At 39.7% G+C, this 115,343-nt stretch carries 107 protein-coding genes, 3 pseudogenes, 1 riboswitch and 1 other annotated feature (2 of these 112 only partly in view); of the genes and pseudogenes, 94 read left to right on the top strand and 16 right to left on the bottom strand.

The window, feature by feature from the left end; translation table 11 throughout:
- From I6N90_RS01795 to I6N90_RS01650, 31 genes and pseudogenes are all read left to right on the top strand, one after another.
- A protein-coding gene (locus tag I6N90_RS01795) for an ABC transporter ATP-binding protein (protein ID WP_197934757.1) crosses the window boundary here: on the top strand, window positions 1-171 show its 3' portion. The gene continues 762 nt to the left of window position 1, outside the view; the window shows 171 of its 933 coding nt (coding positions 763-933); its start codon lies beyond the left edge, outside the window; the stop codon is at window positions 169-171.
- Entirely contained in the window at window positions 168-1,085 is a 918-nt protein-coding gene (locus I6N90_RS01790) for an ABC transporter permease (RefSeq protein WP_197933802.1), read from the top strand. The genes I6N90_RS01795 and I6N90_RS01790 overlap by 4 nt, the downstream gene beginning before the upstream one ends.
- A 43-nt stretch (window positions 1,086-1,128) precedes the next feature.
- Complete coding sequence (locus tag I6N90_RS24620) at window positions 1,129-1,269, top strand: hypothetical protein (protein WP_232242491.1); 141 nt, start codon at window positions 1,129-1,131, stop codon at window positions 1,267-1,269.
- A 59-nt stretch (window positions 1,270-1,328) separates the two neighbouring features.
- Entirely contained in the window at window positions 1,329-3,314 is a 1,986-nt protein-coding gene (locus tag I6N90_RS01785; protein WP_197933801.1) for a hypothetical protein, read from the top strand.
- 616 nt (window positions 3,315-3,930) lie between these two features.
- Window positions 3,931-4,920, top strand: a complete 990-nt coding sequence (locus I6N90_RS01780; RefSeq protein ID WP_197933800.1) for an AAA family ATPase — start codon at window positions 3,931-3,933, stop codon at window positions 4,918-4,920.
- Window positions 4,917-5,963 (top strand): DUF58 domain-containing protein, encoded by a 1,047-nt coding sequence (locus I6N90_RS01775; protein WP_197933799.1) that lies wholly within the window; start codon window positions 4,917-4,919, stop codon window positions 5,961-5,963. Before I6N90_RS01780 ends, I6N90_RS01775 begins: the two co-directional genes overlap by 4 nt.
- A 130-nt stretch (window positions 5,964-6,093) precedes the next feature.
- Window positions 6,094-8,106, top strand: coding sequence for a vWA domain-containing protein (locus I6N90_RS01770; RefSeq protein ID WP_197933798.1), 2,013 nt, complete (start codon window positions 6,094-6,096; stop codon window positions 8,104-8,106).
- Window positions 8,090-11,044 (top strand): VWA domain-containing protein, encoded by a 2,955-nt coding sequence (locus I6N90_RS25205; protein ID WP_197933797.1) that lies wholly within the window; start codon window positions 8,090-8,092, stop codon window positions 11,042-11,044. The genes I6N90_RS01770 and I6N90_RS25205 overlap by 17 nt, the downstream gene beginning before the upstream one ends.
- An 81-nt stretch (window positions 11,045-11,125) precedes the next feature.
- Window positions 11,126-11,437 carry a rhodanese-like domain-containing protein gene (locus I6N90_RS01760; protein ID WP_197933796.1) on the top strand — a complete coding sequence of 104 codons (312 nt, stop codon included), beginning with the start codon at window positions 11,126-11,128 and terminating at the stop codon, window positions 11,435-11,437.
- A gap of 259 nt (window positions 11,438-11,696) precedes the next feature.
- Window positions 11,697-12,755, top strand: a complete 1,059-nt coding sequence (gene add / locus I6N90_RS01755) for an adenosine deaminase (RefSeq protein WP_197933795.1) — start codon at window positions 11,697-11,699, stop codon at window positions 12,753-12,755.
- A 33-nt stretch (window positions 12,756-12,788) separates the two neighbouring features.
- Window positions 12,789-14,108, top strand: coding sequence for a deoxyguanosinetriphosphate triphosphohydrolase family protein (locus I6N90_RS01750; RefSeq protein ID WP_197933794.1), 1,320 nt, complete (start codon window positions 12,789-12,791; stop codon window positions 14,106-14,108).
- 555 nt (window positions 14,109-14,663) lie between these two features.
- Window positions 14,664-14,879, top strand: coding sequence for a DUF6366 family protein (locus I6N90_RS01745; protein WP_197933793.1), 216 nt, complete (start codon window positions 14,664-14,666; stop codon window positions 14,877-14,879).
- 157 nt (window positions 14,880-15,036) lie between these two features.
- A complete protein-coding gene (locus I6N90_RS01740; RefSeq protein ID WP_197933792.1) occupies window positions 15,037-15,663 on the top strand; it encodes a class I SAM-dependent methyltransferase in 627 nt (208 codons plus the stop codon).
- Between the two features lie 25 nt (window positions 15,664-15,688).
- On the top strand, window positions 15,689-16,417 hold the full coding sequence (locus tag I6N90_RS01735; RefSeq protein WP_197933791.1) for a metallophosphoesterase family protein: 729 nt from the start codon (window positions 15,689-15,691) through the stop codon (window positions 16,415-16,417).
- A 26-nt stretch (window positions 16,418-16,443) separates the two neighbouring features.
- Entirely contained in the window at window positions 16,444-17,001 is a 558-nt protein-coding gene (locus I6N90_RS01730; RefSeq protein WP_197933790.1) for a hypothetical protein, read from the top strand.
- A 111-nt stretch (window positions 17,002-17,112) separates the two neighbouring features.
- A pseudogene (locus I6N90_RS01725) lies at window positions 17,113-17,472 on the top strand (tRNA(His) guanylyltransferase Thg1 family protein); the annotation flags it as partial.
- A 1-nt stretch (window position 17,473) separates the two neighbouring features.
- The gene (locus I6N90_RS01720) at window positions 17,474-17,911 is read left to right on the top strand and encodes an AAA family ATPase (protein ID WP_197934756.1); all 438 of its coding nucleotides are present in this window, start codon (window positions 17,474-17,476) and stop codon (window positions 17,909-17,911) included.
- Window positions 17,912-17,965: 54 nt separating this feature from the next.
- A complete protein-coding gene (locus I6N90_RS01715) occupies window positions 17,966-18,850 on the top strand; it encodes an RNA ligase family protein (protein WP_197933789.1) in 885 nt (294 codons plus the stop codon).
- Between the two features lie 56 nt (window positions 18,851-18,906).
- Window positions 18,907-19,428, top strand: coding sequence for a hypothetical protein (locus tag I6N90_RS01710; protein ID WP_197933788.1), 522 nt, complete (start codon window positions 18,907-18,909; stop codon window positions 19,426-19,428).
- A gap of 388 nt (window positions 19,429-19,816) precedes the next feature.
- Window positions 19,817-20,434 (top strand): immunity protein Imm33 domain-containing protein, encoded by a 618-nt coding sequence (locus I6N90_RS01705; RefSeq protein WP_197933787.1) that lies wholly within the window; start codon window positions 19,817-19,819, stop codon window positions 20,432-20,434.
- 29 nt (window positions 20,435-20,463) lie between these two features.
- Window positions 20,464-20,949 carry a hypothetical protein gene (locus tag I6N90_RS01700; protein WP_197933786.1) on the top strand — a complete coding sequence of 162 codons (486 nt, stop codon included), beginning with the start codon at window positions 20,464-20,466 and terminating at the stop codon, window positions 20,947-20,949.
- A 43-nt stretch (window positions 20,950-20,992) separates the two neighbouring features.
- Window positions 20,993-21,427, top strand: a complete 435-nt coding sequence (locus I6N90_RS01695; RefSeq protein ID WP_197933785.1) for an oxidoreductase — start codon at window positions 20,993-20,995, stop codon at window positions 21,425-21,427.
- An 18-nt stretch (window positions 21,428-21,445) separates the two neighbouring features.
- Window positions 21,446-22,318 carry a YwqG family protein gene (locus I6N90_RS01690; RefSeq protein ID WP_232242489.1) on the top strand — a complete coding sequence of 291 codons (873 nt, stop codon included), beginning with the start codon at window positions 21,446-21,448 and terminating at the stop codon, window positions 22,316-22,318.
- 39 nt (window positions 22,319-22,357) lie between these two features.
- Window positions 22,358-22,525, top strand: coding sequence for a hypothetical protein (locus I6N90_RS01685; protein WP_197933784.1), 168 nt, complete (start codon window positions 22,358-22,360; stop codon window positions 22,523-22,525).
- Window positions 22,526-22,601: 76 nt separating this feature from the next.
- The gene (locus I6N90_RS01680; RefSeq protein WP_197933783.1) at window positions 22,602-23,105 is read left to right on the top strand and encodes a hypothetical protein; all 504 of its coding nucleotides are present in this window, start codon (window positions 22,602-22,604) and stop codon (window positions 23,103-23,105) included.
- 521 nt (window positions 23,106-23,626) lie between these two features.
- Entirely contained in the window at window positions 23,627-24,154 is a 528-nt protein-coding gene (locus I6N90_RS01675; protein WP_197933782.1) for a sigma-70 family RNA polymerase sigma factor, read from the top strand.
- A complete protein-coding gene (locus I6N90_RS01670; RefSeq protein ID WP_197933781.1) occupies window positions 24,151-26,523 on the top strand; it encodes a DUF4179 domain-containing protein in 2,373 nt (790 codons plus the stop codon). The genes I6N90_RS01675 and I6N90_RS01670 overlap by 4 nt, the downstream gene beginning before the upstream one ends.
- 50 nt (window positions 26,524-26,573) lie before the next feature.
- Window positions 26,574-27,650 (top strand): hypothetical protein, encoded by a 1,077-nt coding sequence (locus tag I6N90_RS01665; RefSeq protein WP_197933780.1) that lies wholly within the window; start codon window positions 26,574-26,576, stop codon window positions 27,648-27,650.
- Window positions 27,651-27,910: 260 nt separating this feature from the next.
- Window positions 27,911-28,297: a hypothetical protein gene (locus I6N90_RS01660; RefSeq protein ID WP_197933779.1), complete on the top strand. Its 387-nt coding sequence runs from the start codon at window positions 27,911-27,913 to the stop codon at window positions 28,295-28,297.
- A 100-nt stretch (window positions 28,298-28,397) separates the two neighbouring features.
- Window positions 28,398-28,634, top strand: a binding site (T-box leader).
- 57 nt (window positions 28,635-28,691) lie between these two features.
- On the top strand, window positions 28,692-30,599 hold the full coding sequence (locus I6N90_RS01655) for an arginine--tRNA ligase (RefSeq protein WP_197933778.1): 1,908 nt from the start codon (window positions 28,692-28,694) through the stop codon (window positions 30,597-30,599).
- A 120-nt stretch (window positions 30,600-30,719) separates the two neighbouring features.
- On the top strand, window positions 30,720-32,987 hold the full coding sequence (locus tag I6N90_RS01650) for a heavy metal translocating P-type ATPase (RefSeq protein WP_197933777.1): 2,268 nt from the start codon (window positions 30,720-30,722) through the stop codon (window positions 32,985-32,987).
- Between the two features lie 256 nt (window positions 32,988-33,243).
- Here the strand turns inward: I6N90_RS01650 and I6N90_RS01645 are convergent, their stop codons facing one another.
- Window positions 33,244-34,224, bottom strand: a complete 981-nt coding sequence (locus I6N90_RS01645) for a tRNA dihydrouridine synthase (protein ID WP_197933776.1) — start codon at window positions 34,222-34,224, stop codon at window positions 33,244-33,246.
- Window positions 34,225-34,788: 564 nt separating this feature from the next.
- On the bottom strand, window positions 34,789-34,923 hold the full coding sequence (locus I6N90_RS25365; protein WP_442950926.1) for a helix-hairpin-helix domain-containing protein: 135 nt from the start codon (window positions 34,921-34,923) through the stop codon (window positions 34,789-34,791).
- Window positions 34,924-35,912: 989 nt separating this feature from the next.
- Between I6N90_RS25365 and I6N90_RS01640 the strand changes: the two genes are divergently transcribed.
- Genes I6N90_RS01640 through I6N90_RS01620 form a run of 5 tightly spaced genes read left to right on the top strand, consistent with a single transcriptional unit; the run spans window position 35,913 to window position 43,459 of the window.
- A complete protein-coding gene (locus tag I6N90_RS01640) occupies window positions 35,913-36,128 on the top strand; it encodes a helix-turn-helix domain-containing protein (protein WP_197933775.1) in 216 nt (71 codons plus the stop codon).
- 60 nt (window positions 36,129-36,188) lie between these two features.
- Entirely contained in the window at window positions 36,189-39,197 is a 3,009-nt protein-coding gene (locus I6N90_RS01635) for a type I restriction endonuclease subunit R (protein WP_197933774.1), read from the top strand.
- Window positions 39,190-40,395: a restriction endonuclease subunit S gene (locus I6N90_RS01630; RefSeq protein WP_197933773.1), complete on the top strand. Its 1,206-nt coding sequence runs from the start codon at window positions 39,190-39,192 to the stop codon at window positions 40,393-40,395. Before I6N90_RS01635 ends, I6N90_RS01630 begins: the two co-directional genes overlap by 8 nt.
- Complete coding sequence (locus I6N90_RS01625; RefSeq protein ID WP_197933772.1) at window positions 40,392-41,693, top strand: AAA family ATPase; 1,302 nt, start codon at window positions 40,392-40,394, stop codon at window positions 41,691-41,693. The genes I6N90_RS01630 and I6N90_RS01625 overlap by 4 nt, the downstream gene beginning before the upstream one ends.
- Before the next feature lie 11 nt (window positions 41,694-41,704).
- Window positions 41,705-43,459 carry a type I restriction-modification system subunit M gene (locus I6N90_RS01620; protein WP_197933771.1) on the top strand — a complete coding sequence of 585 codons (1,755 nt, stop codon included), beginning with the start codon at window positions 41,705-41,707 and terminating at the stop codon, window positions 43,457-43,459.
- Window positions 43,460-43,859: 400 nt separating this feature from the next.
- On the opposite strand, the gene I6N90_RS01615 is transcribed toward I6N90_RS01620, so the two are convergent.
- Window positions 43,860-44,093 carry a hypothetical protein gene (locus I6N90_RS01615; RefSeq protein WP_197933770.1) on the bottom strand — a complete coding sequence of 78 codons (234 nt, stop codon included), beginning with the start codon at window positions 44,091-44,093 and terminating at the stop codon, window positions 43,860-43,862.
- Window positions 44,094-44,292: 199 nt separating this feature from the next.
- A riboswitch (cobalamin riboswitch) is annotated at window positions 44,293-44,516 on the top strand.
- Between the two features lie 167 nt (window positions 44,517-44,683).
- Here I6N90_RS01615 and I6N90_RS01610 point away from each other — a divergent pair.
- Genes I6N90_RS01610 through I6N90_RS01570 form a run of 9 tightly spaced genes read left to right on the top strand, consistent with a single transcriptional unit; the run spans window position 44,684 to window position 53,730 of the window.
- Window positions 44,684-45,688, top strand: a complete 1,005-nt coding sequence (locus I6N90_RS01610) for an ABC transporter substrate-binding protein (RefSeq protein ID WP_197933769.1) — start codon at window positions 44,684-44,686, stop codon at window positions 45,686-45,688.
- Window positions 45,689-45,691: 3 nt separating this feature from the next.
- A complete protein-coding gene (locus I6N90_RS01605) occupies window positions 45,692-46,729 on the top strand; it encodes a FecCD family ABC transporter permease (RefSeq protein ID WP_197933768.1) in 1,038 nt (345 codons plus the stop codon).
- On the top strand, window positions 46,729-47,508 hold the full coding sequence (locus tag I6N90_RS01600) for an ABC transporter ATP-binding protein (RefSeq protein WP_232242488.1): 780 nt from the start codon (window positions 46,729-46,731) through the stop codon (window positions 47,506-47,508). Before I6N90_RS01605 ends, I6N90_RS01600 begins: the two co-directional genes overlap by 1 nt.
- A 34-nt stretch (window positions 47,509-47,542) precedes the next feature.
- Complete coding sequence (gene cobT / locus I6N90_RS01595) at window positions 47,543-48,619, top strand: nicotinate-nucleotide--dimethylbenzimidazole phosphoribosyltransferase (protein ID WP_197933767.1); 1,077 nt, start codon at window positions 47,543-47,545, stop codon at window positions 48,617-48,619.
- 14 nt (window positions 48,620-48,633) lie between these two features.
- A complete protein-coding gene (locus I6N90_RS01590; RefSeq protein ID WP_197933766.1) occupies window positions 48,634-49,254 on the top strand; it encodes a bifunctional adenosylcobinamide kinase/adenosylcobinamide-phosphate guanylyltransferase in 621 nt (206 codons plus the stop codon).
- Window positions 49,254-50,234, top strand: coding sequence for an adenosylcobinamide-phosphate synthase CbiB (gene cbiB, locus I6N90_RS01585; protein ID WP_197933765.1), 981 nt, complete (start codon window positions 49,254-49,256; stop codon window positions 50,232-50,234). Before I6N90_RS01590 ends, cbiB begins: the two co-directional genes overlap by 1 nt.
- Window positions 50,216-51,037 carry an adenosylcobinamide-GDP ribazoletransferase gene (gene cobS, locus I6N90_RS01580; protein WP_197933764.1) on the top strand — a complete coding sequence of 274 codons (822 nt, stop codon included), beginning with the start codon at window positions 50,216-50,218 and terminating at the stop codon, window positions 51,035-51,037. Before cbiB ends, cobS begins: the two co-directional genes overlap by 19 nt.
- A gap of 31 nt (window positions 51,038-51,068) precedes the next feature.
- Window positions 51,069-52,172 (top strand): threonine-phosphate decarboxylase CobD, encoded by a 1,104-nt coding sequence (gene cobD, locus I6N90_RS01575; RefSeq protein ID WP_197933763.1) that lies wholly within the window; start codon window positions 51,069-51,071, stop codon window positions 52,170-52,172.
- A complete protein-coding gene (locus I6N90_RS01570) occupies window positions 52,159-53,730 on the top strand; it encodes a cobyric acid synthase (RefSeq protein WP_197933762.1) in 1,572 nt (523 codons plus the stop codon). The genes cobD and I6N90_RS01570 overlap by 14 nt, the downstream gene beginning before the upstream one ends.
- Before the next feature lie 84 nt (window positions 53,731-53,814).
- Here I6N90_RS01570 and I6N90_RS01565 read toward each other — a convergent pair whose 3' ends face one another.
- On the bottom strand, window positions 53,815-54,447 hold the full coding sequence (locus tag I6N90_RS01565; RefSeq protein ID WP_197933761.1) for a DUF4304 domain-containing protein: 633 nt from the start codon (window positions 54,445-54,447) through the stop codon (window positions 53,815-53,817).
- 629 nt (window positions 54,448-55,076) lie between these two features.
- Between I6N90_RS01565 and I6N90_RS01560 the strand changes: the two genes are divergently transcribed.
- The 23 genes from I6N90_RS01560 (at window position 55,077) to I6N90_RS01450 (ending at window position 83,764) form a co-directional block, all read left to right on the top strand.
- Window positions 55,077-55,493 (top strand): ATP-binding cassette domain-containing protein, encoded by a 417-nt coding sequence (locus tag I6N90_RS01560; protein ID WP_197933760.1) that lies wholly within the window; start codon window positions 55,077-55,079, stop codon window positions 55,491-55,493.
- Between the two features lie 93 nt (window positions 55,494-55,586).
- A complete protein-coding gene (locus I6N90_RS01555) occupies window positions 55,587-56,111 on the top strand; it encodes a hypothetical protein (protein ID WP_232242487.1) in 525 nt (174 codons plus the stop codon).
- Between the two features lie 56 nt (window positions 56,112-56,167).
- Window positions 56,168-56,563: a hypothetical protein gene (locus I6N90_RS01550; protein ID WP_197933758.1), complete on the top strand. Its 396-nt coding sequence runs from the start codon at window positions 56,168-56,170 to the stop codon at window positions 56,561-56,563.
- A 404-nt stretch (window positions 56,564-56,967) separates the two neighbouring features.
- Window positions 56,968-59,379 (top strand): RNA polymerase recycling motor HelD, encoded by a 2,412-nt coding sequence (helD, locus tag I6N90_RS01545; protein ID WP_197934753.1) that lies wholly within the window; start codon window positions 56,968-56,970, stop codon window positions 59,377-59,379.
- A gap of 65 nt (window positions 59,380-59,444) precedes the next feature.
- Window positions 59,445-60,938 carry an MDR family MFS transporter gene (locus tag I6N90_RS01540; protein ID WP_442950935.1) on the top strand — a complete coding sequence of 498 codons (1,494 nt, stop codon included), beginning with the start codon at window positions 59,445-59,447 and terminating at the stop codon, window positions 60,936-60,938.
- A 289-nt stretch (window positions 60,939-61,227) separates the two neighbouring features.
- On the top strand, window positions 61,228-61,929 hold the full coding sequence (locus tag I6N90_RS01535; protein WP_197933757.1) for an FHA domain-containing protein: 702 nt from the start codon (window positions 61,228-61,230) through the stop codon (window positions 61,927-61,929).
- 19 nt (window positions 61,930-61,948) lie between these two features.
- Window positions 61,949-63,232, top strand: a complete 1,284-nt coding sequence (murA, locus tag I6N90_RS01530) for a UDP-N-acetylglucosamine 1-carboxyvinyltransferase (RefSeq protein ID WP_197933756.1) — start codon at window positions 61,949-61,951, stop codon at window positions 63,230-63,232.
- Between the two features lie 103 nt (window positions 63,233-63,335).
- On the top strand, window positions 63,336-64,457 hold the full coding sequence (locus tag I6N90_RS01525) for an NAD(P)/FAD-dependent oxidoreductase (RefSeq protein WP_197933755.1): 1,122 nt from the start codon (window positions 63,336-63,338) through the stop codon (window positions 64,455-64,457).
- Between the two features lie 46 nt (window positions 64,458-64,503).
- Window positions 64,504-65,034, top strand: coding sequence for a DinB family protein (locus I6N90_RS01520; RefSeq protein ID WP_197933754.1), 531 nt, complete (start codon window positions 64,504-64,506; stop codon window positions 65,032-65,034).
- A gap of 34 nt (window positions 65,035-65,068) precedes the next feature.
- Entirely contained in the window at window positions 65,069-65,557 is a 489-nt protein-coding gene (locus I6N90_RS01515; RefSeq protein ID WP_232242486.1) for a barstar family protein, read from the top strand.
- A gap of 21 nt (window positions 65,558-65,578) precedes the next feature.
- Complete coding sequence (locus tag I6N90_RS01510) at window positions 65,579-66,514, top strand: AraC family transcriptional regulator (protein WP_197933753.1); 936 nt, start codon at window positions 65,579-65,581, stop codon at window positions 66,512-66,514.
- Between the two features lie 222 nt (window positions 66,515-66,736).
- Window positions 66,737-69,154: an excinuclease ABC subunit UvrA gene (locus tag I6N90_RS01505; RefSeq protein WP_197933752.1), complete on the top strand. Its 2,418-nt coding sequence runs from the start codon at window positions 66,737-66,739 to the stop codon at window positions 69,152-69,154.
- On the top strand, window positions 69,154-70,182 hold the full coding sequence (locus tag I6N90_RS01500) for a serine hydrolase domain-containing protein (protein ID WP_197933751.1): 1,029 nt from the start codon (window positions 69,154-69,156) through the stop codon (window positions 70,180-70,182). The genes I6N90_RS01505 and I6N90_RS01500 overlap by 1 nt, the downstream gene beginning before the upstream one ends.
- A 117-nt stretch (window positions 70,183-70,299) precedes the next feature.
- Window positions 70,300-71,025 (top strand): MerR family transcriptional regulator, encoded by a 726-nt coding sequence (locus I6N90_RS01495; protein WP_197933750.1) that lies wholly within the window; start codon window positions 70,300-70,302, stop codon window positions 71,023-71,025.
- 272 nt (window positions 71,026-71,297) lie between these two features.
- Entirely contained in the window at window positions 71,298-73,079 is a 1,782-nt protein-coding gene (locus I6N90_RS01490) for a stalk domain-containing protein (protein WP_197933749.1), read from the top strand.
- Window positions 73,080-73,220: 141 nt separating this feature from the next.
- Window positions 73,221-74,069 (top strand): hypothetical protein, encoded by an 849-nt coding sequence (locus I6N90_RS01485; RefSeq protein WP_197933748.1) that lies wholly within the window; start codon window positions 73,221-73,223, stop codon window positions 74,067-74,069.
- A gap of 2 nt (window positions 74,070-74,071) precedes the next feature.
- Window positions 74,072-76,597, top strand: a complete 2,526-nt coding sequence (gene hrpB, locus I6N90_RS01480; RefSeq protein WP_232242485.1) for an ATP-dependent helicase HrpB — start codon at window positions 74,072-74,074, stop codon at window positions 76,595-76,597.
- 35 nt (window positions 76,598-76,632) lie between these two features.
- On the top strand, window positions 76,633-76,911 hold the full coding sequence (locus tag I6N90_RS01475; protein ID WP_197933746.1) for a DUF1294 domain-containing protein: 279 nt from the start codon (window positions 76,633-76,635) through the stop codon (window positions 76,909-76,911).
- 101 nt (window positions 76,912-77,012) lie between these two features.
- Entirely contained in the window at window positions 77,013-79,118 is a 2,106-nt protein-coding gene (locus I6N90_RS01470) for a HelD family protein (RefSeq protein WP_197933745.1), read from the top strand.
- A 174-nt stretch (window positions 79,119-79,292) separates the two neighbouring features.
- Window positions 79,293-80,441: a DUF3900 domain-containing protein gene (locus I6N90_RS01465; protein WP_197933744.1), complete on the top strand. Its 1,149-nt coding sequence runs from the start codon at window positions 79,293-79,295 to the stop codon at window positions 80,439-80,441.
- Between the two features lie 130 nt (window positions 80,442-80,571).
- Entirely contained in the window at window positions 80,572-81,882 is a 1,311-nt protein-coding gene (locus I6N90_RS01460; RefSeq protein WP_197933743.1) for a hemolysin family protein, read from the top strand.
- Between the two features lie 51 nt (window positions 81,883-81,933).
- Complete coding sequence (locus I6N90_RS01455; protein ID WP_197933742.1) at window positions 81,934-82,722, top strand: undecaprenyl-diphosphate phosphatase; 789 nt, start codon at window positions 81,934-81,936, stop codon at window positions 82,720-82,722.
- A gap of 253 nt (window positions 82,723-82,975) precedes the next feature.
- Window positions 82,976-83,764: an undecaprenyl-diphosphate phosphatase gene (locus tag I6N90_RS01450; RefSeq protein WP_197933741.1), complete on the top strand. Its 789-nt coding sequence runs from the start codon at window positions 82,976-82,978 to the stop codon at window positions 83,762-83,764.
- An 82-nt stretch (window positions 83,765-83,846) separates the two neighbouring features.
- Here I6N90_RS01450 and I6N90_RS01445 read toward each other — a convergent pair whose 3' ends face one another.
- Window positions 83,847-84,758: a M23 family metallopeptidase gene (locus I6N90_RS01445; RefSeq protein WP_197933740.1), complete on the bottom strand. Its 912-nt coding sequence runs from the start codon at window positions 84,756-84,758 to the stop codon at window positions 83,847-83,849.
- 223 nt (window positions 84,759-84,981) lie between these two features.
- Between I6N90_RS01445 and I6N90_RS01440 the strand changes: the two genes are divergently transcribed.
- Window positions 84,982-85,131, top strand: coding sequence for a hypothetical protein (locus tag I6N90_RS01440; protein WP_197933739.1), 150 nt, complete (start codon window positions 84,982-84,984; stop codon window positions 85,129-85,131).
- Window positions 85,132-85,254: 123 nt separating this feature from the next.
- On the opposite strand, the gene I6N90_RS01435 is transcribed toward I6N90_RS01440, so the two are convergent.
- Window positions 85,255-85,596 (bottom strand): hypothetical protein, encoded by a 342-nt coding sequence (locus I6N90_RS01435; RefSeq protein ID WP_197933738.1) that lies wholly within the window; start codon window positions 85,594-85,596, stop codon window positions 85,255-85,257.
- A 360-nt stretch (window positions 85,597-85,956) separates the two neighbouring features.
- On the opposite strand from I6N90_RS01435, the pseudogene I6N90_RS25360 reads away from it, so the two are divergent.
- Window positions 85,957-86,088 (top strand): annotated as a pseudogene (locus I6N90_RS25360) (IS1380 family transposase); the annotation flags it as partial.
- A 50-nt stretch (window positions 86,089-86,138) separates the two neighbouring features.
- Here the strand turns inward: I6N90_RS25360 and I6N90_RS01430 are convergent.
- From I6N90_RS01430 to I6N90_RS01420, 3 genes are all read right to left on the bottom strand, one after another.
- On the bottom strand, window positions 86,139-86,492 hold the full coding sequence (locus I6N90_RS01430; protein WP_197933737.1) for a GNAT family N-acetyltransferase: 354 nt from the start codon (window positions 86,490-86,492) through the stop codon (window positions 86,139-86,141).
- Window positions 86,493-86,680: 188 nt separating this feature from the next.
- Entirely contained in the window at window positions 86,681-86,974 is a 294-nt protein-coding gene (locus tag I6N90_RS01425; RefSeq protein ID WP_197933736.1) for a DUF3817 domain-containing protein, read from the bottom strand.
- Window positions 86,975-87,010: 36 nt separating this feature from the next.
- Window positions 87,011-87,628 carry a TetR/AcrR family transcriptional regulator gene (locus I6N90_RS01420; RefSeq protein WP_197933735.1) on the bottom strand — a complete coding sequence of 206 codons (618 nt, stop codon included), beginning with the start codon at window positions 87,626-87,628 and terminating at the stop codon, window positions 87,011-87,013.
- 130 nt (window positions 87,629-87,758) lie between these two features.
- Between I6N90_RS01420 and I6N90_RS01415 the strand changes: the two genes are divergently transcribed.
- From I6N90_RS01415 to I6N90_RS24610, 4 genes are all read left to right on the top strand, one after another.
- On the top strand, window positions 87,759-89,978 hold the full coding sequence (locus tag I6N90_RS01415) for an MMPL family transporter (RefSeq protein ID WP_197933734.1): 2,220 nt from the start codon (window positions 87,759-87,761) through the stop codon (window positions 89,976-89,978).
- 214 nt (window positions 89,979-90,192) lie between these two features.
- Window positions 90,193-90,699, top strand: a complete 507-nt coding sequence (locus tag I6N90_RS01410) for a hypothetical protein (RefSeq protein ID WP_197933733.1) — start codon at window positions 90,193-90,195, stop codon at window positions 90,697-90,699.
- Window positions 90,700-90,712: 13 nt separating this feature from the next.
- Window positions 90,713-91,417, top strand: coding sequence for an ATP-binding cassette domain-containing protein (locus tag I6N90_RS01405; protein ID WP_197933732.1), 705 nt, complete (start codon window positions 90,713-90,715; stop codon window positions 91,415-91,417).
- A gap of 28 nt (window positions 91,418-91,445) precedes the next feature.
- On the top strand, window positions 91,446-91,730 hold the full coding sequence (locus I6N90_RS24610; protein ID WP_232242484.1) for a Type 1 glutamine amidotransferase-like domain-containing protein: 285 nt from the start codon (window positions 91,446-91,448) through the stop codon (window positions 91,728-91,730).
- 610 nt (window positions 91,731-92,340) lie between these two features.
- On the opposite strand, the gene I6N90_RS01395 is transcribed toward I6N90_RS24610, so the two are convergent.
- A complete protein-coding gene (locus I6N90_RS01395; protein WP_197933731.1) occupies window positions 92,341-92,553 on the bottom strand; it encodes a hypothetical protein in 213 nt (70 codons plus the stop codon).
- Window positions 92,554-92,805: 252 nt separating this feature from the next.
- Between I6N90_RS01395 and I6N90_RS01390 the strand changes: the two genes are divergently transcribed.
- The gene (locus I6N90_RS01390; protein WP_197933730.1) at window positions 92,806-93,291 is read left to right on the top strand and encodes a GNAT family N-acetyltransferase; all 486 of its coding nucleotides are present in this window, start codon (window positions 92,806-92,808) and stop codon (window positions 93,289-93,291) included.
- A gap of 204 nt (window positions 93,292-93,495) precedes the next feature.
- Here I6N90_RS01390 and I6N90_RS01385 read toward each other — a convergent pair whose 3' ends face one another.
- Entirely contained in the window at window positions 93,496-94,905 is a 1,410-nt protein-coding gene (locus tag I6N90_RS01385) for a hypothetical protein (RefSeq protein WP_197933729.1), read from the bottom strand.
- Window positions 94,906-95,088: 183 nt separating this feature from the next.
- On the opposite strand from I6N90_RS01385, the gene I6N90_RS01380 reads away from it, so the two are divergent.
- On the top strand, window positions 95,089-95,370 hold the full coding sequence (locus tag I6N90_RS01380; protein WP_197933728.1) for a hypothetical protein: 282 nt from the start codon (window positions 95,089-95,091) through the stop codon (window positions 95,368-95,370).
- A 76-nt stretch (window positions 95,371-95,446) separates the two neighbouring features.
- On the opposite strand, the gene I6N90_RS01375 is transcribed toward I6N90_RS01380, so the two are convergent.
- Entirely contained in the window at window positions 95,447-96,067 is a 621-nt protein-coding gene (locus I6N90_RS01375) for a DedA family protein (protein ID WP_197933727.1), read from the bottom strand.
- Window positions 96,068-96,269: 202 nt separating this feature from the next.
- Between I6N90_RS01375 and I6N90_RS01370 the strand changes: the two genes are divergently transcribed.
- Window positions 96,270-96,530, top strand: a complete 261-nt coding sequence (locus I6N90_RS01370) for a hypothetical protein (protein ID WP_197933726.1) — start codon at window positions 96,270-96,272, stop codon at window positions 96,528-96,530.
- A gap of 368 nt (window positions 96,531-96,898) precedes the next feature.
- Entirely contained in the window at window positions 96,899-97,837 is a 939-nt protein-coding gene (locus tag I6N90_RS01365) for a serine hydrolase domain-containing protein (RefSeq protein ID WP_197933725.1), read from the top strand.
- 66 nt (window positions 97,838-97,903) lie between these two features.
- Here I6N90_RS01365 and I6N90_RS01360 read toward each other — a convergent pair whose 3' ends face one another.
- Window positions 97,904-98,656, bottom strand: coding sequence for an MBL fold metallo-hydrolase (locus I6N90_RS01360; protein WP_197933724.1), 753 nt, complete (start codon window positions 98,654-98,656; stop codon window positions 97,904-97,906).
- A gap of 353 nt (window positions 98,657-99,009) precedes the next feature.
- Between I6N90_RS01360 and I6N90_RS01355 the strand changes: the two genes are divergently transcribed.
- The 7 genes from I6N90_RS01355 to I6N90_RS01325 all read left to right on the top strand — a co-directional run bounded on the left by I6N90_RS01355 (window position 99,010) and on the right by I6N90_RS01325 (window position 104,023).
- Window positions 99,010-99,855, top strand: coding sequence for a nucleotidyltransferase family protein (locus I6N90_RS01355; RefSeq protein ID WP_197933723.1), 846 nt, complete (start codon window positions 99,010-99,012; stop codon window positions 99,853-99,855).
- Between the two features lie 23 nt (window positions 99,856-99,878).
- Entirely contained in the window at window positions 99,879-100,340 is a 462-nt protein-coding gene (locus I6N90_RS01350; protein ID WP_197933722.1) for a DUF5680 domain-containing protein, read from the top strand.
- A gap of 45 nt (window positions 100,341-100,385) precedes the next feature.
- On the top strand, window positions 100,386-100,997 hold the full coding sequence (locus I6N90_RS01345; RefSeq protein WP_197933721.1) for a hypothetical protein: 612 nt from the start codon (window positions 100,386-100,388) through the stop codon (window positions 100,995-100,997).
- A gap of 134 nt (window positions 100,998-101,131) precedes the next feature.
- The gene (hisA, locus tag I6N90_RS01340; protein WP_197933720.1) at window positions 101,132-101,881 is read left to right on the top strand and encodes a phosphoribosylformimino-5-aminoimidazole carboxamide ribotide isomerase; all 750 of its coding nucleotides are present in this window, start codon (window positions 101,132-101,134) and stop codon (window positions 101,879-101,881) included.
- A gap of 46 nt (window positions 101,882-101,927) precedes the next feature.
- Window positions 101,928-102,716, top strand: a complete 789-nt coding sequence (locus I6N90_RS01335) for an inositol monophosphatase family protein (protein WP_197933719.1) — start codon at window positions 101,928-101,930, stop codon at window positions 102,714-102,716.
- A gap of 42 nt (window positions 102,717-102,758) precedes the next feature.
- Window positions 102,759-103,277: an NUDIX hydrolase gene (locus tag I6N90_RS01330; protein WP_197933718.1), complete on the top strand. Its 519-nt coding sequence runs from the start codon at window positions 102,759-102,761 to the stop codon at window positions 103,275-103,277.
- Between the two features lie 14 nt (window positions 103,278-103,291).
- On the top strand, window positions 103,292-104,023 hold the full coding sequence (locus tag I6N90_RS01325; RefSeq protein WP_197933717.1) for a ZIP family metal transporter: 732 nt from the start codon (window positions 103,292-103,294) through the stop codon (window positions 104,021-104,023).
- Between the two features lie 76 nt (window positions 104,024-104,099).
- Here I6N90_RS01325 and I6N90_RS01320 read toward each other — a convergent pair whose 3' ends face one another.
- Window positions 104,100-104,294: a hypothetical protein gene (locus I6N90_RS01320; RefSeq protein WP_197933716.1), complete on the bottom strand. Its 195-nt coding sequence runs from the start codon at window positions 104,292-104,294 to the stop codon at window positions 104,100-104,102.
- A gap of 121 nt (window positions 104,295-104,415) precedes the next feature.
- On the opposite strand from I6N90_RS01320, the gene I6N90_RS01315 reads away from it, so the two are divergent.
- The 4 genes and pseudogenes from I6N90_RS01315 (at window position 104,416) to I6N90_RS01300 (ending at window position 108,498) form a co-directional block, all read left to right on the top strand.
- Window positions 104,416-106,206: an ABC transporter substrate-binding protein gene (locus tag I6N90_RS01315; protein WP_197933715.1), complete on the top strand. Its 1,791-nt coding sequence runs from the start codon at window positions 104,416-104,418 to the stop codon at window positions 106,204-106,206.
- Between the two features lie 102 nt (window positions 106,207-106,308).
- Window positions 106,309-106,722, top strand: a complete 414-nt coding sequence (locus tag I6N90_RS01310; protein WP_197933714.1) for a hypothetical protein — start codon at window positions 106,309-106,311, stop codon at window positions 106,720-106,722.
- Between the two features lie 490 nt (window positions 106,723-107,212).
- A pseudogene (locus I6N90_RS01305) lies at window positions 107,213-107,347 on the top strand (hypothetical protein); the annotation flags it as partial.
- A gap of 482 nt (window positions 107,348-107,829) precedes the next feature.
- Window positions 107,830-108,498, top strand: coding sequence for a DNA alkylation repair protein (locus I6N90_RS01300; protein ID WP_197933713.1), 669 nt, complete (start codon window positions 107,830-107,832; stop codon window positions 108,496-108,498).
- Window positions 108,499-108,759: 261 nt separating this feature from the next.
- Here the strand turns inward: I6N90_RS01300 and I6N90_RS01295 are convergent, their stop codons facing one another.
- Window positions 108,760-109,353, bottom strand: a complete 594-nt coding sequence (locus I6N90_RS01295) for a chloramphenicol phosphotransferase CPT family protein (RefSeq protein WP_197933712.1) — start codon at window positions 109,351-109,353, stop codon at window positions 108,760-108,762.
- 336 nt (window positions 109,354-109,689) lie between these two features.
- Between I6N90_RS01295 and I6N90_RS01290 the strand changes: the two genes are divergently transcribed.
- The 3 genes from I6N90_RS01290 to I6N90_RS24600 all read left to right on the top strand — a co-directional run bounded on the left by I6N90_RS01290 (window position 109,690) and on the right by I6N90_RS24600 (window position 110,994).
- Window positions 109,690-110,148, top strand: a complete 459-nt coding sequence (locus tag I6N90_RS01290) for a GNAT family N-acetyltransferase (protein WP_197933711.1) — start codon at window positions 109,690-109,692, stop codon at window positions 110,146-110,148.
- A 48-nt stretch (window positions 110,149-110,196) separates the two neighbouring features.
- On the top strand, window positions 110,197-110,730 hold the full coding sequence (locus I6N90_RS01285; protein WP_197933710.1) for a DUF3221 domain-containing protein: 534 nt from the start codon (window positions 110,197-110,199) through the stop codon (window positions 110,728-110,730).
- A gap of 84 nt (window positions 110,731-110,814) precedes the next feature.
- Window positions 110,815-110,994: a hypothetical protein gene (locus tag I6N90_RS24600; RefSeq protein WP_232242483.1), complete on the top strand. Its 180-nt coding sequence runs from the start codon at window positions 110,815-110,817 to the stop codon at window positions 110,992-110,994.
- Window positions 110,995-111,002: 8 nt separating this feature from the next.
- Here the strand turns inward: I6N90_RS24600 and I6N90_RS01280 are convergent, their stop codons facing one another.
- Complete coding sequence (locus I6N90_RS01280; protein WP_197933709.1) at window positions 111,003-111,419, bottom strand: HIT family protein; 417 nt, start codon at window positions 111,417-111,419, stop codon at window positions 111,003-111,005.
- Window positions 111,420-111,616: 197 nt separating this feature from the next.
- Here I6N90_RS01280 and I6N90_RS01275 point away from each other — a divergent pair, with 197 nt between their 5' ends.
- Complete coding sequence (locus tag I6N90_RS01275; RefSeq protein WP_332262375.1) at window positions 111,617-112,843, top strand: MFS transporter; 1,227 nt, start codon at window positions 111,617-111,619, stop codon at window positions 112,841-112,843.
- A gap of 185 nt (window positions 112,844-113,028) precedes the next feature.
- Window positions 113,029-115,343: the 5' portion of a glycoside hydrolase family 3 C-terminal domain-containing protein gene (locus tag I6N90_RS01270; RefSeq protein ID WP_197933708.1), read on the top strand. 472 nt of this gene lie beyond the right edge of the window; only the first 2,315 of its 2,787 coding nucleotides appear in the window; it begins with the start codon at window positions 113,029-113,031; the stop codon falls past the right edge of the window.

Here is a 115,343-nt window from a genome sequence, read left to right as displayed (position 1 = left end):
CGAGATGAGACAGGGCTGCAGGTTCATTTCGGTGGTCAAGATGAGGAACAATCCGAGCTTCTTCTTGAGCTTATCACAGCTGGTTTCCGAGTTATATCATTCAGTGAAGCACAAACAAATCTGGAAGATGTATTTTTGGAAATAACGAAAGGAGGAGGGGACAACTTATGAGGGAGGAGACAGCTGCAAAAAGTATTGGAAGCCGATTAGGGATCAAATGGATTAATCCAGTGTTAGATAAAGAATTTAGACTGCGAATGAGGACGCCGCGTGCGATGTGGACATTGTTCTTTTATTTGTTTGCAATCGGCCTTATCGCGTTAAGTGCAATCTATTTGACTCAAATTATGTCAGGCAGAAGTTCGTCCTTTAATCCAGAAGAAAGCAAAATGTTGTTTTATTTTCTAAGTATGGCGCAACTTGGGTTGGTAGCTTTTATGGCACCGGGCTTAACAGCTGGAGTAATAAGTGGCGAGCGGGAGAAACAAACTCTTAATTTGCTGCTCACTACCCAGCAAAGTTCTGCAACGATAATACTGAGTAAGCTGGTTTCTTCACTTAGCTTTATGATACTGATCGTTATCAGTACAATTCCGGTTTACAGTATGATTTTCTTATATGGAGGCGTATCTCCAAAACAAATGGTTCTCGTATTTTTGTTTTATGTATTTATGATGTTTGTACTTGGATCTTTCGGAATATTGTTTTCTACATTATTGAAGCGGACGATGATGTCGGTTATCGTAACTTATGGTGTTACATTATTTATTTTCGTTGGAACAGCTATAATCTTTTTTGTAATGTCGGGAATCGCTCAGCAAGCTAACTATAATGCAAATGGAGCAAATTCAGATGCTTATAGATGGATCGGTCATATCATTGCTTGGAATCCAGCTGCTGCATTATATAGTATTCTTGATCCTTCTATTTCGGATGAAGCTTATTATATTGCAAGTTATAATCAAGGTACGGCTAAAGGTGCTCCTATGCAGCTATGGCAACAATTTATAATAATATATAGTGTTTTATCATCGTTAGCATTATGGACTGCCATACGGAAACTAAGACCAAGGTTGAAAAAATAAGGATACGCAGGCCGCGGATTATAAGTTAGCTAAAACGTCGATTATGGTTAAAAAGACAGAGTACATTTTGGTGACAATTGAAAAGCTAGAGGAAACTTCGAACATGGAAGTAAAGACAGCAGGTTTTTCGACGAAAGTTGAAAAGATAGCGGGAACCTCGGCCCTGGTTGTTATGGTAGTTTAGTGCTCGTTTTTGTTGTTATTGTTTGTTTTGTTTCAAAAAATGTTTAGGAGGGTTGCTTAGTGTCCAAAGAACCATTACACACTTATCTGAAGCCAGTTCGTATTCGATTGTCTTTGTTTAGATATGTTCGTTTAATGTCAAGAGGGATGTTAGGCGGAAGCTTAGCAGGAGCTTTTGTGTTAATAAGTAGCCGAATCTTCCCCCTCCTTTATGCAAAATGGTTTTTTGTTGCAGCAGTTTTTGCGGGTATTGCAATCGGATTGACTATCGGTGTATGGAAAAAGGTCTCCATCAAAGATGCAGCAAGAATGATGGATAAAAGCGGAACAGACGATGCTATTATGACAGCTCTTGATGGGTTAAAGGGTATGGAAAATAGAGAGCTGCATGTAAAAGGGATTGGAATTGGCACGAAAATAGATCAAAAGAAACATAAGAGTGTTGAATATGATGAAGAAAATAGTAATGAACATGAGGGTTTGGGAGAAAAAGCAAATCGGGAACTTGATAGTTCTGCGTATGAAAGAGAAGAATCTTTTATTGTGAAACTACAGCGGCAAGAAGCAGAAGAAGCTGCCAGACTATACGTCTTACATATTAACAATAAGCTGCCTTGGCCAGCTTGGCACAGTTGGAAAAAGATCGCTTATGGTGCAGTCACTATTTGGGTTGGAATAGTTATTATGCTTATCGTACCGAACCCGCTTGACGAACGTGCGGTAGCAATAGCTGCAGCGAACGATGCACTTAAACAACTCGAGCAAAAAGCTGAGAGGTTAACGGATGAGATCGCAACAACAAAGTTGCCTGAGGAAGCTAAGGAAGAACTTCTTAAGTCGATGGAAGAATTACAGAAAGAACTCACAGCATCAGGTAAAGATGCAGTTGAAACATTGGAGCAGTTAGCAGAGACGATGAAGCAACTAGAGCAAGCTGCCAATGAAGCTAAGCTTGCGACTGTAAGACTTGACGAAGCAGCGAAATCGATGAATGAGGAGCCTAGCTTGCGGCAGCTTGGAAATGCTCTACAGGATCATGATGCCGCTGCAATGGAGAAAGCGATCGACGAGCTTCGATCGCAGCTAAAAGAGCTTTCGCCAGCGGAGCGCGAAGCGCTGGCGGAGGCGTTGGAGCGGCTGGCGAATGAGCAGCCGCAAGAGGAGGGCGCCGCGAGCGAACTCGCCGCGGCGCTTGAGAAGGCGGCGCAGCAAGCTCGCGCCGCCGAAGATGAAGGGGCGGCTGAAGGCGAAGCCGCCCCGGAAGCTGGCAGCGACGGCGATGGTCTCGCCGAGCTGGAGAAAGCACTCGCCCGCGAATTGACGCAGGGCGAGCTAGAGCAGTTGGCCCGGTCATTGTCGGGCCAGATTAAGCAGAGCGGTGGCCAGCTTGCGCAGCAACTGGCTCAGAGCGGCGGCGCGGTGCCGCCATCATGGGCAAGCGCAGCAGCTGGCGGCGCTTCAAGTTCAGGCGGCTCAAGCGCTAGCGGCCAATCTGGCAGTTCCTCCGGTCAGAGTGGTGGACAGGGTGACGAATCTGGATCAGCTGGAGAGTCTGGCTCAGATGGCTCAAGCGGGGCAAGCCCTAGTCAGGGTGAAGGAAAGGGTGCTGGATCGGGACAAGGAAGTGCAGGTGGATCTGGCAGTGGATCTGGTTCGGGTAGTGGATCAGGGTCTGGGAGTGGAAGTGGTTCTGGAAGCGGAAGCGAGTCGGGTTCTGGCTCTGGAAGTGGCTCAGGGAGCGGAAGCGGGTTGGGTTCAGGACAAGGTAACGGAGCTGGCGTAGGTGTTGGAGACCGTAATCTAGTAACTACTCCACGGAGTATGGATGGTTCAGGCAATGTCCAGCAAGATGGTGGACCATCAACTGGTGGTGAGACTCAAACGGGCGGACAATCCCCTATGATCGATGGTACAACTCGTCCTTATGAAGAGGTATATAGCGAATATGCAGCTGAAGCAAAAGAGACACTTGGCCGATCACAACTACCAGCAAGCATGCAGGACAAAGTAAAGGAATATTTCGACGAAATCCAGCCGGATAGATAATACAACTGGTAAAAGTTCATTGTTATGAGCAACCTTTCATTGCTAGAAGTATTATTTCTTTATAATAACAACTTTTTTTCGATATTAGTTACTTTGCAACACTCATAGCAACATCTCTGTAGCTCATAGACCCATTTAAACCAACAAAGGTGAGATAGCCGCCACGACCAAGGTCAATACTTTCTCAAACTAAGCACATATTTACGCTTATTTTTGGATTTTGGTTTGTAATTTAGCGAACTAAGGACATAAATCCGCTTATTCTGATGTGTAGGCCTGTATTCTTATGTATTTAGCGCAAAAATCCACTTATTTTCATGGTCACTGATAAGTGGTGCAATCCGAAAAAATCGGGTTAAAAGCTAGCAAAGGAGCTCGCAGTAGCATCTAACCCGAAAAAGTCGGGTTAAAGCTCCGAAACGGAGCTCGCAGTAGCATCTAACCCGAAAAAGTCGGGTTAAAGCTCCGAAACGGAGCTCGTAGTAGCATCTAACCCGAAAAAGTCGGGCTACAGACAGTAACCCAGCTCACAACAACAAATAATCCCTTATTTTCGGGTGCACCAAAAAAGATATCAACTAGCTTGAATCCTATACCTGTTGGGAGGAAGTTCATTATGATTGAATCGAAGGAACAACTTCAGGATGCTGCTGCTAAGATTGCAGCGCTCAAGGAAGAGATTGGGCGAGTAATTGTCGGTCAATCTACTGTAGTAGAGCAACTGTTATGGTGTTTAATAGCGGGTGGTCATGCCTTACTCGAAGGTATACCTGGTCTCGGCAAAACGATGCTCGTACGTACGTTAGCGGACACCGTTGCACTGCAATTTTCACGTATTCAATTTACTCCCGATTTAATGCCGTCTGATATAACAGGAACGACGTTGATCGATTTTGGCGCACAGGGAGCAGCAGCGCAACGTTTTCAGCCTGGACCAATATTCGGAAATCTAGTATTAGCAGATGAAATTAATCGTGCGACGCCAAAAACGCAAAGTGCTTTATTAGAGGCGATGCAGGAAGGGACGGTAACTGCGGGTGGAGTAACTCACCAATTGCCGAAGCCTTTTTTTGTGCTTGCTACACAAAATCCGATTGAACAAGAAGGTACATATCCTTTACCAGAAGCTCAACTTGATAGATTTCTGCTTAAGATCGGGGTTGATTATCCGACGCGTGAAGAGCTTAAGGAGATTGTGTTACGTACAACATCCATTCATCAACCAAAATCAAAAGTTGTCATGAGTGGCAACGACCTAACCGAACTTCAACTTGTTGCAAAGCAACTATTAATAGCGGATGACGTTCTTGATTTGGCCCTGCAAATTGTTATGAAGACACATCCAAACGAAAATGACACTCCGGAAGACGTAAAACGTTTTGTTAGATTTGGAGCAGGCCCTCGTGCGTTGCAAGCGATAGTCTCTGTTAGCAAAGTTCGTGCATTAATGGCTGGAAAAATGCATGTATCATGGAATGATCTTCGTCATACGGCGTTGCCTGTTCTTCGGCACCGGATCGTTCTTAGCTATGAAGCACAAGCTCTTGGCGTGTCAACTGATGGGATTACAGAATCTATTCTTCAAAATATTGAGGCAAAAAGATGATGGACGACCATGTTGTCAGGAAGGAATCACCATCTTCATCTAATGCGAAAGTAGATGGTAACGATGCGTTAAAGCTACTATTTCCTGATATGTCGATACTAACTGCATTTGAGCCATTAAGAATTGCTGGTGGTAAGCGGGTAAGAGGAACGATGGCTGGCAAAAGACGTTCCCTTTCGTTAGGCGGTTCGCAAGAATTTGCAGATTATCGTCCATATACACCCGGAGACGATGTTCGGCGGATCGATTGGAATGTGTATGGTCGGACAGGAAGAGCTTATTTGCGCCAGTATTGGGATGAGCAAGAACTACATGTCCATATGTACGTCGATGTATCTCGTTCGATGGCTTTTTTGGGAGGGGCAAATGTAAGTAAAGTACAATATGCACTTCGACTAGCAGCCTGTATCGGTTATGCCGCGTTAAACGGGGATGACCGCTTGTCTATTAAGTTATTTGATAGCAATGGCGTAAAAGGTGAGCAATCAGGACTCCATGGCAGAGGCGCCTCTTTGAAGCTATTTCAGCATCTTGCAACTGAATATGATTCCCGATCTACTAACGCAGTTGATATAACTTCACATGAAGCCCCTTTAACAGTCAAGGAGATTCTCGGCAACGAGGGAGTACAAACGCAGGATATGTCCCTACCTTTCAGAATTCCAGGTACACTGCCTCGACGATCAGGTGTCACTTGGTTGTTCACTGACGCCATGTTCGAAGTTGGAATTGAAGCGACACTTGTTGCGTTAATGGCTGCAGGACAACATATTGTTCTTGTTCATATTTTGTCGCCGGAAGAAGTCAATCCAAGTTTAAGTGGAGAATTAAAACTTATAGATAGCGAATTAGGTACAGGTAAAGAAGTCGCTATTTCCGATCATCTCTTGCAAGAATACCGTTCAGCAGTGACCTCCTATCGGGAGGAATTAAAGCGGTTATGTGCGGAGAGAGGCGCATCTTATTTGTTTGTAGAGACAAACACGTCTATTAAGGATGTCATAAAAACGATGATGATAACCCCTAGCACTTTAGTGAAGTAGGCGTTTAGTTTTACGAGTCATCTAATAGAATCACAGCGATTGAATAATTGGAAATAAATGATATGAGTAAATAATTTACAGGAAGTTACTGGCGAAATAGCATCGTATTAAGCAGGAAGGAGGGGGTTGGGTGCAGTTTCTATCTATAGCATCCGCTTGGTTCGCTGTAGCGCTACCGGCTATTGCACTTATGTACATCTTGAAAAAAACGTATCAAAATACGGAAGTCGCAAGCCATATGCTTTGGCGAAAGCTACTTAAAGAGCAAGAAGCTAATCGACCCTGGCAAAAGCTGCGCAGCCGCTTGCTTCTTTTGCTGCAATTACTTGCTGCACTCATTATCGTTATAGCGTTGATGGAGCCTGTCATTTCGAAAAATGTGACTTCAATTGGGCATGCCGTACTTGTTGTAGATCGTTCAGCCAGTATGACAGCTATTTCCCAGATTTCTGCCCAAGATGGTGATGCGAATAAGGATGAAACGAATTTTCAACTTGCCATTCGATCTGCCATTAGCTGGATTGAAGAGCAGCCAAAGAATAGACCTATTTCTATTATCACTACAGGTGCGTTGCCAGAGACCATTGCTTCTAGAGTTAAGGATCATACTCTTTTGAAAAGGGAGCTTGAAGCGCTTAGTCCTCACTACGGATACGCCGATAATACGGCTGCACTGTCATTAGCTGACTCCCTTCATCATAGTGATGCGAAGAACGGTACTACTGTCTTGTTCACAGATGGCAAGTGGGTCGATGTGAAAGAAGCAAATGCACTGACATTGCATCGCCCAATTGAGATGGTCAAACTTGGCAAGGATGAAAGTACTAATAACGGAGCGATTTTAAGTTTTGGTATTAAATCTGATCGGGCAAATGCTGATCTAAACCAAGCAATTGTAACGATTCGTAATGATGGTAATAAAGAACAAAATTATTCGGTTGAAATTTATGCAAATGAGGGTGAAAAGGGCAGTAATAAGGTAGCTGAGCTAAGTGTAAAAGCTGCTCCAGGCGAGTGGCAAAGTGTACAAGCATCAGGATTACCCTATGCTGATTTTTATAAAGCGCAGTTGCTCCCTACTTCAGATGGCATCCAAACAGATAATGTTGCTTATCAGTTTCCAACTGTAGAGCGGGCTCGAAAAGTATTGCTCGTAACAGACGGCAATATGTTTTTAGAGAAAGCTCTTATACTTGCAGGAATACAGCCTGTAAAAATGAGCCCAGAAAGCGCTCCGCCGAGGGGTGGAAATATCGATTGGATTTTGTTAGATGGAGTAAACCATTCTTTATGGGCAGATAAGGAATGGACTAAGTTGCTTGAAGCTAAGCCACTATGGATCATCGATCATCCGGAGGAAGGGGCGACGACTTCGGCCGTTCCAGCACATTCTAACATTGAAATTAAAGATCATCCTGTTACCTCATACATCTCGTTTCAAGATACACATATAGGAAGATTTCATCTTCCGGGAATAGAAGCGACTAGCTGGGGGGAGGCAGTCATTACTTACGGTGAAGTACCAGCAATCTTTGCCGGAACGATTGGGGGAAATCCACGGCTTCGCTTCACATTTAAGTTGCAGGAAACGGATTTACCGCTTAGACCAGAGTTCCCTGTTCTAATTGTTCAAGCGGCTGAATGGATGAATGGCAGCACTTTGCAACAACTAGGTACAGCAACAGCTGGAGAGTGGATTGATATCCCATTATTAGCAGAGACGGCTACAGCGGAATGGGAAGAAGTGGAATGGTTAGGATCAGGGATATCACAAGAAAATGATCTTCTTTCTACGAATAAACAACTGGAACAAAATAGTGATCATTTGTATGAAGTACCGCCCATCCCTGGATTGTACCGCTTGATCGAAAGAGATGCGAACAAACAGCAACTTTCTAGTCGATATCTTTCTGTAACAGCGAATGCGGTAGAGTTAATGCCAGCACTAGATTCGGACGATCAATTGCGTTTAAGTTCAGTTGCTTCGACCACTGATAATGGAAATATAACAACCGAAGATGTAGGTTCAAATAAATCTTCTAAACCTCTCGTTCATCATTCCTTACAACTTTGGGCAGCTCTTCTCATTCTCATTATTATGTCAGTTGAATGGGGGGTGTATCGTCGTGGGCATTCAAGCTGAAGTACCATGGGTATTGCTTCTTTTACTTCCATGGGCTCTTTATATTTGGTGGATGATTAAACGAACACCTCGTTTGAATGGCACTAGGAAATGGGCAGTTATTGCAACTCGAGCGTTAATAACCTTTTTATTAATCGCTATTGCAGCGCAGCTTTATCCTTATCGTACAGTAGAGCAACGTAATATTGTGTTTCTCGCTGATCGTTCGGCAAGTATGAAGGGGCAAGAAAGAGTAGGGCAATGGATTGCTGAAGCTTGGGAGAAGAAGTCAGAAGATGATTATGGAGCCATTGTATCTACTGGCCTTCATGCAGTAGTAGATCGTCCACTGACGAAAGAGTCACTTGCCAGCAATGAGCAGTATACGTTCAGAACATCATTAAACGATTCATTTACTGATCTATCAAAAGGGCTTCAGCTGAGTAGCGCTATGCTTCGTGAGCAAGGTGGAGGCCGCATAGTACTTCTATCCGATGGGGCAGAAAATGCAGGTGATGCGCGTAGACAAGCAAGACTGTTACAAGATGCTGGAATTTCCGTAGATGTTGTGAATTTGGCTACGAAGCTTGAACAGGATACAGCAATTGATGAACTTCTTGTTCCTTTAACTTTGAAGCAAGGTGAAACATTTAACTTTGAACTAACAATTCAAAGCACATTTACAGGAGAAGCTGAGCTCCAATTATTCGAAGATAATAAGCAACTCTCTACGTCAAAGGTTCAACTGGAAAAAGGTGAAAACAGATTTGCACTTCAATCTGTTGCACTTGAATCGGGTTTTCATCGATTTCGTGCAGAAATTTTTGCAAACGGGGATGGACAAACAGCTAATAATTCAGCTTATGCATTCAGTCGGGTTAGTGGCCCTCCAGCTGTATTAATCGTAGAAGGTGTACCCGATTCTTCTGAAAATATAGAAGCAGCATTAACTGCTTCAGTCATCGCACATCAGACTATTGCACCAGAACAACTTTCGCAAGAGCTTGCCGAATATGCAGCCTATGACAGCATTATTCTTAATAACGTCTCTGCAACGAGAATAGCTAAGAAGCCGATGGAGTGGCTGTCAAAAGCGGTAGGTGATTATGGTGTTGGCCTCATGATGGTTGGAGGAGAAGAGAGCTTCGGACTTGGTGGATATTTTCAAACACCAATAGAACGTGCTCTTCCCGTCTATATGGATCTTCAAGGAAAAAAACAAATTCCTTCTCTTGGACTCGTTCTCGTAATCGATCGATCCGGGAGTATGTCAGACGGTAAGCTGGAGCTTGCAAAGGAAGCAGCGATGAGAACGGTAGAGCTACTGCGAGATGTAGATACTGTTGGTGTTGTTGCCTTTGATTCTGCACCTTGGTGGGTTGTAGAGCCGACAAAGCTTACTAAAAGAGATGAAGTATTGAAAAAAATTCAAAGTATTCAACCACAAGGTGGAACTGAAATTTATACAGCTTTGGAAGCCGGATATCAGGGATTGCTTAATCTGGAAGCTCAGCGCAAACATATGATTTTGTTAACGGATGGCCAGTCAGCGACGAACCTCAGTTATGATATCATTACGGATGCCATGAATGAAAATATGATGACATTATCTACTGTTGCAGTAGGTGAGGGCTCGGATGTAATGTTGCTGGAGAGTTTGGCGAAAGCAGCTAAAGGGCGGTTTTATTTTACAAAAGATCAGAGTACTTTACCTGCCATTTTCAGCCGAGAGACCGTATTAATGTCACGAACTTATATCGTTGATGGGACGATCACACCATCGATTGGTGATGGGGCAGATTGGCGCTCGCTCTGGAAGGATGGGGCACCAAATTTACAAGCTTATATTGCTACTACTCCAAAGGAAATGGCCGAAGTAGCACTATGGTCACCAGATGGTGATCCACTACTAGCTAGGTGGACATATGGATCGGGGCGGTCCATTGCGTGGACGAGTGATTTGACGGGCAAATGGTCACCAGACTGGGTTAAATGGGGATCATTTCCGAAAATATTTGCTGAATGGGTGAAATGGACATTCCCTGAGTTCGATCGATCACCCTATAGCATTAAAGCAGAAGTAGAAGGTGGTGATGGTAAGCTCATCGTTGAGTCTACTGGTGAAGATTATGCTACAGGTAATGGGGCTGGACTTTGGGCTGGTCTACAAAATGAAGATAGTTTAAGTCCGCTGAAGCGGTTAATGCCTGTTGCACCGGGGCGTTATGAAGCTCAGCTAGATGTTGTAAAGCCTGGAGCTTATTTAGCTCAAATTGGTATGCCTAACGATGCGAATAATGCGACTAGTATAAATGGTGGAACGACGGCAGGTTTTGTTATACCATATTCCCCAGAGTACCGAATTGGGGATGAGGAAGGTCCGGAACTATTAAAAGGACTAGCTTCTTCAACAAATGGCAGAGAGCTTGGATGGGAAGATGCAGGTAAAAGTTACTCCTTTGAGCCTTTGAAAAATCGAGTTCCATTTGATTGGACGCGGGAACTATTAGTCATTGTTCTGCTCCTTTGGCTCTTGGACATTGCTTTAAGGCGGCTGTCTTTACCGTGGCATCGGATCTCTACCGTTATTACAGCACCATTTAGTCGTTTACAACGTAGTCAAACGGGAATTGCTCCGCCAAATATTGAATCAACAACTGCATTAACTAGAATGAAGAAACGAGCGGAGGAGAGGAACCGCTTTTATGGTAACGATTCTTCTAACGAACAGCGAGATAAGTCACAAATGGGAACGCCACCTAGTGTGGCAACAATTCCACCTAGCGGGAAGTTCAAAGAACGTGATTTGTTATCAACTTCCTCAAATGTGAACAACTCTGCGGATCAGAGATTGAGCGCGAATGATGTTCAGTCCAAGCCAGAAGTTCAGAGTTCAACACCTACAGATAGGACAGTAAGTCGATTGCTGGCTGCAAAAAACAAAAACAATAAGTTATGATGGAGTTAACATAGACTTTCATCTTGCAACACGTTACAATGCTTTCTATCAGCTATAATTTTTTTGAAAGGTGTTGGACATATGTATCGGGAAATGACAGCCTCGGAGCTGCACGATCAGCTTAAGCAAGGTGTTAAATTAAATTTGATTGACGTTCGTGAGCAAGACGAGTGGGAAGATGGTCATATCGAACAAGCTCGTTTCATTCCATTGTCAGAATTTCAAGCTCGTGCACATGAAGTTCATGATGTCGAAGGAGAAGTCGTGTTCATTTGTAGAAGCGGCGGAAGAAGCGGCAAAGTATGTGACTTTTTGAGCTTACAAGGCTTTGATGTTGTTAACGTAACTGGTGGAATGTTGGCATGGCCAGGCGAAGTTGTTGAAGGTAAATAAATGATTAATTAGTGAAAAGCGGGAAAGGGCAAATGATGCCTTTATCCCGCTTTTTGCATGTATGAACTTGGCAAATAGATAAAATTTTCAGGAAGGTACTTCCATTGTAATCGCAATTCATATTGCGGGCATATTAAAGTTGTTTACATTGAAGATTCATATGGTATATAGTAGTCCATAAAAATAAAAAATGCGATTGCTCAAAGCAACGTAGCGTACTTAGAAGCGCGGACAGCATGAACTAGGAGATGGATAATAAATGGAAATCAATACAAATCGTATTCAAGCTTTGCCGAAGGTTGACCTTCATCTACATTTAGACGGAAGTGTGAAGCCGGAGACATTAATTGATATAGCACGTGAAAGTGGTGCAACATTACCAGTGTGGGAGCCCGAAAAGCTGGCTCCATACATGAAAGTTAAAGGAGAATGTAAGAGTTTAGCCGAATATTTGGACAAGTTTCATTTTGTAGGCGAGTTCCTACATACAGCTACTGCGCTTGAACGAGTTGCATACGAGCTAGTTAGTCAAGCAAATGATCAAAACTGTACGTATATCGAAGTTCGCTTCGCTCCACAGTTACATCGTAACAATGGGTTGTCATTAGATGAAGTTATTCAGCATGTTCGAAATGGATTGCAACGCGGGGAAGAGACATTTGGTGTGCGAGCTCGCATTATTGTTATTTGTTTGCGTGGACATTCCGAAGAGATGAACGCTGAAGCAATTGAAGTAGCTGGTCGTTTCTTAGGTAAAGGTGTTGTTGCAGTTGACTTAGCTGGAGCAGAGGCTGCTTTCCCTCCTGAACAATTTGAACATATTTTTTCAAGAGCTGTTGAGCTAGGTCTACCAATTACCATTCATGCAGGTGAGGCTTTAGGCGCTCCGAGTGTGGAGATTGCAGTAAACAAGCTTGGTGCAACAAGAATCGGACATGGCGTACGGATGAGGGAAGATGCGTCTGTTATGGAATTGATTAAAAGCAAGCACATTCCACTCGAACTATGTCCAATTAGTAATATACAGACGAAAGCAGTAGATAGCTGGGAAGATTACCCGCTTAGAGACTATTTCGACAAAGGTTTCTTAGTAACAGTTAATACGGATAACTTGACGGTGTCAGACACGACAATTACGAAGGAATACGAAATGCTGCAGAAGCATCTACATTTTACGGATGAAGAGATTTGCAAGCTTGTGATGAATGGCGTAAATGCGGCATTCCTTCTAGGGGAAGAAAAGGATAAGCTTCGTTCTGAGATGGAACTTAAGCTTTCACAGTGGTTGAAGTCATACGCACCTTCTACTACTGCATGATCTAGCGCAATATTATGGGAATAGGTGAAACTAATGAACATTCGTAAACTTAGACTTGATGGTACAGACAACACACATTCGAGTGAAGACAGAGACGAATATGAAAAGGATTATGCTAGACTCATTCAATCACCTGCATTCCGCAGATTGCAAGGTAAATCGCAAGTGTTCGGCGCAGGTTCAGGCGATTATTATCGCACACGGTTAACACACTCACTAGAAGTTTCACAAATTGCACGAGAGGTAGCGAGAAGGCTTAACAAAACCTACCCATTTCTAGCGACAAACGAGCACCCAGGATTAAAAATTGTACCTGAGGTTGTAGAATGTGCTTCTTTGGCACATGACCTCGGTCATCCTCCATTTGGTCATAAAGGTGAACATGTTCTTGACGAGATTTTGCGTAAGGGTTATGGCTTGCCTTATGAAGGAAATGCTCAAAATTTCCGGATATTGATGTTTCTAGAGAAGCGAGCAGGTAGTGATAGAGGGCTAAATTTGAGTGCTGCTGTATTGCTCGCAGTTAATAAATACCCATTTAGTCTTGAAGAGCCCGGCCGTATGAAGGGTGTTTATCCGATGGAATGGCAGGGTATCGATTATTTAAGAGGTTTATGGGGTATGCCGAAAGGATGTAGCACACTCGAAGCGCAATTGATGGATCTATGTGACGATATCGCCTACTCTACCCATGATATTGAAGATGGAATTCGCGCGGGCAAAATACAGCTTACAGAAGACTTTTTTGAGGATGACCGTCTTGTTGATGGGGTCGTTCAAGAAATTATAAATGACCCTGCAAGCATGGAAGCCGTACACTGGGAACAGACGGATTTGAACGTAATGGTCAAACGAATTTTGGACAACTATTATAGGGAATGGAAGTCAATTTACCATCAATACGGCAGAGAAAGTTCCCGTACTAGGCGTGAGATGAAAGCTAGATGGGTGAGCAAATTTGCGAATCAAGTGGGCATTATCGATGATCCAAGAACGGGATGGAAACGTGTAACCTTTGTAAAAGACGGTGCAGAAGATTTCGAGCTTCTGCGTACGATGGAAATTTTGAAGAAGTTAGCTTGGGTAACTCTAATTAAAGACTTCCGAGTTCAGCGTCTGCAAAAGCGGAGCGAAAATATGTTGCAACGGCTTTGGGATAGTCTTAGTCATTATGAGACAGGTCGACTGATTTTACCACATAACTGGGTTGTAAGATATGAGCGCCAAAGGGCTGAATGGCCTTGGGAGCGTCTTGTCGCGGATTATATTGCTGGGATGACAGATTCCTATGCAGAGAAAATGTATACGGAGTTGTTCGCGAGTCGTTCAGGTTCTATCTATGAGCGTGATTAACTGTCGATAGTGCTATATAAAACATAATAGATATATGCAATTGTATATTTGTATTTCATTTTTTAAAAATATCGGCTTACGAAAAAAGCAGTTCATCCTCAACTGAGGGTGGACTGCTTTCGCTCTATTAACTTCATTAATTGTTTGTACGTGCTTCGTTATATTAGATATTTGCTATAATTGTTACTAAAATTGACCCAGTTATCAGCTAATGTACTTGTGTATGAGGTTATAATTAATTAAGCACTTTTTAAAGGATCTTTTGGCGGATGAAAGTTAAGTGACATTATTATTATAACAACAAGAGAGGGGTTAATAGCATGAAATCTTTATTGTTTATGACAAGTTGGGCATTAGTTGGAATTTGTATTGGAGGTTTGATTGTCGTTTTTAAAAATAGACGTAAGAAGTAGTACGGTCAAATCGGGTTGTGATTGCTGTGAACATGAAGAGCACGAATTCTCTTCATAGATAAGTTCGTTGATGTCTTGTTTCGTATCGTATCTAGAGCTTGGGAAGAATCTATTGTAAATAGATCTCTTAGGAGGTTTAAATGTGAATGAAAATAAAGAAACTCCTGAAAGTACAAGAGAAAGAATGAGGCAAGAGGAATGGAGAGGAAATCCAACTGGGAATGCAAACGATGCCATTACTAGGGCAGAAACAGGAAGCCTTAGTACTTTAGCAGATGGTTTAGGTTGGAAAGGGATTGGTATTTTAATAGTTGTAATTATTATAATATTTGTTGTTGGTTCGATATTTTTTACGTAAGAAGACCTCATTATGGGGTCTTTTTTTGTATCCTTGAAGTTGGGTTGAATATATAAAATATGGTATATTACTAGATAAATTTAATTATAAGTTTGAACATGACGATGACAGGAGCGCCAAAACTTATGGATATTAAATGCGCATTCGAAGTTAATCTATGAAGGAGTACTGGGATAATAGATTTATAAGTGAAGGGCTCATCTGGGGAGAACGACCAAGCGAAACTGTGTATGCTGCAAAGGAAATATTTTTGGAAAATGATGTTAGGACAGTTCTTGTTCCAGGAGCAGGTTATGGTAGAAATACAAAATTGCTCTCAGATACATTTCAAGTAGATGCAATTGAATTATCATCTGAAGCGATTACTCTAGCTCGTCTTTGGGATAGCAAAAGTAATTTTATTGAACAATCTATTTTTGATTTACCTGATACAAATAAGAAATACGATGCCATTTTTTGTTATGGCCTTATACATTTATTCACTGAAAGTGATAGAGCGAAGCTAGTGAATAAGTGTTTGGAGCAGTTAGCTCAGAAAGGTGTGTATTACTTTACTTGTTTCTCAGACGAGGATGCTGCTTATGGGATAGGAAAAGAAGTAGAGTACAATACATTTGAATATAAGCGCGGCAAGATAGCACATTTTTTTAGCGAAGATGATCTTAGAAATCGCTTTAAGGAATCAAAAATTATTGAAACAGGTTCATTAGAAGAAAACTTTGAATACGCAAATGATACTATCAAAACGTACAAACTTCGATATATTTTGGGGATGAAGCACTAAATACTTGAGATGAGGCGTGTATAAGATGGAAAAAATAGCAGTAATTTCAGACATACATGGTAATAAATTTGCTCTTGAAGCAGTACTCGCCAATATCATTCTTCGAAATGTTGACCATATTGTTCAGCTTGGGGACGCTTTATACGGTCCACTTGATCCACTTGGGACAGCTGACCTTCTTATGAATCGCAACATCATTCACATCATGGGCAATTGCGACGAAATTCTACTAGTGGACGAAGTCGGGGGACTAACATTTAATTTTGTAAAACCTTTGATTACGCCTGTGTATACAGAATGGCTTGGGAAATTTCTTCGTTCATGGAGTTATAAAGATTTACTCTTTTGTCATGGTACACCCACTGTTAACAATCGTTATTTGTTGGAAGAAGTTATGGAAACAGGTAGTACCATCAAGAGCCCTGCAAAACTTGAGCAAGAATTAGCGGAAATCTCTGAGCAAATTATCTTATGTGGTCACAGCCATGTCGGGAGAAGTGTCTACCTTCCGAATGGAAAGCTAATTGTAAATGCAGGAAGCGTTGGTCTTCCCGCATATGAAGATGAGCTTCCAATTCCACACAAGATGGAAGCTGGCTCTCCTCACGCTCGTTACGTCTTATTAGAAGGTACCGAAGGCAAATGGACAATATCACATGTACAAGTTCCTTACGATTGGACAGAAGCTGCGAGATTGGCTAGGTCTAACGGTCGTGAAGACTATGCGGTTGCGATTGAGAAGGGGTACATGTAAGAAGTTGAAGCAGGAGCGTAACAAATATGATCACAATAAATACTTACTTTAAAAAGAAACATTCTTGGGTAGTAGAGCATTTCCCACATGAGGTATATGACGATAATTTTCACTTGAGAAATGCTACGGATTGTTTTGTCCATATAGACGAAATGGAAAATGAAGAGAATATTAATTTTTTTAAACACCAAATCTGTAAATACTCTCAGACGGCTATAATCATTACCTATAAAGATGAAATCTTACTTAATTTTACTAGTTATGATCCCAATCAATGGTATTCATTATTGGTAGCTTTGGGAGAAGCTTGGCGTACAGGTGAAGGACATGGTTTTACGTATGATAGACAATTGCATTTTCGAATGAAAACTTTAGGTAATAACCAAATGAAATTACAATTCGACTACGATGAAGATCACATCGTTAGCTCAACAATCTTGCCCGAAAACGAACTAACAACAGCCATACTCACTGAAGCTAAGAAGTATTATTCAACTTTAATTCGCTTCGATGTTGATTTGAGTAAAGAACTAGCTTCGATTAATCGAATATTAGGAATTGATCTTTTTGAATCGTTGATTTGACCGCTTTTTCAAAGGCGGTTTTCTTTTGGTTAACATTGACATTATTATATAATGTGATAAAAATTATATGTATTACGTCTTTATAGGAGATGGATAATATTATCTGCATCTCTAGCAACATTCGATAGCAGAGCATGGGTGCTACCACATGATGAGGTAGCAAATTACTTTTTGTGGCGACAACAAGATGCTACTAAAAACAGCATTTCGATGGTTGCACAAGCGCATTTTCCTCATGGTGGATTACAGGGTCTAAGCGGTAAGAAGCTTCAGAATAAACTCTTTTTAGAAAAGAGGATTAATTGGAACGACCTGCCCCCATGGCAAAAACGTGGAGCTTGTATTACAAAACAAGCTTACTTTAAAGGTGAGACACAAAGAAGTAATTGGGATGTAGATATGGACATTCCAATTTTTTCTCAAAACAGAGAATTCATTAATCAATATGTTAAGTTAAATGAAGGTGAATGAATTGGATTGTGTTATTTTCATAGGCATACAAGCTTCAGGAAAGTCAACCTTTTATAAGGAACACTTTTTCAACACACACATGAGAATAAATCTAGATATGCTCAAAACAAGATACAGAGAAAAGACCTATGTTGAGGCTTCCATTCATGCTAAACAATCATTTGTTGTTGACAATACGAATCCAACCAAACTGGATCGCAAAAAATATATTGATGCCGTTAAAGGTAAAGGATATAAAGTAATTGGTTACTATTTCGAACCTGATTACGACGGATCAATCGTTAGAAATGAGCTACGGGATGAGCGTTATATCGTCCCTCTAGTTGGCATAAAGAGTACAATTAACAGACTTGAAAAACCACATTATGATGAAGGTTTTGATGAATTATTTACTGTAAAACTAGTTGAAGGAAATTTTAAAAGTGAACGATTGGAATAAGAATTGATAATTATCTATCATTCCTCACATTCACAAGAAGGAGCATGAACATATATGGGTGAAATGAAAATGTACTCTGATGTTATTCGTCTCGGTCATAGATCAACAGAAGGTGTATTAAACGTAGGTGATATGATCGTAATTCAAGAAAAACTTGATGGTTCAAATGCTTCATTTAAGCGTAGTGGTGATGTTGTTGAAGCTTTTTCTCGTACGATGCAATTAAGTTCTGATAATGATCTAAGAGGATTTTATAAATGGACACAAACGATTGATGTCAGTACATTGGTAGACGGAGTTGTTTATTTTGGAGAATGGCTTGTGAAACACAAAATTAATTATGGGGAAAATGCTAACCAATTTTATCTTTTTGACCTATACAACGAAAATGACTCAGTGTATGTTGATTTTTCCAAAGTAAAAGATGAGTCTAAACGATTGAACTTGAATCTCGTTCCTTTGTTTTATGAGGGTGAATTTCAATCTGTAGATCATCTTCAATCGTTTGTAGGTCATTCCTCCCTAGCAAAAGATGGGGAAGGGATAGTCGTCAAAAATATTAACTATAGAGATGCCTTTGATAGACAATGCTTCGTAAAATTGGTTTCTGATCGGTTTAAGGAAGTTCAAAAAGTGAAGGAGCCCAAAGATTCTAGTAATCAATCCCTTGTAATGAAGTTTGTAGAGGAATGTTTGACTACAGCAAGAGTAGAAAAATTACTACTTAAACTCGTAGATGAAAACTTGCTCCATGAACATTTTGGGATAGAAGATATGGGGATTATTTTAAAACAGCTCGGAAGTAGGGTCTATGATGACATAATGAAAGAAGAATCTGATTCACTACAATCTCTTGAAGAGAAGGATATACGAAGATGTATTGGCAGGAGCTTGCCTCTCATCATAAAAGCAGTTTTGTCCGAAAGACAAGCTACATAATGTCGAAAAAAAGATAATCCTGCTATTACCCAAGAAATGATTGAGGGAGGAACTAGATGAAGACTTTCACATGGATTGGGTCAATTTTAGCGATCAGTCTCATTAGCATGATGTTATATTCAAGTATAAGTAAAGAAAAGGTATCTGAGCAATTTGCAGAACACTTATTTGATTATCCACTCCCAGCAGAAACCTCACTTATTGCAAAACATCAGTTCAATGGCAAAAATTTTAGTGGTTTAGGTGGAAGCGGGGGATATTGGGTTGTAGTTGCGATCATGGAAATGACCTCTACACTCACAAAGGATGAAATTTTAGCTTACTATAAAAATATTGAGCTATTCCCATATCCTAAAAGTGAGAATCGTGGAGTAGAATTGGAGATATATTTTGAGGATGACAGGCGGAAAGTTGAAGATGCCAAAGGATTTTATTATCAAAATCAAAATCTCAGTAGTAGTCGAATTTCTAGTTACTTGCTTAACTCAGCGGATGATCAGATTAACCAAGCTACAGGTGAAACAAAGTATGTTATCCAGTTAATTAGTGGTTTTGATTACTTTTTAAATATGGATTGAATACGAATAACGATATATATAGGAGTGGATGGGTAACATAAAACACTTCTATTTTTTCTATTTACTCAGGGAATTATATTTTAAGTAGATGAAGTTATCAAAGGGGTGGCATATATTAATATCGTTCGATTGGCAACGTTAAATGATGTTGAAAAACTTGTTCAAATGAGCTGGGAGTGATCAAAAGAAAATAACGTCGAGTTTCTTATCCTATGGCCAAGTAGTGAAAGTGTACAATTTTACTTAAGAAATGGCTTTAATCGCTGTGAAGATGCGATGGAAAAACATTGGTGACGTATGTGATGAATAGCGGCTCGATATTTGCAACAGTATTAGTAAGTTTCAGATTGAAAGTAAGTAGGTTCATACTAAGGAGTGCAAAAATATAATGACATGGAAACTAGACAGCGTTGTAGAACTTCATAAAGAGGCACCATATACATTTTATCTTCCGAGTGATCAAGTAATAGAAAAATTGACTGTAGGTGACTTAGTTAAGTTAATTTTCATGTCCATAGAAGAACTTGAGAGTGAATACAATGGTGAGAGAATGTGGGTTGAAATTATTTCTCGAAATGGTTCTGATTTCGTAGGGAAATTAGCAAATCAACCTCATTATTTGAATTCTCTTCAATATGGGGACTTAATTGATTTTAATGCAATACATATTTGTGCAACTAAACTAGATGATCCTTGGTCAGCGGATATGGATTATTATTTTGATAATAAAGTCGTTGTTAGTAATGACGTACTATCGAGAAATGAGTTTAATTTCTTGCTTCGATTTAATCCAAATAATGAAGATGATTTAGGCTGGGTCTTTTTTAGTGGGCATGAAGAAGAAGACGCTAATAATACTCAAGTGATTTCGGTTGGTGTAATGTTGAATATAGATGATTCGATATTAGCGTTTATCAATGATCCTGCTCCATGTGCATATGAAAGAGATAAGATAACTTCAAAACTTTTGAAAATAGAAGATTATGACTTTAGTATTCATGGGTAAAGTTTGTATAAAAATATGGTAGAAAAGGGATGTATCATTCTGAAAGAGATGTCTGTCAGCCAATTGATGTACAGGAAACGTACATTAATCTATCTGTGTCTTATCCTCCTCCTGAATTGAGATTAGAGTCGAAGCATGGTTTCTCAGAGTTAATATTAACTCACTTTGAAATTCTTTTTGAGGTGTACTACAAACTTCAACAAAACAATTATGTTGCGATGAAGTATATTGAAAATCCATGGACTTGGCTTGAGTTCGTAAAAGAAGGAAATGAGCTTGTCATTAGCGAGCTAAGGATTGAACATCACGAAGTCTCGTATATTCAAACGAATAGAGATCCGTTTGTAAATGTAAAAAAAGAATACATTATCAACGAAAGAGTTCTATGGGCAGACTTTGAATATGATCTTATTACAAAAGCTAAGGAACTTATCAAAACGATAGAAGAGATAAATGAAAATATGGTAACGTCAAAATGTTTTAATGGCATTAAACAATTTATACTTAATCATTAATTTAGTAATATCGTTCGGTTCATATCTGTATTTAGGAGGTAACATGAAAACAATTAATCACATAGAAACTAGACTCTCAAGCAGATATGAGGATCTTGATCCAAATCAAGATGGAAACAAAAATACACAATTTGCTGATTTCATTATTGATGGTGATTCGTTATATAAAAGGTTAAGCAAATATGAAATGGTTCCCGCTTTAGGTTGGGGTACTAATGAACATCAAAAGTTAATGATTGATTATTTATTGCTTAAGCAGCGACATGAATACTTGTATTACAGATACCCTATTTTAGTATGTCCTTGGTGTGGTGATGAGGAGTGTGGGTTTATATCAGTAAGTATTGATAGAGAAGAAGATATTGTCATATGGCAAGATTTTAGATTAGAAAGTGAAAATAAAAAAATCGACATAGGTCCTTTCTATTTTGATTGGAAAAATTATTCTAACGAAATTACGAAAACATATACTAAATAACCTTTAAAGGAGCTAGTTATGATTAGTAATGAATTAATCCTTCAATTGCTTGAGAAGGCAGGACTTGAAAAATATAAACAATCAATCGCCACATGGATTTACCCTACAGCACAACTGATTCTTGAGCCTGTTCTTGATACTTATATACCAGTTGGTAGCAGCAAGGTTGGGGGTAATCCTGATCTTCTCGAAAATGTGAACTGGCCCATATGGAAAAAATATGATATGACTTTTATTGCTCAAATTAATTTGGATGAATGTCCATTTGAGTTAGATCTTCCATGTGGCGGTCTACTATCCTTTTTTTATGCCGTAAAACCGATGTTCGAGGATATAGAATTTTTTGGTGACCCTGATACATGTCACGTTGTTTATACGGAAGTTGATCAACTTGACCGATTAATACGCAGAGAAACACCTGATTTAGAGTGTGTTAAGATGAAGTCTAATAAGATTTCATTTATTCCAGGGTTGTCTGTACCGACTTCGGAATCTGCCTATTTGGAAAGTCAGAATCTTGGATGGAATGGCAACATTGTCGATTATGAAAAGTATTGGAATGTATTCTTGCATGAATACAGGAAGCATTGGGATAGTGAAAGTTATATTAATCGGCTAATGGGACATCCAGATCAAATTCAAGGAGATATGCAGGTTAGTTGTGTAAAAGCTTATGGTGAACATACAAGGGAAGATATGCAGGATTCTAAAGTGCGTAACCAGATCGTGAACTCAGCGTTGAAGTGGCGATTGCTACTTCAGATCGATTCAGAGGAAGATAAGACAGGAATCATGTGGGGAGACGTTGGCCGAATTTATTTTTGGATCCATGAGGATGATCTTAAAGCACTACGCTTTGATCGGGTGAATTGTGAGATGCAGTGTACCTAGCTGAATGCATATTAAACTTTCTCATAGGAGTGTGTGCATATGAGTAATAACAATAAGCGGGATTGGTACGATGATGAAGTTGATAAAAAAGAAGTTGTTAGAACGAAGAAGAAAATGATAGCGGGTATAGCTGTGTTTATTATTTTTATTGTAATTGTAGTCTTCTTGTGCAATTTGGGATTAAATATGCTTCGCAATCCTTTTTAAGTTGTTCTTAAGTTGAGTAAATTTAGGGCATTAATGATTAAGTTCATCTAGATGGAAAGTGTAAGGAGAAATTAATGTGGACGATTTAGTAACAGATAATAATGGATTATATTGCTTACCACTATATCAAAAACCCAAGCTAAAGCTATCACTACACATTTTGTATGGTGTAATAATAACAATGTTTTTAGGTTTCATAATGATACCAACTGATGATAAAGAGAAATTTATTTTAAACATTGTATTTCTTGTTTTTGCGCTTTTATTTGGATTCGTTTGGCTTGCAATAACATTTACCAAAAAGCATTATTTGTTAATTACTGACGAACATCTGGAATATAGATGGTTATTTGGCCACAAAGTAATCCTATTAAACAGTATTTATAAAGTTGACTTTTATTCAGACAATGGAGTGACTAAATTCGGGATTTGGGCGAATGAGCAGGGGAAACGATCATTTTTCGAAAGAACAGATCAATTTTTTGGTAGAGACTATCCGGTTAGTATAGTTGTTTCTTCGTTTCGAAGTATTGATTTTGAGAAATTGCAATTAACATTACTATCTAAAGTTCAGCACTGATAAGTCTATGAGGTGAATAATAATTGAAAACATTTAGTAAACGATCTAAGAAGATAAAAGTTAACGATTTTCTTTTTCATTGTGTCATTGATGAATATTTTAAAAATGAGTGTGTTACTTTTAAGGTGTATCCTCATAATACTAAAACATCCTTTTTCGAAGTACGGTTTTCATGGCAAGGATCTTGGTTTTTTAATCTCAATCTTCCAAGAACATGCTCAACCTTAATTCAATACGCAATAAATAATGGATGGAATTATCATCAAGAAAAAAATCAGATTCGAATTGAACAAGGAGATTTTTTAATTAAGTTAATAGAGATAAAAGATTGAAATCAGTTAATTCTAATAATTACCCCCATCTTACGGACAAGGTGGGGGTATTTGTCGCATACGTTTCAAATGCGAGCTGAATTGGATCACCTCTTAAAATAAATTTACAAAAAATATTGTGGAAATTAAAGCTAAAACTTGTCTATCGTTATCTAACTAAATAAGAGGGAAAGGAGCGAACGATGCAACATGGATATACATAAGCTCGTTAAAAAGGCACAAAAGGGCAATGATAAGGCATTCCTTGAACTTTTTCAACAGTATGAGGAATCAATCTACCGTATCGCCTACATGTATGTGAAGAATAAGGAAGATGCGCTTGATATCGTGCAAGATACAGCATATCAATCATTCAAGTCGATTGGCAGCTTACGGGAACCGCAATATATTAAAACGTGGCTATTCAAAATTGCAATTAATCGTGCCATTTATATATGTAAGCAGAGGCAGAAAATTATTTTGTTTCCAACTGACTATAAAGAGCACGAGAATGCCAATACCTGTGAGGAAGATATTCCTCTTTCGGTAACGTTGCAGCAATTGCTTGATGATCTCGATACGAACGAAAAAAGTGTTATTACGCTGAAATATTATGAAGGATATACGATTCAAGCGATTGCAGACATGCTGGAGTTGCCCTTAGGATCAACAAAAACAATATTGTATCGAGGGCTAGGCAAGCTGCGACAAAGTTTAAAGAGAGGTGAAACCTTATGACAGTTCACGATCCTATTAGGAAGGAAATAGAGAAATTAGCCATTCCTAAGGAACTACATGAGCGCAGTAAAATGGGTATTCAACAAGCGAAGCGGGAGATCGGGCGAACGAGCATCACCAAGAAAGTTGCTAAAGGTGCGGCAATTACGGTAGCAGGGGTTGTTTTGGTCGTTTCATTAGGAGCTGCAGCTTCACCAACATTTGCAGAGTACGTGAAGTCTTGGTTCACCTTATATAAAACAGATGATGGCATAAAAAAAGCTGTTAGCGACGGATTTGCTGTGCCTATTAACAAAGAAGTATCCGACCAAGGAATTACCTTCAAAGTGAAAGAAGCGATTCACGATGAACTGCGAGTATCACTTTTATATGGTATAGAAAGGGATGGGAAATCGATAGATTCTGATCGTTTGTTCGACACATTTATTCCAAATGGACCTGATGATGATCCGTATGTGAATAGATATGAAGTTGTCGATAAAGAAGGCAACGTTCTTCCTTTAAAATTGCAGCATACCCAAACGGGCAGTGATCGAATATTGACGCTAACGCTTCAAGATTTTATTCCTGGGCGATCGCACTCGTCTTTGTCAGAGTTGCCAGATCAAATTATTGTTCGATTTGATATTAATCAAATTGGCAGTACATATGGCAAATGGCAGTTGGAAGTGCCGCTCGATTTGACAAAAGCGAAAGCTGCTACTGCCGTTGTATCTATTAATAAGCGCTACGAATCTCCGCTAGGTTTCAGTATAGATTTTAATCAGCTTCGTCATGGAACAAGCACCTCGGAAATTATGCTGCAAGTCCATGAGACACAAGCTTGGAGAAGTGCGATGAAGAGCGCGCCAATGTTTCGATATGAGGTGAAAGACAGAGGGGGTAATATAGTTGCTGTACATGATGGATTAAATCGCAAAGATTTGATATCAGAAAGTGTGAACACCATTGATCAAGGAGGATATGGAACACTTGGACATATGAAATATAGACATTCTTTCGTTCCATTTGAGGATACAGAAGAGTTGACACTATCACTTACTGCGATTTATTCGCAAGAGCAAGTGTCTTCGGGAATTGTATTGCCGGTTCTTCCTGAGCTATTGAAAAAAGAACCTCTTGTAAAGGAGGTGAATGGGAAGAAGGTAACACTTAAAGCGCGGACGAAGAGCGAAGAGCAGAGTGAGTTACTAAACAATGGTCAAACTGCTTTTGAAGGAAAAGGATGGATACTTGAGCTCGATCAGCAGCTTGGATCGGATACACTTGATATGCAATGGTCAATTGTGGACGAGCAAGGAAAACTAATAATGGTAGAATCAGTAACAGCGCGGGAGGAAGATGAGCAAGGGAATGATTATAATCGGACGATGTTTTTCTTTGCGGATCAAACTTCGCTGCCTCGCAGTCTAAGCTTGAATTTGAACAGCTGGACGAAGATAATACCTGTCAATTGGAGTATTTCGCTAGTGTCTTCAACAGAGTCACTTCCGCAGGTGGATTATGAACCGATTTATGAGATGACGGTAGAACAAGTAGAGCGTACTGTTGTGGACGAAGCGGAGCGGGCGATGCGTGAATTAATGCCGAACAAACAGGCAGAAATGTACGGTGTCGCAGATTACGGGAATCGGTGGTTGCTGTATACGAAGGACAACAGTGGCAGTTTGGTTATTATGGATAAGGCAACAACAGAGCCAATTAGTGTTCAGCGGAGCATTCCTTATCATGAATTAGAAAGTGAGCTGCGGAAGTCGGTAGAAGACACGTTAAGGGCGATGAATCCGGAACAATCTTTTGTGGCCATGGAAGTGGTAAGAGAAAAATCAGACATGCGTAACCAGTGGATTATCCATAATGAGGGGCTCAACATCGTCGTTGATGCAGCAACTGGCAAGGTAAAGGAAGCACTGATTAGCTATGCAGCTGGAGCTTTAGATGAGAAGGTAAAAACAATCGCAGAAGAAGCTTACGAACACTTATCGAATGGAAAATCATTAACAGCAACCGATATGAAGCAGCGTTGGATGCCAAACAGACATGTATGGGAAATTTATCGCGAAGGCAGCTTGTTAGCTCAAGTTGATGTACGGACGAATAACCTTGTGCTCGTAGAGCAAAGCTTCAAGGATGATTACCCTGGAGATGAAAGTGCAGCAAAGAAACTGTACGCTAAAGGGCTCTATACGAAAGAACAAGCGATTGCAAAGGTTAGTTCAATCATCGAGCAACTGTTTGCTATTAATCTGCAAGACTATGACATGAGCATACAGATGAATGAATATACGTTTTCGAAAAAAGGAGCAACATCGATTAGAGGTACTGTTAACGCTAGAGGAGAGTTTTGGAAGATAGAACAGCTTTTTTAGAGAGAGAACAAGAGTAGGGAATATAAATAAGGTAGTGGAGGCCGTTATATATGAAAATGAACCGAATACTTGCACTTACATTAGCATTAAGCTTATTGGCAGCAACTCCTGTAATAGCAACATCTCCTAGTGGAGGCAACGGAAGCGATAATGGCACGGAAGTCGTTCAATATTCGGAATTGGACGCGACTTTTAAAGAAGCAGCGGAAAAAGCAGTAGTTCAATACGGTAACGGAAAATCTTTTAAGTTGGAGAATGTGATTAAGAGTGAATACTTTGTAGATGAGAAAAACAACAGTACTCGCTGGTTGATTGAAAATAAAGACCGCAGTGCTATTGTATCTGTTGATGCCATTTCAGGAGAACTGCTTACGCTCTTTCTTGGTTTCGATATTTCAGAGGTAAAGGGAGGTTACGACAAATACATAAAGGCAGCTCAATCTTCAGCTAAGCAACTAAACGCTAAATCGGGACTCGCTTTCACAAGAGCGGAGCTATTTGTATCGAACCTCAAATCGAATAAGAAACAATCTATCAGTTTTTATACGAAAGACGAACAATTTATTGCACTTGACGTAAATACGAGCAAGCTGAACAACTATCGCTTGAAATTTAAAGAGACAGACGTTGATCGCAATATCGTTAGTACGGCTGAGCAAGCACTAAAGAGCATGGGAAATAACAAGTCTCAACCGTTTACACATATTGAGCGCAACAATATCGGGGCGACTACAGAGAAAGAAGAAATATGGATATTGCAGAGGAAAATAGAAGTTAAAGACGTTGATCGCAAAAAATATAATGCCCTTGAGCGAACCGGAGAAAATAAATGGCTCTTCGGCGAATCACAAGTTGTCATTGACGGTAAAACAGGAAAGTTAATTTCAATTACAGTATCATCTAAGAAAGAGGATCAGAAACAAAAGAAATTAACAGAAAAACAGGGTGTTGCGCTCGCGAAGACTGCTGCAAAAAAATTGTTTGGTGTAGATTTGTCCTCTTATAAGGTAAAGGTAGATAAAGAGTGGGGAGATTATACATTCAGCAGCAAAGGAAAAGAATCAATCGTTGCTAAATTTAATAATTTCGGTGATCTTGTTCGGATGGAACGGGTTGTAAATAAGTAACCGGAAGTATGAAATAATTATCTAAAGGGTCACCCTGTTAAGACATTAACGGGGTGACCCTTTTTTTATTTTGTTGAGGCTGACACAATCATAAAATATCTATGGCAGATAGATTTTTTTTGGTAGGGACTATTCGGTTAGTATGGTTTTTTCTAAGTTTCAAAATATTGACTTTTGAAAAATTACGTTTAACATTACTTCTAAAAGTTAATAGTCATTTGTAATAGTTTACTCTATTAATTGAATTGGTGGTGATCATCATGTATAAAGTTTCAAAGTTAATGTTTTATTATGGGCTCTATATTATTATTTTAGGAGCTTCGCTTCTTTTTACTCCTAAAGTTGTACAGCCAATTTTGCAATTTAATGATGATTCAACTGTTTGGATTCAATTTTTTGGTATGATCCTATTATGTATTGGTTTCTACTACGTTCGGTCCGGTTTAGATAATAATGTCCATTTTGCTAAATCAACTGTGTTTGGTAGAATATTCGTTTGTATCGTTGCGATTGTTTTAACCATTAAGTACGAGCTACCGATTAATTTCATAGTAATTGGGGTATTGGATTTTTTAAGTGCGGTAGTGACGATGTACCTCTTACCTAAAAGTATTGAAAAGAATAGTAGAAGCAATATAGAGTGTTAACAATCACTTGAAGGATCCATACCAACAATTCAACCCAACTTGACAAGAAACTATCTTTACATTATAAATATAAATAACCTAATTTTCAGAATATTAAATCGAAAAGTCGATGAACGGGATAGTAGTCCAAAAAGGATAGTTACAGCGAGCCGGGATAGTGGAAGCCGGTACGGATGTTTTGGATGAAGCGGGCCCGGGAGATGATTTCCCGAACGAATGATGTATTCACCAGTAGGGTAATCCGGTCAATGACCGTTACAACAATCGAGAGGTTGATTCCACATAAGGAATCGACTAATTGGAGTGGCACCACGGGAGTATAGCTCTCGTCTCTATGTTTTAGAGACGGGAGCTTTTTTGTATACTTTTTTAACCTATGAGGGGGAGAAACGAAATGATTAGTCAACTATTGAAGCAGAAGCTTGAGCAAACGACCGAACAATTATTGCAAAAAGAAGGGATCGTTACGGATCGACCAATAAAAGTTTCAGTAGAGAAACCATCAAATGAGGATCATGGTGAGTATAGCAGTAATGTGGCTATGCAACTTGCAAAGTTGTTGAGACGCTCACCTCTAGATATAGCACGATATTATCAAGAAAAGCTTAAAGAGGATGACGAGCTAAATAAAATAGTCGATCTCATTGAGATTGCTCCTCCTGGGTTCATCAATTTTCATTTGAATTGGAGTGGCTGGGCTGAAGGGTTGAGTAGACAAGGTGGGGGTAGCAAACCAGCAACTGCTAAAAAAACGTTAATTGAACATACGTCCATTAATCCTAATAAATCAGCGCATATCGGTCATCTTCGTAATTCGTGTATTGGTGATACGCTAGCTAGATTGCTTCGTCATCAAGGTCATAAGGTCGAAGTTCATAATTATATCGACGATTTAGGCAATCAATTGGCTGATACTGTTGTCGGCTTGTTGCGCTCTACAACAGAAGGAAGTTTTGAGCGATTCGGCGACTTCTGCTGGGAGACGTATAGTGCTGTGAATAAAGCATACAAGTCAGCGCCAGAATTGACACAACAACGTACAAATATTCTTCACCAGTTAGAGGAAGGCAATAATGCAATGGCTTGGCTTGGGCTGCTAGTTGCTGAACGTATCGTGAAAGAGCATGTAGATGAAATGAATCAATTCGGCATTTCGTACGACGTATTGGTGTGGGAAAGCGATATTGTTAGAGAAGGATTTTGGTCCGAAACGTTTGAGAAGCTTGAACAGACATCTGTTTTCCGACAGGAACAAACGGGCAAGCTTGCTGGTTGCTGGGTACTAAAAGCAGATGCTGGCAAAAGTGACGAGGTCTCGGGGGTACTAGCAGAAGAGGTTGCTAATGATTCCGATTCGGATGGGCATCAAGAGGATAAAGTGTTGGTCCGCTCCAATGGAGTACTCACGTATACGGCTAAAGACATCGCATATCATTTGTGGAAATTTGGGTTACTGGATAAAGACTTCCGTTACAAAAAGTTTAGTGATGGGTTATGGACGACTAACGGAGGAGGAAAGAAAAGATCAATTGGGCTTGCAGATACCGTTATCAATGTTATCGATCAAAGGCAGCAATATCCTCAGGCGATGGTAAAAGAAGCGTTAATAGCGTTAGGTTTTGAGGCACAGGCACAGCATTTACATCATGTAAGTTATGGTGTCGTATCGTTAAGTCCTGAAACTGCAAAGGGACTTGGTATCGATACATCAGATGGAAAGCGAGCATATGCAATGTCCGGCAGACAAGGAATTGGTGTCAAAGTATCAGAAATGCTAAGTGTGATGGAAAAAGTTGTAGACGAGAGACGTTCCCGTAAAATAGGCTTGTCTAGCCGAACGATTGCAGCTGCTGCTATCCGGTATTATTTGCTGAAATATCATTTACAGACGGAAGTTGTATTTGATTTACAGCAGGCGACAGAAACGACAGGAAATACGGGAATTTACTTGCTGTATACGTATGCACGTACGTCGAGTCTACTAGAGAAGGTAAACATTGCGAATGTAGGTATCGAGCTTCCATCGTTTGATGATTTGGAAAAGCAAGAGCGTGCGTTACTCCGTCTGCTTGCTTATTGGCCAGAAACACTGCAAAACGCTGAACGCGAGTTGTCACCAAATGTGCTTTGTACGTATGCGCATGAGCTCGCCGCTACGTTTAACCATTTCTATGCGGTATGCCCAATTTTAAAAGCAGAAGAGGGTAAAAAATCACTTCGTGTATGGCTCTCTCATCGCAGCAAAGAAACACTTCATGAAGTACTCACCATACTCGGATTACCAACGCCAAAGAGGATGTAATCGTTTATTAATCGATCATGCAATTCACCAATCACACATATAGTGATAAGGCGGAAGTACAAGCATCTGTGAAGCACACTTTCACAGATCTGTTAATGCATGATCGGAGGACAATAATTAATGAGTAATGCACTTGAAGATAACAAAGCTGTCAAAAGTTCAGAAATGGACTTAACGATACAAGGAATGAGCTGTGCAGCATGTGCAACTAGAATTGAGAGGGTGCTAACACGTTTGGAAGGCGTAAGGGAAGCAGCTGTCAGCTTCCCTCTTCGTACAGCATGGCTCCAGATTGAACCAGGAACTGTAACGAAAGAACAAGTCACAGACAAGGTAAAAGGGTTGGGATTTACTGCGATGACAAATGAATCGGCAAGCGAAGGATTACAGAGGGAGCGAAAAGGTATACGATTACGTCTTATGGTGTCGATTATACTGACATTACCTCTTCTTCTTGGTATGGTGCATCATTTACCGCTACTTGAACCGTTTGTTAAATTTTTACCGACATGGTTGCTAGCGCCGTGGTTACATCTTGCCCTTGCCACTATTATTCAATTTGTTATTGGAATGCCCTTTTACTTTGGGGCTTATTATGCAGTTCGTCAGCGCAGTGCTAACATGGATGTGCTTGTTGTATTAGGAACGACCGCAGCTTATTTATATAGTCATTACATTGTATTTGCGCAAGGGTTGACCCTGTCGCATGAGGATACACTTCAATCGTCCCCGTTATATTTCGAGACGTCGGCTGTCGTCATTACAGCTGTCCTTCTTGGTAAATTTATTGAGACATCTGCCTCCCTTCGTACGCAGAACGAATCATTAGGTTTTACTCAATTGCATGTACAGACCGCTATGGTTGAGCGGGCAGGTACGGTAACTCCCCTTAGGACTGAGTTTATACGAAGTGGCGATGTTGTATATGTAGACGAAATGGAAATCATTCCTGTAGACGGTACAGTTCAACAAGGTGATTCAACAGTAGACGAAGCTTTATTAACAGGAGAAAGCATATCTGTACAGAAAAAAGCGGGAGATTCAGTTTGGGCAGGAACACGAAATATGAGTGATAAGCTCAAATTGGTAACGACTGCTGCTGGACATGACACGATGCTTAATCGCATTCAAGAGCTCGTTCATCAAGGTCAAAGATCCAAATCTTCGATCCAATCTCAAGTAGATGTAGTTGCAAGTTGGTTTGTTCCGACTATGCTTGTTATTGCATTATCAACTTTCTTTATATGGGGTTTCATAGCTGATCCGGGTAATTGGAGTAAAGCTGCAATATGTGCAATAGCTGTGCTACTCGCGGCATGTCCATGTGCGCTTGGCCTTGCAGCTCCGATATCTCTTGTTATTGCATCTGGCAGATTAGCAAAGCAAGGTATTATTACAAAAGAGGCTGGAGCAGTCGAGCGGCTAGCTTTTATTGAAACAATACTATTAGACAAAACAGGTACGCTCACGGAAGGCAAACTCAGAATAAGTAGCATGGAGAGTTTTGGTATTGGACGTACGGTGCTTCTGCGTCTTGCTGTTGCATTAGAAGCGGAGTCTACGCATCCTCTTGCTGTAGCGGTGAGAAATGAATCGTTACGTCTAGGGCTTGTCATTCCAGATGCAGAGAAAATCCAGTATACAGTAGGAGCAGGCACTTCAGGCTGGATAAAAGGTGAGTATGCTACGTTTGGGAATGCAAGATATATGGCTATGCAAAGTATTGTTATCGAATCAAATATGAAAAAGGTAGCATTGTTACGAGAAGGTTTAGGTGAGACGGTTCTTTATGCAACATTACAAGGGAAATGTGTTGGTTTTATAGGGTTCACCGATTCAATAAAGCGAAGTGCAAGTGAAATGGTAACTGCACTAAAAAAATTAGGCGTGGAGCCAATAATGGCTACCGGTGATCATCCAGCTCCAGCCAAAGCAGTCGCTCATGTTATAGGAATCAAGAGTGTTCACTCTTCAATGCTTCCTGAGGGAAAACTTGCACTTGTCAATGAGTTAAAAAACAGTGGGAAAAAAGTGGCGATGGCAGGTGATGGTTGGAACGATGCGCCGGCTCTTGCTGCGTCGGATGTCGGAATTGCGATGGGGAATGGAACGTATGGAGCTTTGCATGCGGGACATGTTACGCTCTTATTTTCAAGGCTGATGGCAATTCCAGAAGCGATTCGCGTAAGCAGACTTACGATTCGTAATATTCGTCAAAACCTTGCATTTGCTTTTTTATATAATGCTATCATTATTCCTTTTGCAGCAATTGGGTATTTGAAGCCTTGGATGGCGGGAACTGCGATGGCATTAAGTTCAGTTTCAGTTGTTGCAAATGCGTTATTACTCAAGTCGCGTCTAATTCGAGCGTCGGAAAGTGGACATTAGTGAGCGAGAAAACGGCTGAGAAGTCTGTAGTATCAAGGGTTTCCTTGAGAGGAAACCCCATTTGAACACCTAGCGAAAAAATCAGAAACCTTTCATGAGCTTATTGAACTTATGAAAGGTCTCCTATTTTTTAGAAGGAGTCGTATAGCAGTGGATAAGAGTTTCATTTAGAATAAAAAAATTGCTTAAAAAGACTTGTTTTCACAACAAGTCTTTTTAAGCATGCACAGGTCGGTATCATTCAATCTAATTCAATCTAATTCTCTAATTCTTGATCTAAAAAAGGTTGTACTAAACGACGTACTTCATCTGTTGACTTGCTATCCATTAATTGGATTCTTAGTTCGTTTGCGCCTCTAAATCCACGAACATATATTTTGAAAAAGCGAAGAAGTGGTTTAAATGATCGTGGCTGGGTTTCTGTTGAATATTTATCGTGAAGATCCAACTGTAAAAGAAGTAAATTGAGAAACTCCTTCGCACTATGTTCTTTAGGTTCTTTTTCAAAAGCAAATGGATTGGTAAAAATGCCGCGGCCAATCATAACGCCATCAACGCCGTATTGTTCTACTAATTTTAATCCTGTTGCGCGATCAGGAATATCTCCATTAATGGTTAACAACGTATTTGGAGCAATTTCATCACGTAATTTTTTGATTTCAGGGATTAGTTCCCAGTGTGCATCTACTTTACTCATTTCTTTTTTTGTACGAAGGTGAATGGAAAGATTCGCAATATCTTGTTTCAATATATGTGCTAACCAATCGCGCCACTCATCAATCTCATAGTACCCCAATCTTGTTTTAACACTAACTGGTAATCCACCTGCTTTGGCTGCTTGAATAATTTCTGCCGCAACTTCAGGATGTCGTATTAATCCAGCACCTTTTCCATTTGACGAGACGTTTTGTACGGGGCATCCCATGTTTAAATCGATACCACGAAAACCAAGTTTTTTCATATCAATACTCATCTGTTCAAACAATGCTGGCTTATTGCCCCAAATATGAGCGACAATCGGTTGCTCATCTTTTGTGAACGTTAACCGACCACGAGTACTGGCTCTTCCTACAGGGTTACAATAACTATCTGTACTTGTGAATTCCGTGAAAAAAACGTCAGGTTTTGCAGCTTCACTAATGACGTGACGAAAAACAACATCTGTCACATCTTCCATCGGTGCTAATATGAAAAAAGGCTTTGGTAAATCAAGCCAAAAATTTTGTTCATTACTCATACAATTTCCTCCTGTTGCTACATATAAAAACGAGATAAGTTATAGCAAAGTTCTTTATCCATCATAAATAGTATCATGTTTTGGCGTTTGATGCACAGAATCAATTGTGTGAGTGACAGGCATCAATTAATGTAAGAGCATTTTTGCTGTCTGTTACCCACACACATCAAACTTGATGATGTTGAATTTGAATGTAGTACATGTTCATCGTCAGTGATTCTGATAAGAAAAGTAATCGGCATTTTCTCGCATACGAAACATATGATTTGATAATTCCATGACCACATTTTTACCACTAACACTGCAAACATATCATAATGACAATGAAATTTAGGACTGATTTTTCAGGGGGTTCGGATAGTAAACCTATGATAAGACCTAAAATACAAAAAAATCACCTAATATCATGGGCGGCATTAAGTGAACCGATTTCGATGGTTTCCCAGACAAGTACCATGTTTTGCTATTAAGAAACATGCATACGAAATGCTCTTTATTGAGATCTGTGAAGATTGGAGCCATGAACTTATGAACATCCTCCGGTGATTTAATCTGATTAATTGGTTATAAGGTTAAGGAGATTGTGCGATCGATTCTAAGTGCTGCTACAATATGCCGTGCTTTTGCTTTTCCAATTCCTTTGAAAATAGTTAGCTCAGACTCATCGGCATGAAGCAAATCCTTCGGGGTGGGGAACATTGAAATGAGCTGTTATACAACATAGCTGTTGTGGTTCTCACGAATGAGATTACTGACTAATGTTATATAGTCGGCGGACTGGCGATGTAGCATAGATAGATTCCTCCGTTCATGATATTGGGATGTGAAGGTAAAAGAAAGATCTGAACACAGGATACGTCAAGTACTTTGTGGTCGATGTCCCGAAAGTTGGCTTTGTAGCCTGGAATGACCATGTCGACCTAGTTTTAATTGGTTTCTTAATCACTTCCCAATCGAGCCAGTCAGCTTGCAATGCTTCATCCGAACTGAGTGTGTGTTCAACCTGATTTCCGAGCCTGTGCCACGGGACTTCCCTAACGTAAAACATGGTCTCGATGTTGTGTACCATCAGTAATCATCTCCTGAAGGAATAATGATAGATTTCACTACTGAAAACATTAATGGGCAGTTTTGATCTAACTCATTGATATAATATAGAGCTGAATAAAAGGACTTTTCGAAGTAAAAAAGTTTGAGTCTAGTAGATTAATCCAGAGCGAACTAAACCATCGTTCCGGTGAAAGTGAGCTAGGTCTCTGGGGTTTTTGAGCAACCATCCGGATGAGGTGAGCCAGTTAAAGAAGTCTCCAAAGGGGAAAAGCAGGAAGAAATCCCGCTGCACCCCTTCACTCGCCGTGCTGCAGCTCCAGCAGTACCTGATGGAGGAATGTAAGTATGAAGGAGATTAACAACGCAAGTTAAGGATGAAATGAACGCTTCGCGGCCTTAACTTGCTTACTTCCGCATGGCTCCCATCACTGTAGAGGATCACTTTCTGCGAAGACCTGGCTTACTCATGACCGGAATGGCGGCTCTATTTCATCAAAATATTCATTTAAGCATTGTTCAACTGATTTATCTTAAGGAGTGTTTTTCATTTGTACATATTATTACTAGCTTCTCACAAAAAGCTATAGCTTGTGATATAATTTATTGTGGTTAGTTATGCAATAACGAGGTGATTCTAAATGAAGTTAAGCGATGCGATTAAAAAAGTGCGTTTGGAGCTGTGTTTGTCTCAAGAGGGGCTTGCGCGTGAGCTTCATGTTGGATTTACATCTGTGAACAGATGGGAGAATAATCATACAAGGCCGAATCAAATAGCCCGTCATGCTTTAATAGAGCTTTGTAAGAATAAAAACATTAGTCCTGAGCTGATTGAACTACTCATCAAAACAAAGTAGGCATTGCATATTGAATAGGGCTTCGGATACTACTATTTTATATTATGAGGAGGTTTAGGTATGAAATCCGAAAGACAAATAGAGGTCGAATTTATTGAAAAGCTTCGAGAATTAAAATACACATATCGGGAAGACATTCGAGACAAGGTGGCACTTGAAGCTAATTTCAAAAAGCATTTTGAAAGACTAAATCGTGTAAAGTTAAGCGATTCTGAATTTACACGCCTAAGAGATAGTATTGTTACTGCAGATGTGTTCACAGCAGCCAAAACTTTACGAGAAATCAACACCTTCAAGCGTGATGATGACACGCCACTACAGTACACCATTGTAAATATTAAAGACTGGTGTAAAAATGAATTTGAAGTTATAAATCAGTTGCGCATTAACACGGATAATAGCAATCATCGTTATGATATTATTATCCTTATTAATGGTGTTCCTGTTGTTCAGGTTGAGCTGAAATCGCTGCAAATTACACCTAAAAAGGCAATGGAGCAAATAGTAGAATATAAAAATGACCCGGGCAATGGTTATACAAACTCATTGCTTTGCTTTATGCAGCTTTTTATTGTGAGCAATGAGAGTAACACATATTATTTCGCCAACAATCACAAGGAGCACTTTTGTTTCAACGCAGACGAGCGCTTTTTGCCGATTTATCAGATGGCAGACGAGGACAATAATAAAATTACTCATCTTCATGATTTTTCTGATAAGTTTTTGCTAAAATGTACTCTCGGACAATTAATAAGCCGTTACATGGTACTTGTGGTAAGTGAGCAGAAGTTGATGATTATGCGTCCTTATCAGATTTACGCTGTTAAGGCAATAATGGATTGCATCGATCAGAATCGTGGCAACGGATATATTTGGCATACTACCGGAAGCGGTAAAACACTTACATCATTTAAAACATCAACCCTGTTGAAAGACAATCCTGAAATTGAGAAGTGTCTATTTGTTGTTGACAGAAAAGACCTTGATAGACAAACTCGACTGGAATTCAATAAATTTCAAGAAGGATGCGTTGAAGAGAACACAAATACAGAAAGTTTGGTTAAGCGTCTTACTTCGGATGATTATCGTGACAAAGTTATTGTTACCACAATTCAAAAACTTGGTCTTGCTCTTGATGAGGATAGCAAGCGTAACCAAGAGAAAAAGAAAAGGGGCGAACCTACCTACAAGGACCGCTTGGCAAAGCTCACCGATAAACGTATTGCTATTATTTTCGATGAATGTCATCGCTCACAGTTTGGCGATAATCATGAAGCAATTAAAAACTTTTTCCCGAAAGCACAGCTTTTTGGATTTACTGGAACACCAATATTTGAAGAAAACGCAACATATAAGCAAATTGATGGTGAAGTTAAAACTCTTATCACAACAAAAGATGTTTTTGAAAAAGAACTGCATGCTTATACCATAACGAATGCCATTGATGACCGTAATGTGCTTCGTTTTCACATCGATTATTTTATGCCGGAAGATGTCTACAGAGCAGCAAAGGTCTCTGACACTGCTAGTAAAAAAGCAATTGCCGAAGCAATACTATCAAAACACGATGCCGCTACTAATGGTAGACGTTACAATGCGATTTTTGCTACAGCTTCTATCAACGATGCAATAGAATACTTTGAAATCTTCAAGTTGTTGAAAGGGAAAGGCAAAAAGAATGAGGCCGATAGCTTTGAGCCATTGAATATTGCCAGTGTTTTCTCTCCACCAGCTGAAGGAAACAAAGATGTTAAGCAGTTACAAGAAGACCTACAGCAGGAAAAAGCGGATAACGAACAAGAACCCGATAAGAAAAAAGCTGCACTTAAAATTATCATTGATGACTATAACCTGCAGTACGGCACAAATCATAGCATAAACGAATTCGATTTGTATTATCAAGATGTGCAAAAACGCATTAAAGACCAAAAGCATCCTAATTCCGACTATCCTCATGCAAACAAAATTGATATAACTATTGTGGTGGATATGCTGTTAACCGGATTTGATTCCAAATATCTAAATACCTTATACGTTGATAAAAATTTAAAACAACATAGTTTAATTCAAGCATTTTCAAGAACAAACCGTGTTTTGAACGACACTAAGCCTTACGGAAATATTCTTGATTTTAAAGGGCAAGAAAAAGAAGTAGATCAAGCAATTGCGCTGTTCTCTGGAAAAGAAAACAGTAGCAGGGCAAAAGAAATTTGGCTTGTTGATCCGGCTCCTGTTGTGGTTGAAAAGCTAGATAAGGCGGTTGCTGAGCTTGAAAAGTTTATGGAATCACAGGGCTTAGAATGCAAGCCTGAACAAGTAAACAATCTTAAGGGTAATGCCGCACGAGGTGAATTTATCAATAAATTTAAGGAAGTCCAGCGCCTTAAAACGCAGCTTGACCAATATACAGATATAAAGGAAGAGCATGTGACAAAAATTGAAGAATTGTTTCCGGAGGATACTTTGCGTGCGTTCCGTGGTGTATATATTGAAACTGCTCAAATGCTAAAAGCACAGCAAGGCAAAGATATTAAGGATAAAGACCCTGTGGTCGAAGAGCTCGATTTTGAGTTTGTTCTATTTTCCTCTGCCATAATTGATTATGACTACATCATGTCACTAATTTCGAGATATACACAACCGGATGTGCCTAAAAAAGAAAAAATGAGCCGTGAGCAGCTCATTAGTTTGCTCTGTTCTAATTCAAATATGATGGAAGAACGTGAGGATATTATTGCTTATATCAGCTCCTTAGAGGCTGGGAAAGGGTTGGATGAAAAGGAAATAAAGACCGGATACCAAAAATTTAAGGAAGAAAAAGCAGTGATAGAAATGGAATCAATTGCAAAAAAACACGGTATTGAACCTACAGCGTTACAAGTACTTGTAGAAGAAATTATAGGGCGCATGATTTTTGACGGTGAAAAACTAAGCGATTTGTTAGAGCCGCTGGAGCTAGGCTGGAGAGATAGGACTAAGAAAGAGCTAGAATTGATGGATGATTTAATTCCGCTACTGAGAAAGCTTGCAGACGGACGAGTGATTGTGGGGCTGAATGCGTATGAATAAGAAAGATAAAGTAACTTTGGTACCGGAACTAAGGTTTCCAGAATTTAAAGACAAAGGCGCGATTATCCTTGAAAATGGAAATGAAATATTTGAATCAATAAGTAATAAAAATCATAACTCCGATCTTCCTATTTTGGCTATAACGCAGGAATATGGAGCAATTCCAAGAGATCAGATTGATTATAATGTGTCGGTAACGGATAAGAGTCTTGAAAGTTACAAGGTTGTCGAGATAGGAGACTTTATCATTAGTTTAAGGTCTTTTCAAGGCGGCATAGAATATTCTGTGTATCATGGTATTTGCAGCCCGGCTTATATTATTTTACGCGAAAAAACTCCAATAGTGGAACAATACTACAAGTATTATTTTAAAACAAATAAGTTTATACAAGATCTAAACAAAGACCTAGAAGGCATAAGAGATGGTAAGATGGTGAGCTATAGTCAATTTTCATCTATACTATTACCTAAACCGGAAAACAAAGAACAACAAAAAGTCGCTGATTGCCTATCTTCCCTTGATGACCTTATCACCACAGAAGATAAAAAGCTTGAGGCTCTTAAAACGCATAAAAAAGGCTTAATGCAAAAGTTATTCCCCACCGAGGGTGAAACTGTTCCCGAATGGCGATTTCCGGAGTTTAGGGGTAGTGGCGAGTGGGAAATCAGCCGATTGAATGAAGTATGCGAAAACTTAGATTCAAGAAGGATTCCAATAGCAGAAAAAGACAGAAAAAAAGGTTCCACGCCTTATTTTGGTGCGTCAGGTATTATCGATTATGTTAATGGCTTTATTTTTGACGAAATATTGTTGTGTGTGTCGGAAGATGGAGCAAACTTAGTTGCTCGCACATATCCTGTTGCATTTAGCATTTCAGGAAAAAGCTGGGTAAACAATCATGCCCATGTGCTTAAATTTGAAAATAACTTTACGCAAGTTTTAGTGGAAAGCTATTTGAATAGCATTGACTTGGGCGAGTTTCTTACTGGTATGGCCCAACCTAAATTAAATAGATCAAAACTGGATGTTATACCAATTCCACTTCCTAAAGAAAAAGAACAACAAAAAATTGCTGATTGCCTATCTGCCTTGGACACTCTTATAACCGTACAAGTAGAAAAAAATGAAACTCTGAAATTGCACAAAAGAGGGTTAATGCAAGGGCTGTTCTCTTCTGTTGAGGAGGCGAGAGAATGAGTTACAATGTTCCTTCGAAAATAGCCAAAGAATCCTTTATGGAAATGATTCTTAAGAAATTGAATAATGATAAATTCAGCCACTACAAAAAAATTTTAAATGATAATTACAAATGCCCAAGGAGTTCGGAAGAATATACCTTGATAGAAAACTTATCCGATGAATTGCTTGCAAAATTGGACTTTGTACTTAAAAGGATCGGATATAATCCATTTGATACAATTAAAAATGTTGCCGAATATTTTAGGATGCTGTTAGATGAAAAGAAGAACATTGTACTGTTTGCGTATAACGGTACAGGGAAGACGAGGCTTTCCGTAGAGTTTAAATCATTAGGTCAACAGTTACTTGGTGATACGGGAGAAAAAACAGCTGATACATTATACTACAATGCATTTACTGAAGATCTTTTTTATTGGGATAATGATTTAGATAATGATACCGAACGATTATTAAAGTTAAATAGTAACTCTAGATTTTTTGCAGGACTAAATGAATTAGAAATGGAGAGCAGAATTCGTCCATTGCTCCATCGATATGTCGATTTTGATTTTACTATTAATTATGAGACATGGGCAATTAGCTTTTCCAGAAATGTACTAACTTCGGGGACTACTAATAGAATTGATAATATAAAAATATCTCGCGGCGAGGAAAACATCTTTGTTTGGTGTTTTTTCCTTGCTGTTGTGCAGTTGGTAGTGGATAAAGTAGAGTCGTATAATTGGGTAAAGTATATCTATGTCGATGATCCTATTTCTTCTTTGGATGACAACAATGTTATTGCCGTTGCAAGTCATTTGGCTCAATTAATGAGTGGAAATGATATTAAAGTAATTGTTTCATCTCATCATACTTTGTTTTTTAATGTTTTATGTAATGAAATTAATAGAGCAGAACAATTATTTTTACAGAAAAACACCAAAAGTGGTACCTATATACTTAAAGACACCACTAAAACACCTTTCTTTCATCATGTTGCATTGTTGAAGGAATTGAAAAAAGCGTCTGATTCAGGTGAACTATATACGTATCACTTTAATATTCTTAGAAATATATTAGAAAAAACAGCATCTTTTCATGGCTATGCACACTTTTCTTCCTGCATAAGACAGGGTGCGGAGGAGGATGAACCTGTCCATACAAGACTGGTTAATATTATCAACCATGGGGGCTATTCTTTATTTGACCCTAAAGAAATGGTTGAAGAAAACAAAGAACACTTTAAAAACATACTAAATAATTTTTTAGATGAATATAATTTTAATAAAAAACTATTTGAAGATGGTCAAGTTTAGGAGGAACTAGAATGAAAGATACACAACAAAAACAATTAGGTGCTACCCTGTGGGGTATCGCCGATAAACTGCGCGGTGCTATGAATGCGGATGACTTCCGTGATTATATGTTGTCCTTTCTCTTCTTGCGCTATCTTTCTGATAAATATGAGGAAGCTGCAAAAAAAGAGCTAGGAAGCGATTATTTGCGCTGTGAAGAGGAAATTAAAAGAATCTTTATTGCCGGCAAGCAAAATGAGGCAATTAACTTGATAAAGGAACGAGCAGCGGATTATTTCAGCAAACAACAACTAGAAGACAATGCAAAAAATATGATAATGGAAGAGCATCTTGCATCATTAGAAAGTGAAAAGTTAACACCTCTTATGGTTTGGTATAATGATAATTTAGACCAAGTGTCTACATTTGAAAAACAAATGCGCCGTAAGGTTCATTTTGTAATCAAGCCACACTATCTCTGGAGCAATATATATGAATTGGCGCGCACACAAAATAAGTATCTTTTGAAAAACTTGCAAGCAGGCTTCAAGTTTATTGAAAACGAATCTTTTGATAGTACATTTCGTGGTTTATTCTCCGAGGTTAATCTTGACTCTGATAAACTTGGGAGGAATTATGAATCTCGCAATACAATGCTGTGTTCAATTATAACTGAAATTGCCGAGGGGCTTTCTGAATTCCCTACCGAAAGTGATATCTTAGGCGATGCCTATGAATACTTAATAGGGCAATTCGCAGCGGGTTCAGGTAAAAAAGCGGGGGAGTTTTATACGCCCCAGCAAATTTCAACCATCCTTTCTCGCATAGTTACTCTTGACAGCCAAGACCCAAGCACAGGCAAAAAGAAGCAACTCAAAAACGTGCTTGACTTTGCGTGTGGTTCCGGATCACTTCTAATTAATGTTAGAAAGCAGCTTGGTGCTAATAGTATCGGCCAGATATACGGACAGGAAAAGAATATCACGACTTATAACCTTGCTCGTATGAATATGCTTCTGCATGGGCTTAAAGATTCTGAGTTTAAAATATTTCATGGAGATTCACTGCTAAATGATTGGGACATTCTCAATGAAATGAACCCAGCAAAAAAGTTGGTATGTGATGCGGTAGTAGCCAATCCACCTTTCAGCTACCGTTGGGAGCCTAATGATACTCTGGCAGAGGATTTCCGCTTTAAAAGCTACGGACTTGCACCAAAATCAGCGGCCGACTTTGCATTTTTACTTCATGGATTTCACTTTTTAAGTGATGAGGGAACAATGGCAATTATCTTGCCTCATGGTGTTCTATTCCGTGGTGGCGCAGAAGCGAAAATTAGAACAAAGCTACTCAAGGATGGTAATATTGATACGATTATTGGTTTACCGGCTAACCTGTTTTTCTCAACAGGTATTCCGGTTTGTATACTTGTGCTTAAAAAATGCAAAAAATTTGATGACGTGCTGTTTATCAACGCAAGTGAGTACTACGACAGGGGTAAACGGCAAAATGTTCTTTTGCCGGAACATATCGATAAAATAGTTGACACATATCAATACCGAATAGAAGATGACAAAAAGTATTCTCGCCGCGTCTCCATGGAAGAAATCGAGAAGAACGACTATAATCTGAATATTTCACGATATGTGAGTACGGCTGGAGAAGAAGAAATTATCAACCTTGCAGATGTGAAAAAGAATTTGGATGAAATCGAGGATACTATTAGCAAGGCAAAGGCTACGCACAACCAATTTTTAAAAGAGCTTGGTTTACTTGAGTTACCATAAAGCGAAGAGGTTGTATCAGGTTCCGAAGCTGCTCTTCCGTCTATAATATCATGTGTGCTCCCCGACCACTTTGAATCTATTTTAGTAGGTTTGAGAGTTTACACAAAGTATTTTACAGACTCGGTATATCTAAAAGTCACTTAATAGATAGCTTCTTTGCTACTGAGTAATACGACGATTGGGCAGAATACGTGTTACTTTTTGGTGTTTCGTCCCCAGTTCTAAAAACAACTGATTGCAAGAAAATTGATTTTATGCAATATTAAGCGGCTATAACACATGCCTCGGCAATGAGGTCTCTTCCCGTGGACAAAGGATGCAGTCAATGTTTTAATTAATATAGCAAAGACCACTACTTAATTACTCTAAGGAGTGGTCTTTTTGTCGTTTGAATATTTTATCAACCGACTAACTCTACTTCACCGTCATTAAATTCTTGTACGATAAGCTGTTTACCTCCGTCAAACTCACGTTGAGTTTTCTCTGAATCTACAAATGAAGGCGTTACGTTAAACAGCCAAACTAACAAACAAATAGCAATGACGAAAGTAAACATAAGTCCAAAGAAGGCCAGTTTACTTATATGGCTGGGTGTTTCAGGTTGTGTGGCTGCTATCGCTAACATATCCCCCATACATAAACCCCCATGTTATGAAATATTAAATCATCAATTGAAGCTCTCCATTACCTATGCTACATTGAGCTCTTCCTATGACTTTTAAAATATGACAATGGAATTTTTTGTTGAAATATATTGGACAAATGAAGGAAACGAGTGTATTATAACTACTGATCATTTTTATAATTAAACTGGTGTCGAAACGAGTTTGTAGTGATTGATATTTACAAAATGTCATCATTAAATCTATTTCGTTTGGACTTAATAGGGAAGTCGGTGAAATTCCGGCACGGACCCGCCACTGTGAGGAGAGCAGCACAAGCTTTAGAGGAGCTAATGTGCAGCTATCGTCGTTGCAACATGTCACTGAGTATTTACTCGGGAAGACGCAATTGACGTTATCCAAGTCAGGAAACCTGCCTGTTTAATAGAACGCTAGACCTACGTGGACTTAGGGTGGTGTTGGAAAAGCTTATTTTCGCTACAATTAGTAGCGTATTTAGGAAGCATTTCCGGCACATTTGCCGGGGATGCTTTTTTTTTTGTGGGAAACGTTACCGTTTCTTGCCTGCAGTTCCATACATAACTTAGGAGTGGATGAACGAATGAAGGCTAATCGAATGACGACAATGAAAACAATAATGAGTATTCTCCTCATTATGATGATGATGTTCCTCGCAGCTTGCGGTGGCAACACAGCGAAAGAAGGCAATAAGGAAGCTGGTACCCCTTCAGCAACTGCTACAACTTCACCATCACCTGAAGCAACCAAAGCACCAGAAACAGCTGAAACGATATATCCATTAACGGTTAAAGATGCTACTGGTACGGAAGTTACATTTGAAAAGGCGCCAACTGCAATTGTTACTCTTGTAGCCAGTGAAACAGAAACGATTTTTGCTGTTGGAGCAGGTGCTAACGTTGTTGGAGTGGATCAGTGGAGCAACTATCCAGAAGCAGCATTGTCGATTGCAAAGATTGGCGATATGACAACGAATATTGAAGCAGTTACTGCACTTAATCCAGATCTAATTTTAGCAAACTCTTCAATGAACACAGATGCGATCGCAAAGCTGCGTGAGCTGAATTTGAACGTATATGCTTCTGATCCGAAAACATATGACGCTGTTATCGCTAAAGTTGAAGAAATCGGTAAAATCGTTAATAAACAAGCTGAAGCTAATAAAGTTGCAACTCATATGAATGAAGTGAAAACGAAAGTAACGGATGCAGTAAAAGATGCACAGAAGAAAAAGGTATATCTAGAGTTTTCACCAGGCTGGACAGTTGGTTCTGGAGAATTTTTGGACGAGCTATTGACTCTAGCAGGTGGGCAAAATATTGCTGCTGCCGGCAAGGGATGGTTTGAAGTAAATGCGGAAGATGTGATTACACAAAATCCACAAGTCATCATTTATCCAAACATGGGTGAAGCGAAAAACTCTATCTTAACTGGAATTGAAGCACGTCCAGGCTGGGAAGTTATCGATGCTGTGAAGAACAAGCAATTGTTCGAGGTTACGCAAGATCCACTTGTACGTGTAGGTCCTCGTCTTGCTGATGGTTTGCTTGAGATGGCAAAAGTTATTCACCCTGAGCTTATTAAATAAGCTATGAATATCAAAATGTTGACGTATGGAGGAGCAGCTTTGCTCCTTCTTGCTGTTTCTATGATCGCAAGTTTGTCCATTGGATCTGCTGGCATTTCCTTTTTGGATGTGTGGGGAATATTGCTTCATCAATTGCCTTGGGTTTCAGATACTTCACATCATTGGTCAAATGGTGAAGTAGCAGTCGTTACCCAAGTCAGATTATCGCGCGTCCTGCTAGCTGTATTGGTAGGTGCATGTCTTGCACTAGCTGGTGCAGGTTTTCAAGGAATTTTGCGCAATCCGCTTGCTGACCCCTATACACTTGGAGTAGCCTCAGGTAGTTCAGTGGGAGCTGCTTTTATTATTTTATTCGGACTGCAATTAGCGATTGGAATATGGACAATTCCACTTGTTGCATTCGGAACAGGTATTGTAACGTTATTTGCTGTTATTTGGTTATCCCGTTCAAATGGTGCGATGCATATTGAGACGATTATTTTATCGGGCGTCATTATTCAATCTTTCCTAGGTGCATTTGTATCGCTGATGGTTTCGATGTCACAAGGAGTCGTTAACCAAATTTTGTTCTGGATTATGGGTTCGCTTGCACTGAAAAGTTGGGATCATGTTTATATGGTCATACCTTTTCTTTGTATTGGTCTCCCTGTTTTACTTTATTACAGTCAGCCATTAAATCTATTTGTACTTGGAGAGCGACATGCTGCTCATCTTGGTGTAAGAGTGGAGAGGACAAAACTTGTCGTTCTCATTATCTCTACATTACTCACTGCAGCGGCAGTATCCGTTTCAGGAGTCATTGGATTTGTAGGACTTGTTGTTCCACATGTAATACGAACTATTGTTGGTCCTGATTATCGTTTTATCATACCTTTGTCAGCAATAGGCGGAGGAATATTTATGTTGTGGGCTGATACGTTGTCTAGAACGGCACTAAGTCCTAGAGAGCTACCATTAGGCGTTGTTACTGCTTTGATCGGAGCACCATTCTTTGCTTATTTGCTACATCGTCGTAGGAAGCTTGAAGGGAGTATAAAGTAATGATGCTCGAAGCACAATCGATTTCGCAAACTGTGCAGGGAAACCCCGTCTTACATCATATCTCACTTCGTTTTGATGAAGGACGATTCTACGGTATTATTGGACCTAATGGGGTAGGGAAGTCAACGCTCCTTCATATTCTTACTGGAACAGACGTACCGTCAACAGGCAACGTTCTTCTAGATGGAAAAAGATTGCCTGATCTCCCTCGTAAAACGTTAGCACGCCAAATGGCTGTTCTCCAGCAAGGAGGTCTTCCGCCCGTTGGCTTTTCGGTAAGAGAGGTAGTAGGGATGGGAAGGTATCCTTATCAAAATTGGTTAGGTGGAGAAGTGGAGGACGACCAGCCTATTATAGACGAGGCGTTAGCTGTAATGGGACTGATTGATCTTCAATCTCGTAAGCTGCATCAATTAAGTGGTGGTGAACGGCAACGGGTAGCACTTGCGAAGTTAATGGTTCAGAAACCGGAAATATTATTACTAGATGAACCAACGACTTATTTGGATATTGGTTATCAGATCGGATTGCTCGATACCGTTCGTGCATGGCAACAGAAGCAAGGATTACTTGTTATTGCTGTTTTACATGATTTGAATCTTGCAGCTTTATATTGTGATGAGATTATTGCTTTGCATGAAGGAACTGTAGCAGCAGTAGGAACACCAGAAGAAGTAATTGTACCTGAAATAATTGATCACATTTACAATACAAAAACAATTATGATTAAACATCCACTTACAGGAGTGCCACAACTAATCCTACAACCGGGAATATAGCATTTTGTAGTGGAGTGGAGATGGGGAAATTATTATGTCAGTTATAGAAAATGGATATAGCGAAAATGATCTTAAGTCTGTTCTGGATCGTATAGTAGCATTTGATGAAGAATCGGCTATTCGCGCGGAGCGGCATTCCGATAATTTAACGAAACCACCAGGCAGTTTAGGAAAGCTTGAAGCTATCGCTCGTCAACTTGCTGGAATAACGGGTGTACTTTGGCCAGACTTATCTCGCAAAGCAGTCATTATTATGGCGGGTGATCATGGTGTATGTGAAGAAGGTATTAGTGCGTTTCCGCAAGCTGTTACGCCGCAGATGGTACTCAACTTTTTAAATGGTGGCGCTGCCGTTAATGTGCTTGCTAGGCATGCGAATGCAGACGTTGTTTGTGTAGATATAGGTGTTGCATCTGATTTAGAGCATAAATCGTTAATTAGTCGCAAAGTAGTAAGAGGCACACGGAACATGGTCAAAGAACCGGCAATGACTCGTGAAGAGACAATAAAAGCAATTATGATCGGTGTTTCAATCGTCGATGAGCAAGTTAAGAATGGTGTACGGATATTTGCCACTGGCGAGATGGGAATCGGCAATACGACAGCTAGTGCCGCAATAACGGCAGTTCTTGCTGGAATGTCACCTGCACAAGCGGTTGGTCGAGGAACGGGTATTAATGATGAAACATTCGCTCGCAAAATAGATGTAGTCCAGCGAGCACTCACACTCAACAAACCAGATCAGAATGACCCAATTGATGTACTCGCTAAAGTTGGTGGGGCAGAAATTGCAGGGTTGGTAGGCGTTATTATTGGTGCAGCGGCAAATGGATGTCCAGTTGTCATAGACGGTTATATTTCCTCTACAGCAGCATTAATTGCTGCTAAGCTTTCGGAACGGACAAGTCCGTATATGATTGCTTCCCATCTTTCGCAGGAGCAAGGACATTTGGGACTAATGAAGTCAATCGGATTATCTCCGCTTATTCAACTGGAAATGCGGCTTGGAGAAGGAACAGGGGCTGTATTGTGCTTCCATCTAATCGATGCGTCTCTTAAGCTTATGCAAGAGATGGCTACTTTCGATAGCGCAGGTATTTCCAAAGAGTAGATCGGAGGGTGATTATGGCTGTTCTAGTGACAGGTGGAGCGAGAAGTGGCAAAAGCAGATTTGCAGAAAGTTATGCAAGTCGTGTAAGTGGAAGTGGCATCTATATCGCATCATGTCGGCCTTATGACGATGAGATGAAAGATCGTATCGAAAGGCATCGGGAAGATCGCCTAAGAGCAGGTTTTGAGTGGGAGACGATCGAGGAGCCTTTTCAAGTTGCTGAACGATTGGATTTATTGAAGAAACAGTTTAGCGAACGATCCTCTGAAGTGGATTCTGGTGTGCGGGGAAATAGTTCTACAACTCCTACACAAATCGTTTTATTAGATTGTTTAACACTATGGTTATCGAATTGGCTGCTTAAATATGAGCAAGATGATGATGGAGCGACTAAGCTACGAGAAGAAGTAGATCGACTTATTGAAGCAATTGAAAAATTTACTTATCCTCTAGTTATCGTGACGAATGAGGTTGGAGATGGCATTGTTCCAGCATATGCACTCGGAAGACAGTTCCGAGATGAAGCGGGTCGACTTAACCAGCGTATCGCTGCTATTTGTGAGCGTGTATTTCTTGTGACAGCAGGCATCCCAGTCGATTTGAAGGCAATCGCTTTCCGGTGGGATGATCTCTAATGCTGTTGTACAGTTTTCAAGAGCTTTTGTTGTTATGTGCTGCAGCTATCGTTATCGATTGGGTTGTAGGTGATCCGAAGTGGCCTACACATCCAGTCATTTGGATAGGCAGAATTATTACAAGACTAGAACGTTTACTTGCGTCTGAACGATATAAAAATGAACCGTTAAAAGTAAAGCTGCTAGGCATCATTCTAACTACCATAACGATTACTTCAAGTTGGTTTATAATCTGGCTTATTGTATGGCTCGCTGACATGGTTCATCCATGGTTAGGTTATACGGTATCTGCGTGGTTCATCTCTACTACAATAGCTATAAAAGGTTTGAAAGACGCCGCTATGCTTGTATATATTCCATTGGTTAGTGGTGATATGGCAGACGCACGGAAGTATGTCGGATATATAGTTGGTAGAGATACTAATGATTTAAGTGAAAGTGAAGCTGTTAGGGCTACAGTAGAAACGGTAGCAGAAAATACGGTAGATGCCTTTGTTGCACCAATTTTATTCGGTTTGCTCGGTGGAGCCCCCCTTGCTATGTTATATCGAGCAACGAATACGCTTGATTCAATGGTTGGTTATCGCAACGATAAATATATTTATTTCGGCTGGTGTTCGGCGAGGTCAGATGATGTGTTGAACTACATCCCAGCAAGAATAACAGGAGCGTTGATCGTTTTAATCGTTTGGCTTACTCCGCGACTTAACTCTGATAAAAGTATAAGAGCCATTCGAACGTTTGCACATCTGCATCCTAGTCCCAATAGTGGAATTCCAGAATCCGCTGTTGCAGGAGCATTAGGCATTGAGCTCGGTGGCATTAATACCTATTTTGGTGTTAAAAGTGAGCGGGCAAGAATGGGATGGGCGACAAGAGCAATTCGGCCAAGTGATATTAAAGCTACTATCACTATAATGTACGGAGTTAGTGTAATTTTATTGGTAGGAGTGATGATAACGTGGTTTTTCATAAAATAAAACTTCATGTACAAGCATGTGCGGCCGCGTTTCAATTTTTAACGAGAATTCCGATTCCAATGTCTGTCCCTTTCGAGCGTCATGTTCTGACTCGCAGCGTCATTTACTTTCCGCTCGCTGGACTCGTTATTGGATTAGTAGTTGGAATGTCAGCTTGGCTACTAGGATTCGTGTTACCTCCTTGGCCTGCTTCTGCTATCGTTTTAGCTATTTGGACGGGATTATCTGGTGGATTACATATGGATGGCTGGATGGACACTGCTGATGGTGTACTTAGTCATCGCTCGAGAGAGCGAATGTTAGAAATTATGAAGGACAGTCGAGTTGGTGCGATGGGCGTACTGTCGGCTGTTTTTCTGTTGCTAATTAAAGTTTCTTTACTTGTTGAACTTATTGAAGGACAAAATCTCGGAAATCAAATTTCTTTGTTAACTGTAATTATTATGGCAGCATGTTGGAGTAGAGCATGGATGACGGTTGCAATTACTGGATGGTCTCCTGCAAGAAAGAATGAAGGTGTTGGGGTATTATTTAATGGCATTAAACGAAGATGGTCAGCAATATCCTTGAGTCTAGCGGCAATTATTTCTTTTACAACGTTGATTATTAATGACATAAACTATATAAATTCTTTGTTTATTATAACTGCGGCTTTTTTGATCACGATGATTTGTGGTTACGGTTTAGCATCTTGGCTTAATAGGAAGTTAGGTGGACTAACTGGCGATACATATGGTGCTATGAACGAAGCAATCGAACTTGCGATTTTGCTTGGTACGGTAATATGGACGTATACATCCTGATGAAACGTTGAAAACAGATGGAGGAAACATAATGCTCGAACGATATGGACATGGCGGAGATCTACGAACTGCAACGGAAACATACGGCATTACCTCAACTAGTTTCGTTGATTTCAGCTCCAATATGAATCCACTTGGTCCACCAAGTGTTGTGCAAAATGTGCTTATACAATATGCAAAAGACATCCATAACTATCCTGATCCTGCTGTTCGTGAACTACGGGACAAGCTCTCCGAGATTCATCATATTGAAGTGAATTCACTTCTAATCGGGAACGGTGCTGCTGAACTTATCGATTTAGTCGTTAGAGCACTTAAACCAAATAAAGTAGCTATTGCTGTACCATGTTTTGCAGAGTATGGAGACGCTGCTCGAAAACAAGGCATTGAAGTAGTTGAGTTGCCATTACACTCCAAATCGGGATTTGTTCTTGATGAAGAGTGGGTCCGACAGTCGCTTGAAAATGGTAAAGCTGATCTCTATATGTTAGGATCGCCCAACAATCCGACGGGTAGGTTTGTCTCTTCTAAACTGATCGTACAATTACTCGATAGTGGTGCGACAGTTGTTGTTGACGAAGCATTTATGGATTTTGTTCAAGAGGAAGATGATCACTCTCTTATTCGGAAAGCATCTTCGCATGAGCGATTGTTTGTGATTCGATCAATGACTAAATTTTATTCTATACCTGGCATTCGGCTTGGTTATATCGTTGGTCATCCTGAAAGAATCGAGCTTCTTCGTGCACTGCAGGTTCCGTGGAGTGTTAACTCCTTAGCTCAACTTATTGGTGTTGCAGTGCTTGGTGATCTTACATTTGTCAATGACACTAAGAACTGGTTACAGATTGAGAAAGAATACTTAACTGCTGGTCTATTGCAGTTAGGATTCGACGTGTTTCCAAGTGAAGTCAACTATTTACTTCTGCGCCTGCCAACTGTAATGAATAAATCGTCTAGCCAGCTTCAAGATGAGCTAGGGCATAGAGGCGTCCTTATTCGTGATGCATCTCGATTCCCAGGTTTAGATCATTCCTATATTAGAGTCGCTATTAAGCTTAGAGAACATAATGAAAGACTTTTACATGAAATAAGTGATCTTTTATCAGTGGGAGGTAGTGATGTTGGCAGATGACAAACGAATAACTGATCATCAAATTGGTCGAACAATTATGATTCAAGGGACAGCTTCTGATGTAGGAAAAAGTTTGGTGACTGCTGCACTTTGTCGTATTTTTACAGGGGATGGTTGGAAGACGGCTCCTTTCAAATCTCAAAATATGTCTTTAAATTCTTATGTGACTTGGGATGGCAAAGAAATAGGTAGAGCTCAAGGAATGCAAGCTGATGCTTGCGGCATTTTGGCAACGACAGATATGAATCCAATTTTACTTAAGCCAACAAAAGAAATGTCTTCGCAAGTTGTCGTTCATGGCGTACCGCTGAAAGAGTTTGAAGCGCGGGAATATAGAGAAGAGTATCTACCTATAGCTGGCGGTATCGTGCGTGAATCACTTGGTCGGTTAAGGCAAGATTTTGATATTGTCGTATTGGAAGGTGCGGGTAGCCCTGCGGAAATCAATTTGAAGGACAGGGATATCGTCAATATGCGAATGGCTGCTTGGGCAGACGCTCCTGTTATTTTGGTCGCAGATATTGATAGAGGTGGCGTATTTGCTTCCATTGTCGGTACACTTGAACTGTTGGAGCCAGAAGAACGTGATCGTATTAGAGGTTTTATTATTAATAAATTTAGAGGCGATGTGTCGCTGCTTAAACCTGGCCTTGATTGGTTGGAAGAACGGACGGGTAAGCCTGTATTTGGTGTTCTACCATATTTAAATGGACTCGAGCTAGAGGACGAAGATTCTCTTTCATTACATCATTTAAATGTTAATGTCCAGAGTGGTAGGGATGTTGTCGAAATCGCTGTCATTAGATTTCCGCTTATATCCAACTTCACTGATGTAGATCCACTTCGTTTCGAACAAGATGTTCAACTTCGATTTATTGATCAACCTCAGCAATGGGGAAATCCAGATGTCGTTATTTTACCCGGTAGCAAAAATACAATTGCAGATCTGTTATGGGTTCGAGAACAGGGGCTTGCAGACTTGATACTTAACCATATTGCAAGAGGCGGTGCGGTAGTAGGTCTTTGCGGGGGTTATGAGATGTTAGGAGAAAAGTTGCTTGACCCGTTGGGGGTAGAGTCAAATCAGCAGGAATCAGGTGGACTTAACTTATTCCCTTTTGAAGTTGAATTTTTACAAACGAAGCGAACTGTTCGTGTTGAAGGGTTTACAGAGCTATATTCAAGTGGAGAAGAAACATATATTGAAGGTTATGAAATCCATATGGGTGTAGTGAGACACCTAATTACTAAACCATTACAGCCGTTCAACATCCGAAAGAAATCAGTTCAAGGAGCAGAAGTCGGAGGTTCAGATTATGAAGCAGAAGGTGTAATGACGGATGATGGCCGTGTTTGGGGAACGTTTATACATGGCATCTTGCATAATGATGACTTCCGACTGAATTGGCTGAATGATGTTCGGAAGTTGAAAGGACTTCCTCCTCTTCATGCTGATCTTCGCTTCAATGAACGAAGAGAGGCAGCTTTTGATACGTTAGCAGAGCATGTGCGGAAACATGTGAATCTTCCACTCATTTATGAAACGTTAGGGGTGTAACTAGACCAAGTCCCGTCTATAAAGAAATTCAAATATATGATGTGTATTCAAATAAAAAGAATTTATCAAGCTATAAAATAATAGCTAAATGTCTACATTTAATGACGTGGAGGTAACTTGTAGACCTAATCGGTTAGCCAATTCTCTTGTAAATTCCATTTGAGTATCCAACTTTGTTTCATGAAACACGCTAGTCATACGTTGCTGCGCTTTTTCCATATTCCCGATTGAATAGTACAGCACCGTTAAATAGTGAGGGTTCTCATAAAAGCCTTCTTTTTCACGTAACTCCATTATTTTGATAACGTCATGAATATTTTCAAATTGGTGAAAGTGTGGAACAATATGTTCACAAATATCTTTTGTAATCGTTAGCTTAAGCTGCTGAATGTCAGTATCTTTAGTCAACCTATACCAACTATTATTTTTAGATAGTTCTGCAGATGTAATTCTCAAAACCGAGTTCACTTCCAAAGGGAATGATGGTTGTTGATAAAGAAATACCGTCCCAAATAATTTATCAACATAAATACCTGTATTAAAGCAGAACTCAGCTTCATTACGCGTATTCCATTTCGATGATTGAATGTTCAAGGTTGCGGAATATTCAGAAAACGCCTTCACGAAATTATTGCCTTGTTTTCTAAAGCCTTCTTTTTTTAACAAGGGAGCGATCGTTTCTTTTATTATTTGTTTCAAAACATCCTGCATTGTCATTGTTATCAATCCCCTCCAAGTTCACTCGTATCGATATCATAACATGTGGTCATTTTCGAGTGTTACTTAAAGGGGATAGTCTTACCATTTATTTGTATTGTATAAGTCCTAAATGTACTTCTGTTGGATTTACAATATAGGCCAGGTAAAAATCTCCGAAAGCCATTTTTTTGTGAAACAATGGCTCATTTTCAATCGCTTTTACAAGCGATTCATCGATTGATTCTACTTGGATTTGTATACGAGTGCCTTGCTGAGAATCAGCTGGACCTTGAGCAATTCCACCATCAATTCCAGGGTCCCCGTCGGTGACTGTTTTTGCTGTGCGTTACCCCCAATTTGGTTCCGAAACTTCCCATCCGAATACAGTAGAGAAAAACTTGGCTTGTAATTCAGGATTTTGACTACTGTGCATTTTTCATGAAACTACCAAAGGACGGGTTTCTTTTAAGAGATGTCCGACCCTTTGTTTGTTGATTCGGTTATTATTTTCTGACTCAATATTTTAAATGTTAATGCAACAGTAGTAGCATTAATCATGAGTTTGATTGTTTTTTAATCCATATATCTCTTTATAGGCACAAATATATTAACATATAAAGGATATGTTACTTTGAGGTGGTGGGAAGATGGGGTCTGATAATCTAATAGTTTTAAATGAAGTTACGAAGAGGTATGGGGATCGAGTAGTTTTATCTAACATTACGCTCCGTATAAATAAAGGAGAAAGTATTGTTTTAAGAGGAAACAATGGATCTGGCAAGAGCACTTTGCTTCGGTGTGTTGCCGGTTTAATTTCACTAACAGCAGGAACTAGGACTGTTCATCATTCTAAAATGGTGATAGGTTATATGCCGGATCGGTTATCTAAGCTAAGGTTGACATCAACAGAATATTTGACGCACATGGGTAAAATATCGAATATTCCGAGGAAAGAGCTTCATGAGCGTATTAAGAAGCTGCACAACTTTTTTCATATTGAGCAAAGCGAAAGCTTAAAAATGACTCATTTCTCTAAATTTAGAGAAGATATTTTCGAGAAATGATCAGTATTTTCAGCTAGATTAGATTAGAAAGATGAAACTAGTTCATTTACGTTATCAAAAAAAAACGGCGCTCAACTTCCTTCGATACTTTGTATGTTTAGTGAAACAGTTTATGGAAACAGTTCAATGAATGAATTTGCTCATATTTTTACTGACTCTTTCCAGAGGTATGATGGAATAGTTGGATATGCGGTTTCAAAGGAAGATCAAAAATGGCAAAACACAACAGATATTGATGCGTTTATGCAAGCTAATAAGACTTTGGATCGAGTAACATTCAAGCCTGATGACTTTGGAAAAGATAAAGAAATAATCGATATAGAGACTTTACCTGGATATAATCATTTTACGAGAGAAGGGATTTGGTTTGGTTCTGCGTGGAAAATGTGGTTTGGGCATAAGTTTTTCTCATACATCCCTAAAGAAAAATTACTTACATTCACTGATGGTTACAGCAATTTAGAATTAAGTAATGGCGCTATTAGCATAACTTTGTATGATAACATTTGGGCGTATAACAGACCATTAAATAGGGAGATCCAATGGAAATTCCGCAAGCAGGTTGGTATTGATGAGGTCGCACATAAAACAAGATACAACTACATTAAAAGAGGATAAGTGCCTATGAACTAGAAACAATAGCTATCTAATTTGTTAGGTTAGGTGAATGAATTGTGAAGAAAAAGACAAAAAAGATTGTTGTAGAAAAAAAGGAATACGTATATGTGATAAATAGTAAGTACGAGTACGTTCAAGGAGTAAGCAATATTACTCTATCTATTTCGTTAAAAGAACAAAAAAACGTAACATGTTTATTTCGGATTTGTACTTGGGAAGATGTAATTGCGGGAAGCCCTTTGTTAGTTGGTGTTTCTATAATGAATGTTACGACAAAAGAACATGAAAAATTCAATTTACATTCTCCTAAGATCGTTAGACAATTTGTTTTATATGGTTTGGAAAATGGGTGGGATGGATCTAATAGAATGGAGTTTAAAGACGGTCTCGAAATTATTAGTAGACTGGGATATGACATTTCATGGCTTAAACCAGCACAGAAACTGTGTTAAATATTTGAGATACTTATACGCTCTGATCGCAATAATTAGTTTTCGAAAATCCCCTTATGACGTTCAAGCAATTCTCGTTTAATAAATTTCCTATCTCAATGAAATGTCAATAGACATAAAAAAGATGACCCCCAATGAATCGGAGGGTCATCCCAAATCAGCGTAATTCGCAGTAGTTTATTAAGGGTACTAACATTTTGGATCAAATTCAACCTCTGAAAGAAGAGAAGAAAAAATAAATTGAACTAAAAATAACGCTATGATATACTCAATAGCGGTATTGACAATTCAATCAGAATAGTGTATGTAGTTTTACTCCTAAATTAATTTTACATCTAGATCTGTGATTTGTCAACGTCCTTTTTTATCCCATAAAAATGGAAAAAGGAGAGTGTTCAGAAAATATGAAGGTGAAGGATTGGCAACTTGAACAGAAAAGGCTGGAATGTGTTAGGAAAAAGCTGCAGGTGAGAATCGCCGAACTAGAGCCTGAGGTAGTCGGACTTAGCAAACAGGTTACGGACATCCGTAAGCGATTTTGGGAAGAAGTTACGATCAATACAAGCACACAAGAAGATTTCGAGGAGACATTCTACACGATAAACCAACAATCTGCGGTATTGGCCGAACGGGAGCGGGGCCATAAGTTATTGATGCAGCAATGGAAAAATATGAATCGTTTGCTCCCATCACCTTATTTCGGACGAATCGACTTTCAGGAGAATGGTCTAGGTAATATCGAGCAGTACTATATCGGCGTGTCTTCATTTCTCGATGAAGATGGATTGAACTTTCTTGTTTATGACTGGCGTACACCGATCGCAAGCTTGTATTATGACCATTCACCTGGTCTGGCATTTTATACAACTCCCGGTGGAAGAGTTGAAGGTGCGATGGAGCTAAAGCGGCAGTTTCAAATTCAAAGTGGGCAAATCCACAATATGTTCGACGCAAACGAAACAATCGGAGATGAATTGTTGCAGCAAGTGCTTGGCAAAGGTGCGGACTCACAAATGAAGAGCATTGTCGCAACTATCCAGAAGGAACAAAACGCAATTATCCGTAACGACAATAGTCGGATGCTTATTGTACAGGGTGCGGCCGGCAGTGGTAAGACTTCCGCTGCGTTGCAGAGGGTGGCGTATTTACTATACAAACACCGACAGAAGATCAGCGCCGATCAAATCGTTCTTTTCTCACCAAACCCGATGTTTGCTAGTTACATTTCTACGGTTCTTCCGGAACTCGGTGAAGAGAACATGCAGCAGACAACTTTTCAAGAATATATCGACTATTGGCTAGGCTCCTCAGTAAGGCCTGAGGATGTCTTTGATCAGATGGAATTTGTACTAACGGCCCAAGGAGAGACGGGGTATGAAGCTCGTATTCAGGGGATCGAATATAAAGCTTCCGATTATTTCTTGCAAGCTCTACACAACTACGGAATGTGGTTAGGTCAGGAAGGCATGATGTTCAATAGTATTCGATATCGGAATCGTGATTTGATAACTGCAGATCGAATGAAGGTTCAATTTTACGGTAATGAACGTTCTTTACCGTTGTTCCATCGTGTCGTTCTCTTGCAGGAATGGCTACTGAAGGAACTAGCTGCGCTGGAACGTATGGAACGGGAAGCCGCTTGGGTACAGGAGGAATTGAATTACTTAGACACTGATCAGTACGCGGAAGTGTTCGGGATGTTGCATAAGGACAGGGAAGTACTCGATTTGGCGGAACAATACGCTACCATTCACGAGAAATTGAACAACAAGCGTCGGGAAGATGAAAGTGACTTTGACTTCGCACAGAAGGAAGAAGATTTGCTCTGCCGAAGAATCGTGAAAGAAAGCTTTAGCCCACTGCGAAAAAGTGTGAAAAAATTTTCGTTTATAAACATCAAAGGCATATATAGCCAATTGTTTGTGGATGAAGCAACTTATCTGGAGAGAACGAATGGCACTCAAATTCCTCCGATGTGGACTGAAATATGCAGGCAAACCAAGGATTCGATTGTCCGAAGCGAGTTGTTCCATGAGGATGCGACGCCGTATTTGTATGTAAAAGAAATGATTGAGGGTGTTCGAACGAATACGGAAATAAAGTATGTCTTCGTTGACGAGGGTCAAGATTATTCGGCGTTTCAATATGAATATTTAAAAAAGCTGTTTCCCCGTGCAAAGATGACGGTGCTTGGTGATTACGGGCAAGCGATCTTCATGCAGTCTACAAGTCTGACAGCAACTGATTCACCGCTTGTCCGACTTTTCGGCGAAACCGAAACAAGTCTTATCCGGCTCGTACGCAGTTACCGTTCAACTAAAGAGATTGTTCATTTTACGAAATCGATGCTTCTAGACGGTGGAGATATTATACCAATCGAAAGGGGAGGGAAAAAGCCTCTTTTGACTAGATTGCAAGGTAGTGAGGGATCTGATGCACAAATAATGGCTGATATAGCCATACTTAGAGCTGAGGGCTTCGATTCCATCGCAATTATTACGAAGAGCGCGGCTGAAAGCCGTCTAGCCTATGAATCGCTACGAATTCATGGAGGGGAATTTCTGCAACTCATTACAAAGGAGACAATGGGCTTTGAAAAAGGAGTAATGGTTATCCCGGTGTATCTCGCTAAAGGTGTTGAGTTCGATGCAGTAATGATCTATGACGCTTCGTCTGAAGCTTATAGCCGGGAAAACGAGCGTAAACTTATGTATACAGCGTGTACACGGGCCATGCACCGGCTTCAACTATACACGAGGGGTGATTGGTCGCCGTTCGTGCAAGCATTGCCTGCGAATTTGTATGAGAATGCGTAATATGATGAATTTTTTCCTCTATCATTATTTTTATAAACAGCTCTATGAGCAGAAAGCAGGGATATATGTCAGCTCATACGCAAACTAAACCGATGGAAACTAGCGGGGACGATTTCTCGCTTAAAGCCATTCTACCACCCCTTGTGGCAATTATTGTTGGCATGATCATGGTTATTCTGGACAGCACTGTCGTCAATAATGCTATTCCTAAACTCGTTGAATACTTCGACACCGATTTGAAGACGATCCAATGGACGGTCACTGGCTATACATTAGCCCTATCCGCAGTTATCCCACTTGCCGGTTGGATGTCGGATAAATTCGGATCCAAACAAATATTTATGATTACGATTGCTCTGTTCACGATCGGCTCAGTATTGTGCGGTATTGCCCAAACGGTAGAGCAGTTGATCATTTACCGGATCATTCAAGGTTTAGGCGGTGGCATGGTAGGGCCGATCGGGATGGCTATGGTTTTTAAGTTGGCTCCTCCAGAGAGACGTGGATCTGTCATGGGCGTACTAGGCGTACCATTACTAATGGCTCCGGCGTTAGGTCCTGTCTTATCTGGCTGGTTGGTCGATTCCGTCAGTTGGCACTGGATTTTCATCATCAATCTACCGATCGGCATTATCGCTATGATTCTCGGTTATAAATATTTGCCGAAAGCAGACCGCCAAATGGCGCCGCATCTGGACATTATTGGCATGTGCCTCGCACCGATCGCCTTTTCCATGTTAGCATACGGCGTAAGCGAAGGTGGCACAAGCTGGTCAAGTACTTCTACAATTATGGGTTTGACCATCGGCGGTATCGCACTTATTCTCTTTATCTTCGTAGAACTATCACAGAAGCAGCCGCTTCTCGAGCTGAAAGTGTTCAAGTCGTCTGACTTTACACGCAGCATTATTCTAACATGGATTATACAACTTCCGCTGTTTGGAGCAATGTTGATTATACCGCTGTACCTGCAAGGCGTCATGCACTTCACTGCGCTTGAAACGGGCTTAATCCTAATGCCATATGCGCTATGTGCAGCAATCGGCATGCCGATTAGTGGTCGTTTGTTCGACAAAATCGGTGCACGCCCGCTTGCTTTCGGGGGACTTACCATCGTTTCTATTTCTCTGTTCATCTTGTCAGGCATATCGGTGGATACTTCACTTTGGGTTATTATCTTGTGCATCTGCATGTTGGGTCTCGGCATGGGATTTGCTATGATGCCGCTTAACACGCATTTACTGAATTCAGCTCCTCGCCATCTAGTGAGTCGAGTTACTCCGCTAACAACAGCAGCACAGCAAGTCGTTCTTTCGTTCTCGGTTGCTGGCCTGACTGGTTATTTGACTTCGCAAATCACTTTACACGCTACAAGTGCTGGAGTGGATTCCAATCCACTTAACGCAGTCGTCGCAGGTTACGGTGACACGTTTTTCCTGTCCGCATGCCTAGTGACAGCGGGTGTCGCGTTAACACTGATTCTGCGTAAGCCGATGAAGCAGGAAGAGGACGGAACTGTTAGTAGGATCAATCCTGATCCAGCGATGAATAATCACTAATCGAGAATCGGTTCCGATTTGCTCGTGTGTAAATAGTCCTTGGTCGAAAGTCGGCCAAGGCTATTTTTACTGTTCATGTATAAATTAATATACGAGTTGGGATGTGAGAGTCATCTTTTTTGCAACTTTTTTAAAAGGATTTTTGTTAGAGTTAGTAATGACGTTATTCAATTATGAGTGAAGCGTCAGTGAAAAGTAATTTTATTCCACATTAGTTTGAGTTACGATAAATGGTGTATAGATGACCCAATACAATTGGCAGACCGCCATAGTAACTGGAGGTACGGAAATGGAAGAAGATTATGCGTGTTTGTATATCATTCGTGGAGAGCCATACCGATCGGGTACAAGTATAAATCTGAATGCAGAAGAAACGCTCGTTGGACGTGTGTCGAATCATTTTACTCCGGATTTGCCCTTTACGAACGCATTTATTTCGAGGAAACATTTCGTTATTCATAAGGAGAAAGGCAAAGCGGTGCTTTACGATTTGGGCAGTCGTCACGGAACGGAAATTAACGGTGTTCGGATAGTGCCGCACACCCCGTATCTATTAAATAATTTTGATATCATTAAGCTCGCCAAAGGGATGACCGTCCTTCATTTTTCTTATATGTTTGCCGATCAAACAATTGAAATCGAACCGATCGGCTTCACGAGGCAAATGGAAATCCCACAACTGCCACTAACGATTCATTGGGAGAAAAGGGAATGTATAGTTGAGGGGAAGCGAATTCCAATGTCAGAAAAAGAGTGTCTACTCATTCGTTTGCTGCATGAAAATGCAAACCAACTCGTTACGCTCGAGAAAATCAAATCGCATGTATGGCCGGAACGTTCGCGTGGAGCAGAAGGTGTGTCAGATGTTTCATTCGATGAATTAAATGCCCTGATCTACCGTGTACGCAAAAAATTTGGTAAAGATACCTTTCTTATTAGCGCAGTACGCGGTAACGGTTACGTACTCGAGTCAGAATTGATATCGTCATAACGAAAGTAGGATTAACTTGATGAAATATATTCAGGCACACTATTCTGGTCCATTGAATGGGCAAATACATATACCAGGAGCAAAAAATAGTTCTCTTTCACTTCTTGTAGCTGCATGTCTGGCGGATGATATCGTTACGCTAGGGGGGATCCCGCGCATAGAAGATGTCAATATTATTGCGGAGATTGGTCGAGATATCGGCATGCACATAAAACATTTAGGTGGACAAGTCGTTATCGACCCTCGCAATATTTACAGTGCCATGTTAGATCGGGGCAAAACTTCGAGCTATCGGGCGTCCTATTATTTTGCTGGTGCTTTATTGTCTAAATTCGGTAAAGTTTCGATTGGATTGCCTGGCGGAGATGATTTTGTATCGAGGCCGATCGATCAACATATAAAAGTTTTTCAAACGCTTGGAGCAAAGGTTCAAATGTTCAACGATTATTACGAAGTTGAAGCCAGCGAACTAAATGGTGCAGAAATTTATTTCGATACGATTACCTCGGGTGCAACGATTAATGCGATGTTAGCAGCTGTAAGGGCTAAAGGGCGAACGCAACTTTATAATGCGGCTGTCGATCCAGAGGTCGTTGATACGGCAGTTTTCCTTAACCGACTTGGAGCAAAAATTTATGGGGCGGGAACCGAACGTATCCGCATTGAAGGCGTCCCATATTTAAATGGTGGAACACATGTCGCGATTCCAGACAGACTAATTGCTGGTGCTTTTTTAATGGCAGCGGGTCTCCGTGGGGGTAAAGTTACCGTCAAAGATGTTATTCCTGAACATCTTGGTTCATGCCTCGCAAAGCTGGAGGAGGTAGGCGTTCACTTAGAATGCGGCGAAAACCACATTACGGCTTACGGGACGGGCTCACTTAAAGCAACACGAATTCGTACTGGGATGTATCCGGGTTTTGCTACAGATTTACAACAACCAATGACTGCACTTCTATTGCAAGCAAAAGGTAAAAGCATCGTTACTGATCGCGTCTATCCGATGCGTTTCGCACATGTGGCTCAGCTGAGACGGCTCGGTGCAGCGATCGAGATGCGTCAAGATAGTGCGATTATTCGTGGTGGAGTTCCACTTAAGGGTGGCTGGGTGCAAGCTACAGATGTACGTGCCGGAACATGTCTTATACTTGCTGGATTAACAGCTGAAGGTAGCACGTGTATTACAGGAGTCGAACATATCGAGCGTGGATATGAAGATGTCATCGGCAGCTTCCAATCCATCGGAGCTAAGCTTTCATTGCATGAGTTGGATGTGAGGGAGTTGCAAAGCCGAATACACTAGAATAGAGAAAAATGTGAGTTCAATAGTACATGCCTACACTTTTTCAATTTGAATTAATCCCGTTATAATGTAAAGAGCGATAACAGAAAGAAGTGAATACAACATGAAAGTAATTGTCATTGGAGCAGGGATTGCTGGGGCATCAACAGCCTATCACTTGGCTAAAAATGGAGCAGATATCCTGATTATTGATCGAAAAGATGCAGGGCAGGCAACTGATGCAGCGGCTGGCATTATTTGCCCATGGCTGTCGCAGCGACGAAATAAAGCTTGGTATCAGCTAGCAAAAGCAGGTGCTCGTTACTACCCTGAGTTAATTAAAGAACTTGAAAGCGAAGGAGAAACCGAAACAGGTTATGCCAAGGTAGGTGCCCTGAGTATACATACGGACTTAGAGAAAATCAGTAAAATGGAAGAACGCGCCAGTGATCGAATGGAAGACGCGCCAGAAATCGGCGAGATTACTCAGCTTGATGAACAAAGTACACGTGAACGCTTCCCTTTGCTAATGGAAGGATACTCCTCCATACATATTAGTGGAGCTGCTCGTGTAGATGGTCGAGCATTGCGTGATGCGTTGCTTCGATCATTACAGAGGAATGGAGCTAATTTAATTTATGGTGATGCCGAACTTAACTATCAATCTAACCGAGTAACTGGTGTAACGGTCGAGGCGAAAAGTTATCCAGCTGATATCGTAATCGTTTGTGCAGGCGCTTGGGCGGGGCAGTTGCTACAACCTTTAGGCGTAGGTTTTAAAGTTAGTTATCAAAAAGCGCAAATTATGCATTTGCAAGTACCAGACTCTGAGCAAAACACTGGCAAATGGCCAGTCATTATGCCGCCTTCTGATCAATATTTGCTCGCCTTCGAAGGGCAGAAAATCGTAATAGGTGCCACTCATGAAAACGATTTTGAAGGCTATGATACGAGGATCACGCCTGGTGGAATGCACGAAATTTTAAGCAAAGCTCTTACAGTCGCCCCTCAACTAGCAGAGAGCACCTTTCAGGAAATAAGAGTAGGTTTCCGGCCATTTACTGCTGATTTTCTTCCGGTTATAGGAGCTATTCCAGAGTGGGAAGGCTTACTTGCCGTGAATGGACTTGGTGCTTCCGGATTGACGATGGGCCCGTATATAGGAGCTCAGTTAGCAAAGTTAGCGCTAGGAATGGAATTAGATATTAATTTAGCCGATTACGACATTCGAAAAGCTATAGATTGATCTGTTGATTAAGAAAAGTATTATTGGATAAAAGGAGGAAGTGATCATGTTCTTCGATTTAAAAGGTGAAGACAATATGTCACCTATCGTAGGGATGTTATATGCTGCTGTGAGAGAAAATAGCGGACGGCTGCAATTCATTACTAACGTTATGTCGCAAGATGAAGTAGATTATAGAGGTCCTTCTAATCAGTTTAATAGTACTGCTCAGCTAATCAAACATATTACTTATGTTGATTTGAATTGGGTTTATCGATTAAAAGAACAACCGCTTCCTCATTCTTTAGTAGAGCAATATGGCCCCATGATTGATGAAAATAACAGAATTCCTATGATCAAAGGGAAATCATTGGATAGTCTATTGACAGACTATGAATACATACTAACGATGTTGAAAGAAACATGTTCACAACTAACAGATGCTGAACTAGATAAAGTGGTCACTTTTGGTCATGAAAATGAGAAGCGAGCAACTATTCGTTGGGGATTATGGCATATAGCTGACTATAGTCGGTATCATCAAGCTAATATTAACCAGCTAAGAAAATGGTATAAAGAGTTTAATCTTAATCCATAAGGACTGGTTAGTTGAGTAAGGGGGGTTCGGGCGGATGGAGCAGGATTTATTTTGGAAGTCATTAATGATGAACGGATCTATCGTAAAGTTTTGGAGTCAAAGCATATTAGATAAAACCATTCAAAATATACGCGAAGAAGGTTTCGAAATAAATTGTTTTGATTGTGAGTCATGGGATAAAAACAACTGTTTACTTGAAATCGGCAAAACGTTGGAGTTCCCTAGTTATTATGGGGGTAATTTAGCTGCTTTTAATGATTGTCTATCTGATGTTTACCCTAGTGATGAAGGAATCGTATTCGTATTCAAAAACTTTGATAGGTTCAATGAACGTGATTCAGATATGGCTCATGAAGTGTTAGATATTATTCAAAATAATAGTTGGAGATTACTCATCCAGCATCAAAAGAAGTTGATCGCTTTTTTACTCTCCAATGACCCTCATTTACAGTTTCAAAAAGTAGGTGCATTGTCTATACTTTGGAACAACGCTGAATGGATGAATAAGAATAGAGGAGTTTAGCTAATAGGAAGTGGGTAATCTATGGCATATTCTCAAAGCAACAAGGAGTATTTACGGCGTATTCATAAAGTCCAGGATTTTATTGAAGCAAATGTGTGCAATTCTCTCACTCTCGAAGAACTTGCTGCTGTAGCGGGTTTTTCTAAATACCATTTTCACAGGATATTTAAAGGGATCGTTAATGAATCGTTGTTGCAATTTGTAAATCGTGTGAAGCTTGAGAAATCTGTGAATTTACTAATTCATCGACCAGAGATGACTGTTACCGATATTGCTTATCGGTTTGGATTTACGGATACTTCAACCTTTTCTCGTGCATTCAAAAATTATTATCAAATGAGCCCTAACAACTATCGTAATCAGTATCGCAACATATCCCATAACTCTATTGAACATTCTACTTATGTGAAACGATTTATAAAAACCACTGTACGAGACAATGAAAATCATGTTAAAGGTACAGTTACGATTAAGACGATTGATGATTTGCATGTTGCTTATTTAAGACATCTAGGTACGTTTGAGGAACTGAAAAAGGTGTTTGGATCGCTTATGCAAAAACTGTTTTATGAATTACATATTCGTAATCTCATTGATTCAGCGCATACAAAAGTGTTAACGATATATCATGACAATCCTGAAATTACGGAGGAACATCTAAGAAGAACGAGCCTTTGTATAACGATCCCAAGTGAGAATGTGAAGTCTATTGAAGATGAAAACAATGAAATAGGAACATTGGTCATTCCTGCTGGCAAATATGCTATTGGTCATTTTGAAATTTATCCAGATGAGTATGGAGCTGCATGGGATTATTTATGCGGACAGTGGCTACCCCAAAGTGGATTTTTGCCTCGTGACACCTCGAGTTTTGAAGTTTATGTAAGTGAACCAGACCCCAATCCACAAATAAAGCAATTGGTTGATATTTATTTGCCAATTGGTCCTCTTGAATAATAACCTGAGCAAATAAGGATGACTTCTTGAACATCAACTGCCCAAAAAAGCAGAGTTATAATGGTTGCAATTTTTTGAGGGCTCCTGCGGGAGTCCTTTTTCTATTTACGTCAACATAGCAAGAATTGCAAAGAATCAAATAAAAAATCTACATATGATGAAAGTGAGTTGAGAAAGACAACGGGGGATAACGACAAATAAACGTTATTAAGGGGCGATTGAATGAAGTTTATAACGATAAAGGGAGCACGAGCGCATAATCTCAAAAACATAGACATCTCTATTCCTAAAAACAAGCTTGTAGTTGCAACAGGAGTTAGTGGGTCAGGCAAATCGAGTCTTATGTTCGATATTATTTTTGAAGAAGGGCGCAAACAGTATTTGCAATCGTTAGGTATACTCGCTGGGATTGATGATGATGACAAGTTCGACAGTATTCAAGGTATTAGTCCTGCTATTGCCGTACAGCAAAATATTATTCGCCAAAGCAACGTTAGATCAACGGTAGGTTCAAGGACGAACATTATCAATTTGCTTGCATTGCTCTATGCCGGAGAAGGTACTATAGCTTGTTCCAACTGCGGAATTCCTGTGAGCGATAATTTATCTTGCTTGCAATGCGATAGCATAGAGGAACGTCTTCCGCCAACTTATTTCTCCTTCAATTCTCCAAATGGAATGTGTATCAAATGTTCCGGTCGTGGAACGTATTTTGAAGTTCATATGGAAAAACTCGTAACAGATTACAACATAACATTGGAACAAGTGCTTGACGGTGTTCGGTTAACCCCAGGTTATTTGCGATTATTCCATCGGAAATTTACCGACTATTTATCGGTAGCTTTTTCTGAATTACCTGAAGAAGTGCAAGAAGAAATTATTTATGGGCAGTATGCGAACGGTAACTCTAATAAACGTAGCGCTTGTTTAATCAATATTTTTAATACAAGAATTGGTAGAGGTGAAGATATAAGCGGTGTTTATTCCAAAGTTCATTGTACGGATTGTCATGGGTTTAGAATTGGAGAGGAAGCACGAAGAGTGCATCTCAATGGCAAACATATCGGCGAACTTGGGCAGATGACTATATCAGAAGTGAACAATCATTTAAAAGAAGTACAACAGCAAAAGATGCTCTCGCAATTTGGAGAAAATCTATTACACGACATACTTCGTAAAGTTAATAACTTGATTAAGGCTAGACTTGGACATCTTTCTCTATACAGAGAGATGCCATCGCTAAGTGGTGGAGAAGTACAACGGTTATTTTTACATGCACATTTAGATTTAAAAATGGATTCTCTCATCTATGTTCTAGATGAACCAACAGCAGGATTACACGTATGTGAAAAAATTGAACTGCTGGAATCAATCTATGAGCTTAGAGATTTAGGCAACACCGTGATCGTTGTAGAACATGATAAACATGCAATCAAAATGGCGGATCATATTATTGATATGGGGCCAAAAGCAGGGATTGAAGGTGGACGGGTCATTTATGAGGGTGATTTAGAAGGACTGCTTGTCTGTAAAGAATCGATTACAGGTCAGTATCTTTTGGGCCTAAATACTTTGCCAGCAAAAAGTAATCGTCTGAACATTGAATCGACTCACGGACTAACAATTAAACATGCGAAAACAAACAATCTAAAAGACGTGACGGTTACCATTCCTCTAGGCGTAATGGTTGGAGTTGCAGGTATGTCGGGAAGCGGAAAAAGCTCACTCATTTCAAATACGTTACTTCCACTTCTCAAGAGCTATTTTCGAGACCAGTCGTCAGACGACACTGAAGAAGATGAAATGGATAGCCCAGAAGATGGAGTTACAAAATTTACTCAAGTTGTTGCAGATAGGTTGGAAGGCGCGGAACATATTTGTGGTTACGCTGAAATATCTCAAGCACCAATCGGGAGAAGTGCCATCTCTAATCCAGCTACTTACATTGGTATTTGGGATAAAATACGCAAGTTGTTTGCAGAAAGCCCAGAATCGAAGCGGCGTCATTTATCCGCAGGACATTTTTCTTTTCATACAAAAGGTGCTTGTTCATTATGTAGCGGTAGCGGACACGAAACCATATGGCTTGGAGGTAATCTGAAGATAAATAAAACATGCGCAGAATGCCATGGCAAACGATTTAATGAAGAAGCTTTATCTGTGACATATAAAAACAAAACGATTTATGATGTTCTTGAAATGAGTGTATCAGAAGCTGTGCTTTTCTTTGAAGATAGTAGTAACATCATTGGCGTTTTGAAGGTGATGGAGCGAATTGGGATGGGATACATTAAACTTGGTCAGCCCACACCAACATTAAGTGGTGGAGAAGCACAACGGATAAAGCTGGCAAAAGAGATCGGTCGAAGACGGCGAGGCAATATTTTGTATGTACTAGATGAACCTACAACGGGTCTTAGTCTGTATGATACTTCAAAGCTAATAGAAATGTTGAATGAACTCGTAGATAAGGGAAATTCAGTGCTTGTTATTGAGCATAATTCGGATGTACTTTCTAGATGCGATTGGCTTATTGAATTAGGTCCAGGTGGGGGTGCAGATGGAGGGTATATTATTGGAGAAGGATCACCCGGGCTACTGAAATCTAATCCAACTTCTTTAATCGGGAGGTATCTATAATGGATCGAGCTTATTGGCCTACGACAGCTTGGCAGACGAAAGACCCAGCAACTTTGGGCACAAATAGGGATAAGTTTACCGACCTTGATACTACCATCAAGAAACAATTTAGTAACTTAAATAGCATTGTAGTTGTCCAGAAAGGTTACATTGCTTTTGAAAAATATTACAACAACAGCAGTCAAAATGATTCGCACCACGTCGCTTCTGTTACAAAAAGTGTTATATCAGCACTTATTGGTATCGCCATAGATACTGGATATATTAAAAGTGTTGACGAGAAGGTAATGGACTTCTTCCCTGAATATGTGTCTAATCCCGTAGATAAAAGGAAAATAGCGGTAACAATAAAACATCTTCTGACGATGACAGCACCATTCCCCTTTACTTGGAAACCAGGGGGAGGTGTGATGGAACCGCTAGATAGGTTGCGTAGGCAGAAGGATTGGGTTAAGTATACCCTTGATCAATTGGGCCTAAAGGGTCGACCCGGTGTGTTCCAATATTGTACTGTCGGTACTCATTTGCTTTCGGCCATTATTACTCGTACAACGGGTCAAAGTGCACGTGAGTTTGCAAATGAACATTTATTTGGACCAATAGGAATGAAGGTCATTGCTGATTACAATTTATCATCGTTTGGACTAGGTGATCTGTTTGGGAATGACCTAAAAGGATGGGTTCATGATCCCAATGGGATATCTACAGGAGGATGGGGTCTTACGCTATCTGCAAGAGATATGGCACGGTTTGGATTTTTATATATGAATGGTGGTAAATGGGAAGAAAAGCAGATTATATCTAAACCATGGATTGAAGCGTCGTTAAAGATGAACTCAAACAAATACGGTTATTTATGGTGGTTATATGAAGAGGATGATATGGTTGCATATTTAGCAATGGGAGATGGAGGTAACATAATCTGTTGTTTGCCGAAACAAGACTTAATTGTTGCAACTACTTCCAAAATCGTAGGCAAGCCGCGTGACATATGGCCACTGATTAAGAAGCTTTTAGTGGAATGTTGAGTTATACCTGACTTTGAATGCTCTCTGTTTGGCTATTTTCATAGCTTCCTCCAAAGAGTTTCATTACGTATACTAGAATCAGTGCTGCAACAACCATTTTCGAGAGGGTGCTAGCCAATGGAAGATTGGACGACTGGGAAACTTGCCAACAAGCTAGGGCTTTCTGTAAGAACAATTCGATATTATGATCAGATTAAACTGGTTAGTCCAAGTAGAACGGAAGCCGGGGGTCGACGCGTATATTCAGAGGAAGATTTGATTAAATTGGAGAAAATAGTTCTATTGAAGAAACTAGGTCTTTCTTTAGATGATATTCAAGATAGTTTGAATGAGCTGTCTACCCGGCAAATACTTGAGGTGCATCGCAAGCATCTGGAGGAAGAGGCTGCTCGGATGCATGAATATATAGAGTACACGACAGCGTTGCTGAACTTTCATCAGTTGGACGATGAGTTGAACTGGGATACGCTCCTTCCGCTTGTGCGGAAACCCAGTTCGTCACGAAGAATTTGGCAACATTACTTTAACGAAGAAGAGCTTAAAGTACTTAAAGTGTGCTTACCCAGAATGGAAAATAACGATGAGATGACAAACGGATGGATAAGACTTATCAAACGGATAGAGCAATGTATTCAAGGTGGGGTTGAGCCGCATTCGGTAGAGGGAACTGCAATTACAGCGGAGCTAAATCGGCTTTCGGATGCGACCTTCGCTGGTAATACGGATCTGATGGATAAGTTTTGGAAACTACGGAAAGATCCAAACTCGGCAGAGCAGGGGTTAATTCCGATCCGCCCGGAAGTCATTCAATTTGTGGAGAAATGTTTGTCTTTGAATGAATAATGTAGATGCTCGTGTGATTGGCGACGAATAGAATAAACATATATTGAGGTCTAATAGAGCATGAACTGGGTAATATGATAGAGATAAGTGTATGCATCCAAGTCATTAATTTAATTATTTCAGGCAAGTATCTTGTTGCTTTTCGGGGTTTGATATCGAAAAAAGGAGAAAATAGTGCAACTTTTCCAGATGTTAAGCGTCTATTGTTAGGGCTTGATAAACGGAGAGATATAGCCACTTTACTACCAGAGAGATTGAGGAGTTGTTTTTTAATGTCACAAAAAAAATGGGGAACAAAAAAGAAAGCAACAGCGATGATGTTATCGATGCTGCTACTAACAGCACCGGTTACCCAAGTTTCAGCGCTAGATCCACCGATTTCTGCAGGAACTTCTTATGTTGTATTATATATTGATAATAAAGAAGCTTTTGTAAATGGAGAACAAGTGACACTTGATTCGCCAGCAATTATTAAAAAAGGAAAAACATATGTTCCGGCTAAGTTTCTAGGCGATGCATTTGGTATGAAAGTAGAATGGCAGGCAGCTACCAAAATGATCGTAATGGAAACGCCTACTCACGAAATATTATTAGACACCGTTAACAAAAAAGCATGGGTAAATGGACTGGAATTCCCTTTCGATGATGTTGCTATGTTATCCAATGGTCGACTGCTCATTAAACTTACTTGGCTTTCTGACTATATGGGTGCAAGCTATACATACAATAACGAGCTTCGCCGAGTAGATGTTTTACATGTTAAAAAACCAGAAGGCAATTTTGATCCTGATCAAAATAATTCAAAACCAATCGCTAAATTTGCTTTCGGTAAACCAACTTATCGAATCGGGGAGCCAATCAAATACATTAACTTAAGTTATGACCCTGATGCTGAAGGTTTGAAGCTAACATGGACAGGGAACGAAGAAGTGTTTTTCAAAGCAGGTACATATCCGGTTACATTAACGGCGACAGACAAAAACGGTAAAGTGAGCGCGACTTATACTCGTGATCTAGTCATTGAAGATGAAGTTTACCTAAGTGAAGTCGAATACCCAGTCTATACAAAGCCTGTTGGCGGGTATATTAAAACGGATTGGAAGACGTTGTATGCACATTACTTTAACCTTCCAGACGTTGAAAAAGTCATTACTGAAGATAAATCGCGGACTCTATTGCTAAGTGATAGTCCAGAAACGTTCACAGAAAAAGGAATATTGTATCAGGATACGATTAACGGCAAAGGCCGTTTGTATGCGGATCACTTAAATGGTACAGATAAAAAGGTTGGCTTTGCTATTTTGGCTACTAACAATACGGACAAACCAGTTACCGTTCGTACGACGAACAAAGGCGAAGTTTACCCTTCTATCTATGCTCATTTGATCGGTAGTGAAGCAATGGTAGACTATTTGATGAATGATACGGTGGAAGAGACAATGACTTTACCACCAGGTAGTACATTTGTATATAAACAATTCCCAGACTTTTACCCAGGTCAAGGCGTTAACCTAATGTATGATGTAGAAACAGACGGGGAGGTTCAGTTTACGTTTGCTGCTGATGATGAAGTTTCTACACATATGTTAGAGATGCCGAAGCTTGCCTTTAATGGACATGTTCGCGGAACTTTCCAAATTGCCGGATTTGACTGGAAAACTGATTTATCTGAAACGGGATTGACTAAGCCAAAAAAGATCATTATCGGGGACGGTAAAGTAGATCCTTTCCAGAAGGGATATGATCCACAACGTGGCACAGAAGCTATTTTGTCAGGCAACTATGGCACGGTGTATAAGATTCATTCCGAAAAGCCACGTAAGATGGCCATTCTGATACTTGCAAGAGGCGGTGCCTTCAAAGGCCCGTTCAAAATTAATGGTGAAATGGTTAAGACGCCTGTTTCCGGTGTGCTTACAGCATTCGATGGCATGGTCATGTTAGCCAAAACAACAGGTAAAGAAGAAAGTTTGGATATTGAATTCAGTCCTCCAGCGGGATCAGCATTCCCAATTAATTTAATTTTCTATCCACTGGACGATCGAGCGGAATAGATACATTCAGGCATCGCAGCTCTAGCGTAGAGCGGCGATGCCTTTTGTCCCCTTTTTGAACCAAATTAGGTCAATCAGGGTGGACAAACCTATCGCCGAAGGTATAGACTAATAAATCAATGAAAAAGCAAGGAGTTGCTTATGGATAATCCACATAAATCGCAGTCAGCACCAATAGAAAATGGCCGATTGAACAGAAAACAAATTAGAATTGTTATCGGTGTATTATCTGCTTTGCTTGTCGTTTCTGGTCTTTTGTTTTATTTCATCTTAACATCCTTAAGTGGACGAAGTCCTGGTATTGAAGCTCCACTAGAAGCAATTAAACAGTACCGATATTCTTCTGTAGAAGCATCAAACGGTATGAAGCTGCATGTGCTAACGACTAAACCTGCGTTCATAACACTCGAAGTAGTTAATAACAATGTAACGTTAACTGATAAAGTGGGCATTAACGGTGGATTTTTTTATAATGATGCGCTTCTGAGTATGAGCGTTGTGAACAGTCATGCTGTAAATGGAGAAATGAATGGTTTTGGAAGCGGCGGACAAAATGTGAAGTATGCTAGAGGAACGTTAGTATGGGATGGCGAATCAGACGGACTAAGTGTTCAGGTGGTGTCTAAAGCTTCTGAAGTGAAAGTAAAAGATCATACTCGCTTCTGGGCACAAGGTGGTATTAGTATGAGTCTCGGTAATGAAGCGGGCTGGGTTCAGCAAACTAAAGTTGAAAATGCTCCATTCCCTGACGAACTTCGTTTACGCTCTGGTGCAGTCTATGATGATAAAGGAACACTTTATCTAGTTGTTAGTGAAACGAGTGGTACTCTCGAAATGTTCCGCAGTGCGATTATAGAGAAGATAAGTGATTCTAAACTCGTCGATGGTATTTTTCTCGATGGCGATGGATCTTCGCAATTGTTAAGCAAGGAAAAATCACTGTCTGGCGACGATCGAATAGTCGTTCAGATGCTTCGTATAATGAAATAGCAATGATGAGAGGGAATCGGATGAAGCAATTGCCAATTGACGAGGTGCTCCCGCAGTTGCTAGATGCACTCTGCAAAGGGACCAATGCCATTCTTATTGCAGAGCCAGGCGCAGGGAAAACGACCAGAGTGCCCCTTGCTTTGCTTAAGCAGCCATGGTTATCGAACAAACGAATAATTATGCTTGAACCGCGTAGACTAGCTGCTCGCTCTGCAGCCCTTTATATGGCTCATGCGTTAGGGGAAAAGGTTGGAGAAACGGTTGGATACCGAGTTCGGATGGACACGAAGGTTGGGCCTTCAACGATAATTGAAGTTGTAACAGAAGGTGTATTGACCAGAATGCTACAGGAAGATCCTGCACTTGAACGTGTCGGAGCAATCCTGTTCGATGAGTTTCATGAACGTCATTTACATAGCGACTTAGGTTTAGCGTTATGTCTACAGTCGCAAGGGCTTCTGCGGGAAGATCTACGGCTTGTCGTTATGTCTGCAACGCTTGAGGAAAAGCCAATTGCTGAATTACTCGGCGGTGCTGCGATTATTAAAAGTAAAGGGCGCTCCTTTCCAGTTGAAACTTATTACTCATCGACTCGAATAAATGGACATATTGAACCGCATGTTGGGCAAACGATTTTAAATGCGCTTAATGAGCATGAAGGTGATTTGTTAGCTTTTTTACCTGGTGTTGCCGAAATTAGACGAACAGCTCGTTGGTTATCCGAGCGCGGAAAGACCTCTCATACAAAAGTGATGGAGCTGCACGGCAGTTTGTCATTGGAACAACAAAGTGAGGCAATAGCTGCATGTGCAGCGAATGAGCGAAAAGTTGTTCTCGCAACCTCAATAGCGGAATCAAGCTTAACTGTGGAAGGTGTCCGAATCGTCGTTGATTGCGGTTTAATGAGAGTATCTCGTTTCTCGGCTCGATCGGGGATGAGTCATTTGGAGACGGTTCCTGTTTCTAAAGCATCAGCAGATCAACGGCGTGGACGCGCGGGGAGACAAGCTTCTGGCGTTTGTTATCGACTATGGAGTGAAGCAGAACATGGACATTTGCTGGGTCAAGGAAAACCAGAAATTATGGAAGCTGATCTTTCGTCCATGGCTTTGGAACTTGCAATATGGGGAGTGAAAGACCCATTAGAATTGGAATGGTTAACACCACCGCCACAGGCTGCATACACTCAAGGGCGATCGTTGCTTAAGCAATTACATGCGCTTGATAGCGATGGGAAACCTTCGCAAGTCGGTAAACACATTGCGAAATTAGGTTTACATCCAAGACTTGGTGCAATGTTACTTGCTGCATCGGAACATGGCATGCTGAAAGAAGGAAGTGAAATTGCAGCACTTCTAAGCGATCGTGATCTATTGTCTAGCGAACGAAATGTAGATATTCAGCTGCGACTTGATATGTTAGGTGAAGCTAATGAAAGTAATAGAGCGGCTTATCGTATAAAAACGCAAGCAACACAGTGGAAACGAATGATAGAACACTTCTCGAACGGTGAGCATGCAATCGATAATCGTACAAATACTAAACTTGAGAAACGTCCAGCTAAGTTGTCCATTGGTGCATTATTGGCGCTCGCCTATCCAGATCGGATTGCACAGCGAAGAAGTGATGGACGCTATTTGCTTGCTAACGGAAGAGGTGCTGTAATACAGCAATTGCAGCCTCTTTCACTGTTTTCTTATTTGGTTGTGTGTGAGATGGATGATGGGGGTGCCGAAGGGACGATTAGATCGGCCGCTGCAATCGGAATAGAAGAACTAGAGTCGCAATTGTCATCCTTCTTAAATGAGGAAGAAGCGGTCGAATGGGACGAATCGGTAAAAGCAGTGCGAGCTAGATATCGATTGAAGCTTGGAGCTTTAACGTTGAAGGAAGGTCCACTAAACAGCTCGGATCAAGAAGCAGTTGCAGAAGCTTTATTATATGGAATTCGTCAGAAGGGCTTTGATATGTTACCTTTCAACAAACAATCGAAAGCATTGCTTGGTAGAATGAGACTTATGCAACTTAGCGGAGATATAGAATGGCCAGATTCGTCTGAAGAGTCTCTCCTAGCAACGATGGAAGCTTGGCTTAAACCTCATATTTATGGACTAAGAAGTCAAGCAGATCTCCAAAAACTATCGATGCTTCAACTACTTGGCAATATGCTGAGCTGGAAGCAGACTCAAGAACTAGATGAGCAAGTTCCTACGCATTGGGTTGTACCAAGTGGATCACGAATCCCTATAGATTATAGTGATCCAGACAATCCGGTGCTTGCAGTCAGACTTCAAGAGTTGTTCGGTTTAAAAGAAACGCCGAGGCTGGCAAGAGGAAGGCTGCCTGTAACGCTACATTTGTTGTCCCCTTCACAACGACCCGTTCAGGTAACGCGTGATTTAGCAAGCTTTTGGGAAAATGCTTATTTCGAAGTGAAGAAGGATTTGAAAGGACGATACCCAAAACATTATTGGCCTGACAATCCATATGAAGCTGTAGCTACAAACCGGGCAAAACCTAGAACCTAACTAAATGGTTATTTTTGGAGGAAGGGGTATGCAAGATGACAACATTCCTTTATATTGTAATTGCGTATTTGATCTTTATAAATGTGTACGGATTTATACTTATGGGACAAGACAAATCTAAAGCAAAACGGCGCGCAAGACGTGTACCGGAGAAACACTTTTTTTTGATAAGTGCAGTTGGTGGAGCACTTGGAACTTGGTATGGTATGAAGAAATGGCGACATAAAACACAGCATCGTACATTTACGATAGGCATACCTTTACTGTTAGTGGTTAATATTAGTGTGATTGCTGCTATGATATGGTATTGGTAATTGAGGATAGACCATTCATTATTAGGATAGTCATGACAGATTAGAAAATGAAGCTGAGTCCGTGCAAGCGGCTCGGCTCTTTATATTTGGGAGGGAATACGATGAGTGAACATATTGCATTTGAGGAGGAGCAGGCTAGATTAGCCAGTTCCTTACAGGATATCGAGGAACAGCTTCGTGGAATTGGGCCGAAATATACAGGCGATGATTTTACAGAGCAAGTGCTCGATTTTCAGCGTGAAGAAAGAAAACAACGGCTTGAAGTTGCATTCAAGGAGCCCTATTTTGGACGAATCGACTTTCAAGAAATGTTTCAAGATGGGGTAGCAATTGAAGATGTAACTAAGCCACTTTATATCGGTAAAGCTGGCGTCGCGAGAAGTGGAAACAGCAATGAGCTTCTAGTTATCGATTGGCGTGCTCCGGCTGCTAGTTTGTTTTATTCCTTCACGGGAGGAGATGCCCTTGCTGAGTATGTATCACCAGACGGTGATATTTCAGGTCATGTACATTTGAAACGCAACTTTATGATTCGCCAAGGTGAACTAGTAAGGTTAGTTGATAGTTATGTGCGTGGTCAAGAGGAAGACGGTGTAACCGACGAGTTTCTATTATTCAGACTAGGTGAAAATAAAGACAATAAACTGCGGGATATCGTCTCTACTATTCAAGGCGAACAAGATAAAATTATTCGTGCAGAGCGTAATAAAGCGTTGTTCATCCAAGGGGTGGCGGGATCTGGTAAAACGACTGTTGCACTTCACCGCCTTGCCTTTCTTCTTTATCAATATGAAGGTCGGATACGTGCGGATCGAATGATCATATTTGCACCCAACCGTATGTTCCTCGACTATATTTCTGGCGTGTTGCCTGAGCTTGGAGTTGGCGATATCGGTCAGACTACTTTCGGAGATTGGGCACTTGAGCTGCTTGACCATTCGATTCAATTAAGCGATCCTTCTGAGACGATGATGCATTGGTTCGAGGAGCGCCGTACGGAAGAAGAGTGGGAGAATGCATCGGGCAGATGGAAAGGAAGTATAGCGTTTAAAGAGGCGATTGATGGCCGAATATCGGAACTTCAAGAGACCATATTGCCAACGGAATCGTTTATTCCGCTTCCAAGATTTGAATTAAAACCGGAAATGATGCGTGAATGGTACGAAACAGATTACGGCGATGAGACGATCATGGTGAAGAGGGACAGACTTGCGAGTCGTATTCGTCGCTGGCTAGAGTCGGAGCTTAAGCAACGTGGTGTTGTAGACAAGAAAATACGTGCACAGGCACTTGCGAAACTTAATTCGTTTGTGAAAAAAATGCCTTCTTTCTCAGCTGTTAAGCTATATGTTTCGCTTTTCAGAGGCAAAACAGCGCTTCCGGGTGTACCGAAAGCAATCGCTAAATCGACTGCGGATCGATTGGGGAGTGGAATGGCAGCTGCGGAAGATTTAGCTCCGTTAACTTATATTCATTTGAAGCTTTACGGACTAAGTTCAGCGCCATTTGATCATGTCGTGATCGATGAAGCACAAGATTATTCACCGTTCCAATTAGAAGTGCTTAGGCTTTGTCAAAGGACAGTATCGATGACCATTTTAGGTGACCTTCAGCAAGGAATACACGGCTACACAGGTGTTCATAGTTGGAATGAGCTTCAAGGACTATTCCAAGAAGAGGACACCGGTTTCTTCGAACTAAATCGAAGTTATCGTTCGACGATGGAAATTATCGAGTTTGCTAACTACATTTTGGGAAGTATGACTGGTGGGGTGAAACCTGCTGTACCTGTGTTCCGTAGTGGAGATTCTGTTATCGCAGAGCATGTTAATAATGATGATTGGCTTTGTTCTATACTCCAAGTTGCAAAAGAGTGGCAAGCAAAAGGGGAATATGACACGATCTCGATTATCGGTCGGACAGAGCGAGAGAGCTACGATATTCATCAGTATTTAATCGCAAATGGGATGGAAGCATCTCTTGTACAAAGTAAACAACCAACCTATGGCGGCGGATTGACAGTTGTTCCTGTCTATCTATCGAAAGGGCTTGAGTTCGATGCGGTACTTATTGCGGATGTAGGTGCTGAAGCTTACGAGACGATGGATGCTAAACTGCTATATGTCGGTTGTACACGTGCACTTCATAAGCTGAAGTTGTTCTATCGCGGCGAAAGAACACCGCTGCTTGCTGATTGGGAAGGGTAATTTGGAGAAGAGTAAATGACCGCAGTGGAAGTGGTCATTTATATCGTCTATATGGTGGATAAATAAGTGTTAGTGTCAACATAAATGTGTCCGCTTTGTATGAGGGGTGATTAAGAGGCGTGGAATATGCTATTCTTAGTAGATGTGACCTAGGATGATGGAGGAACTATAAATATGGATTTTATGTTGCAATATTTATCATTTTTCGTTATCCATACTGATGGAGAGCAGTCGACTTCATCTTCCGGTAGACGATTCAAGCATTATCAAACGCTAGATGGCGACGATTATGATGATAGTGAAATCAAGAAGTTTCTGGACGAAGAGTTTGTGAGAATAGTAAAGCGTAAAGTTGAGCGTAATCCGAATACGGCTAATGCGCCAACGAAGGTCGGCAGATTTATGGTGGAGCCTGGTTATGAACTTGATAGTAATCAGAACTATAACTTGTTCCAGCGACTTAGAGAAGCAGACTCTAAAGAGAGATTTATTGGGATAGCTGATGAACTTGTTCGCATTTATATGGATACAAGCGCTGTTCGCGGCGGTGCGTTTATTGTTGCGCTGTCCAAGCTTAATACGTTCTTTGATACGCCGTTCCTTTTCCTTCTCAAATGTGATTTTGAGCCAAAGATTGCTAGAATTTCGGATGAGCGCAGCCTTATTTCACATGTAGAGATGGCAATAAGTGCTCGTAGCATCAAGTCAATCCAGTATCCTCATATGCCTGAGGAAGGTATTATGGAGCCATGGGAGCTAAAAATCCATCAGGCTTCACATGCTCGTTACTTCGAGGATTTCCTTAAATATGTTTCTTACGAGAAGCCACTACCTGAAGTAATCGGTGAACAAGTGGTAGAGATGGTTCACCAATATATTGCCGACAAGTGGCAAGATGAAGGTGGAGCAGAGCGAAGCGAAGAGGAAAATGCTGTGGAAGTTTGGGCTTCTAGCGAGAAGCGTGAACTTCAGGAATGGTGGTCGCACGAGCAAGTAGAAGCAGCATCGGCTGCGCTCGTAGAGCAAAAGCCAGATTTGCCGTTTTCTTTCAAACTAGATGCAGTTACGGTGAAAGGATTATTATCTGACTTCGGTGGTAGTATCCATTTTGCCAAACATAACGGTAGGTATGTAGTCGTTATTGAGGGAGATCAGTTCCAGTTTGACAGAGGAATGTCACCGATAGAGTTGTTACAACCTAGAGAGTTAACGGACGTGCTTCCGCTAATTGGATCGAGAGTTTCTGAACAGGACGTCGACTCTTATGATACGCAATCGAATGCAGTTCAAAGAGATGGTGAAGACGATTCACCTCCTTGGTAATACGTTCTAGCGTGATTGTTCGTGTAGGTATAAAAGGATGAAGGGGTATGAGTGTGCAAAATAAGGGATAGGCTGTATAGGTGGACGAGCGTGTCCTTACTATAGAGCAACAACGAAGGGAGACTCTTCGATGGCTATTAAGCTTATTTTGTTCACGATGCTGCTTGTCTTAACAGCCTTTTTTGTGGCCACAGAATTTGCGATCATTAGACTACGAGCAAGTCGTGTCCAGCAGATGGTAGATGAGGGGATCAAAAATGCAACTGCAGTCCAAGAGGTGACAACACATCTTGATGGCTACTTATCTGCATGTCAGCTAGGTATTACCATTACTGCGCTTGGTTTGGGCTGGCTCGGTGAACCTACGGTGGAACAATTGCTTCATCCTATTTTCCAGTTGTTCGGAGTTTCAGGAAGTTTCGGCTCGTTGATATCATTTATGATTTCTTTCTTGCTTGTTACCTACTTACATGTTGTTCTAGGTGAACTTGCGCCTAAGACGATTGCGATCATCCACCCTGAGAAGGTTAGCATACGGACTGCACCATTTATTATCTTTTTTTATAGGACGATGTATCCGTTTATTTGGCTTTTGAATGGTTCCGCGAATAGTCTTGTTCGTCTATTTGGTTTTAAACCAACTAACGAGCATGAAGCCCATTCAGAAGAAGAGATCCGCATGATTATTTCCGAGAGCTACGAAAGCGGCAAAATCAACAAAAGCGAATTCGGCTATGTGAATCGTATCTTTGAATTCGACGAGCGGCTTGCTAGAGAAATTATGGTACCTCGTACGGATATGGTTTGTTTGTTTGTTGACGACACAAGGGATGAGCATATTGCGATCATTAAGAGAGAGCAGTATACTAGATTTCCGGTCGCTAAAGGTGATAAAGATACGATAATTGGGGTTTTGAATACAAAATATCTCTTTCTACATGATCATGATGAAGAGCCGGATATGAGAAGACTTCTACAACCTGTTATGACCGTGCCTGAAGTTCTGCCAATCAATAGATTGCTTAGAATGATGCAGTTGGAACGTGTGCATATGGTCATACTTATGGATGAATATGGAGGGACGTCGGGTTTACTTACGATTGAAGACATTGTAGAAGAAATTGTGGGCGAAATTCGTGATGAATTTGATGCTGACGAAGTGAAAGAGATTGAACGACTGGAACTGGAACATTATATGGTAGACGGGAAAGCATCAATCTTTGAAGTTAACGAAGCATCGGGTCTACAATTGCCAAGCGATGTTGCTGATACGATCGGAGGTTGGTTGTATCAACAGCAGCCTCATTTGCCACCGGGTGAATCTTGGACGTATCAAAACACAACCTTCATTATTAAAGAACGAGACGAACATCGTATTCGTAAGATTGAAATTTATACGGATTGTGCAGAAAGTGAAATGAGTCAATACGGACATGCATAACCTTATATATAGAAAATATTTATTTTATTACGTTTTTAGGGAGTGAGAGGTATGGAAGATTTAATAAAGGCGATTATTATGGGAATCGTGGAAGGTTTGACAGAATTTTTACCCATTTCATCAACCGGCCATATGATTTTGACAGGCGAGCTAATAGGTTTTACAGGGGATAGAGCGGATACGTTTAAGGTCGTCATTCAATTAGGTGCTGTACTTGCTGTTCTTGTGCTTTATCGTACGCGGTTCCTTAAGATGCTTAACTTCAACTTCCGTAAAGGAAGTGGCTTGAATGCTCTTCACGTTGCGATTGCAATGATGCCAGCTAGTGTTCTAGCTGTAGCTCTGCATAGTGTTATTAAAAAGTATTTGTTTGGATATGAGACTGTGTTGATTGGCTTAGTTGCCGGAGGTATTCTAATGATAGTCGCCGATCGATCGAAGCGACCTATCGTTGCTCAAGAACTGGATGATATATCGTATAAACAAGCATTTTATATCGGTTGTTTTCAAATCTTGTCGTTATGGCCTGGATTCTCGCGCTCTGGATCAACGATTTCTGGTGGTATGTTGACGGGAACTAGTCAGAAGGCAGCTGCGGAATTTACATTTATCGTATCTGTACCAATTATGGTAGGTGCAAGTGCTGTTGATTTAATTGGTAGCCGTGAATTTTTGACAATAGCGGATTTGCCATTGTTCCTAGTTGGATTAATTACAGCTTTTATTGTTGGTATGATTGCCGTTGTTACCTTTATCAATATGATGAAGAAGCTTCGTCTAAGTTACTTTGCGTATTACCGCTTTGCGCTTGCTGCTCTTTTCTTCTTCATAATGATGTAAATAGAATGTCACAACAAAATGGCATCTGCACATTCCCGATTGGGTTGTGTAGATGTCTTTTTTTGTGAGTGGTTTTGCTAGTGTCCTCTGTCCTCAACTTTCATTACATTTTTTCTTTTATTACAATATTGTAAGGTGTGTGAAGAAAGTGTTCGTCGAATTGGAATAAGCTTTGAATTATACTGGAGTTATCAAAGCCATCGTTAAGTATAGTTAGGAAACATGATTCTTGTATACATAAGGAGCATAGGAAATGGAAGATTTCATTAAGGCAATTATTATGGGTATCGTGGAAGGTTTGACTGAATTTTTGCCGGTATCGTCAACCGGTCATCTTATTTTGACAGGAGAGTTAATCGGATTTACAGGGGAAAGAGCTAAAACGTTTGAAGTCGTTATTCAGCTAGGTGCTGTACTTGCAGTTCTTGTGCTCTATCAAAAACGTTTCCGCAAGATGCTTAATTTCAATTTTCGTAAAGGAAGCGGCTTAAACGCTCTTCACGTTGCGATTGCGATGATGCCAGCTAGTGTACTTGCAATAGCCTTGCATGGTGTAATCAAAAAGTATTTATTTGCACCTGAGACAGTCTTAATTGGTCTTGTTGCCGGAGGTTTTCTTATGATAGCAGCGGACCGTTCGAAACGTCCCGTTGTTGCGGAAGAGCTAGATGATATATCGTATAAACAAGCATTCTATATCGGTTGTTTTCAAATCTTATCGTTATGGCCTGGATTCTCGCGCTCAGGATCAACGATTTCTGGTGGTATGTTGACGGGAACAAGTCAAAAGGCTGCTGCGGAATTTACATTTATTGTATCGGTACCTATCATGTTTGGAGCTAGTGCCGCCGATCTGATTGACAGCCGTGATTTTTTATCAATGTCAGATGTACCGTTATTCCTTGTCGGGTTAATTACAGCTTTCGTCGTCGGTATGATTGCCGTTGTTACTTTCATTAATTTAATGAAAAAGCTTAGACTTAGCTATTTTGCATATTATCGTTTTGCACTTGCGGCACTTTTCTTTTTCATTATTCTTTAAATGGGGAACAGTACAACTAAAAGGCATTTGTACATTCCTAATTAGGAGGTGGATGCCTTTTAGTTGGTTGGTCAAACAAATATTATAAAGGTGTAATCCGATCACCTGTAGGAATGTTTTTGCCATCTACTTTTGTATTTCCACCAACAGGCATAGCAGGACCGTAAATATTACGGAAGTAGAGAGGTAGACCTTCAGTTAAAAACATATGTGTTGTTGTAGGGTTTTGTCTCTGATGATGAATATGGAGATGTGGTTCGCTTGAAGCACCTGAATTGCCTACTTGACCGAGTAACTCGCCTTCCTTAACACGCTGACCTGCCTTAACTACAATTGATCTTTGCTTTAAATGGGATAGTACTAAATAAGTATCGGTCTCATCCATGTGTAAATACACATAGTTTCCTAGCATCGTCTCAAAATTCTCTGTACCAGGGACCCCGTCTTGCTCCTCATCATAGACGTCAATGATCTCTCCTGCGGAAGGGGCTACCACCTCTGCACCGTATATTCCATAGTCGTCAAGCTCTGTACTGCCCACTGACACAGGTTCCATAAGAAGATCATAAGCCCATCGTTCCATAGGCCATACTGCATGATGATTGTTTTTCAGTTTATCACCACCTGAGCTTACAATAGTAGGCTGTATGAGCGGAAATCTAACCGTTGCTGCAGGAGTAGCTACCTCAACTCTAAGTGGAAATGCAATCTTACCCACATCGAATATCCACCCTAGCGGCCAAATGGCTATTACGGACAAAAATAGGGTTATAATCCAACTTTTCCGGATACGTGTTCTACGCCGTACGTTGCCAGCCAACATGCTTAATGAAAGAATGAAGAGCAAACAACCGATGACACCGAACCCAATCAAAAACCACCAACTTGCAACAGCAGAAACTCCACCATTTCCTAAAATGCTGATCCAACAGAGGGTAAGAATTGTAAATAGTAATGCTAAAATAACTCTTGGCATAGCGATTTTGATTGACATTTCTCCTAAACTCCATTTCTATTTACATGATGTAAGATTTATCCTATCGGAGGATTCTTACATTGGGAGTACTATTTTCTTACTTATTCATTAAGTCCATTAATAAACTTCTACAATTTAAACTTTTTCCCAGTTTCTCACGTCACTTTAACCGAGTGTGCAAGGAACTAAGTAGAGTTCCATCATGAAACAAGCTATTGCAAATATATGCTTATGAAAATAAATGAGCAGATTTAATCTTATTACTAAGGAGCATGAGAGAGTGGAAGATATCATTAAAGCGATTATATTGGGTGTTGTGGAAGCTTTTGCAGGGGATATAGATGCAGAAGATTATCGTTGTGAAGTATGGATTACTGTTATGAAGAATTAGCAGCTCAAATGTAGAGAAGCCCTTGTTCGTCCGATTGAACTGTGATCCACAAGAGGTCACGAATCATCAGCCGATTAGAGGGGCTTCTCCTACTAATTGAATATCGTCACCTTCGATTAGGTATTAATAGAACGCAATCGTAGTGAAATTAGCACCTGCGTTAGGACCGGCGTAATAATCTATCTTATAAGTGCCTTGTGGTAGGTTGTAAAAAGTGAAAGTAAATTCAGTGTACACGTTCATTTGTCCCGATTGAACTGCTTGCCCTACAAGTGTCTCTACTCCGTTAACGACACTATAAACATTGATCCATAATTGTGGGTTTCCAGCACCACCGAAATTACCAGAAACAACAAGATTACCTTGTCCTTGAATCGTTCCTGCGTCAATAGCACTTGCGCTTAACGGTAATGCGAGTAACATTGCAACAACAACAAATAACATCACTAATTTGCGAACCTTCATTAAATACCATCTCCTCTAATTTGATTAAATAGAATATCCAATCAGAGATCACTTCTGTCAGCGACTTGTTGTATTTCCCTTACTTTGCAACTAATGCTGTTTTAAATGATCGATTGCACATTCTAGTTTTACCCTTAGAAGCATCACCCCTTTTATGCATAACCTCATTAATGTAGACACGTCTAATTACATTACTTGTACGCATCTAACTATAGTTTATATTTTTCCCAGCGTCAGTAAAGGTGTATATTTTGATTATTCAAAAATCATTAATGGAAAAATGCCCCTCAAACCAGCACCAGCTTTATTCCAGAGCTAAGAGAGATGACTATCAAAATCGTCGCTCCCGGGCTTCTAGAGGAATCAATTCTAGATTTTGATTCTACCGTGGAGACAGTCTATGGCGAACTACAAGGCGCCGAAGTTGGTGTGAACAGCCACAAGCGAGGTCGCAAAAGCTATCATCCTCTCCTTGATTATGAAGCACAATCGCGTTAACTAAGGCGTATCTATACTTCCATATAACTTTATCGCAACTATTTTTATAGAACTACTTTTTCATAAAATACGATAGTCATTTTATCATTGATAACTTTAGTTTTTTCTACTCTTTTATAGCCAAGCTTTTCGTACAAATAACAATTTCCTACCTCTTGCTTGATAGTAACTAGTTCCCACGATTTTGCATCATCATATATATGCTCGATCAGCTCATTGATAATATAATAATCCGTAATAGATTGATTGATCCGAGTAATGATTTTGTCTATCGTTTCATTGGCAGGACTTGTTTCATAATCCTGATATTTTTCCAATAAAGGTTTAAATGCTTTGATTTGCATTTCATGTATAGTTGAGGCATCTTTTAATTCTGATAGACTTAATGTAATCCCCATTCAATCATTACCTCCTACTATTTTTCTTATTCGGCATTGTATACTCATATTCCTTGCTATCTAATCTCCTGATAAATCCATTGCTAGTGAGCACGGCAAAAAGACATATGAGTGCATTCAACAAGGGTGAATTCATATGTCTTTTATTTAAGCTTTTTATCTACGAAACCGAATGCTAGATTAACCGTTTAGCGCTCATTACGAAGAATCTTCTTGTCGAGTATGAACGGACCAAACGGGAGAAATGATGCTATAACAGCAAGTGCAATCTTCTTGATGGACCAACGATGAACGATAGTAACGTGAGCGACAGCAAACATATATAGGACAAACAATACGCCGTGCGCCATTCCGACAATCGCGACTGGCTCAGGAGTATCTGCCCAATATTTCAGTGGCATAGCAATTAATAGAAGGATAAGAAATGATGCTCCTTCCAGTAGTCCAATAATTCTTAGCCTGCCAATAGCAGTTTTTAACATGGTAAAACCTCCAATAATATTTTGGTATGAATCTTGTTATGTTCGTGGAGCAAGACCCGTCCATATTAATTGTACGATCTCTTGAGCAGATTGTCCCACTGTTTCTGCATTGTTCACAATTTCTCTACGATTACGGACGGACATTGTGGCAATAAATACATGAGATAACAACATTGGATCACTACTGTTAATTTCTTTTTCATCCATAGCTTTTTGAAACACTTCTGCCAACAAAATGTGAAGTGTATTCTCGCTGCCACGAATCGCATTAACTTGTTCAGCGGATAATTCAGATGCGGCTTCGCGCATCATCGTTTCGAAGTCAACATGAGCATTACGCATATGTTTTTTTGCCACTTCAAAAAGACGCTCCTGTAGCGTTCCAGGACCATAAACAATGAGTGCGGTTTGCTCGTATGCCATCTTCAGAACGAGCTGGAGAGATTCGGTGAACAAGGCAGCTTTGTTGCTAAAATAATAGTAGACGCTAGCTTTTGTAACACTACATGCTTTTGCAACACTATCGAGTGAAACTTTTTCATATCCATGCTCCATGAAGAGAAAGGAAGCTGTTCTCATAATTAACCCCTTCGTTTGGGGTGAGTCTGTTGCTTTAGGTCTTCCTGGTTTACGTTTCGGTTGATCTTGTTTCAACGCATAACACTCCATTCAAAGGTGTCAAAAATAACGATTGATTAATTAACCTTCGGGTATATATAATTAATATGAAGGTTGATATAATTGTAAACGAAAATGGGTTAGATGTGAAACGGAGGAAAAAGAAATGATCGAAAAACTTGGTTTAGCATTCGCTGGTCCGCGAACACGTTGGATCACACTAATCGTCTGGATTGTTGCTGTTGTTTTGCTAACACTGACATTGCCAGCTGTAGGTGATAAGGAGAAAAATAATGCACCAAACCTAGAAACAGATAGCCCGTCTGTTGTTGCAGACGAGATCATTAAAGAACATTTTCCTAATTCGTCAGGTGTACCTGCCTTAGTCGTATGGCATAGGGTAGGCGGATTAACGGAAGCGGATTATTCGCTCATAAGTGAATTGTCCAAAAGTCTTACAGAAGTGCCGCTAAAGGCGCAAGGTGAACAAGTTCCACTTCACACGATGGGTATCCCTCTTTCTACACTATCGTCAAAGGACGGAACGACATTTGTTCAACCCGTATTGTTTGCAGAAGCGACGGAAACGGAACTTCTTAAAGAAAACATGGAGGCAATTAAAGATAGAGTGAAGGTAGCGTCGGGTGCAGATCCGTTCGCTGTTGCAATTGAATCCAGTTCGGAGCTTAGTGTTCGTATTAGTGGACCAGTAGGGATTTCGGTCGATGCGACGGATCTTTTCAAAAATGCTGATTTTGTACTATTGATGGCCACGGTTATTATTGTACTCGTATTGCTATTACTCATCTATCGCTCACCAATATTAGCAATTATTCCACTAGCGGGTGTTGGATTCGCGTATGGTGTGACAAGCCCTCTCCTTGGCTGGATGGCAGGGGAAGGATGGATTACTGTTGATTCGCAAGCGATTGCCATTATGACTGTTTTGCTCTTTGGAGCTGGTACTGATTATTGTCTATTTTTCATTACACGCTTCAGAAGGGAACTGACTCATGAAAGCAATCGCTTCACTGCTCTAATAGAAGCGTTTAAAGGTTCATCCGGAGCTATAGCTATGAGCGGCTTCACAGTCGTTATCTCGTTGTTTGCATTACTTGCAGCGAAGTATGGAGCTTTTGAGCGGTTTGCAGTGCCTTTTAGCTTATCCATCCTTATTATGATGGTTGCGAGCTTAACGCTTGTACCTGCGATCATGTCGATTGTTGGCAGGGCATCATTTTATCCGTTTATTCCACGTACGGAAGAAATGGAGAAGCAGAGATCGGAGAAACGTGGTAAACCCTTTAAGCAGAAAGATGAGGAGAAGACATTAGGTTCTAAGATCGGAAATCTCGTCGTTAAGAAACCTTGGTTAGTTGTTATGTCGTCGATTCTGCTTTTAGGCTTATTAGCATCGTTTGCAATAGGAATCAAATATACGTATGATATGCTCTCATCATTTCCTGAGGATATGCCATCTCGTGAAGGCTTTAACGTAATTGCAGATGCCTATACGCCAGGAGATCTCGCTCCAATCACAGTAGTGTTGAGAACGGACGGCAAAGCGGTAGATGCTCTAGCCAAATTGTCGGGGATCCCTCACGTGAATAGTGTCAGTGAGCCAAAAGTTAGTGAAAGTGATTCGGGATTAACCTCCTATTCGGTAGTTTTAGACATCAATCCTTATTCAGAGGAAGCAATGGATACGATTCCTCTACTTCGGGAAGCGGTTAGTGAAGCACTTCTATTATCAAATGTAGCAAATACAGAAGAGAAGGTATGGATCGGCGGTCAAACGGCTTCTCAATATGATACAAGAGAACTTACCATTCAAGACAACCTCGTCATCATACCACTTGTTATCGGATTAATTATGTTATTGTTGCTCGTTTATCTTCGATCAGTTGTTGCAACGTTATATTTGATCGGAACCGTCTTGCTTTCCTATGTTGCTGCATTAGGGTTAGGGTGGGTAATTCTTCACTATGTGATGGGCTTTGATGCCATTCAAGGATCTATCCCGCTCTACGCTTTTGTTTTCTTAATTGCACTTGGTGAAGACTACAATATATTTATGATATCGAGCATTTGGCAAAAGCGTAAACATATGCCGCTCAAACAAGCGATTAAGGAAGGGGTTAGTGAGACAGGGGGAGTCATTACTTCAGCAGGACTTATCCTTGCTGCCACATTTGCTGTACTTGCATCGCTACCAATTCAAGTGCTCCTTCAGTTCGGATTAATTACGGCGCTTGGTGTTTTGTTAGATACATTCATCGTTAGGCCGTTTCTTGTGCCAGCAATTACAACGATTCTAGGGAAGAAGGCATTTTGGCCGAGTAAAGTGGATTTAGTTTCTGAATCAAAACAAGTACAGAATCAATAATAAAACCCGTAAGATGAAAGCTCCGAGAGAAGTTACCGTCTTACGGTTTTTTAATTATTATTGTGAGGAAAATGTTACTCATTGATCATTAGTAGTTATAAGTATTGTAGATTTCTGATTGACGTGGAAAACTTTTACAAATGCAAATTTTTAGAATTATGATTATCTTCGCAGTTGACTAGACATCTATAGATGGTCGCTTATTTTACCTATTGTGCTTGCTATTCTTTATCAGCGAAGTCGTGTTATCGACTTAGATAATGACCAAGCTGTGCTGAACTACCTTTCATTATTTTGGACATATGTTATAGTAATCACTTTTGTTAATGGTATTGGGTTACAGCTTGCTGGAATGCGAGAAAACGGTTGGCTCAAAACCTATGTATTAATAGCAGGGAGCAAACTTCCAATTATTTTATCAAGTTTATTAACGCCATTTCTGATTACTTGTATGAGTTTGTTTTTATTCAATATCATTGTTGGTACATATATGAAAATATTATTAATTGACCTTATTTTATATTCTTTCCTCCTCATCGTGTTCAGTCTTCCATTTGCGATTTTTACGCTCATCAATCCGTTTTATGTTATTCATAACATTTGTTTAAGTATTATGACTGAAACGTGGAACTTTCCGATACTTATTGTACTGCTGGTATATATACTAGCAGGTCTAATTACGTATAGAAAAATAAATCTAATCTCTTACGTTCAAAGATAGGGGGTTCTAAATTATGCGTGCTGACAACGTCGCTTATAAGTATAAAGGTTCAAAAAGAATGTTATTTGAGGAAGTTAGCTTTCAATTAAATCCGAATATAATTAATGTATTAGTTGGACAAAATGGAGCGGGAAAAAAGACTTTATTTGATTATATCTCAGGCATTATTAGTCCACTTTCTGGTACTTTGAAATTTCCTGAAACAGCTCAGATTCTTTATTTAACACAATCGATATTTTACTCAAATGATATAACAGCAAAAGATTTTGTTAAGTTTATTAGACGAATAAGCGGTGTAATGGTGAGCAACGATCCTTTTGACTATTTATCTTCTCACAACGCTCGTAATAAAGAATTGATTAACCGATTATGGAATCTAAAGATAGGGAAGATGTCGATAGGTGAGCGAAAATGGTTGTTTGTAAATGCTCTCACACAAGTAGAACACAGTTTATATTTATTGGACGAGCCAACGAGCGGCGTTGATCCTGTTTCGAGGAAACAAATTTATAGATCGATTCAAGGATTAGTTGAGCAAAAAAAGACTGTAGTTGTATCCACACATCAGCTTAATGAGTTAATAAACGTAGATTGTCATATGATCCTATTACATAAGGGTAGGATCGCTTTCGAAGGTGATATTCATACGTGGATGAAGCAATATAATACAACTGACCCGAATCAGGCATTTGAGTTAGCTACAGAATCTGTTAGTTAAGAAGATGAAATGAAAGAGAGTGCTAGTGATGACAAAATTATTACTAACTTCATGCGGATTTTATAGTGACAATAGCCCATACGCGCAGAAGGCTAAACAGGATTTTATAGAAATGGGATATCAAAATGTTGATTTTCTAGACATTGAGTTTGAAAATCCAGAAAGCCTTACTGGGGCGGATGCCATTTACATTTGTGGTGGCAATCCGTTTCACTTATTATTTCATGTGAAGCGAAGTGGTGCGGATAATATTTTGAAAAAACTAGCATCACTTTACTCCAGAGATGAACATCCACAACATGAACGATTATGAGGCATTAAACAAAACTGACAAACTCATATTTCTTCACTACGATAGAGAAGATGTGTTTCTAGATAATGGGGGTAAAACATTAGAAGAGAGGATTAGGGAGTTCGAAATTCAAGAGAACTGTAATGTGACAAGGCTAAAGGATGATCAGGTGATCGTAATTGAATGAGGATGTGGAGGCGTTAAAAGAAAACACAAGGATGTATTGGTAATTTTCTTGAAGCGCAGGTAAGAAGAGACTCTTTTCAAGAGTATTTAATTTACAATTAAGTAAAATAAAAGTAAGTTAATAGGTGTAATCAGCCAAAGTACAATATACATTCTCTTTAGGGTAGATTTTTGCACAAACGTTCGCTTGCAATATGTTCACTTTTCAACCTTTAAAAACTATCCTCTGCTACTGTTCATTTCTTATCTAGTTACTTTATTTTATCAATCAACTTTTATTTCGTATCTAGACCCTAAGCTAATAAATTCAAAATATTGTAAAAGGATATTAAAGGCATCTAATGAGAGAATATTTGAGTCATGCAATCTTTCGAACGTCGGTGTTATTAATAGTAATAATGGCAAATCAAAAAAAGACCGACACAAGTGTCGGTCTCTTTCTCAATTAATTGACATAAAATGTGTTTGCACTTCTGTGAATGATGCTACCATCAGACATACGAACGGAAGTATCGTTGTAACCAATAATTGCAGATGTAGGTCTAATCTGCATTCCGCCTTGCATCGTTTTGATTTCAATTTTTTCAGAAATTGCTTTTTCAAAATCTCTATTAGTAATTAGCGTCTGTCCTGACTGAAGCTTCGTTTTTTCTTGCATTTATACATGCCCCCATTATGATTGATGTCAGTAGTGGTAAGGTCAAATAATACACCATTAGAAGATGATAAGCAAATCATTCTTTTTATTGTGGGTAAGAATGGCTGCTTTTAATCAATTTATCAACAGAAAATAGCGGAAAAAGAAAAACTAGAGAAAAGGCCTCTCTTCGAATAAGGTACAAGATTTTTGAGACATACCGCTCATTTCGTAATATAATCAGAGCAAATACCATAAATTAGGGGTGTTCAAATGGAGTTCTCGATTCGTACAATGCAACTAAGTGACATTCAACACGTTCAACATGTGGCTAAAACAAGTTGGAATGCAACCTACGATGGACTAATACCAGTTGAGTCCCAAGAGAAATTCCTAAAGTCTGTTTACAATGATGAGATGATGTTAAGAAGGTTAGATCGCTCGATGTTATACGTTGCTGAACTTAAGGGGAAGATAGTTGGGTTTGCCAACTTTTCATTTGTAAAGGAAGATGGGAAAGTCGAATTAGTGGCTATTTATATAGATCCTGAGCATCAAGGAAATGGGATAGGTTCAGTGTTGCTAAAAGAAGGAATTAGTTTATCGCAGGGGGCAAAAGAAGTTTTCCTTAATGTTAAAAAAGATAACTTAATTGGCAGACAATTTTATGACGCAAAAAAGTTTGAAGTTATTGAAGAGTTTGATGACGATTTTGACGGACATATACTAAAGACAGTTCGAATGGTATTAAAGCTATAATTATAAAAGTAGAAGGGAAAATGAATGATATGTAGTGTATTGAACTTGGATGGGAATACGATGAGCGATGCAGCAGGATAGCGCTATATAGCGCCGCTGGGTCAGATCTAACAGAACGAGGTCAAGGGATTATTCCAACGGCGCAGCAAGCAAGCGAAGAAGTGCGAATCAAGATGATAGGATATCGAAAGAGAATAACCAAATCTAGATTAAAAACATAGCAACTATCGTCGTTACAATTAGCCCAATCAATACTGGTTTCAAATTACGCCGTGCTAATTCAAATGGGCTAACACCACAGATTGCTGCGGCCGGAATTAGTGCCCATGCTATAATCGTCCCGCCGCCTACCCAAATAGCTGCAACTTGGCCTAAAGCAGTTAAAGTTGCAATGCCTGATCCAATCGCATGTCCGAACAGCTGGGCGATGGAACCTGCAAGCGATATGCCAGAGAACCCAGAACCGTCAAGACCTGTAATTGCCCCCCCTATCGTAAGTGTGATAGATCCAACAACTCCGTTAACGGGTACGACATGGGCTAAAGCGACACCAAGATCGTTAACGATTCCATGAGATGCTTCAGGGAGCTTCTCGCCAAACATTGCAAAAAAACCAGAGTCACCAAGATAGAAAAATGCAGCAATTGGAATAACGGGGCCGAAGACGCGGAATCCGAACAGAAAACCATCGATCAAGTAGCTTGTAGCTTTCTCCAGTCCTTTACCCCGATGTGTCATCATCGTCACAATGAGCATGATCTGAATAGAAGTACCTCCGATTAATGCGGTTGCATCACCACCTTGCAAGTTAAGAACAAGCATTGTTGCTACGTTTGCGGCAAACAATAGTGGAATAATTACCGCAAGTATTTGCTTAGTTCGATGTGATAATTCTGCGCCATCATCCCCTTCGGATGCTAGTTGGTTAATCCCATTCGAAGCTCCATCAATTAATCCATCGTTCCATTTACCCGTACGCAAATCTCTTTTCATCATCCAAAAGGCAACCACAGTCGTAACGACACCCATTACGATAACAAGTGGAATACTAGCTTGCATGACTTCATTAACTTGTAAACCAGCCGCATCAGCAGTTAATTGAGGTGCTCCTTGAATAATATAGTCACCTGATAATGCGATACCGTGACCAAAGAGGTTCATCGCTACAGCGGCACCAAGAGCAGGTAGCCCAACTCGAATAGCTACTGGTAATAACACTGCACCAACTAGTGCTACAGCAGGTGAAGGCCAGAAAAACAAGGACGTGATCATCATAATGATACCAATACCCCAGTAAGCTAATGTAGGCGTTTTCATGAAACGGGTTAATGGTGCAATCATTATTTCATTAATACCTGTTCGAATGAGTATACGACTTAAAGCGACTATGACTGAAATAATTAATATCGTTCCAATTAGCTCTTTGATTGCATAGATGAAGCTATTAAATATTCCACTTACAGAACCTGCAATTGAGGTAGTGGCCAATATGCCTATTCCTAAAATACCTGCGATACAAATAAGTGTGGTATCTCTACGCATAAGCATAAAACCTATAATCGCTACAACAAAAGACAAGTAAACAAAGTGGATTACACCTAACTGAATATCCATCCGTATTCATCCTCCCGACATGGACGACAGCTGGTCTTATCGCTATCGTACTGTAATGTATGCAGGGATTTATGTAGGCGTTCTTGCCTTATATCGACAGGTTGCGTCACACTTCTTGCTATGCTATTCTACATAGGATAAAGGCGGCGTATGTTGCAAAGGATCGGAAGGGGAAAGCGAATAATGGCAAACATCACTATCATTGATGCATCAATGACTTACAGTAAGGAAGATGGATATGTCGGCAAAGTTCAATTTAGTGTTGAAGGACATGACCAAGAGTACGAGATAGCTTTACATAGCAAGAGAGGATCAGACTGGGGATACGGGTTGTTTTTCTTGAACGAGTCTGGTAGTGAAGAGCAATTCCTAGCGCTAGATAATGAGCTGGAAGAGGACGACGAGTTGTTCGAAGTTTTGATTCACGCGGCACAGGAAAAGCTCGTTAGACAGGAAGAAGAGTAGTAAGCGCTAAAACATAACAAAAGCCCATCGTTGCGATTACCGAAGCAACGGTGGGCTTAGTTACGTAGAAGCATATTTACAATGGTCGTTCTATTTTGTTTTTCTCGTTTTTGGCTTTTTGAAAGCGGAAGATGATATATCCGGCAGCAACAGCAGCTAACCCAACTAGTAACCATGTTCCATAATTTGTGATTAAGTTGGCGAAATCTTGTACTTGATCTCCTAATAGTGATCCTAAGATAAAATAGGTCGCCGTCCAAACGAAAGCCGAAGGATATGCAAAAAGTGCGAATCTACCATATTTCATTTTGTTAAGGCCCATTACATAAGGAGTAGCGTGGCGCAGAAACGGAAGACATAAACTGATGCTTATTGCATATCCTCCATACTTTTCACTAAGTTCTTCAGAGCGAGCGAGAAACTTGCTTATGTTTTTTTTGCTGCGAAACCAATTGGACAATTTAGCACCTGAGAAACGACCGAAGCTGTAACCAAATGACATTGCCGAACATATTCCGAGAAATGTCATTAAAAAGGCTGGCAGTGGTGATAAAACGCCAGCTGCTGCTAAGGCTCCACCAGTCATTACAACCGTTTCATTAGGGATCGGAAGCCCGATTAAGCCAAGGCATAAAACTAAAAACAATGCAGCATAACCAAACTGTTCTATTATCGATAATAATAAGTCATATGCCATCTTTCAACACGCTTCCTTTTCTATCGCAACTAACGTTCTTATTCACTTTATATACGATAGGGTATCATAGTTCGATTTGAATGAATACTAGCCTTTCGTCGTAAAGTTGAATGTTCAATTTTAACCAATTCGTAACTTTTTGTCGGATTTACAGAGCTATAATGAAGAATAGCTTAGTTGAAAGACGAAAGGCGGAGCGGCAATGTTGCAATTTGGCCAAAAAGTAAATGGACTTAGAAGTTATGAATCCATTACATATACGATATGTTTAACGATACTTTCCGATGAGACTTCGGCATGCGAAGCAGCTCAGAGCGTATTAGTTCGTTTGTTTCAAGATGTGCAATTTTGGGAATTACAAGAAACAGCACGCCGGTCACATATTATGCGCTATTGCTTGGATATATGCTTAAGTCGTGCCCAATCAGCTTCTCAAATGGTTTCAACGTCTAATGTATCTTAATTAAAGATTAATAGTTAACTACGTATGTTCTTTTTATTATATGCGATGTCATTATTGTAGGGTGAAGGTAGCAGATCTATTAAATATATGCTAATCAATTCGCACATAGCAGTCTCAATTTTGCTACTAGCCTTATTTACTTTTATCGAAAAACACTCCCCAAGCTCCAAACATCCTATTCCAACTGTTCGAAATACGGATTATTTTATGTACGAATGTAAATGACTTTATTAAAACTTTGGGTCAAACGTAAAGTAATTGCATTGCTCTGTTTATTATTTCATACAGGGGTCGACAATGTAATGTTAGCCCAACAAAAAACCACATGGACAAGGCAAGTTTCATGAGATGAAAGGTAATAAGATATAATGACAAAAGTTATAAATAAGTCAATGATAGATCTTTTAGAAGAATGGAAAATAGGGACCGTCATTGTAATGAAAAAGTCTCACATGGTCGATGAATGGTACCGACACGGAGAAGATGAAGTTGGTCCGTTATATTCATGTACAAAAAGTGTCTTGTCAGCTTTAATTGGAATAGCAATTGATCAGGGAGAGTTGCAGAGCTTGGATCAAAAGATGTCTGATATTTTGGGTTGCAGCGAAATCGTTGGAGCTGAAGGCGATACGATTACGATTAAACATTTACTCACGATGACTCCTGGATTTGATTGGCCGGATTTTGACAAACCTTATAAAGCTCTACGCGCTTCACAAGATCCCATTACATTTGCATTGAAGCAACCAATTATCCATGATCCAGGTCAAGCATACACCTACAATTCTGGTGGATCGCATCTATTATCGGCCATATTAACAAAAGCAACAGGCATGTCAGCGCTGCAGTATGGGAAAAAACACCTCTTCGAGCCATTGCAATTTCGAGCAGCTAAATGGTCAGAGCGGAATGGAATTAGCGAAGGTGGTACAGGTTTGTCTCTATGTGGACAAGATCTTGCCAAGTTCGGAGCTTTGTTTATTCAAGAAGGAGTATGGGAAGGTCAGCGGATTATCTCGGGAGACTGGATAAAAGATTCAACTCGCCTTCACCATCGCGGTCTAATGAATTATGAGCCACCAATCTACGGAGGTTACGGCTATCATTGGTGGTGCTCACCATTCGAGCATAACGAAATGGCTGATTGTTACTTTGCCTTTGGGCATGGTGGACAATATTTGCTTATGATTCCTGAGTTCGACCTCTCCATTGTCATACGTAAGCAAATAACGAAACGAAATGATGCTATCTATTCTCGCAAGTTTATCTTTGAACACTTAGTACCAGCTTTGCTGTCCGATCAATAAGAAAACATTACATGTAGACGAAAACCCGATTCTGCTTTAATAGCATGAATCGGGTTTTTTGATGTATTAATTAGAGCTACATAGCTCGTTAATACGCCCTCTAACATTATTAGAGTAACTTCCTCCATGGTGACAAATAATTTCTGTAATATCAAAGTCCAGAAACTGCTTGACGGAAGCTTTCGCTTGCTCGAAATCGCTACATAATTGTGGATCGGGAAAAAGTAATTGATTGTTTTCAACTCTAAGTGCATCAGCAGCGATAAGAGTTTGTGTCCGTTTATGAAATAAGCTGATATGTCCTGGTGTATGACCAGGTGTGTCAATGACAATAATCCCACCGCAAAATGGAAGTTCCTCCAGATGAGAAATGGTTTTATTTACGCTAAAACGTGGAGGATTTAATAACGTAGTTCTGAACGAAGCTTTCCATTCCGATGGGAGATGCTCTGGTAAAGAACGAACAGCTGCTTCAACTGCTGATGGAGTAAGCTTGAGGAGCATGCGATCTCCTTGAATGTAAGGTTTTTCTAATGGTGAAGCAATAATTTCTACTTGGTTATCTAGTTCCTTTAGAAGTGCTGGGATACATCCGATATGATCCAAGTCTTGATGAGTAATAATAATATGACTGATATCCTTAAGTCTAATCTGCTCTTTTAACAGTTCTTGCATTATCAATGGGAGTTGGCCAGGGTATGCGGAGTCTATGAGAATTACATCATTTTGATCCCACAATAAAGTTGGATGAACGGATTCAATTCTTCCCATAATCTCTGCCGAAATTGTCAACATTGCAATACCGGATTCCGATCGCATGATGATTCCTCCATATTATTTAGATTAAACCATTCAATCGAATAATGATGGTCAACTGCTATCGTATCAAACGAAATTGACAAAGTAAATTAGTAAACTTTTAATCATATCATAAATATTTATTTTTGTCAACTTAATTTTGAGATGCAAAATAATAGTTATTAGGAGACGAACCTTAAATCTAGCATAAATTTATGAATAGGACTTTCTCGTAGATTCCAAAAGTTGTATAATCATGGAAGATCATTATGGGAAGAAATAGTAGGAAGTGGCTAAATACGTTCAACAATGTGACGGGTTGGCTAGGGGCGAAATATTTAAATGATATTAACTAGCGAATGAGGTGAAAGTAGATGATTAAGGATGATGTAATTAACGTTATCGATCAATTGTTACCTACTATTAAAGCGATGTTAACTGGTAAATATGCGATAGCATTAGGTGGTTCTTATGCGAAAGGAACTTCGGACATCCATTCTGATTTGGACTTTTATGTATATACAGAGGGTGTAGTTCCACTCGAAGAGCGTAGAAGACTTGTAGCAGCAATTGCTGATCAAGATCAGGAACCATATCTCGACGATCCGATCGATGCTGCAATATGGGGTGGATGTGCAGATTTTTACTTTAAAGGTATAAAGGTTGAGACGAGTCTCAAATCTTATACGAACTATGAAAAGTCTATTCAAGATTGTTTGGAAGGAACTATATTCTCCGAACCGACCTTCTGGACACTCAGCGGTTATTATAACTATATTTGTTTATCTGAAGTAAGTTTTATTCAACCATTGGATGATCGTTTCGGTATTATCGCAGATTGGAAGAAACGAATTGAAGTATATCCTCCAAAGCTGAAGAAAGCGATCCTTGATACGAACAAGTGGAGAGGAACCTTCTGGCTGGATAACTTCCATTATCTTAGTGCAATTAAACGTTGCGATACGATATACACTTCTGGTATAGCACAACAAACGCTTCATATCTATTTTCAACTCCTATTTGCTCTGAATGAAACTTACTTCACTGGCGACAAAAAGATTGAGAATCAATTGAGACGGTTGTCATTTTGCCCAGATCCTCTATTAGACAATCTAGACTTTTTGCTCGGAGCACATCGTGACGTGAAGTCACTTAACAGGCAAAGAGATTTACTTAAACAAATTGCAGACTCAATCTTGAAGAAAATAGATGCAGTATAAAAAATGAAGGTGGTGCTGATGCGTTGGTTGACAATGAATTGGCGATTAAGACTTTTATAGTGGAAGCAAAGCGAGCGGCTTATGCATCTGGAAGTGGGGAAAAAGCGAAACCTACACGACCGGGAGCAAAAGATATACCATACAAACGAGAACATTTTGCCTATTTGGACAGCTATTATGGGGAAATCCACTTTTCTGGGCAAGAAGTAGTTTGGCAAAATGATGTTGCAAAGTGGTCGATGAACTATTTTGGGTATACACATGATCCAATTGAAGGTTTCCCTGAATTTCTAAATGCTTGTTTAACGGAAGTTGGTATTGATGCTCCGTTCAGAGGTCCAGCTTTCAAAAAAAGTGAAAAGTTTGAGTATGTTTGTAACTGGGAAGGTGATTTTCATCACTTTAATGGTAAGGAGCAGATTTTATACCAAGGAAAAGTGATATTCAGCTTACATTTCCATGGTGGAGCCATTCAGTATGCTTAACGTAAAATAAATTATTCAGTCACAGAGAGGTTGAAAAAAAAGATAATGTCTAACGTAGAAGAAACAAATACACGTATTATTAAGTTCATTACTACTTTATCTACTCTATTTATTATCGCTATTTTGTTAATTCCAGCTTTCATTGAACCAGAGTTTTCATTTCGAAGTTTTCGGTTTCGGTTTGGGATTGTAGATATATCGATTGGATTATTAGCCGTTTTAGTAATTAGTATGGTATCAGGTTTTGCTCAAGATATGGATAGACGATATCTAGTAATAACATGGATGCTAATAATTCCGATTATCGCAATACAAGTTATGAGTGGACAAACGTATCAAGTATTTGATGAAAAATTATTTGCTCTAATACTTGCATCGATTGCAGCTGTAATTGGTATTGTTGGATTATACTATATCCGTGGCAAGTTAATGAAAACAAAGCAAACTGCAGAATGGAAAAATTACGTTAAAATTAGCAAGTTGATCATTGTACTAATTCCTTCAGCCTATTTTGTACTCTATATTTTTATCGCAGTAATTGAGGAAACATTATTATTCGATTATCAGATGTTATACCCGATCTTGTTATGGTTTCTTCTCTTAAATAGCGGGTTAATGCTCTTATCTTTTAGTGAGAAAAAGCAACAAGGTAATTAAGTTGTATATACAAATAGAAGCATCTTATCTCGAATGCTATCCATTCTAGTTAAGATGCTTCTATTTATATTGCGTAGATGTAATCGTCTATGTCAAAATGTAAATAGATCAATTAAAAGAATAGGGGTAATCCGTTGAAATTCAGACCATGTATCGATCTTCATGATGGAAAAGTAAAACAGATCGTTGGAGAAACGTTAAATGATGACATTATTGAAAACTTTGTATCATCCTATGATTCAGCGTATTACGCTGAATTGTTTAAGCGAGATGAGTTAACCGGCGGTCATGTTATTATGCTCGGACCTCATAATGAAGAAGCAGCAATTCAAGCATTGTCGCATTACCCTAATGGTCTTCAAATTGGTGGAGGGATTACAGCGGAAAATGCTGCATATTATTTGAAGCAAGGCGGATCACATGCCATTGTGACCTCATATATTTTTCGCGATGGTCGACTAAACGAAGAGAATTTATCGAGCATTGTAGCTGAAGTAGGCAAGGAGCGACTTGTTATCGATTTAAGCTGTAAAGAGCGGGATGGCAAATGGTTTGTCGTTACGAATCAATGGAAGCAATTTAGCGACTTTGAAGTAAATGAAGCAAACATTCGTTACTTGGAGAGCTATTGTGATGAGTTTCTTGTGCATGCAGTAGATGTAGAAGGTAAACAAAGCGGCATTCAGCAAAGTTTAGTTCGTGATCTTGCGAAGTGGGTTACCATTCCTACAACCTATGCAGGAGGAGCTAGATCGATAGAAGATATGAAGTTATTCCTTACGTTATCTAACGGAAAACTCGATCTTACGATAGGTAGTGCACTCGATATTTTCGGTGGGAATCTTTCGTATGATGAGGTAGTACGTTTCAATAGATCCATTTAAGCAATGTAGTCAATTCATAAACCATTTTGATAAAGGTGGAATTTGGATGCTTAAAATAGCGATGGAAGTAGCTATAGCTGCTGCTTTTGAAGCGGGAAGACTAACAAAAGATAAATTTGGAAATCTTGCACATGTTGAAGAAAAGGATGATCATGGCGATATCGTTACCGAAGCGGATCATCTTGCTGAAGCAATCATATTGGCGAAGATTAGAAATGTATTCCCGGAACATCGCATTCGATCGGAAGAATTTGGAGAGAATGAAAACGAAAGCGAATGGTTATGGTTAGTTGACCCGCTCGATGGGACTAACAACTTCGCTGTAGGTTTGCCACTATTTGGAATATCGATTACGTTAATGCATCATCTTATTCCTGTTCTAGCGGTTATTTATGAGCCAATGACGGATCGTTTATACACAGCGACATCTGGTGGAGGTGTTACCTGCAACCAACGTCCTATAACGATGGAACCAGGCGGAGCATTCAACAAAGCAAGGCTTGGCTGGATTCAAGGTCATGCTGTGCAAAATGAAGCTAAAGCTGTAAAGCTCAGACATCATATTGACTTGAATACAAAACGGATGATGAGGTTATGGGCACCAACTTTGCAATGGGTTATGTTAGCACGAGGGGATCTCGACGGTATTATCGTTTATAACTCAGAAGGTGAAGATTTATATTCCGGTCTTCTGATGGCACAAGAAGCGGGTGGGGCTGTTATTGATTATGATGGTAACCCATTCACTGTCGCTAGCAAGCAGCCGTATTTAATTGCATGCCATCCAAGGCATAAAGATTATTTTTTAAACATGGTTCGTGAAGGATTGAGCTAATCGTAGCTCGCTAATTCGTACATATAGAAAGGATTAGTAGTAATGGAGCTGTTAAAGGAATTATATGAACGGGATCTTAGTCTAAGTGGGCGTGACAGTACATCTCGTAGACATGGCAATAAATTTTGGTTCCGACGCGCAGTAAGAGCAATCATTTTTAACGATAAATATGAAATTGCACTTATCCATATGAGCGGTGATCATTATTATAAGCTTCCTGGCGGTGGAATTGAAGCAGGTGAAACGATGGAAGCGGCATTGCATCGTGAAGTGTTAGAAGAGCTGGGCACAACCGTTGAACTTACTGATGAGGTTGGATTAATTATTGAATATAGAGATGAACATGAACTGATGCAGTTTTCTTATTGTTACATAGCTAGAATGTATAGTGATCAAAAAAATCCCGAGTTAACGGAAGAAGAACATGCCGGTGGATTATCAACGGGATGGGTATCACTAAAAGAAGCTATAAAAATAATGGAGAAAAACATACCGCAGACATATGTTGGGAAATTTATTCAAGAAAGAGATTTAACCTTCTTGAAGCAACTAAATCGATAAGGGGCGATTCCACTATGACAGCTGCATTACTCGGTAGCTTTATTTCTGCAATGGCAACTGTCCTTGGTGCAGTGCCTTTATTATTTGTACGTTCGCTCTCTGAGAAGTGGAAAGATATATTAATTGCTTTTACCGCAGGCATCATGGTATCGACGTCGACATTTGGACTTCTACCACAAGCGCTTAAGGAATCAGGGTTGATCCCTTTAACAATAGGATTTATTATCGGTGTTGTCGTTCTAGATTTACTAGAAAAAAGTATACCGCATATCGATATTGAACAGAAGCGAGGTATTAGTGCATTTGATTCCAAATCACTGCTCGTCATCTTCGCACTTTTTATCCATAACATTCCAGAAGGATTGAGTACAGGTTTTAGTTATGCTAGTGCAAGTGAAGGATTAGGTACGATGGTAGCGGTCGCTATTGGTGCGCAGAATATACCTGAAGGTCTTGTTCTTGCTATCTTTCTGACACAATCCAATGTGAGTAAGATCAAGTTAATTCTTATTGTAGCGGTGACCGGACTCATGGAAGTTGTATCGGCCGTTGTTGGGTATTTTGCCGCGAGTTATATTGAATGGCTTATTGGTTACGGGCTTGCTTTCGCTTCAGGAGCGATGTTGTTTATTGTTTATAAAGAACTTATACCAGAGACGCATAGTCATGGGTATGAACGTCCAGCTACGTATTCCTTTATTTTTGGCCTTCTTATTATGATTTACATTAGTTATTTCTTTGGGTGAAAAAGGTAGGATGTTCTCTTCGTTTTTAATGAAACGTTAGGGAACATCCTTTTTTGTATACTGCCATGTAGTACGATCATCTGATTGTTTTTTGATATCGTTTTAATACTTGCGTATGTTGCTTCTCCCGACTAAAGAAAGCTAAGATTGTTCTGAGTATCGACTTCTTCTTCGGTTTATAAACTACAAACTCCTCTCGTTTTGCACGCAATTCAAATTTGGCAAGCTTCTCTTTCCTAAGTTGTTCTGACAAATATTGTTCTAACTCCATTTTGCTCATCTCCTTTGTTACCTTTATTATGTGCTCGCTAAAAGGGTATAAAAAGAGTATAATCTGAATCATTAATTTCCCCTTTTGCAAATATTTCCTCTAGATAAAGGAGGTTTTCCATATGTTGAATGAAGAACGGTATCTTCATTTATATTCTAAGATTGCTGAATCAGATGGAGCGGGCATACCGCTTGATGTATCTTTGGAGCAATTATCAGAGGCCTTATTTTGTACGCAGCGAAATGTGAAGTTAATTCTACGCAAGCTCGAAGAAGATGGGTTAATTGAGTGGACTGCTGGTCGTGGACGAGGCAATCGATCGAAAATAACTTTTTTGGCAACAAAAGAAGAGAAATTGCTGCAGCTCGCAGAAATGGTTGCACTAAAAGGGGAGTATAAGCACGCATTCGAGCTTATTCAAATGTATGGCGAAGGAACGTCAGTACGTCAACATTTTGTTGAGTGGATGAATGGGCAATTTGGTTACAAAACGGTCCAGATCGATGATAGTGAAGCAGATATATTAAGACTTCCTGTTTATAAACCAATTTTGACTCTAGATCCAAAGGATCTGTATTATTCTTTCAGTGCACATATGGTGAAACAATTGTTTGATTGCCTTGTACAATATGATCGAGCAACGAAGAAAATCGTTCCTTCGCTTGCCCATGCTTGGGAATGTGATGCGAGTGGGAAGGAATGGTCGTTTCATCTGAGACGAGGAGTTCATTTTCACCATGGTAGGGAATTGATTGCAGATGATGTTATTTACACACTTGAACGCCTTAAAGGGAGTGCAGCATCTGGTTGGTTTGTCCGTTCAATCGTTTCGATTGAAAGTAAAAATAAGAGGTCAGTTACGATTAAACTAGATAACCCCAACTGGTTGTTTCTAAGGTTTCTTTGTTCACCTGGAATGTCCATTGTGCCACATGAGTTAGTTCATCAAGATGAGCGATTTTGGCAGCACCCAGTCGGTACAGGACCGTTCCGATTCGTGAAATGGACTGTAGATCGTTTTACGATGGAAGCAAATCCGCATTACTTTCAAGGTCGTGCACATCTGGATGGTGTTGTTATAGTTACGATGCCGGAAGATACACATTTGTACACAAAGACTTGGGAGCAGATACTAGTTGAAAATGATGTTAGAGATATACACGTCGAGAAGAGCTGGCAAAGAAAAGAGTATATTGGCAATGATTGCGGTATTCTAACATGGAATATGGGAAAAAAAGGTCCCGTGCAATCACAACAATTTCGCAAGGCTATAAATATTTTAGTTGATCGAAACGTAATGATAGAGGAACTAGGTGAACATCGGAAATATCCTGCTGTAGGCTTTTTCACAAATGATCGTTCAAACAGTCAATCGGATAACATTGATTACGAAAGAGCAAAACAGCTATTGAAGGAATCAGGTTATAAAGGTGAAACAATCCGAATTGGAACGTATGGAACACATGAGCAGGATGCTATTTGGTTACAAAAAGTATTATCTATTTATGGGGTAAACATTGACGTTCAAGTGGAGACGTTTGTTAGCATTCGTGAGCCAGAAGTGTTACATAACGTAGATTGCTTATTGTTTTGTATCGTTTTTGCTGAGGATGAAGTTTGTATGATAGAGTTATTCGAGCAAACGGGTAATTTTATAAGTGAACATCTGGATAAAAAAGTTAAAAACTGGGTGAAGACAAAGATTGATTCCGCTTTAGCTTGTAAAGAGGCTATGGGCAGGTGGAAGGTGTTAATGGAAATTGAAGAGAAATTACGCGAAGAAGCACATGTTCTTTTCCTGACCCACAATAAAAGGAATACAATTTATAATCCAAGTATTAAAGGCGTAAGTGTCAATTCATTAGGCTGGATTGATTTTAAAGATATTTGGATGGAGAAACATGTTACGTAGTTGCTATTTTTTACTAATTAATTCATAATAGGATTGACACCTTAGAATGTTCACGGAGGCGGCTTTTAACGAATGAACAAATTCTAAGGAGGGCTAATGATTATGAAAAGAAAGTCTATTTTTTCAGTACTTATTGCTACATTTTTGCTCAGTATTCTCGTTTCAGTTACTGTTGTCAATGCTAGTGGGGGACAGACAAGTGATCCAATATCGGGGATTCCTGTCACTTTACATCCCTATAATTTATCAGATCACACATATACTAACTATCATCGATTTACTGCCCATAAGTCAGGTCAGGTACTATTTATGTTAAATTATACACCTAAAAACAATGCGCATATATTAAAGGCAGAATTACTAGACAGCAACTATAACGTAATACAAGTAGGCGCGTACACTTCTAAATACGTGAATTCTGGAGAAGTATATTACTTGAAAATAACTAGTGCAGCGATTAATTATCAAGGATTTTCCGGTCAAAACTATGTATACAGCGCTCATTATACATCATAATTTAGAAAGTACTTTCTAAAATAAATTAGCATTTAGCGATTTATAAGTGAGGATAAGCCATAACAGCTTGTCCTCTTTTTGTTTGGCTAACGTTTTAGTGCGGAGAACTATCAGTTGCTCAATAAAAATTAACGTCGTAATTGTCCAGATAAAAAATAGTATTAGACTGAAAAATAAAGTATTAGACAGGGTTAGTAGTAACGTAAATAGAGGATGGTTAGTTCAATATATGAGCTAATCTCCTCTATTTTTTGTTTAATGGAAATGTAAACTATGGGTTTAAAGCATAGTATAATTTATTTAATATTTTGAGGAGAAAGGCTTTCGTTGGGGGTGTTGTTGTGAGAGTACAAGAAGTAATTGTTAAAGATAATAAAAAGAGATATTTGCTGTTGGATGAAGTAGGTGTTCCAGTTGTTCCTGTGCATTCAACTTAGAAGAAGCACAAAATTGGCTTAACAGACATCTTAAAAGATATGAAGAGTATGGTTTTGGACTTTGGGCTGTTGTATTAAAAGAAACAAACGAAATGATTGGTCAATGTGGCTTGACAATGCAAGGCTGGAGAGAAAAAGAAATTTTGGAAATAGGATGCTGCTTTTTGTTCAACGGACGGGCAGGATAGTTATAATTACATGGATAATACTTCCGATACAATTTCTTGTTTTTAGGAGGTCAATGGGTCCAAAATTGGAAACAAGTCGATTAAATCTAAGATTGTTTGAACCCTCGGATGCAAAAGCATAGTTTCCCTAAACAAATTTTAAAATCAGGCGTTTATGAAGAATTAGTTCATTACGCTATGACTAATTAAACTATCTGGGAACGATGAACGATAGTTGAACATAAAGGGTTCCACATATTATAAATGACTAATATGTGGAACCTTTATTATATCTGACTTTCATAAATTTAGGTCTTGATAAACTGAGAAAGTAAAGTTTTAGACTGGCGGTAGTTGGAGAAAGCTTTATTAATGTTACAATATTAAAAAGGTAACCATTGGAGGCACACCACTGCAATAAGACTTGTAACGAAATATAGTTCTTGATATATCCCATCAAGGACATATTATGTAACAGAGCTTTAATAAAGGAGTTGTATAAAATGAATGAATATAAAAGTACAGAAATAAAACGTTCTTCAAAAACAGAAAACATTCTACCTCAGATCAACAGTAAAACTAAGCTAGGCGACTTACGAAAAATCGCAAAGGACATTAAAAAAGATCACGAACTAGCTATGGAACTTTGGACAACCGAAGAGTTTTTGCCCAGACTATTAGCAATCTTAATTATGGATAAAAAATTTCTTTCACAAGAAGTGCTAAATAAGTTTGATAAGGATATGCAGACTCACACTTTTGATGAGCGAAATACCTTAATGGATTGGTTAATGGCTAATCAGCTCACCAAAGACAAGAAGACAATTGCATTGATGGAGTCATGGGATAATAGCCCTTCTGCTCTTCAAAGGCGAGCTTTCTGGTATTATCAAGCGCGATTGAGATGGACTGGACAAACACCGCCTGATAACACCGCAGACTTATTATCTACATTAGAAGCAAATATTACGCAGGAAGAACCGGAAGTTCAATGGGCTATGAATTTCACCGCAGGCTGGATAGGCGTTTATGATGAGAAGTATTGTGCACGTTGTATTAAACTTGGTGAGAAAACGGGTCTTTACAAAGATGAAATAGTAGCAAAAGGATGTACTCCCAGCTATTTGCCGGAGTTCATTACGATTGAAGTTAACAAACGAAAAAATAAGTAGTTACCTTTGAAAAATTTATTAAGGATAATTCAAATCCTTAATTGTCGCTTACTTATTTTTGGAGATATTGGTAGAAAAGTCATTAGAATAGAACTCTGCGAGTATCTCTATCACCCTCGTATGTCTGCATACTCTTAAAAACGGATGTTCCCGAGATTTTATTCTCCGCAGCTACACCAAGGTTTTTTTGCTCTAAGGTATTTTAGCATGTTGCACTAAAGTGGTTAAAGCCTATTTATTGGTGTTATCTGGATATGACATCTAGGAATCACTAACATTTCTTTTACTTAATTTCTTAAATACCGAGTATTCCTTATTGGACTTAATAAAACGTAATATCTTTTCGGCACATTTTATTGGATTCATCACTTCAGTATTTACTTCGAGGTCATATTCATCAAAACAATATACTTTGCTAAACTGTGAAGCTGCTAGTCCAATCTTTCTATCTCCTCTCGTTTGCTCTCTTCTTATGAGTTCTTCTTTCGAGCATATTACACCTATAAATAACGTAGGCTGATCGAAAAATTGGTCAAGAAACTCATTAAACCTCTTGTCATTGTCGATTACGGTATCTACTACTACATTAAAACCCAGTTCTACTAGCAACTTAATTGTCGAATGGTACACTGAGATAATGGAATCATCAAGTATTTGTGAGACAACTTGATGATCTATTTCTCTTGGAGGTTCATCTGGAAATTTATTATTAATAAAATCATTGTAATTATTAAAAAAATCATCAATTGATAAATGATAAAAAGGAATCTCTTTCTGATTTATCAGTTCAGTCGATATGGAGGTCTTTCCAGAACTTGAAGTTCCATTTAGAAAAACTAATATCCCTTGCTTCAATTTAATCATCCCTTCAAAAAATAATCATTGCGTATCTTTCAGATAACGTTATATTCACAAAGTTCATATAATTATCCAACTCAGAAAATATTCGAGAAACGATTGAATTATCCTGCCCGTTAGTTCAATAAAAAGAACGCTTTAGCGCCTTCGCTTGGGCTACGTCCTCCTCATTATATTCCATTTCCAATCACCTATTAAAGAACGTACGCCGATAGTATGTAGTGCTTAAACAGGGGGCTTATCTTAAACCTAAGCACTAAGAAAATACTTTAATTTCTACAGACAGTAATATTATGATAAATTAATAATTAAAAAGAGAAAGGAAGAAATGAGATGAAAATAAGAGCGTTTAAACAATCGGATAAAGATTTTATTATAAGTCTTGCACTACGTTTTATGGAGTTTGAACTGATGAACTGGCGGGATATTGAGCAAACAGAAGAAGGTCAACGGAGATTAGCACATGAATCTGTTTCGAATCCGTCACCACATTCAGAAATGTTTGTTGCGGAAGCAGAAACTGGGGAATTACTTGGTTTTGTGGAAGTACGGCCACATACAGATTTATTAAGTGGTATAGAACAAGGGTTCATTGTCTCCATTGCTGTCTCCACAGAAGGTGAAGGTAAAGGTGTTGGCAAGGCTCTTATGCTCAAAGCAGAGCAGTGGTCAACCGAAAAAGGCTATAAACAACTTGTGCTGAATGCCTATATGAAAAATGAGCGTGCGGTCAATTTCTATAAATATTTAAATTATGAAGTTGAAGTGTTGAAGATGGTAAAAGAGCTTTAGAGACTATTGTCAGGTTGAATTCCATTCGTGTCATAAAGGGGGAATATTGTGAAACGAATTATTGCACTAACTACAATTGTTATAGCCATAATCTTCCTTAATGCTTGTTCTACGCAAGAAAAAGTGGTGAAAAAGGAAAGTCAATTTGAATATGTCCATCTTGGTTATATTACTAAATTAGAAGATCACCGTGCGTTAGTAGTAAGCACTGTTAATAGTGAGACCAATCCAAATAAAGAATATTATGAAGCGATATGGGTATCCGCTATACCGTCAAACCTTAAAGTTGGACAACAGGTTCAAGTGAAGTTGAAAGGTAACATTGCAACATCTTATCCAGCCCAAGCAGGTGCAGAGGGTGTATCGATTACCACTACTCAAAAGCCTGAGGGGGCAGATACATTTCAGGATGAAGTTATTCGAAAAGCTTTGCTAGATAAAGAACTAGCGAGTGTTGATGTTTTAGTGATCAAAGAAGTAAGTTATGATGTTAATTCGGATAGTTGGACCATTCGATATAAAGAAGCCATGCTTAAAGATGGCATATTAGAGGAAAAGAGTATTGTAGTTCTCGATAAATGAGTTTGAATAAAACTTGATTAAAGTAATTAGCCGCCTTTGTAAAGGCGGCTTTCGACTTTGTAAAAGCTTGTAACCAAGGATGGGTTGAAGAAGATACTGATCAATTTGTTTATTGAATGTCAGACAGAAAATGAAGCAAGAACGATAACTCATGAAGTTATAGATAAGTTAGGAGAGATCGTTGCTTCCTTTCATATCTCATTATGTGAAGAGTATTGGAGAAGATTTAGACTGATCCCCAATTTTATTGCAGACAGGGGCTAACATAATCCCTATCCCTCCTTCAAAACCTCTACAAATTTCTCTTTCGTTTCAGCTAACCTTTGCCCAGCTCCATGAGGATTTAATGGCTCACTCCATGTAAATCCATCCCCTTCGTACCTTGGAATTAGATGCATATGGTAGTGGGTTAAGTCATTAAATTTCCCTCCATTTTGACAAATGCTGATGCCGGCGGGTTTAAACAACGATTTTAATACAATCGAAAGTTTTTTTGAAGCATCCATAATGGAATAGGCAGTTTTTGAATCCAGTTCTTCAACATCCCAGTAATGCTGCTTAGGCAGTATAAGCAAATGGCCTTCGTTAAAAGGATTAATATCGAGTACACATGTAATAAGTTCATTTTCAAAAACGACGTTTAAGTCAGGTTCTATCCCATTAGCTATCCGACACCCTAAACAAGCCATCTAAACAACTCCTTATTTTACTTTGTATTTATTACCAATTTTACTCAATTTAAAGATATAGCAAGTATCTGTCAAGTAGTTGAATAGGAATTCATTTTTAGTTCTACGTATAAGCAGAAAGCCAGCGGAAAACAATACTGATGTTCCAATCCAAGTTACAAAGTGAATAATGATCTTTAGTAAAAAGGGGAATGTGAGTGGAGCAGCAGAAAAAGAAATGGGATTTAGCGGCACTTGCCTCAATTCCTTTAATTATGACACTTGCCAATTCGATGCTTATTCCTATCCTTCCGCTTATGCAGGATAAATTGAAAATAACATCGGTGCAATCAAGTTTAATTATTACGGTTTACGCAGCAATATCCATCTTATTTATTCCAATCGCTGGGTTTTTGTCTGATCGCTTCGGAAGAAAACTAATTATCATTATTGGGCTTTCGATTGCCGCTATAGGTGGATTAGTTTCAGGATTGGCTGCATGGTTATTGCACAGTCATGTTTATATAATTATTTTGATAGGTAGATTGATTCAAGGGATAGGAGCTGCTGGGGCATTTCCAATCGTATTGCCCTTAGTTGGCGATATGTTCAAAAGCGAAGAAGAGGTTAGCAGTGGACTAGGAATGATCGAAACATCCAATACATTTGGTAAAGTGTTAAGTCCTATTCTTGGGTCAGCACTTGCAATGGTTGTCTGGTTTCTTCCACTAATTGTTATTCCTATTATTTCATTAATTTCGATATTAGCTGTATTATTTCTCGTCAAAGAGCCTAAAAAAGCTCAAAAAACGAAAGTGAAATTCAAACAATTTCTAACCACCATCAAAAGTATTCTTTCAAAAGAAGGACATTGGTTATACGTTATCTTTGCTGTGGGTGGCAGTGCAATGTTTATTATGTTTGGAGTTCTGTATTATTTATCTTCAGTGCTTGAGGATACATATCATATAAAAGGGATTTGGAAAGGTGCGTTGCTCGCAATCCCTCTCGGAGCTATATGTATAGCTTCATTTACAGCTGGGAAGATGGTTGGGAAAAGTAAAAGTAAAATGAAATGGTTTACCGTTATTGGAATTGCTGTAGTGGCAGCTGTTATGCTTTTCTGCGGGATAGCTAATACTAAAAACTTGATTACTCTTATTTCTCTCATGTCTGTAAGTGGACTCGGAATCGGATTTGTTTTACCTAGTTTAGATTCACTAATTACGGAAGGTATCGACCAAAAACAGCGCGGGACAATAACCTCATTGTATAGCAGTACAAGATTTATCGGCGTCGCTGCTGGTCCATTAGTGGCATCTGTCCTTCTGCAAAAAGTAACGTGGTTATTTTACATCTTCGTAGGTATTGCTGCCATATGTTGTTTATTGGCATTATTTTTTATAAAGCCAGATACTAATAAAGCTAAAACTAAAGCAAGTTAAAGTGACTTTAATGATGCAGATACCTGTATAAAAATAAGTGGAGTATACGCTCGGAGACCCGACCTTCAGTGGTCGGGTTAATTTCATTTGTACGACTCTAGGTAAAATATGATATACTAATCGAAACGTTTCGATTTTATCGATTTAAGTTTGAAAACACATATATTTGTATCAGGAGGCATCATATGAGTATTCACACAATAGGAGTTCCATTAGAAGGTTTTGCCCAGTTTAGCAGAATTGTAGCCGCAGAAGGTGCTGTTTTATTAAAAAATGAAGGAAAAGTTCTTCCTCTTCGCGACAAGGAAAACGTTTCGATTTTTGGTAGAACACAACTAAATTATTATCGAAGCGGTACAGGCTCAGGCGGTAGTGTTCATGTATCGTATACAACTAACTTATTAGATGGTCTTCGCAGTAAAGGGAATGTTACGGTTAATGAGCAATTAGCTGCTGTATATGAAAAGTGGATTGAAAAAAATCCATTTGATAACGGTGGTGGCGGCTGGGCTGCTGAGCCATGGCATCAGAAAGAAATGATTTTATCCGATGAGCTTGTATCCGCAGCTAGAAAAAACTCGGATAAAGCAATTGTCGTAATCGGACGTACTGCAGGTGAAGATCAAGATAATGCAGATGCGCCGGGCAGCTATCAATTAACAGCCCAAGAAAAAGATATGCTTAAACAAGTAACGACATACTTTGAACAAACGATCGTTGTTCTAAATGTATCTAACATTATCGATATGAACTGGATGAATGATGAAAGTTATGTTCACCCGATTCCAACTGTGATTTATGCTTGGCATGGTGGAATGGAAGGCGGCAATGCAATTGCCGATGTTCTAGCTGGAGAGGTTACGCCTAGTGGTAAACTAACGGATACGATTGCTTATTCTATTGCAGACTATCCATCAACACATAATTATGGTGATGAGTTTAGAAGTGTGTATGAAGAAGATATCTATGTTGGATATCGTTACTTTGAGACATTCTGCCCTGAGAAGGTACAGTATGAATTCGGATTTGGATTATCCTATACTTCGTTCGAGATTAAGCCAGAAGAAGCGAAGCTAACAGTCAAAAATGGAGAAAAACAGATAGAAATCGATGTAACGGTAACAAATACAGGTTCCATATATGCAGGTAAAGAAGTAGTTCAGGTTTATTATGAAGCTCCACAAGGAAAGTTAGGTAAGCCAGCTAAAGTTCTCGCGGCATTCGTGAAAACAAAGGTATTACAAGCAGGTGACTCTCAACGTCTGACAGTAAGTTTCCCTGTTCATATCATGTCATCCTATGATGATAGCGGTGTGACAGGATATCGCTCTGCATACGTACTCGAAGCTGGAGTATATCATTTGTATGTAGGTAATAGCGTCAAAAATCTTGTAGATATCGGTGGTGCTGGAGGCAGCGGTTACGTAGTCGAAGATCTTCAAGTTGTCGAGCAATTGGAAGAAGCGATGGCCCCTACGGAAAGCTTTGCAAGAATGAAACCGGGAGCTCGCAAGGAAGATGGATCGTTCGAACTTGTTTCGTCTGAAGTTCCTGTACGTAGAATCTCGATGGCAGAACGAATCGAAAACAATCTTCCTGCAACACTAGCTCAAACGGGCGATCAAAGTTACAAACTAAGAGATGTTTTTGAACAAAAAACGAACATAGAAACCTTTATTGCACAGCTTAACGATCAGGATCTTGCAGCCATCGTTAGAGGCGAAGGAATGAGCAGTCCGCTTGTTACACCGGGAACAGCTTCAGCCTTTGGCGGTGTTAGTGATAGTCTACTTTCTTATGGCATCCCTGTAGGTTGTACAGCAGACGGTCCTTCCGGTATTCGTATGGATAGCGGTGGGAAGGCTACTCAGATTGCGATAGGTACTTTACTTGCAGCAACTTGGAACACAGCACTTGTCGAAGAACTTTATGTGATGGAAGGTCAAGAGTTAGTTAGTAACAACGTAGACGCGTTGCTTGGCCCAGGTATGAACATCCGCCGTAGTCCGCTTAACGGACGAAACTTTGAATATTTCTCTGAAGATCCGCTTATTTCTGGCGTGTTTGCAGCTGCATGTACTCGTGGAATAATGAAAGGTGGCTCTAACGCTACTCTCAAACATTTCGCTTGCAACAACCAGGAGAAACATCGCAGTAAAGTTAATGCAATTGTTTCTGAACGTGCGCTACGAGAAATTTATTTAAAAGGCTTCGAGATCGCTGTTAAGCAAGGTGGGGCGAACTCGATCATGACATCGTACAATCCGATAAACGGACATTGGGCTGCTTCCAATTATGATTTAAATACAACGATACTTCGCGGTGAATGGGCATTTAAAGGTATCGTGATGACGGACTGGTGGGCGATTATGAATGATGTTGTTCATGGTGGTCCAGCAGATCGGAAACTAACCAACTGGATGGTTCGTGCGCAAAACGATCTTTATATGGTCGTCAGCAACTATGGAGCGGAAACGAATGCTTGGGGAGACAATACAAT

This window comes from Paenibacillus sp. GSMTC-2017, assembly GCF_016019935.1.
Lineage (GTDB): Bacteria > Bacillota > Bacilli > Paenibacillales > Paenibacillaceae > Pristimantibacillus.
This window is presented reverse-complemented; position numbering and strand designations above follow the sequence as displayed.

Bases quoted from the DNA above. Each gene is read 5' to 3' on its own strand.
- I6N90_RS01790 (WP_197933802.1), top strand. From the start codon at position 168: ATGAGGGAGGAGACAGCTGCAAAAAGTATTGGAAGCCGATTAGGGATC.
- I6N90_RS24620 (WP_232242491.1), top strand. From the start codon at position 1,129: ATGGTTAAAAAGACAGAGTACATTTTGGTGACAATTGAAAAGCTAGAG.
- I6N90_RS01780 (WP_197933800.1), top strand. From the start codon at position 3,931: ATGATTGAATCGAAGGAACAACTTCAGGATGCTGCTGCTAAGATTGCA.
- I6N90_RS01775 (WP_197933799.1), top strand. From the start codon at position 4,917: ATGATGGACGACCATGTTGTCAGGAAGGAATCACCATCTTCATCTAAT.
- I6N90_RS01760 (WP_197933796.1), top strand. From the start codon at position 11,126: ATGTATCGGGAAATGACAGCCTCGGAGCTGCACGATCAGCTTAAGCAA.
- add (WP_197933795.1), top strand. From the start codon at position 11,697: ATGGAAATCAATACAAATCGTATTCAAGCTTTGCCGAAGGTTGACCTT.
- I6N90_RS01750 (WP_197933794.1), top strand. From the start codon at position 12,789: ATGAACATTCGTAAACTTAGACTTGATGGTACAGACAACACACATTCG.
- I6N90_RS01740 (WP_197933792.1), top strand. From the start codon at position 15,037: ATGAAGGAGTACTGGGATAATAGATTTATAAGTGAAGGGCTCATCTGG.
- I6N90_RS01735 (WP_197933791.1), top strand. From the start codon at position 15,689: ATGGAAAAAATAGCAGTAATTTCAGACATACATGGTAATAAATTTGCT.
- I6N90_RS01730 (WP_197933790.1), top strand. From the start codon at position 16,444: ATGATCACAATAAATACTTACTTTAAAAAGAAACATTCTTGGGTAGTA.
- I6N90_RS01715 (WP_197933789.1), top strand. From the start codon at position 17,966: ATGGGTGAAATGAAAATGTACTCTGATGTTATTCGTCTCGGTCATAGA.
- I6N90_RS01710 (WP_197933788.1), top strand. From the start codon at position 18,907: ATGAAGACTTTCACATGGATTGGGTCAATTTTAGCGATCAGTCTCATT.
- I6N90_RS01705 (WP_197933787.1), top strand. From the start codon at position 19,817: ATGACATGGAAACTAGACAGCGTTGTAGAACTTCATAAAGAGGCACCA.
- I6N90_RS01700 (WP_197933786.1), top strand. From the start codon at position 20,464: ATGTATCATTCTGAAAGAGATGTCTGTCAGCCAATTGATGTACAGGAA.
- I6N90_RS01695 (WP_197933785.1), top strand. From the start codon at position 20,993: ATGAAAACAATTAATCACATAGAAACTAGACTCTCAAGCAGATATGAG.
- I6N90_RS01690 (WP_232242489.1), top strand. From the start codon at position 21,446: ATGATTAGTAATGAATTAATCCTTCAATTGCTTGAGAAGGCAGGACTT.
- I6N90_RS01685 (WP_197933784.1), top strand. From the start codon at position 22,358: ATGAGTAATAACAATAAGCGGGATTGGTACGATGATGAAGTTGATAAA.
- I6N90_RS01675 (WP_197933782.1), top strand. From the start codon at position 23,627: ATGGATATACATAAGCTCGTTAAAAAGGCACAAAAGGGCAATGATAAG.
- I6N90_RS01670 (WP_197933781.1), top strand. From the start codon at position 24,151: ATGACAGTTCACGATCCTATTAGGAAGGAAATAGAGAAATTAGCCATT.
- I6N90_RS01665 (WP_197933780.1), top strand. From the start codon at position 26,574: ATGAAAATGAACCGAATACTTGCACTTACATTAGCATTAAGCTTATTG.
- I6N90_RS01660 (WP_197933779.1), top strand. From the start codon at position 27,911: ATGTATAAAGTTTCAAAGTTAATGTTTTATTATGGGCTCTATATTATT.
- I6N90_RS01655 (WP_197933778.1), top strand. From the start codon at position 28,692: ATGATTAGTCAACTATTGAAGCAGAAGCTTGAGCAAACGACCGAACAA.
- I6N90_RS01650 (WP_197933777.1), top strand. From the start codon at position 30,720: ATGAGTAATGCACTTGAAGATAACAAAGCTGTCAAAAGTTCAGAAATG.
- I6N90_RS01645 (WP_197933776.1), bottom strand. From the start codon at position 34,224: ATGAGTAATGAACAAAATTTTTGGCTTGATTTACCAAAGCCTTTTTTC.
- I6N90_RS25365 (WP_442950926.1), bottom strand. From the start codon at position 34,923: ATGTTCCCCACCCCGAAGGATTTGCTTCATGCCGATGAGTCTGAGCTA.
- I6N90_RS01640 (WP_197933775.1), top strand. From the start codon at position 35,913: ATGAAGTTAAGCGATGCGATTAAAAAAGTGCGTTTGGAGCTGTGTTTG.
- I6N90_RS01635 (WP_197933774.1), top strand. From the start codon at position 36,189: ATGAAATCCGAAAGACAAATAGAGGTCGAATTTATTGAAAAGCTTCGA.
- I6N90_RS01630 (WP_197933773.1), top strand. From the start codon at position 39,190: ATGAATAAGAAAGATAAAGTAACTTTGGTACCGGAACTAAGGTTTCCA.
- I6N90_RS01625 (WP_197933772.1), top strand. From the start codon at position 40,392: ATGAGTTACAATGTTCCTTCGAAAATAGCCAAAGAATCCTTTATGGAA.
- I6N90_RS01620 (WP_197933771.1), top strand. From the start codon at position 41,705: ATGAAAGATACACAACAAAAACAATTAGGTGCTACCCTGTGGGGTATC.
- I6N90_RS01615 (WP_197933770.1), bottom strand. From the start codon at position 44,093: ATGGGGGATATGTTAGCGATAGCAGCCACACAACCTGAAACACCCAGC.
- I6N90_RS01610 (WP_197933769.1), top strand. From the start codon at position 44,684: ATGAAGGCTAATCGAATGACGACAATGAAAACAATAATGAGTATTCTC.
- I6N90_RS01605 (WP_197933768.1), top strand. From the start codon at position 45,692: ATGAATATCAAAATGTTGACGTATGGAGGAGCAGCTTTGCTCCTTCTT.
- I6N90_RS01600 (WP_232242488.1), top strand. From the start codon at position 46,729: ATGATGCTCGAAGCACAATCGATTTCGCAAACTGTGCAGGGAAACCCC.
- cobT (WP_197933767.1), top strand. From the start codon at position 47,543: ATGTCAGTTATAGAAAATGGATATAGCGAAAATGATCTTAAGTCTGTT.
- I6N90_RS01590 (WP_197933766.1), top strand. From the start codon at position 48,634: ATGGCTGTTCTAGTGACAGGTGGAGCGAGAAGTGGCAAAAGCAGATTT.
- cbiB (WP_197933765.1), top strand. From the start codon at position 49,254: ATGCTGTTGTACAGTTTTCAAGAGCTTTTGTTGTTATGTGCTGCAGCT.
- cobD (WP_197933763.1), top strand. From the start codon at position 51,069: ATGCTCGAACGATATGGACATGGCGGAGATCTACGAACTGCAACGGAA.
- I6N90_RS01570 (WP_197933762.1), top strand. From the start codon at position 52,159: ATGTTGGCAGATGACAAACGAATAACTGATCATCAAATTGGTCGAACA.
- I6N90_RS01565 (WP_197933761.1), bottom strand. From the start codon at position 54,447: ATGACAATGCAGGATGTTTTGAAACAAATAATAAAAGAAACGATCGCT.
- I6N90_RS01560 (WP_197933760.1), top strand. From the start codon at position 55,077: ATGGGGTCTGATAATCTAATAGTTTTAAATGAAGTTACGAAGAGGTAT.
- I6N90_RS01555 (WP_232242487.1), top strand. From the start codon at position 55,587: ATGTTTAGTGAAACAGTTTATGGAAACAGTTCAATGAATGAATTTGCT.
- helD (WP_197934753.1), top strand. From the start codon at position 56,968: ATGAAGGTGAAGGATTGGCAACTTGAACAGAAAAGGCTGGAATGTGTT.
- I6N90_RS01540 (WP_442950935.1), top strand. From the start codon at position 59,445: ATGTCAGCTCATACGCAAACTAAACCGATGGAAACTAGCGGGGACGAT.
- I6N90_RS01535 (WP_197933757.1), top strand. From the start codon at position 61,228: ATGGAAGAAGATTATGCGTGTTTGTATATCATTCGTGGAGAGCCATAC.
- murA (WP_197933756.1), top strand. From the start codon at position 61,949: ATGAAATATATTCAGGCACACTATTCTGGTCCATTGAATGGGCAAATA.
- I6N90_RS01525 (WP_197933755.1), top strand. From the start codon at position 63,336: ATGAAAGTAATTGTCATTGGAGCAGGGATTGCTGGGGCATCAACAGCC.
- I6N90_RS01520 (WP_197933754.1), top strand. From the start codon at position 64,504: ATGTTCTTCGATTTAAAAGGTGAAGACAATATGTCACCTATCGTAGGG.
- I6N90_RS01515 (WP_232242486.1), top strand. From the start codon at position 65,069: ATGGAGCAGGATTTATTTTGGAAGTCATTAATGATGAACGGATCTATC.
- I6N90_RS01510 (WP_197933753.1), top strand. From the start codon at position 65,579: ATGGCATATTCTCAAAGCAACAAGGAGTATTTACGGCGTATTCATAAA.
- I6N90_RS01505 (WP_197933752.1), top strand. From the start codon at position 66,737: ATGAAGTTTATAACGATAAAGGGAGCACGAGCGCATAATCTCAAAAAC.
- I6N90_RS01500 (WP_197933751.1), top strand. From the start codon at position 69,154: ATGGATCGAGCTTATTGGCCTACGACAGCTTGGCAGACGAAAGACCCA.
- I6N90_RS01495 (WP_197933750.1), top strand. From the start codon at position 70,300: ATGGAAGATTGGACGACTGGGAAACTTGCCAACAAGCTAGGGCTTTCT.
- I6N90_RS01490 (WP_197933749.1), top strand. From the start codon at position 71,298: ATGTCACAAAAAAAATGGGGAACAAAAAAGAAAGCAACAGCGATGATG.
- I6N90_RS01485 (WP_197933748.1), top strand. From the start codon at position 73,221: ATGGATAATCCACATAAATCGCAGTCAGCACCAATAGAAAATGGCCGA.
- hrpB (WP_232242485.1), top strand. From the start codon at position 74,072: ATGATGAGAGGGAATCGGATGAAGCAATTGCCAATTGACGAGGTGCTC.
- I6N90_RS01475 (WP_197933746.1), top strand. From the start codon at position 76,633: ATGACAACATTCCTTTATATTGTAATTGCGTATTTGATCTTTATAAAT.
- I6N90_RS01470 (WP_197933745.1), top strand. From the start codon at position 77,013: ATGAGTGAACATATTGCATTTGAGGAGGAGCAGGCTAGATTAGCCAGT.
- I6N90_RS01465 (WP_197933744.1), top strand. From the start codon at position 79,293: ATGGATTTTATGTTGCAATATTTATCATTTTTCGTTATCCATACTGAT.
- I6N90_RS01460 (WP_197933743.1), top strand. From the start codon at position 80,572: ATGGCTATTAAGCTTATTTTGTTCACGATGCTGCTTGTCTTAACAGCC.
- I6N90_RS01455 (WP_197933742.1), top strand. From the start codon at position 81,934: ATGGAAGATTTAATAAAGGCGATTATTATGGGAATCGTGGAAGGTTTG.
- I6N90_RS01450 (WP_197933741.1), top strand. From the start codon at position 82,976: ATGGAAGATTTCATTAAGGCAATTATTATGGGTATCGTGGAAGGTTTG.
- I6N90_RS01445 (WP_197933740.1), bottom strand. From the start codon at position 84,758: ATGTCAATCAAAATCGCTATGCCAAGAGTTATTTTAGCATTACTATTT.
- I6N90_RS01440 (WP_197933739.1), top strand. From the start codon at position 84,982: ATGAGCAGATTTAATCTTATTACTAAGGAGCATGAGAGAGTGGAAGAT.
- I6N90_RS01435 (WP_197933738.1), bottom strand. From the start codon at position 85,596: ATGAAGGTTCGCAAATTAGTGATGTTATTTGTTGTTGTTGCAATGTTA.
- I6N90_RS01430 (WP_197933737.1), bottom strand. From the start codon at position 86,492: ATGGGGATTACATTAAGTCTATCAGAATTAAAAGATGCCTCAACTATA.
- I6N90_RS01425 (WP_197933736.1), bottom strand. From the start codon at position 86,974: ATGTTAAAAACTGCTATTGGCAGGCTAAGAATTATTGGACTACTGGAA.
- I6N90_RS01415 (WP_197933734.1), top strand. From the start codon at position 87,759: ATGATCGAAAAACTTGGTTTAGCATTCGCTGGTCCGCGAACACGTTGG.
- I6N90_RS01405 (WP_197933732.1), top strand. From the start codon at position 90,713: ATGCGTGCTGACAACGTCGCTTATAAGTATAAAGGTTCAAAAAGAATG.
- I6N90_RS24610 (WP_232242484.1), top strand. From the start codon at position 91,446: ATGACAAAATTATTACTAACTTCATGCGGATTTTATAGTGACAATAGC.
- I6N90_RS01395 (WP_197933731.1), bottom strand. From the start codon at position 92,553: ATGCAAGAAAAAACGAAGCTTCAGTCAGGACAGACGCTAATTACTAAT.
- I6N90_RS01390 (WP_197933730.1), top strand. From the start codon at position 92,806: ATGGAGTTCTCGATTCGTACAATGCAACTAAGTGACATTCAACACGTT.
- I6N90_RS01385 (WP_197933729.1), bottom strand. From the start codon at position 94,905: ATGGATATTCAGTTAGGTGTAATCCACTTTGTTTACTTGTCTTTTGTT.
- I6N90_RS01380 (WP_197933728.1), top strand. From the start codon at position 95,089: ATGGCAAACATCACTATCATTGATGCATCAATGACTTACAGTAAGGAA.
- I6N90_RS01375 (WP_197933727.1), bottom strand. From the start codon at position 96,067: ATGGCATATGACTTATTATTATCGATAATAGAACAGTTTGGTTATGCT.
- I6N90_RS01370 (WP_197933726.1), top strand. From the start codon at position 96,270: ATGTTGCAATTTGGCCAAAAAGTAAATGGACTTAGAAGTTATGAATCC.
- I6N90_RS01365 (WP_197933725.1), top strand. From the start codon at position 96,899: ATGACAAAAGTTATAAATAAGTCAATGATAGATCTTTTAGAAGAATGG.
- I6N90_RS01360 (WP_197933724.1), bottom strand. From the start codon at position 98,656: ATGCGATCGGAATCCGGTATTGCAATGTTGACAATTTCGGCAGAGATT.
- I6N90_RS01355 (WP_197933723.1), top strand. From the start codon at position 99,010: ATGATTAAGGATGATGTAATTAACGTTATCGATCAATTGTTACCTACT.
- I6N90_RS01345 (WP_197933721.1), top strand. From the start codon at position 100,386: ATGTCTAACGTAGAAGAAACAAATACACGTATTATTAAGTTCATTACT.
- I6N90_RS01335 (WP_197933719.1), top strand. From the start codon at position 101,928: ATGCTTAAAATAGCGATGGAAGTAGCTATAGCTGCTGCTTTTGAAGCG.
- I6N90_RS01330 (WP_197933718.1), top strand. From the start codon at position 102,759: ATGGAGCTGTTAAAGGAATTATATGAACGGGATCTTAGTCTAAGTGGG.
- I6N90_RS01325 (WP_197933717.1), top strand. From the start codon at position 103,292: ATGACAGCTGCATTACTCGGTAGCTTTATTTCTGCAATGGCAACTGTC.
- I6N90_RS01320 (WP_197933716.1), bottom strand. From the start codon at position 104,294: ATGGAGTTAGAACAATATTTGTCAGAACAACTTAGGAAAGAGAAGCTT.
- I6N90_RS01315 (WP_197933715.1), top strand. From the start codon at position 104,416: ATGTTGAATGAAGAACGGTATCTTCATTTATATTCTAAGATTGCTGAA.
- I6N90_RS01310 (WP_197933714.1), top strand. From the start codon at position 106,309: ATGAAAAGAAAGTCTATTTTTTCAGTACTTATTGCTACATTTTTGCTC.
- I6N90_RS01300 (WP_197933713.1), top strand. From the start codon at position 107,830: ATGAATGAATATAAAAGTACAGAAATAAAACGTTCTTCAAAAACAGAA.
- I6N90_RS01290 (WP_197933711.1), top strand. From the start codon at position 109,690: ATGAAAATAAGAGCGTTTAAACAATCGGATAAAGATTTTATTATAAGT.
- I6N90_RS01280 (WP_197933709.1), bottom strand. From the start codon at position 111,419: ATGGCTTGTTTAGGGTGTCGGATAGCTAATGGGATAGAACCTGACTTA.